Genomic DNA, 115,343 nt, shown 5'->3' on the forward strand with positions numbered 1-115,343 from the left:
TGACAGAATTTAAATAAATACAGGTCTGGCTTTTCTAAAAACCGATGGAGCAGATTTACCATAGCCATATTAGCCCCCAATAAAATAAAGGCCATTTTACCATATAAGATAGATAAGGGCCATGTAAGCCAATGCAGGATAGATTCTGACTACGAAGTAGCTATTAAACCTAAACTTAATAAGAACAACTAATATAACAAGTGCAGCATGACGAGTGACAAAATAAACTATGGGTTTTACCCCCCAAATAGTAGCACAAACTCAATTTAAATAAACCATGGCGAAACGGATACCGGCCTGGTGGGCAATGCCTGTAGGCGTATGAGCAAAGCAAAGGGCTACCTAGGCCGATGAAATACAGGTTTGGCTTTTATATAAACCCATGGAGCTGATTTACCATAGCCATATTAGCCCCCAATAAAATAAGGGCCATTTTACCATATAAGATAGATAAGGGCCATATAAGCAATACCGGATAGATTCTGACCACGAGGTAGCTATTAGACCTAAACTTAATAGAACAGCTAATAAAACTAGTTCAGCATGACGAACGATAGAATAGGCTGTGGGTTTTAATCCCTCAATAGTAGCACAAACCCAATTTAAATAAACCTTGGCGAAGCGGATACCGGCCTTGTGGGTAATGCCAGCAGCAGTATGAGCAAAGCAAAGGGCTGCCAAATGCTATGAAATACGGATGTAGCTTTCCTCAAAATCAATCAAAAACAAGTTCTTTTTACCATGTTAGACTATAAGTTTCAACAAGTCTAATGGCATGATTGATTCTGAAACAAGTTCAGAATGACGAACCGTTAGGACGACCGATTAGGTTTTAAACTAATTACTAACAACTTTGGCAAAAAGCGATAGGAATTGTTATTTTTGAACCTCAAAAAAACAGGAGCCGATTTGGATTATTTAGCAGGATTAAACCCACAACAAAGAGCAGCAGTAGAGAACACAAAAGGACCAGTAATGATTGTTGCAGGTGCAGGTTCGGGCAAAACCAGGGTAATTACATTTCGTGTAGCCCACCTTATCCAAACCGGTACTGATCCATTTAACATTCTGGTTTTAACCTTTACCAACAAGGCGAGTAAAGATATGCGTGAGCGTATTAGTAAAGTGGTTGGTGCAGAGGCAAAGAACATTTGGATGGGTACTTTTCACTCTGTTTTTGCGAAAATTTTAAGGGTAGAGGCCGAAAAAATCGGTTATCCGAGCAATTTTACCATTTATGATACGGATGATAGTAAAAGTGTAATCCGTGCGATTTTGAAAGAAATGCAGCTGGATGATAAATTATATGCAGCGAACTTTGTTTTCAATAGAATTTCATCAGCTAAAAATAATCTAATTTCCTGGGGCGAATATCAGGCTAACGACCAGATACAGGCCGAAGATATCCAGAATAAACGTCCGTTGATTGGCCAGATTTACGAAACCTATGCTAAACGCTGTTTTAGAGCAGGTGCCATGGATTTCGACGATTTACTGTTCAAAACCAATATTTTATTGAAAGAACATCCGGATGTTTTAAATAAATACCAGCAGAAATTCAGGTACCTGATGGTGGATGAGTATCAGGATACCAACTTTTCGCAGTATACCATTGTGAAAAAACTGGCTGCTGCTTATCAGAACATCTGTGTGGTAGGTGATGATGCTCAGAGTATTTATGCCTTCCGTGGTGCAAACATCCAGAACATTTTAAATTTCGAACGCGATTATCCTGATTTAAAGGTTTATAAATTGGAGCAGAATTACCGTTCTACCCAAAATATTGTAGATGCAGCCAGCAGTATTATTGCCAACAATAAAAACCAGCTCGAAAAAAATGTTTTCTCGGATAATGAACCTGGCGACCGCATTAAGGTTTCGCGGGCTTTTACCGATAATGAAGAAGGTAAATTAGTTGCCGAAGCCATTATTCAGGAGCGCAGCACTAAAGGTTACCAGCACAACGATTTCGCCATTTTGTATCGTACCAACGCGCAAAGCAGGGCTATGGAAGAAGGTTTACGCAAATTAAACATCCCTTACAGGATATATGGCGGTCAATCTTTCTACCAGCGCAAAGAGATTAAAGATTTAATTGCTTACTTCCGTTTAACCTTTAATCCGAAGGATGAAGAGGCTATAAAGCGTGTCATTAATTATCCTAAACGTGGTATTGGCGATACCTCTATTGATAAAATTATTGTTGCGGCAGACCAGCATGGAAAAACCATGTGGGATGTAATTTCAAACGCACACGAATATGTAGATGGGCGTTTAGCCAATCAATTGAACGATTTTGCCATGATGGTGCAAAGCTTTCAGGCAGAGGCAAAAAAGCTCGATGCCTATGATACTGCTTTATTTATTGCCCAACATGCAGGTATTTTAAAAGAATTATATACCGATGATAGTGTTGAAGGACGTGCGAGATACGAAAATATTCAAGAATTATTAAACGGTATTAAGGAATTTGCGGAGCGCGAAGACATTGAAGAGAAAGGTTTGGATATCTTTATGCAGGATGTTGCGCTTTTAACCAATGATGATAAAGATGGAGATAAGAATAAGGATACGGTTTCTTTAATGACGATCCACTCAGCTAAAGGTTTGGAGTTTAAAAACGTGTTTATCGTAGGACTGGAAGAAAACCTGTTCCCCTCACAAATGTCGTTAACCAACCGAACTGATTTAGAAGAGGAGCGCCGTTTGTTTTATGTGGCCATTACCCGTGCCGAAGTGAAACTGACACTTACTTACGCTACTTCCCGATACCGCTGGGGAACTTTAACCAACTGTGAACCAAGTCGTTTCATCAACGAAATTAGTCCGAAGTTTTTAGAATTGGATGTTAAACCGGCAAAATCAACTAGTTTCGACGGAAACTTTGATGACGACCGCAAAACATGGACCTCGCAACCACGCGATTTCTTTAGCAAACCGAAACCAGCGGCCGGCGCAACTACTTCTGCCCCACCAGTCCGTCCGAAAACAACCTCGTTACTGGCAAAAGCACACGTGCCAACACCAGGCTTTACCCCATCGCAACCACATGAATTTCAGGGCGGTATGGAAGTGGAGCACGAAAAATTCGGTTTCGGAAAAATTATCAGCTTAGAAGGAACTTTGCCCGATGTTAAGGCAACTGTATTCTTCCAGGGTTTAGGTAATAAACAGCTATTGCTTAAATTTGCCAAGCTGATGATTGTAAAATAAGGACAAATTTCCATTTAGCCACGGAAACTCAGCTACACAGAAAATTAACAAAGATTCATCATCCTGACCCGATTTTACATCGGGTCAGGATTTTTAATAGATAAACCTTAATAGATGCTGAATCAAGTTCAGCATCACGATCGCTTTTGAAAATTCTGCCCAACGTTAAGCCCTCTGTGCTTTTCTCTCTGCGTTCTCCACTTTTAATAAACAGACCGGTCTTCGAGAAATTCTCCAGCCTTGAGTGTAATTAATTGTTCACGATCCAATGATTTAGCTTGCACATTCCATTCATCTGTCACCTCAATAACTTCAACCACAGTACCAAAAGGAAAAAATTCGCCTTTATTGTCAACTGTAATTTTCACCTTTTCCCCCACCTTAGGCTCTTTGAAAAATAATTGATTTCCGACTATACTCAGTCCTTCAATTTTTTCTAAATCTGATAAAAGATACTTTCGGTAAGGTGATTGCGGATTTTGCGAAATCAAGACAAAAGACTGCGTCGCCATTTCATACTGAACCTGCATTTTATAGAAAAATTTACCGCGAATTTTGTCTCCCAGATAAATTTTCTCTCCTTGTGCAGTAAGGCAGCCTGTGTAAAAAGATTCTATATTCATAAATTAACCGATAAGTTCTGATTTTCCATCGTAAACACCAAATATGACTTAAAATTTTAGAATGCTTATCTTGAAAAACCACAAAATTATCCTTATTATTGAGGTCGGTTCTCCCGATTACAAACCATGCAACTTACTAGGTTAGAAATTAAAGGTTTTAAGAGCTTTGGCGATAAAGTGACCATCAATTTTAATGAGGGTGTTACCGCTATTGTGGGGCCTAATGGTTGCGGGAAATCAAATGTAATCGATGCCATGCGCTGGGTTTTGGGCGAGCAGAGTACCAAAGCTTTACGTTCAGAAAAGATGGAGAACATCATTTTCAATGGGACAAAAAACCGTAAACAAGCGCAGCTCGCCGAGGTTTCATTAAGCTTTGATAATACCAAAAATATCTTGCCTACCGCCTATTCGCAGGTTACTGTTACACGTAAACTCTATAGAAACGGCGATAGCGAATACCGTTTAAACGATGTTCAATGCAGGTTAAAGGATATTACCGACCTTTTTCTGGATACCGGAATCGGCTCTGATAGTTATTCCATTATCGAGCTTAAAATGGTTGATGAAATTATTACCAACAAAGAGCATAGCCGCCGTTCTTTATTTGAGGAAGCATCGGGAATTTCAAAATACAAATTACGTAAAAGACAGACTTTCAGTAAGTTAAAAGACACTGAAGCGGATTTAGAACGGGTTGAGGATTTACTTTTCGAGATCGAAAAAAACCTTAAAACCTTAGAAAATCAGGCACGTAAAGCCGAACGTTATTATAAGTTAAAAGAACAATACCGCGAACTGAGTGTTCAGTTGGCTACTCACCGTATAGCCTTCTTCCGTACCGACTTAAATGCTTTAGAAACACAGGAGCAAAATCAGCAGGTAAACCGGACAGAACTCAGCAACAAAATAGATACTGGCGAAGCCGAACTGCAAAAGCTTAAACTGGGTAGTATTAGCCAGGAAAAGAACCTTTCCGTACAGCAAAAGGCCACAAACGAGTTTGTTTCTAAAATCCGCGCTTACGAAAGTGAGAAAAAAGTAAAAAACGAACAGATGCGTTTTTTACAGGAAAAAGAAACCCGTTTATCTGGCGAGCTCGAAAAAGATAAAAATCAGGTTAACCACATTAAATACAACATCAAACGTTTAAATGAAGAAGTTTTAACAGAAACCGAAGTTTTTAACCGATTGGAATCTGATTTAAAGCTACTGAAATCGACACTTGATACTTTGCGCGAGCAACAACAGACGGAGAAAAACAGGATTGACAACCTGATTAAATCGGTTAACGAGTTGCAAAACAACGTATATCAGTCGCAAAAGGAAATTGATATCCTGAATATCCAAAAAGATGCACTGGTACAGGAAACTAACCGAAATGTGGATGATACCGAAACCAAAACCTTAGAGTTAAAGGCTTTCGATCATGCTTTAGCCGAACTTGATATCCAGGTTAGGGAAAAGCAAGCCAACATTAAAAACCTGACGGAGGCTGAAGAAATTTTAAAGGAAAAACTGGCAGCTTCCGAAATCAACCTAAGTTCGAATAAGGAAAAACTGACGGCCGAAAACCGTAAAAAGGATGCCAAACAAAACGAGTATAACCTCACAAAATCGCTGGTTGATAGTCTGGAAGGTTTCCCCGAATCGATCCGCTTTTTAAAGAAAAACAACGCTTTTGCTAAAAGTGCCTTGCTCCTTTCTGATATTTTATTCTGTAATGAAGATTACCGCATTGCTATAGAAAATTACCTCGAACCGGTAATGAACCATTATGTGGTTGATCAGTATGCAGATGCCGTTCAGGCGATTAACCTCTTAACCGATGCCAGTCGCGGACGGGCTAACTTTTTCATTTTAGAAAATGTTCCTGATAAAAATCCGGTTATTGGTACACATGAGGGACTTGTTTCGGCTTTATCGGTAATAGAAGTCGACAAAAAATACCAACACCTGTGCAACCTGCTTTTACAAAATGTGTACATCGCAGTGGCTGAGCAAGAAAATTTATTTAAAGTCACGCCAACCGAAAGTTTAACCATTTTGGCTAAAAACGGGAAATATGCCCAAACCAAATTCACTTTAGCGGGTGGTTCGGTAGGTTTGTTTGAAGGTAAAAGGATTGGTCGTGCCAAGAATTTAGAAAATCTGGCAAAAGAAATCAAGGCTTCAGAATCGTTGATTAATCAATATAATGCGGCGATAAAAGCCGAAACTGATCAAATATTTGAGTTAAAAGAAGCTTCAAAAATCAATCAGATTAATGCCTTGCAACAAGAAATGAACCGTTTAAACAACGAACACATTTCTGTGCAAACCCGTCGCGACCAGTACCAGGAATTTATTACAACCAGTGAAAACCGCAAAACAGACATTGCCCAAAAGATTGTTTCGATAGAAAAAGCCTTGTCTGAAAAATTGCCTGCATTGGTTCAATTGCAAAAAGACCAGCAAGAAGCGCATGTTAATTTACAGGAACAGCAACTTAATTATCAGGAAATTGCCGACCAGGTAAACGAAAGTGCAGGTAAATACAATCAGGATAACATCCGTTTTCACCAGCAACAGAACAAATTATCGGGTTTAGAAAAAGATTTAGATTACCGTTTCGTACAGGAAGAAGCATTAAACAAACGCATCGCCCAAAACGACAAAGAATTACAGGAAGCACTGACTCAAATTACGGCAACCTTACAACACACCGATCTTAACGATGATACGCTTTTAGAAATGTATCAACAACGTGAAGAGATGGAAAAAGGGCTTGCAGAAGCCGAGCAAGCCTATTTCACAAGTAAAGGAAGCATTAACGAGGTTGAAAACGACCTGACCAATATCCGTAAAAACCGCGAAGAAACCGATTTCTTATTAACGGAGATTAAGGACAAAAAGAATGCTTTAAAAATCGATCTGAATGCCTTAAAAGAACGTTTAGCTGTCGAATTCAACATCGACATTAACGATCTTTTAGAAACAGACACTGAAATTGAAGCTTTAGAAAGTGAATTTGATCTCCGCCAAAAGGTAGAGCGAATGAAACGCCAACTGGACGAATTTGGTGCCATTAACTCAATGGCTATGGAGGCCTTTAAAGAAATGGAAGAACGTTACACTTTCATCCAGAACCAGAAAAAGGACCTTAATGCAGCCAAAACCGATCTTTTACAAACGATTAAAGAGATAGACGATACCGCTAAAGATAAATTTATGCAGGCCTTTACCCAGGCACGTGAGCATTTTATCGTGGTTTTTCGCTCTCTATTTAACGAAGAAGATAGCTGCGACCTGATTTTATCAGACATCAATAATCCGTTAGAGGCTGATATTGATATTATAGCACGTCCGAAAGGGAAAAGGCCTTTATCCATCAATCAGTTATCCGGTGGAGAAAAAACTTTAACGGCTACAGCCCTATTGTTTTCACTTTATCTGTTAAAACCTGCCCCTTTCTGTATTTTCGATGAGGTTGATGCCCCATTGGATGATACCAACATCGATAAATTTAATAATATTATCCGCAAATTCTCTGATCAATCGCAGTTTATCATTGTATCACATAACAAACGAACCATTGCCAGCACCGATATTATTTATGGCGTAACCATGGTAGAACAAGGTGTTTCGAGGGTTGTAGCGGTCGATTTAAGGGAAGTAGCGGCTTAAAATCTTAAAGATAAAAGTAGAAAGACCAAAGCAAAACCTACCGTTTCTGTCTTTGCCAGGAGGCTTTTCAGCCGACAGCCTGCCCCTACTTTCGGGAAGCAATCTATTTTGTAATTAAGAAAATGAAAGCTACTACCACTAGCTTCTTCAGGCCTGCTGTACACTATAGTCCCGACTTTACGCCGGGAGCTGCCGTTTCCATCAGGTTTAGAAACGCAATACCGTAAACTAAACAGCGTTTGAATAGCATAATGAAAAAATGTATATTTGTTATAACAACTTAAGGATATGTTAGCTACAGTTAAAGGATATTACGAAAAAGGGAAGATAACGTTGAAAGAAAAAGCACCTGTACAAACAAAAACAGAGGTTATTGTTACCTTTCTTACAGATGAACAACCAGTTATCTTAAAAAGAATTCCGGGTGCGCTGAAAGGTAAAATATCAATCCCAGACAATTTTAACGATCCTCTAGATGATTTAAAAGAGTACATGTAATGACATCTAATTACTATCTTTTAGATACACATTGCTTACTTTGGTTTCAGGAAAACAGTCCAAAAATCCCAAAAAAAGTATTGGATATTATTCAAAACATAGAAAATATCGTTTACTTTAGTCAAATTAGTTTATTCGAAATCTCAATAAAACAATCTCTTGGTAAACTTCCCAATTTCAGTGTAACTGTTGAGGACATTTATAATCAAGCACTTTTAGATGGTTTTACGTTTTTATCAATTGAAAATTCCTCAATTTTCAATTATAATAACGTCCCATTGTTGAATGAACATAGAGATCCATTCGATCGGTTAATAATTTCTTCAGCGATACAACAAGATGCTACCTTATTATCCGCCGATGAAAAATTCAAGTTGTATCCAACTATTTTAAAATTGTTTTGGCAGTAATCTATTATAACCATGAAAATCCTATATATCCTTCCCTTAGCCATGATGCTAAGTTGCTGTTCATCAGTAAAAAACCAAAATAATACCACATCGGACAAGTTGGATACCCAATTACTAAAAGATGTTGAGGTATTATCTTCAGATGCCTATCAGGGTAGAAAAACCGGAACAAAAGGAGCTGAAATGGCCAGGGCTTATATTATTGAAAGATTTCAAAAATTAGGTTTAAAATCTTACCCCCAACATGTAAACTATGCGCAGGAGTTCACTTTTAATGGAAGAGGCAATGCCAAAATAAATGGCACCAACATCATCGGCTACATACCAGGCAAAGGAAGCAATGTTATTGTGGTATCTGCCCATTACGACCATTTAGGCGTAGTAAAAGATGAAGTTTTTAATGGTGCTGATGATAATGCATCAGGAACTGCAGGATTATTAAAAATTGCCGCTTATTTCGCTAAAAACAAACCTAACAACACCATCATTTTTGCTTCTTTCGATGCCGAAGAAATGGGACTGCAAGGTGCAAAAGCATTTGTGGGCAATCCACCTGTACCCATTAACACTATTGCCATTGATCTAAACATGGATATGATCAGCCATAGTGATAAAGGTGAACTTTATGTATGTGGAACTTTTAAATACCCTGATTTAAAGAAATATGTAGATACGACTAAAACCAATATCAAATTACTTTTCGGCCATGATGATCCTAAACAAGGTCATGATGATTGGACCAACCAGAGCGATCAAGGGGCTTTTAACGCTAAAAATATCCCTTTTTTATACTTCGGTGTAGAAGATCATAAAGACTACCATAAAGCGACAGATGAATATACGACCATTACTAAGCCATTTTTCAGTCATGCAGCAAGTGCGGTGTTAGATGTGGTAAAAAGTATCGACAAGCAATCAGGTTTACAACAATTGTTAAAAGATAAAATGATCATGACGGATAATCCAAAAAGATCAGAAAAGTTTTAATAAACAATACAAAATAACCTAAACCTGCCCTATGCGGCAGGTTTTTTTATGCCTTATACATTTCAAAACAAAAATTATTTAACTGTATATCAAATAATTACAAATAAAACTATAAAAATAGTTTGAAAACTATTTTTATAGTAGTAACTTCATTTAACCAAACTATAAAAATAGTTGATATGATAAAAGAACTCACAAAAGCAGAAGAACAGATCATGCTCATCCTTTGGGAAATGGGCGAAGCCTTAGTAAAAGACGTTATCGAAAAAATGAACGAACCCAAACCTGCCTACAATACCGTTTCAACGGTAATCAGGGTTTTGGAAGGAAAAGGTTTTGTTGATCATAAAGCCATAGGCAATACACATATCTACTTTCCTATTATCAAAGAAACTGATTACAAGCGTTTTGCATTCGACAAGGTCATGAACAATTACTTCGAAAATTCTTACGAAAGTTTGGTTTCTTTTCTGGTAAAAGAAAAAAGTATGAGTACTGAAGAACTCAATGAAATTATTCAATTGGCTGAGAAACTTAAAAAAGATAAATGATGAGCTGGTTATATTATTTACTCGAAGCAAATCTATATTTCGCCTTATTTTATGGCTTTTATAGATTATTCCTCCACCGGGAAACCTTTTATGGCTTAAATAGAAGTTATTTAATTATCACCTCCATACTGGCATTTATTCTTCCATTTTTTCAGCTGGGCTTCTTAAAAGCACCTGTAATCGAACAGGTTACGATAGCACCTACAACGGAAACGGTTGTTGACCAGGTGATGATTCCAGAAAATTTGCCGCTGGAAAGTCATCAACCCAGTATCTTCAATAGTGATCACCTGATTATCGCAATTTATACTTTGGTTACCCTTGTTTTTCTGCTTAAAATGCTCTTTAACTTATCCAGAATTATCCACATGCGTAAACTACCATCTATTAAATTGGATAATGGAGTGAAAATCATTGATTTAAAAGATTCTAAAATAGCTTTTTCATTCTTCAATCTCCTTTTTTTAGATCCACAGTTGGCAGAAAAAAACACCATACTCAAACATGAGCTGGTGCACATTAAACAAAAACACAGTCTGGATGTGCTGTTATTCGAAATCATTCAAATCATCAACTGGTTTAACCCAATCGTTTATCTCGTTAAAAAAGACATTAAGTTAATCCACGAGTACCTGGCCGATGAAGAAACAACGAGATGCGATGTAGAAAAATATCATTATGCAATGTTTCTGATCCAAAATTCAACGGGGATCCAAAACTTAACATTAACTAACCAAATATTCAGTTCATCAATATTAAAAAAGAGAATTAACATGCTAAATCAAAAGAAATCAGCACGTTGGGCAAAGCTCAAATTGCTACTAGCACTGCCCGTTACTGCAGGCATATTATGCATTTCTACCATGGCTTTTACAAAAAATTATGGTTTTGTGGAACTTGGCCCTTCCTTGAAATTACCGTCAACAAAACAAGATACAGTTAAAAAAGCATTCGACAGTAATGATGGCATACACGTACCAAATCCCAATGAATTGTATTTAGCCTTACGTAGAGATCCTAAATCAAAAAAACTAACGACATATACAAAAAAGTTAATACTTCTAAATGGCAAAGAAATAAAAGCAGGCACGAGTGGGGGCGTAAAAAACATAAAACATATGATTAGGTTAAATCCAGCAACTGCTAAGGCAAAATATGGTGAAAAAGCTAGTCATGGTGCTATTGAGATTTTCAGTTCAAATCCTGAGATCATAGGCACTCCGCCGAAAGTAAAACTACCAGCTAACTCATCACAAAAAATTATAATTTTAGCTCCTCCACCTCCCATTGAGCAGGATACAACCAAAAAGAAAAAACTAAAAAAAGTAACTATAAAAGCTTACTGGGCTGCTATGGATACTAAAACAGCTCAAGCTTCAACGGATATTAAATACCAAACAATAGAGCGTAAACCTACGTCAACATCTGATAAAAACTTAAAGGAAGTATTGATTAAGGCCTATGAAAAAGGGATGGGTGATTACAAGATTTATTTTGGGAAACTAAAACTTTTAATACCAAAGGTAGAGTTCAATAATCTACGATCAGATAAAGATTACGCAGGCTTGATTCTTTTGAACAATATATCTAATGAGAATCTTAAAATAGAAAAAATAACTACTGACTGTGATTTTTTAGAGTTGAAAACTAACTCTAAGACTTTAATACCTAACAAAAATTTCAGCATTGATGTGGTCATAAGAAACGCAATGAAAGGTAATGTTTCTCAAAAAATATCTATATACTTCATCGGACAAAAATCTCCAATCATTATTCCTGTTGAAGGGAGCTTTATATAATGTACATTTATAAGATAACTATTGCGGTACGTAAACCACGTATTTCGTTTCGAAGAAATCTTCTTCAAAATAAGCTGAAAGCGGATATAATTCTGCTTTCAGTTTTGATTCTTTAATCTCTTCTGCCAAATCGCCACCTTTTAAGTACAAAATCCCATTTGGAATGGCATTTAACGTATCTTTTTTAAATTTCCCCTGTATCCATGGGTAAAATTCGCCTAAACGCGTAACGGCTCTCGATACCACAAAGTTAAATTTCTCTTTAATTTGTTCTGCCCTTAAATGATCAGCCCTTAAATTCTCCAAACCTAAGGCAGAAGCCACTTCTTTTACCACTTTAATCTTTTTTCCGATAGAATCGACCAGATAAAATTCCGTTTCAGGAAACAGGATGGCCAATGGAATGCCCGGAAAACCGCCACCTGTACCTACATCTAAAACAGATTCGCCGGCTTTAAAAGTGCAAACTTTAGCTATGCCTAAAGAGTGTAATACATGGCGCTCATATAATTCTTCAATATCTTTTCTCGAAATTACATTAATCTGCGCATTCCAATAGCGATATAAATCGAACAATTGTGAGAATTGAGCAATTTGTTTGTCACTTAAGTCAGGAAAATATTTTAAAACGATATCGGGTTTTACATCAAGCATATTGCAATTACTATAGGATTATTGAATTATTTCCAGTTAACTTTTTTCTTGCCAAATAGGGCTAAAAATCCGTTCAGGGTTAAAAACAGAAACAAAAGTATGTCTAAAATCGGGAACCACCAACGCAAATCGCTATAGTTTAAGCGTTTCAGCAATTTTGGATAGATAAAACACCTGATGATGATGCTTAAGCCAAGGATTCCGAGCGCTACATATTGGACCTCACGACTAAAGAACATACATGCGGCAAAGAAAGCATAAAACAGAAACTGAAACACAATCTGAAGGCTCAAAATAAATTTATGTTTTGATTTATACAGCTTTCCGGCACCAAAATGACGTTTTTTCTGCCTCAGATAACCTCCCCAGGTACTGTTAGGTTCACTCCAAACATGACTGTCGCGGTGTAAACGGATTTCAGTATTGTATTTATTGGCATGTGCGTTTACGAATAAATCATCATCTCCGGATGGGATATGCATGTGTGCTGCAAAGCCTTTATTTTTGAAAAAAAGTGATTTTTTGTAGGCCATATTGCGCCCAACGCCCATATATGGCATGCCTTTTAGCGCAAAAGACAAATAATTTACCGCAGTAAAAAAGGTTTCGAACCGAATGAGTGCATTTAACAGACTTCTTTTCTTCAGATAAGGTGAATAGCCCAAAACGATCTCCGTATTTTCGTCGGCAGGTTGTTGCATATCCATTAACCAACGTTCGGAAGCTGGCGTACAATCTGCATCAGTAAAAACCAGCCAATCATACTTTGCAGCCTTTATTCCCATGGTTACCGCGAATTTTTTACCTGCTATAAATTTATCGTTATCTAAAATCTTAACTACTTTCAGGTTACGGTGTTGCTTTTCCAGTTGTTCAAGAAATTCTTCTGTACCATCCCAGGAGCGGTCGTTAACCACCACAATTTCGAATTCCGGATAATCCTGGTTTAATAATGTAGGCAGATACTGCGTTAAATTTACAATTTCGTTTCGGGCACAAACAATTACACTTATGGGTTTTTGGGCCGATAACGGGACTTCCTCGATGTTTACATTGGCCAATTTCAAATGAACAAAAAGTACATAGTAAAGCTGAACCAACAGGCAAAAAGCCAATATCGAGAGCAGAATAATTTCAAGCAGGGTTAATATCACGATGGTAAAATAAATAGGCGCAAATTTCTCATTTTTAATCTGTAAATCACTTTTATGTGGATAAAAAATTAAACAAAAATATGCCCTCAATTTTTGCTATTTTTGGCAGATTTTCGACGAGAAAAAACACATATAAACCGTCTGCCATCAAAATAATAATTAATTTAATAAAACGTATTTTGAAGGTGGTAAGCTCCAGCTAACAATTGGAGAAAAATAATATAGAAACAGATGAAATTTAGTTTACAGGCTAACGATCCACTATCTAAAGCCAGAGCTGGAACAGTAACCACTGCTCATGGCGAAATACAAACCCCTATTTTTATGCCTGTGGGCACAGCTGGAACGGTAAAGGCCGTACATCAGCGCGAACTTAAAGACGATATTGATGCTAAAATCATTCTAGGTAATACTTATCATTTATATTTAAGACCAGGTTTAGACATCCTTGAAAAAGCTGGTGGATTACATCAATTTATTGGCTGGGACCGCCCTATTTTAACCGATAGTGGAGGTTACCAGGTATATTCTTTAAGCAAAGTGCGTAAGATTAAGGAAGAAGGTGTTACTTTTCACTCACACATTGATGGGTCAAAACACCTTTTCACCCCAGAATATGCAATGGATATCCAGCGCACTATTGGTGCTGATATCATCATGGCTTTTGATGAGTGTACCCCATACCCATGCGATTACACTTATGCTGCGCAATCCATTAAAATGACACACCGTTGGTTAAAACGCTGTTGTGCACGTTTTGATAGCACTGAACCTAAATATGGTTTCGACCAGACCCTTTTCCCTATTGTTCAGGGTTCGGTATATAAAGATTTACGTATAAAATCTGCTGAATTTATTGCCAGCATGGATCGTGAGGGGAATGCCATTGGTGGTTTATCCGTTGGTGAGCCAGCCGAAGAGATGTATGCCATGACTGAAGTGGTGTGTAATATATTATCGGAGGAAAAACCGCGTTATTTAATGGGTGTTGGTACGCCGATCAATATTTTAGAGAATATTGCACTCGGTATCGATATGTTCGATTGTGTAATGCCAACCCGAAATGCCAGAAATGGCATGCTTTTTACGAGAAATGGTATTATTAACATCAGAAACAAGAAATGGGAGAACGATTTTTCTCCATTGGATGCAGAGAGCGATCTTCACGCTGATTTAGTCACCAGTAAAGCATATTTAAGACATTTAGTACATAGTAAGGAGATGCTTGGCGCTCAAATTGCTACCTTGCATAACCTACATTTCTATCTTTGGCTGGTCAAACAGGCCAGGGAAAAGATCATTGCTGGTGAATTTTACGAGTGGAAAAACAAAATGGTTAAAGTATTAGGCAATAAGCTATAAAATGAGTCTGTTAAAAGGGAGAATAAAAATCATCGATCAATACATTATCGGGAAATACCTGGGTACATTTATTTATACCCTGGCCATTTTTGTGATCATTATTGTCGTATTCGATTTATCGGAAAAGATGGATGATTTCATGAAAAGCGGTCTTAGTTTTTGGGGGATCCTCTCTAAATACTATGCAGGCTCCATTCCTTTTTATGTGAATATGCTTTCACCACTGATCAATTTTATTGCGGTAATTTTCTTTACCGCTAAAATGGCCGATCAGACTGAAATTGTACCAATTTTAAGTGGTGGCGTAAGTTTTAACCGCTTTTTATTTCCTTATTTAGTGTCGGCTACGATTATTTTCTCAGCCAACCTGCTTTCAAATCTATACATCCTCCCTTATACCAATACCCTAAAAAACAGCTTTGAGAATACTTACGTAAAGCGGAATGATCCTTCCACTAAATCAAACATCCATATGAAACTGGATGACAAAACCTATATCTACATTGACAATTTCGACAACAAAACGAATTCAGGATATCGGTTTTCTTTGGATAATTTTAGTGGAGATATACTCACCAAAAAAATCGTTGCAGAAAACATAAAATGGGATTCGCTGAAACGCAAATGGCAGCTGAACAATTACTCCATCCGTAAAATTGACGGCTTGAAAGAAACCATGATTTATGGCAACGGGAAGTTGAAGGATACCATTTTGGATATGCGTCCGGATGATTTTTCTGCATATGATAATGTAGTGCAGAATTTAACCACAAAGGAACTTTCTGACAAGATCAGGAAAGAAAGAATCCGCGGAACGGGGGTAATGAACGATCTTCAGTTCGAAAAATATAAACGTTATCTTCATCCGCTTTCTGCCTTTGTATTAACGCTTATAGGCGTAGCACTCTCATCACGTAAAGTACGCGGAGGGGTCGGTGTATCCTTAGGTATCGGAATCTTCATTAGCTTTGCTTATATCGTATTTAATCAGTTCACGCAAATGTTTTCTACTAAAGGGGGATTACCGCCTTTTGCTGCTGTTATTATGCCTACATTATTCTTTGGGTTATTAGGTTTTTACCTATTAAGAAAAGCACCAAAATAGCAATGGAAGCTACCAAAAAGAATTTACTGATCCTTCACCTTACGGTGTTGGTTTGGGGCTTTACAGGCGTACTGGGTAAAGTAATTTCTATCGATGCCGTGCCTATGGTATGGTACCGGGTTTTAATTGCATCCACCACACTTTTCGCCTGGTTTTTAATCACCAAAAAGAACATTAAGATCACCAAAAAACAGTTTATCCAATTCTTTTTAACCGGCGGAATTGTAGCCATTCACTGGATATTTTTCTTTCATGCCATTAAAGTTTCTACTGTTTCGGTCACTTTGGTATGCCTCTCTTCCTTCACTTTATTTACCGCAATTTTAGAACCGCTGATTAAAAAACAGCCGATACAAATGGGCGATATTTTAATCGGTTTACTCATCATATTGGGCATATACATGATCTTTAAATTTGAAGGTCAATATACCCTTGGGATTATTTTTGGTTTACTGGCAGCGGTAGCTTCGAGTCTTTTTTCCACAATAAATTCAACCCTGGTTCAAAAAAGCGAACCGTCTATCATTAGTTTTTACGAACTGGTAGGCGCTTTCTTCTGGATCACTTTATACCGTTTATATGATGGAACGCTGATAAACACAGCTTTCAACTTAAGCGCTAAAAACTGGTTTTATCTTGCTCTTCTTGGCACACTTTGTACATCTGTTGCGTACGTTGCCGGTGTTGCAGTAATGAGAACTTTATCGGCTTTTAGGGTAGCGTTAATTACCAATCTGGAACCCGTGTACGGAATCGTACTGGCCTTCATTTTCTTTCAAAATAAAGAGCAGATGACAGGTGGATTTTATATTGGCGCAACCATTATTCTGGCTTCTATTTTTCTATATCCGATTTATAAAAAAAGGAAAAACCAACTGTAAATACACCTTCGAGAATATTCAAGGTTTCGATAAAAACCATTTAAATTTCCATATAGCTTTATACCAACCGGATCAATTTTTCAATCGTTCCTATTGTCGCCTGCTCCTCTTTCCAGGTTATACAATACTTAAAACTTCAGCGTTAAATTTCCTTATAAAGACCAGGCAAAAACAAAAGGAGAAAGCTTATCACGGTTCATCATTTTAAGGTGAACCTGATCTCTCAAAGGCATCGAGATGAGCTTGTTTACAGATGCAAAAACAAATGAGTATACGCCGCAAACCGATACCTTACGATATAAAGATCTTGATGTTCAACTTTACTGCAAGGTCAGTTTCAATCACACCCTCAGAACAAAAACACAATCGTAAATGAAGAGAATGACGAGCATTAAAATGCAATATATTCAGCAGTATAAAATCGAAAACAACCACAGTTTACAACCATATTCTTAATACCTCATCACAGAAAATTCAAACACAATCTGCGGGATTCAAAACCTTAACTTTCTTAACTCCTTAATGATCAGAAAACCGTTATAGTTCATTTTCCCACTATGGAATGAAGGACAAGAAACATACTAAAAGAGCGATCCGGCATCATTCAAAATCATTAAACTAAAGCGAATCCAACAACGGAGTTTAATTACTTCACCCTGCATTTTTCTAGTAAACCAAGCAGACGCTCATTTATGTAATAAGATCAGATAAAGATCAACAAAACACTAAATAAACAACTTTAAAATTTGGCTATACCACACAAGATCAAGACCTACTTGTAAGCTTCACAGCCAAAAGCTTCCTACGATAAAAAACGCTTAAACACCACTAACCCACCCCCGATAACAAACCAGAATTGGAGTCAAAATACCGGAGAACTTAAATGTAAAAACCAATCAAATCAGCAGCTAAATTAAGTCAAAAATACCAGCTTTATTTTAAGCTACACCCAAGCTCATGACTAGCCTGTTTTTGCAATTATAAAGCCTCCAAAAAGAATAAAAATCTACGACATCATTTAGCAAAAATCCTCGCCCAATTAAACGGTAGAAAACTCAAAAAAAGCAGCTAGATAAGCTGATTAAAACGCTATAAAAAAACTCATCCAATTCAACGAAAAATACCACCAAAACAAGCAAGAAGAAAGGCCAAAAACAATACTCGATAGTGGTAATTGTTATGAAGTATTTTCTATTGAAATTTCACAACACCCTGAATTAAAGGCGCTATAGTAAAAGGTGATAACTTGTCTTAAAAGTTCAGTCTTCAATCGACAATGGTTTTGGATTTCATCAAAACCTTCTTTAGAAACACGAAAAATACAGGCCACTTTATGATTGCCAAGCGCAAAAATATGGACGAAAATCACGGCTATAAAACCAAATTTTAGCATGCTTTTCACCAGGTACGAGAGAAAAAGCAGTCCATTCTCAATTTTAAAAGAACAAAGACAAAAACAGTAAAAAACTGCTTTTAAACCACCATAAACAGCATTTTTTAAACAAAAATGAAATTCCATTTAAAATAACCTGAAAACACCATTATTCACGAATATCGTCAGGAAATCGCATTATAGGGCCAAATTATTATCGATTTCGGGCGCCTAAACAGCAAAAAAACATACAGTTTTCGTCTTTAAGATCAAATTTTAAGCAAGAAAATGGGCGTAAAAACCGTGCTCCAAACTCAATTAAAGCGATCAATTTTGGTAATCGGGCAGCCATTTCGCTTTCCGATTATTGATCAAAATCAGATAGCAAATACTGAAAACGAGTTAAAAGATCAACAACATACAAGCTAAATAACAGCTAAAAAATAAAGACATTTTGTCACCACAATCTAATCGAGCACATGCGCAAAAATTTTGAAGGCCGCATTCAACCCTTAACTTTTGCCTTAAAACCTGACAGATACCATGTGATGATTTAGCAAAATTCAGATCTGCTGAATTCAATTTTAAAGCAGATTATTCGAGCTAAAATCCTGACTGTTTTTCCCGCATTAAAGAGCCAAAAAATAGCAGCAAAACCTATCAAATAAAGACACATTTTAAGCCATTGCCTTTGCCTTGCCGATTTCTCAAAAACCATACACCAATTAAAAAAGGCGTTAAAATTTTCGAAGAAAATCGATTAATAAGTGTAAATTAAATCAATAAAATCAAAGCGATTAAAAATGCTGACTTGAGCACAAATCAGCCATAAAAATAAATAAAAATTAGAGATAAAACCAACAAATTAAGGATTTATATAAATTTCATTAAAATTTAAAAATCAACAACTTAAATAATTTCACATCAATTAAAAATTTACAAAAATCAGCAGTTGCAAATTTTAAAAAACTAAATATTTTAGCAAAGAATTTAGATGAATTTAAACATATCAAACAAGAAACTAATTATCAAGTATTTAAGTGCAATTACTTTAAGTTTCACATCACTATCGGTTTTTGGTCAGATTTTTAGCACTGCACAAAACCCACTTAGTGTAAAATGGAACTATATTTCTGCAGGGGGCTTTAAAATCATCTATCCGCAAGAACTGGAGAAAGAAGCCCAAAGAATGGCCAATACCCTACCCTTCATCTACCCGAAAATAGGACTGGGTTTAAGGCAGCAAAAAACCACCATTCCACTCCTCTTGCAGAACCGCGGAACTGTAGCAAATGGCTTTGTTCAGCTCGCGCCCAAGAAGTCTGAATTCTATGCAACCCCACCCCAGTTTTTCGACAGTCAGGATTGGCTAAATAACCTGGCGGTGCATGAGCTTAGGCACATTGCCCAGTTTGACAAATTGACAGGAACACAAGCACACCCCTTTCCTGAACTGGTTTACTTCGCTTACTTCGGGGCGGGCATCCCTACCTGGTTTTTCGAAGGTGATGCAGTGGTTAACGAAACCGCTTTGACCAATTCGGGCAGAGGCCGGCAGCCCAGTTGGATCATGCCTTACCGCGCTTCCATTTTGGAAGGCAAAAAAATATCATACAGCAAGGCCTATTTCGGTTCGAACAAAGACGTTACTCCCGGCTATTACCAAACCGGATATTTGATGGTATCGGATATGAAAGAAAAATATGGTCAGTTCATTTCCGACAGTCTACTTAGCGACATTAGAAAAAGACCGGTAAGGCCGTACCCCTTTTCGCAGAGCTTAAAAAAATTCACGAAACAAAACTCCAGAACTTACTTTCTTTCCACTCAAAACAAGCTTGCTGAAAAATGGAAAATACAGGAAGAAAAATCGGTTACAGAAAGCTATGAAAGCTTAAATAAAAAACCCGCTCTGGCAACGGATTATTTCCTCCCTGTACGGCTAAATAAAAACCAGGTTTTAGCACTCAAAGAAAGCAAGACTGATGCACGTTATTTTGTAGTTATTAACGAAGATAAATCAGAGCAAAAATTATTCGGAATTGGTTACCAGGAACAGCCATGGTTTACGTTAAAAAACGAGCTTTTGGTTTGGGATGAAATACGCTACGATCCGCGTTACAAACAACGGAGTTATAGCGTCATCTGTTCCTACAATTTAAAGACTAAAAAATTCAAAAAATTAAGCAGCAAAAGCAGGCTCTTCTCGCCCAGCCTTTCTAACGACGGGAAGAAAATCATCGCTTCAAAAGTGGAGCTGAACAATCAGTTTAATTTGGTAGAGTTAGATGCAGCTTCAGGAAAAATTTTAAAGACCTACCCCAATCTTGAAAACGAAATCCTGCAGACACCTTCCTTTGATGAATCAGGAAATAAGGTTGCCTATATCGGTGTAACTGAGAAAGGAAAAAGTTTATGGCTGATTGACGGAGAAAAAAAATCGCTGCTGATTTCGAACAGCAGGCAACAGCTCAGCCGCCCGGTTTTCATCAACAACAAAATTGTTTTCAATGCACACTTTAACGGCATCGACAATATCTACAGCATAGATCCTGTTTCGAAAAAAATCAATGCCCTTAGTGCTTCGAAATACGGAGCCTTTAACCCCAGCGAAACTGCTGACGGAAAAATCATTTTTAACAATTATAAAATCAATGGTTACGAAATTGCGGAGGCAGCCTTATCCGAAAAACCAGTCGGCGAAAATAACTTTGTCGATTTTTCGGCTGCTGCTGAAAAGCAGGAAAATGTGGGGAATGTTTTCGACAAAATTCCAGACAGCACCTACCAGGTTAAACGCTACCATCAAACCTTAAACCTTTTCAGCTTCCACAGTATTATTCCGGTTATCGACAACGAATATCTTTTCGGTCTGGAGCTGCAATCGAACAATCTGCTCAACACGATGGACTTTTATACAGGCGTAAAATACCATCGCGATTTAAAACGTTTTGAGTACACAGCAGACATCAGCTATAAGGCACTTTATCCTGTATTTAGTGTATTGTACCGCAACCGTCCGAAAAGAACGTTCTACAGAGCTAAAAACGCGACACAACAGGGCGATTGGAGAGAGAACTATATTAAACTTAATGCATCGGTTCCGCTTTCGTTTAATGCCCGCAATCAGAACTATGCTTTTACCCTAAATGCAGCGACCAGTTTTACGCAAAGGTACATGCCCGAAAACATGCCTACCGGTTTTATCCGCGAGCTCAAATTTCCGATGGAATATAATTTCACTTTCAACCACAGTGTGCGCACTACCGAAAGAGACATTGCACCAAAGTGGGCACAAGTATTCAGGGCAACTTACAATCACCAGCCTTTTGACAAAAACTTAAAAGGAGAAATCTTAGCGCTCGAAAGTTTCCTTTACTTTCCAGGCCTTGCAAAAAACCATTCCTTTTTGGCGAGCTTCAATTATCAAAAAGCAAGTGGGGTAAATCAGTACGCAACCGAGATTGCAACTGTTTATGGGTACAACAACATTTTAGCGAAAAGCACATTACAAAACAGCCTGCTTTTCAACTACCGTTTTCCCTTTGCTTTTCCGGATTGGGAGTTGGGGCCTTTAGCCTACGTCAGAAATTTTAGGGCAGGTTTATTTTGCCATTACGAAAACATTGGGAAGGGCACAACCTTTAACGATCCGAAAACTTACGGAGTAGAATTGAACACAAGTGTAAACCTTTTGCGCTATCAGCCTGTTGTAGATTTAGGAGCGAGATTGGTTTTTGTTAATCAGATTTACAATCAAAATCCGATATTAGAGTTTTCATTTAATTATAGCTTTTAAAACCATGAGCGCAAAAACAATTTCCATCATTATCCTGACTGCATTGCTGACCATATTTTTAATGGTGAATACCGAACCTGTTGATTTTGATTTCCTGGTTACCACGGTTCCTGTATCTAAACTTTTGGTTATTGGCGTTTGCATTATCATCGGTTTTATTATCGGTTTTGTGGTGGGTCGTCCCAGAAAAACAGTGAGCAGTTATGATGATGAGATCGAAAGAAATCAACCGGTTTCGAACAAAAAAGAATTGAGCGACGAGGATAGAGATTATATTAGCTAAGAGTTAGGACTAGCATGGTTCTACGATCTGATACTCAATAGCAAAATCGTCATCTCGACTGGAACGCAGTGAAATGGAGAGATCTGCTTCGATAGATCTCTCGGCTATGTTGCACTTCGCTCGAGATGACGGCGACTCAGGATAATGATCTTCTTAAACTTTTTCTCCATCACATTGATTTTTATCCAATAGATTATCTACCGAAATGACGGGTATTTTTTTCGTAGTTAAAGTGCTGACATAATCTCACCATACAACAAGCCACTGCCCCCACCATAATGCTGGATAATTTTCAACCCTGGTCTTAAAGCAAGTAGTTTGGTTTTTAGTTCGGCTTCCGAATGGGCTTCGATACCGTTTCCGAGTAAAACCAGATCTACCTGTTGTTCTTTACAAATGGAAATGGCTTCTTCATTTTTACAAACACATAAACCCTTCCATTCGGGCCGGGCATTTAACAAGCGGTTCATCACAGCGGTAATTTCTGTATCGCGGCCGATATAAAGTATAGTAGTTTGCATATTTTAAATTTAAGCAATATCGTTGTAGATCAAAAAAGTCGTCATTCCGACTGAAATACCAATTTTTTCATTGGCAGTAAAGCGGAGAAATACCTGATCTCTACTTCAGGATTTCTCCACTACAGTCGAAATGACGATTCTTCTAAATTAATTCAATTCCATCGGAACGTCCATCAATAAAACCTCTGCATCTGCAGTATTGGCTTTAAAACTGATGCTGTCGGTATCCCAAACACCTAATCCATCTCTTTTGCTCAACACCTGTCCGTTAATGGTAACTTCTCCGCTGATGACGAAAGCATAAACTCCGTTTCCAGCTTTTTTGATTTGGTATGTGGTTTCAAAACCTTCATCAAACTTTCCTAACGAAAACCAGGCATCCTGATGGATCCATACACCGGCATCATCCGCGTTTGGCGATAAAATCTGCTGGAAGTTATTGTGCCTTGCTGCAACATCTAAAGTTTGCTGATCGTAACGTGGGGTAACGTTTTTCTGGTTCGGAAATAACCAAATTTGCAATAAATTTAATTGTTCATCTGCATTTGCATTAAACTCGCTGTGGCTAACTCCTGTTCCGGCACTCATTACCTGAATTTCTCCGTTTTTAATTACGGCTGAGTTACCCATACTATCTTTGTGTGCAATTGCACCAGCTAATGGAATGGTAATAATTTCCATGTTATCGTGTGGGTGCGAGCCAAAGCCCATTCCACCATCAATACTGTCGTCATTTAAAACCCTTAAAACGCCGAAGTGCATCCTTTCCGGATTGTAGTAATTAGCAAAACTGAATGAATGGTGTGCATCTAACCAACCATGATTAGCATGACCGCGGGTGTTTTCTTTGTGCAAAATAAACTGTGACATAAATTTCCTTTCTTATTTATGATACAAATTTACAGCAGCGAAGTTTGGCAGACGTTGATGTAGGGTAAGAAAGTTTAGGGCGAAGCGTTGGGCGTGGGGCGTTTAGCGTGGGGCGTTTGGCATTTGGCGGTAAGCGGTTTAAAACCTGATGTACTAAAGGCCGTGCTTTGCCAGTACGGCATCGCTATTAAGCTCCCTCAAGGCATCTAAAGCTACCCAGTTTGCTTTTTTGTTGTTTTGAGCAAGGATATTGTTGGCGGTTTCAATGGCATACTCATGCAGAAAAACATTTCGTTTACCAATCTGCCTCAGTGCCCAGTTGATGGCCTTTTTAACAAAATTCCGGTTATCGTAAGCCTCTCTTTCAATAACCGGAAGAAAACTTAAAAAAGTTTCGTTGGGTTCTTTTTTAAGGTGTACAGCCGCCTCGGCCATTAACACAAAACCGGTACGTTTCACAAATTCCGCTTCGGCCTGGGCAAATTCAAAAACCTTCGACTTAAAATAAGGTGTTTTAACGAAAAGATTTCCGCAAGCCTGATCACATATATCCCAGGAGTTAAAATCTTTCGTCCAGGCATTTATTTGCGCTTCTCCGACTTCTTTATAATCGCCTATAAAGGTTGCTAAAAGCCGGGCTTCATGAAATCCAGTCTCCCAAAGCAGTAAAGAGAGGTCCTGGTTTTTACCAATCTGCTTGCCCAGCTTGCGGATGTTGGGCACGCGAATACCAAAAGCCCTGGAAGTATCGATTCCAAAATGAGTCATCTTTTTTAAATACTCAGGCTCACTGATGGCTTCCAACTCGGAAAGAATAAAAGCAATGTCGTTCATCTTAAAAAAACCGTTACTCTATAAAAAAATCTGCAGAAGATACAGCCCTACGTTTTCCTGCATTAATGCTGTATTCCAGCTGCAGGGTATATCCGCCGCCGCCTTCCAGAAACAAAAGTTCAAAAGGATGGTAGCCTTTTTTCAACGCAATTTGTGCGGATTTTTCGATGGCAAAGTGCATTCCATCATTATCAATTAATGTTTTATTTTGCATTTTAAGCACACTTCCATCGTCAGAACGGAGAAAGAACGAATAAATACCATCTTCGGCTGCATAAAAGAAACCTTTATGGCGCGTAGCAAAACTTCCTGCCTTATCTTCCACCGGAATTTCGATAGCCGCTGTGGTTGCGGTTTTCGTTTTATCAGCCTCTGCGATTAAATTTACAACCTTGTAAAATTTCGGATAATAGCTAAAATTCAAACCTGGTTTTGGATTATTCAGCGATACGGCATCCACATAATCGGTTTGTACATAATTGGCAGTAAAAACATCGCCCATCCTTCCGCCAGCACCAAATATGGCCGCTTTTATCGTCTGGGTTCGATCAATATAAATGGGTTTAATGTATGTTGGAGAGCTGATTTTTGGTGTACTTCCATCAGTGGTGTAATGCACGATAGCATTTTTGGGTGCCTCGATGTTAAGCGCTGCCGATTTCAGAAAAACATTATTTTCGGCAAAACCTTTAAGATCAGTAAAACGGTAATTGATATGCATCGCATCTAAAACAGCAAACTGCTGATCCATTTTCCGGCTAAAGGTTTCGAAATTCTGTTGATGCCCCCATAATACTTCAGCCATCGCTAACATGCGCGGAAAAAGCATATATTCCAGCCTTTGTTCTGAAGGGATATATTCTGTCCAGAGATTGGCCTGCCCACCTAAAACATATTTTTGTTCGTTTGCGTTAAGACCAAAACCAGTTGGATTGAATCCATACACTTTTTTCAGCGAATGTGCATCCTGTTGTGCATCAAAATAGCAAAACTCTCCGGGAGTCATAATGAGTTGATTTCCTTTTTCTGCCGCATGTTTAGGAGCTGTTGGCACCCAGGTGCGCCAATACATCATGGTGGCCGTTGGCGAAACGCCACCATCTAAAATCTCATCCCAGCCAATTAGTTTTTTGCCCATGCTATTGAAATATTTTTCCATGCGCTTAACAAAATAACTCTGGATCTCATCAATATTTTTAAGGTTTTCGCGCTTCATTAAGGCCTCACATTCGGGTATATTCTTCCAGCTACTTTTTTCAACCTCATCTGCTCCTAAATGAATATACTTTGAGGGGAACAAGCGTGCTACCTCTCTGAAAATATTTTCAGCAAATTCAAAAGTAGTTTCCTTACATGGACAAATGGGATCGGTAAAGCTTTTTTCCCTTTGCACTGATCCGGTTGAGGTTAGCCAGGGGAACAGTTTTGTTGCGGCTTGCATGTGGCCGGGCATATCTATCTCAGGAATAATTTCTACCCCTTTACCAGCTGCATATGATACCAGTTCTTTGATCTCCACCTGCGTATAAAACCCACCATACATTTTTTCTCCATCGATCATTTTAAAATGTTTCTCCGGAATATTGTAATCGGGATTGGTAGCAGCCAGTTTTAAACAGGCAGAATCCTGGTTATTTAATTTTCTCCAAGCCCCTTTTGCCGTTAGCTCAGGGTATTTCTTGATTTCAATTCGCCAGCCCTGATCATCGGTAAGGTGCCAGTGAAACTTATTAAACTTATAAAAGGCTAACCGGTCGATAAAACGGTGAAGATAATCGATATCAAAAAAATGACGGGAAACGTCTAAATGGATACCACGCCATGAAAACTTCGGCTGATCATTAATTTCTAATGCGGGCAAACTCCAGGTATTGCCAGTTTTAAAAGCATTGGCAGCCGCCAGCTGTTTAAGGGTTTGTACTGCCCAAAAAGCACCTAACTTATCACTTACGGCAATGGTTATTTGTGTTGGGGAAATACGCAAGCGATAGGCCTCTGGCTTTAGGTTTGCATCCTTGGTAAACAAAATTTTATTGGCAATGCCATTTGCCCTGGCTTTTTTAAGCAGATTGATCTCCCGGATGGCCATTGAAAAAACACTATCCGTATTTACTGAAATGGCGGTGCCGGCAGAAAAAATAAAGTTACCTTTTAAGAGTTGAAGTGATTCAGGTTGCGGGACCAGGCTTACTTGTGCGAAGGTAAATTTAGCAATAAGAAAAAATGCTAAGCCAAGCACAAGGATAAAATTATTTAATTTCATTAAAGTTATGTTTTGATCAATTGATCAAATATAGTTTTTTCGATGAAAAAAGTTCATTACCATCCACCGGTTCTATTTCCATTTGAAACTTACGCTATGCGCGAGCAATATAACCAATCCTTAACACCGCCTGAGGTTTAAGTTTACATATACCGTTTAAATTGCTTCAATTTTACCATTGACAATTATTTACCTAAAAAAACCATTAAACTTAAAGAACCCATGCAAAGAAAACTCATCTGGATGCTACTGGCCCCATGTTTGTTAGCTGTATCTTGTAAAAAGAATACCTTAAATGAAGCGGACACCGACACCGCAAATCTTAAAAAAAACAGGTTGCTGGCCACCACAGCAGCAACCAGCGCTGCCGTAAGTGTAAATGCCTATACCAATACATCAGGCTACATCAGCACCGGTTTTTCATTTTTAAACCCAACACAAATTGATAAAAACCGCCAGGCGATTGGCGGCAGTGCTTACACCGAAGTATATGGCTTTAATGTTCCTGAAGAAAACAGAGTAAGGGGTATCAGGTGGAATGAAGATGATGAAACCACCGCTATATGGCGCCCGCAGGGAATCGCCGGTTTCTCGAGGAATGGTGTACGCTATTTATTGGTCAGCTGGTATGCCAAAGATGCGGCAGAGAGCAAAGGATCGAGAATAACCCTGATTGACATCAGCCCAAGCTCGAGCACTTATTTAACTTACAGGCACATTTTACTGGTACAGCATACCCTTCCAACCGGCACCTTGGATTATACGCAATATGGCACTTATGCACCCTTAAATGTGCACGCCGGCGGGATAGCTTATTTTAATGGTAAAATTTATTTAAGCAGCACAAGTTTAGGCTTAAGGGTATTCGATTTAGATAAAATTATCGAAGTAAGCGCTGGCACGGGTACCGAAAATAAGTGCGGCAAAGACGGTAGTGGTAATCTTTATGCTTTTAATTACCGGTACATACTGCCACAAATCGGTTATTATAAAATTAACGAGGCAGATCCTTTTTCAACGGTACAGGTAAATTATGAGAATAATCAATTATGGACAGGGCAATATTATGCCGGAAGTGCAGATGCATCGATTGTACCTAAAATATTCGGGTTTCCCATCAATACATCCGGCGAAGTGCAGAATTCGGGTATACAAACTGTGATTCCAAAAAACAGTCTGTTTACTTCAGATCATGCACATGGCATACAGGGCGTTTTTAGAAAAGGAAACAGAACCTGGCTTTCCTGCACCGGATCACCGAGCGAATCGTATGGATCAACCGCTCGTTTAGCAAGATATACCGATGGTGATACCAATACCGTGCGATACAGATGGCCCTATGGTGCTGAATCCTTATACCTGGAAGCACAATACGGATATTTATGGAGCTTAACTGAGTTTGAACCCAATGCAGGCGCTCAAAATGGCAGTCAGGTTAACCGGTGTATATTTGCGGTAGATTTTTCAAAATACGAATAGCAGCCTTAATCAAACAAAAGATGCTATATTATATTTTTAAATCTATCTCCTTGAGAAAATTCGTCATTTCGACTGAAGCGTAGCGAAATGGAGAAATCTTTGTACTATGATAAAAGATTTCTCCACTACGGTCGAAATGACGATATCATGCCTTAAGCCAATGCCTGCTCAATATCGGCCAAAATATCGTTGATATGTTCTAAACCGATCGATAAACGGATAGAACCTTGTTCAATACCCACCTCATTACGCTGTTCTTCAGTAAGTTTACTATGCGTACTGGTAGCTGGGTGTGTTGCAATTGAACGGGTATCGGCTAAATTTGCTGAGATCGAGAACATTTGCAGGCCATCCATAAATTTACGCGCAGCATCGATACCCCCTTCAACCACAATGGTTACAATACCACCACCCTGTTTCATTTGCTTTTTGGCAATATCGTACTGAGGGTGTGATGGTAGAAACGGATACTTAACCAGTTTAATTTTCGGGTGTTTTTCTAAATATTCGGCAACCTTTAAAGCATTTTCGCAATGACGGTCCATACGGATGGCCAGAGTTTCTAAACTTTTAGATAAAATCCACGCGTTAAAAGGTGATAATGCTGGTCCGCTGTGACGGGCAAAACCTATTACATCGGCGATTAATTCTTTAGTACCTAAAATAACGCCGCCTAACACACGTCCCTGACCATCGATATATTTAGTAGCCGAGTGGATAGAAATGTGTGCACCAAATTTAATAGGTTGTTGTAGATATGGTGTGGCAAAACAATTATCGACCACTAATAATACGTTGTGTTTTTTAGCCAGATCGCCCAAAAATTCAAGGTCGATAATGTCGATACCTGGATTAGATGGGGTTTCTACAAAGATCATTTTGGTGTTCGGCTTAATTAAAGCTTCCCAATCCTGTGGTTTATCTAAATCGGCATAATCAAAAGTGACGCCCCAGTTAGAAAAAACATTGGTTAATAATTGGTGTGTAGAACCAAAAACCGATCTGCTGGAAACCAGGTGATCACCATTTTTCAGGAAAGCACCAAATGTGGTGAAAATAGCCGCCATGCCTGTAGCGGTGGCAAAACCATCTTCAGCGCCCTCTAACAGGCACATTTTCTCGATAAACTCTGATGTATTTGGATTTGAATAACGGCTATATACATTCCCCTCTTTTTCGTTTGCAAACAAGGCACGCATTTCTTCGGCATCCTCAAACTTATAACTCGAAGTAAGATAAATAGGCGATGAATGTTCTTTGTGTAAACTGCGTTCTGTTTGAGTGCGTATAGCTATGGTTTCAAAATTTTCGGATTTCATTGTATTGTAAGATATGTGTATTGAGATGTGAGATACTATTTGAGATGTGAGATTTGAGATATGAGATTGAACCCTACACCTTAAACCTCCCCCTACACCTTATTTATTTTGTAAGTAAAATTAATGGTTGCAGAGCGGCCTAAGATATTCGATACCGAGCAATATTTATCGAAGGTCATTTGTAGTGCACGCTCCACCTTTTGAACGCTTAAATCGCCAAATAAATCAAAGTGAATATCAATGACGTCAAAAATCGGCGGCATTTCTTCATCTTTCCTGGTTGCTTTAATCGCTATTTTAACATCATCAAGCGGTTCTTTCTGTTTGGTTAATACGTTTACCATATCAATGCCACTGCAGCCGCCTAATCCAATCAGTAACATCTCCATAGGCCTGAAACCTTTTCCTTCGCCACCAATGGCAGCCTTTGCATCCAACTCTACAGTAAAACCGCTCTCGTTTTCTGCTTCAAAATTAAATTTACCGCTCTTGCGGATCAGATTTATGTTCATATTAATCGTACTGAGTATTAAGTATCAGGTATCAAGACCTTAAGCCTTCTACCTTCCAACCCTCTACCTTAATTTAAATATTATAAAATACTAAGTTATTTTCTTCCAGTTCGGGCAATTTAACCGGATGGTCGAAAATTGCAAAAACCGACGAACCGCTGCCGCTCATTAAAGCGAATGTTGCGCCTGCATCGTATAAACTGGTTTTTATTTGACGAATTTGGGGATACTTTGCGAATACCGATGGCTCGAAATCGTTGATAACCTTATTTTTCCATGTTGTTGGGCACAAATGTATGATTTCTTTTAACGATTGCAAAGGTTTTTGCGGTTTTACCTGCGCATAAGCATCGGCCGTACTCACGTGTACAGGCGGTTTTACCAAAACTTTAAACCAGGCTGACAAATCTATTTCGCACTTTTCAAATTCGTCGCCTTTATTAAACGCGTAAACTGGTTTATTCTCGATAAAAAAAGCACAGTCTGCCCCTAACTGACGGGCGTACCCTTCCATCTTATCAACCGACATTCCTAAACTGAATTTCTCATTCAATAATTTAATCAGGAAAGCACAATCTGCCGATCCGCCACCCAAACCTGCTCCCACAGGGATATTTTTCAATAAATTAATCTGCTGTGCCGGAATATCATATTCCTTTTTTACGAGTTGAAAGGCTTTAACACACAGGTTATCATTCGCATCGCCGGGAATATCAATGCCGTGGATTTTGCAGGATGTTTCTTCCGCATCGGTAATTTCGACCGAATCCTTAATATTAATCGGATAAAAAACCGTTTCGAGGTTATGGTACCCATCAGCACGTTTTTTGGTGATATTTAAACCAAGATTTATTTTTGCGTTGGGAAAAGATAACATTTTAGTCGTGAGTCTATAGTCAATAGTCCTGAGTCCATAGTGCCAAAACCAGCAACCGGCACATTTTGCAAACATACAAATTTTATGTATGTCCCGGCTTCACGTCGGGACTAAGCCCAATCAATGTTAACAATTAGGCAGTGTGTATAAAAATGATTCTGAACACCTGATAAATTTTAGATATTTGTAAATTATCAGAACAGTATGAAGCAATATTTAGATTTAATGCAGCATGTGCTTGATCATGGCGCTCAAAAGCACGACCGTACGGGAACCGGAACCATAAGCGTTTTTGGTTATCAGATGCGTTTTAACCTTCAGGAAGGTTTCCCGATGGTGACCACAAAGAAACTGCACTTAAAATCTATTATACATGAACTGATCTGGTTTTTAACCGGCGAAACCAATATTAAGTACCTAAAAGATAATGGCGTAAGGATCTGGGATGAATGGGCCGACGAAAACGGCAATCTGGGACCTGTTTATGGTTCGCAATGGAGAAGTTGGCCAGCACCCGATGGACAGCACATCGATCAGATCACCAATATTATCAATACCATTAAAAACAACCCCGATTCGCGCAGGATTATTGTTTCCGCCTGGAATGTGGCTGAAATCGAAAATATGGCTTTGCCGCCTTGTCATGCTTTTTTCCAGTTTTATGTGGCTGATGGAAAATTAAGTTGCCAGTTATATCAGCGCAGTGCCGATATTTTCTTAGGCGTACCTTTTAACATTGCTTCTTATGCTTTATTGACCATGATGGTGGCACAGGTATGTGGTTTAGAGGCCGGAGACTTTATCCACACCCTTGGCGATGCACATTTGTACAATAACCATATCGAACAGGCCAACCTGCAATTAAGCCGTGAGCCAAAACCGCTGCCCACCATGAAAATCAACCCTGAGGTGAAAAGTATATTCGATTTCAAGTTTGAGGACTTTACATTGGAGAATTACGAAGCGCATCCGCATATTAAAGGAATAGTGGCGGTATAACCCCCCCAGCCCCCTGAAGGGGGAGCTAAAGACATGAGGGAAAAGATAGCAATAAAACAATAATATAGAGATTAAGCACTACACATGAACGATGGAAATTCAAGTTCCCCTTTAGGGGCGGATGGGTTGAACGATGGAACGGAAAAGCCCCTTCAGGGGTTGGGGTTATCCATCGCTGTAGCAGTAGGCGAAAATTTTGCAATAGGCAAAAACAATCAGCTTTTATGGCACATGCCGGCCGATTTAAAGTTTTTTAAACAAACCACATCGGGGCATACCGTAGTAATGGGTCGCAAAACATTTGATTCTGTAGGCAGACCATTGCCAAACCGCAGGAATATTGTGATTACCAGAGATCCGGATTTAAAAATTGAAGGCGTTGAAGTAGTAAACAGTTTAGATGAAGCTTTAGCCATTACCCAAAAGGAAGATAAACCCGTATTTATTGTTGGTGGCGCTGAAATTTACAGACAAGCCTTGCCAAAAACACAAACCCTATATTTAACCACCATCCACCATAATTTTGATGCGGATACTTTTTTCCCTGAAATTGACCGCAACGAATGGAAATTAATAAGCAGCGAACCGCACCAGGCCGACGAAAAGAATAAATACGATTATACTTTTGAGGTTTTGGAAAGAATTTAATTCGTTAGGTCGTCATTGCGAGGAGGCTTTTTCAACCAACGAAGCAATCTCAACGCTTTAGCAAACCGCGATCGTTGTAAGATTGCTCCCCCGAAAGGTCGGGACAGGCTGTCGTTCCTCCTCGCAATGGCGTAATCTCAAAGAAGCGCTTCTTCCCTTGCCAGCTAAACCCGATATACGTTGATGCCCCCGATTTTTCTATCGGTGCAGAAACATTAGCGGGACCGAACCAAAGCCAAAAGTGCTGCACCTGCTTTTCCCAATCATGATAGCATCAAAATGCAGGTATTTAGTAAAAGGATTAGCAGACAAAAAATGAGATTATTGCCCGATAAAAATTAATGTTAATAAATTATCAATTAAGGGGTTCTATAATTTAAAAATTTAATTAGATTTGCCGACTTGTTAAAAAACAGCGAAAGACAAAATTATTTTAAACAAACAATGCAAGGAAAAGGTTTTATTAAGTTTATAGCGATAGTATTAGCTATCGTTTGTGCGTACGCACTTTCTTTTACTTTGGTAGCATCCAAGGTAGAAAAAGACGCAAAAAACGCTGCGAAGGGTGATTTAGCCAAAGAAAAGGCTTACTTAGATTCGATGAGTACCGTGAAAGTTTATCCTGTAGTTGGATTTACTTATCAAGAGGTAAAAGCGAAAGAGATTAATTTGGGTTTAGACTTAAAAGGCGGAATGAACGTAACGATGGAGATATCGTTAGCGGAGTTGGTTAAATCATTAGCGGGTAACCCTACTGATGCTAACTTTAACAAAGCCGTTCAGAATGCACAGATCCAGTTAAATGCCGGTGGTAAAGATTACATCAAAATTTTTGTTGATGAATTCGAAAAATTAAGCCCTGGAGTAAAACTTGCAGATTATTTTTCTAACCAGGATAATGCATCTCAGTTAAAACCTAGCGCAAGCAATAGCGATGTTGAATCTTTCTTAGAAAAAGAAGCAACCAGCGCGATTGATCGTTCATTTACAGTTTTACGTTCACGTATTGATGGTTTCGGCGTAGTGAGTCCGAACATGCAAAAACAAGAAGGTAGTAACCGTATCTTAATCGAAATGCCAGGTGTACAAGATAAAGAGCGTATTGCTAAACTTTTACAAGGTTCTGCCGAATTACAGTTCTGGCAAGTATACCAGGTACAGGAAGTTGCGCCATTGTTAGAAAACATTAATAAAATTTTAGCTGCAACATTAAAAACTGATGCACCTGCAACTAAAGATACAACAGCTGCTCCTGCTGCTGGTGGTAAATTAGCCGGTTTAGAAAAAGCTGCGACTAAAGATACTACTGCTAAAGGTGGCAAACTTGCTGGTTTAGGTAAAAAAGATACCAGTGCGGTTAAAGCCGAACTGATTAAATCTAACCCATTATATGCTGTTCTAAACCTTCCAATTTATCAGGGCGAAAACGGACAACAACAATTAATGCCTGGTGCAGTTGTGGGTATGTCGCTACAAAAAGATACTGCAAAGGTTAACGCTTATTTAAAACTTCCTGAAGTTGCTGCATCTATTCCATCTACGATGAAATTTATGTGGAGCGTTAAACCTAGAGAAGGTTCGAAAATTTTCGAATTGTATGCAATTAAAGTGGTGAGTGCTGATGGTAAACCAGATTTAGGTGGTGAGGCAATCAGTGATTCTCGTGCTGACTTTGATCAAAAAGGTAAACCAGAAGTAACCATGTACATGACCAGTGAAGGTTCTGCTAAATGGAAAAAAATTACTGCTGAAGCTGCCGCTGATCAAAACAACAAAAAATCTATCGCCATTGTATTAGATAACCAGGTTTATTCTGCGCCTACCGTTCAGAACGAAATTGCTGGTGGTGTTTCATCAATCACCGGTAACTTTACTCAGGCAGATACTAAAGATTTATCTAACATCTTAAAAGCTGGTAAATTACCTGCTCCTGCGCGTATTGCCGGTAGCTACGTAGTTGGTCCAACTTTAGGTGCACAAGCTATTCACGATGGTTTAATTTCATTCGTAATTGCCTTTATCGTAATCTTAATCTTCATGGCGTTGTATTATCACCGTGCGGGTTGGGTTGCTAACTTTGCATTGTTAATCAACTTATTCTTCATCATTGGTATTTTGGTATCACTTGGTGCAGTATTAACCTTACCTGGTATTGCTGGTATCGTATTAACCATTGGTTTATCGGTAGATGCAAACATCCTAATTTTTGAGCGTGTACGTGAAGAGCTTGCCCATGGCAAAAACACGGCTACTGCAATTAAAGAAGGTTTTAAACATGCAATGCCTTCAATTATTGACTCAAACGTTACCTTATTCATTTTAGGTGCTATCCTTTACGTTTTCGGTAGCGGCCCGGTTCAAGGTTTCGCAACTACATTATGTATCGGTATCCTTTCTTCATTATTTGCAGCTGTAGCCATTTCGAGAGTAGTTTTCGAATCGTTATTAAACCGCAAAATCGATGTAAGTTTCGATAACAGCATTACCCGTAACGCCTTTAAAAACATCAGTTTCAACTTCGTTGGCCGTCGTAAAATTTACTACGTAATCTCTACCATCATTATTATTGCCGGTATTGGTATGTATTTCAAAAATGGCGGTTTAAACTTAGGTGTAGACTTTAAAGGTGGCAGAACTTATTTAGTTCACTTCGATAAAGCAGTTAACACTGAAGATTTAAAAGCTAAGTTAAACCCTGTTTTCGGTAACGAAACGCCTGAGGTTAAAACTGCAGGTGAAGATAGCCAGGTAAAAATCACCACTACTTTCCACATCGAAGATCAGGACATTAAAACTGATAAAGTTGTAGAAGACGCTTTAAACAAAGGTTTAGCCGGTTCTAAATATGAAATCGTAAGTTCACAAAAAGTAACGCCTATCATTGCAAGTGATATCGTAAACGGTGCATTCTACGCAGTATTGATCTCATGTTTATTCATGTTTATCTACATCGTGGTACGATTCAAAAAATGGCAGTATGGTTTAGGTGCGGTAATCGCATTGTTCCATGACGTGTTAATGGTATTATCTTTCTACACTATTTTAGATGGTATTATGCCATTCTCTTTAGAAATTGGTCAGGATTTTATCGCGGCAATTTTAACGGTAATGGGTTACACCATGACAGAGACCGTTGTTGTATTCGACCGTATCCGTGAGAAACTAAAAGAATCTGGTAAAGAAGATTTACATGGCGAAGCGCGTAACAACTTAATCAACTTCGCATTGAACAGTACTTTAAGTCGTACCATCTTAACCTCATTAACCGTATTCTTCGTGTTATTGGTAATCTTTATTTTCGGTGGCGATAGCATCCGTGGATTCATCTTCGCATTGTTAATCGGCCGTATCATTGGTACATATTCATCATTATGTATCTCTACTCCTATCGTAATCGATTTGGGTAGCTCAGCTGAGAAAAAATAAGAGATTAATTTTCTTAAAATATATAAGCGCTCCGATTTATCGGGGCGCTTTTTTTATGCGCTTTTTTGTTACCAAGAAGGCACAAAGAAACACAAAGTGGTCTGTTTTATTTTTTGGTTTTTGAAAAGCAATACCTGTAGCTCTTCGGTTCCGATAGCCCTGCTGTTCGTTTTATCCCGATGAAGGATCGGGATGCCCACTACCATCAGGTTTAATTAACTTAAAGTGGTGCTTAAGAACCTACAAAATCCATGTTCGTCATACCAGCGTTATATCTTCATGATTAAATCAGAATAACTGCCAAAACCTCACTTTTTAAACCTTTTGGCTATCTTTTTGTTACATTAGCAATAGATAAACCGATACAAAATGGATTTAGAACTTCCTAAAAGCGAATACCCTAGAGTAGTTATAGTTGGCGGTGGATTTGGCGGAATTGAGTTAGCTAAACGATTAAAAAACAAACCCTTTCAGGTGGTGATGCTCGATAAACATAACTACCATACCTTCCAGCCCTTACTTTATCAGGTAGCTACAGGCGGTTTAGAAGCCGATTCGATTGCTTTCCCTTTACGCAAGATTTTTAAAGGTCAAAAGAACCTGATTTTTCGCGTGACCAAGGTGACCGAAGTAAATGCTGCCGAAAATTGTTTACAAACCGATATCGGTAGAATCAATTACGATTATCTGGTGATCGCCACAGGCTCTACCAGTAACTTCTTTGGCAATAAAGAAATTGAAGCCAATTCAATGCCCATGAAATCAATTCCGGAAGCATTGGATTTAAGAAGTTTGATTTTACAGAATTTCGAAAAATCGCTGATTGAAAAAGATGCAGATAAAAAGAGTGCCCTATTAAACTTTGTGGTAGTTGGCGGTGGTCCAACAGGAGTTGAAACCTCCGGAGCCATTGCCGAGCTGAAAAAACACGTTATTCCGAACGATTATCCCGAAATGGATTTTAGTAAGGTGAATATTTACCTCATCGAAAATTCGCCGGAATTATTGGGCGTCATGTCGCCGCAGGCACAGCAAAAAGCAAAAGATTTCCTTACTGATATGGGCGTTCAGGTAATGAACGAAACCAGGGTACTAGGTTACGACGGTCATACCCTAACCTTACAGGATAAAGCGCCAATTTTGAGTGCTACGGTAATTTGGAGTGCGGGTGTTAAAGGACAAGTACTGGCTGGTTTAGATAAAGCAGAAATTGTTCGTGGTGGTAGATTGAAAACGGATACGCAAAATTTAGTGGTGGGTTACCCAAATGTATATGCCATTGGCGATGTTGCCGCTATTATTGATGAGGAAACCCCAAATGGCCACCCGGGGGTTGCACCTGCCGCCATCCAGCAAGGACATCACCTGGCCAAAAACCTGATCAACATTAAAGAAAATAAACCTCTAGAGAAATTTAAATACTTCGATAAAGGCTCTATGGCAACTGTAGGTAGAAACAAAGCGGTGGTAGATATTGGCAAAGTCCGTTTTCAAGGGGTTTTCGCCTGGTTTACCTGGATGTTTGTTCACTTAATGACTTTGGTGGGCTTCAGAAACAAAATTATTGTTTTCGTAAACTGGGTGTGGAGTTATTTCAGTTACGATAGAGGAACGCGTTTAATTATCAGAACCTTTGCCAAAGACCGTAGTGTTGATTATAGGAATGAGGTACCGACAGTAAAAGAAGAAGTTAAGGTTTCTTAGTCTTTAGTCTTTAATCTTTAAGGTAACTTTGATGATAAAAATTTGTTTCCTGTTTCTTCTTTTCTTTGCGAAAAACTTTGCGCATTTTGAGGTTAAACCAAAAACATGAGCCAAAACAACTTCAAATTAGTAGAATGTCCACGTGATGCCATGCAGGGACTACACGATTTTGTTCCAACCAAACTTAAGGCCGAATATTTAAACCTTTTGTTACAGGTTGGTTTCGACACGCTCGATTTTGGAAGTTTTGTGTCGCCAAAAGCCATTCCGCAAATGGCCGATACAGCCGAAGTTTTGGCACAATTGGATTTAAGCAATACTTCTACCAAACTTTTGGCCATTGTAGCCAATTTAAGAGGCGTAGAAGACGCTGTAAAACATCAAGCGGTAAATTACCTTGGTTTTCCATTTTCGATCTCAGAAACCTTCCAGCAGCGCAACACCAATTCAAGTATCGCACAATCATTAAATACGGTGGAAGAAATGCTCTCTTTGTGCGCCAAAAACAATAAAAAAGCAGTGGTTTATCTGTCAATGGGTTTTGGTAATCCTTATGGCGACAAATGGAATTACGAAATTGTAGAAAAGTGGGCTGATGTACTGGTAAGTAGAGGAGTCGAAATTTTGTCGTTAGCTGACACAGTAGGCATTTCGACACCGGAAAAGATAGAAAATATTCTTCCTAAACTCATTTCCAGGTTTAGCAATACAGAAATTGGCATTCATTTGCACTCCACTCCTGCTGAGCGTTTCGAAAAGATAGAAGCGGCTTATCATTCGGGCGTAAAACGTATTGATTCGGCTTTAAAAGGTTTTGGTGGCTGCCCTATGGCTGCAGATGACCTCACCGGTAACATTGCAACCGAAGATGTAATTACCTTTTTGAATATGAAAGGAGAAAAGTTGAATCTGAATATGGATAAGTGGAACGAGGCGATGGTTTTATCAGGGAAGATATTTGGGTAAGCCTATTTTTCGCCACGGAAGCACCGATTTACACGGAATAAGTATTACGATCTTTTAACATTAAGTGAATATCAAAGATCATCCACATGTGGATTTCAGTGGTAGTTAGTTAAAATTAAAAGGAAGAGTGAATTTCACATCAATAAACTTTCCATCTTGCTTACCGGGCTCCCATTTTTTCATCAATTTTACAACACGGACAGCCTCAGCATCTAAAAGTGGATGAACACTATTAATTACTTGCGGATCGATAACATCACCATCTTTGGTTACAGTAAAGCGAACAACTACTTTACCTGTTACTCCCTCTTTTTCCAATTCCCTTGGGTATTTTGTATTTTTTGAAATAAATTCCATAAGTGCAGAAATTCCCCCTTTATAAGATGGTGCCCGTTCGATGAATGCCATTCCTTTTTCACCTGTTATTGAATTTGTTACCTTAACAACATCAGGGCCTTTTTTTAACTCACCACTTTCGTCCCATTCTGCAACTTTAATCATTTCGTTTTGCTTAAATACAGATTCCATTTTTTTCTTTCCATCTGGGTAAAACCAAACGAAATTTCCATTTTTAATATCAGGATTAAGTGAAGAATAAGTTCCCTCCATTTGAATTGCACCTGTGTTATAAAAATCTTTTATAAAGAAACTTTTATGATCTGTATCCTCTTTTATTACTCTATAGTAATGTTTATTTGCCTTATCGGTTTTTACCCATTTTGAATCAAAATAGACTGTATCAATTTTCTGGGCCTTTGATGCCATTACCATTCCAAAAAATGATAATGTCAAGAGTATTCTTTTCATTAGTGCGAGCAAGGTATTTTACGATTAATTTAGTTTATAGTGAGACCAATACTATTTTTTCAGTCTAATTAGATTGTATCCGGGCTATTGGCTTAACTTAAGTAGCAAAACTGGTATTTAAAACTTAAACCTTTTTCACCATTTTAAAATGCTGTATCCCGGCTTCCTCAAATTGCTCGCCTTCAGCTACAAAACCAAATTTGGCATACAAACTCATGGCATCCAGTTGCGAATTCAGGTAAATATAATGCGCATCCTCCGGCAAATCAGATAAAGCTTCTGCTATGAGCGCACGGCCAACTCCCTGTCCTCTAAAATCTTTTAAAACCGCAAAACGTTCTAACTTGTAACCATTATCCGTTTTACGCCATCTGCAGGCACCACAAGGCTGTCCGTTACTGGTAGCCAGAAAATGTACCGACTCCTCTTCATGTTCCCATTCCAGTTCCGGCGGACAGTTCTGTTCTTCTACAAATACAATCTTACGGATAGCAAATACTTTATCTAAATCTTCGGGATGATTAACTTTTTGAACTTGTAGACTCATTATCGTGGTGTTTAAAGTGTTTATTCGATTTTAATTTCATTTCATTAAGCTCTTTGGCCACATCAATCGAATGCGAGCAATGAATATCGGCCTCTTTTTTGGCAAGTGTGGCAATCGTAACGTAAAATTTATGCAATTGGTCTAATTCTTTTTCACTCAGGTCTTCAATATCTACCATGCGGTTGCTGGCGCCTTGCTGTGCCGCAATCAGTTCATTTAATTTTAGCTGAATGGCTTTACCATCTTTATTCTGTGCCTTTTGGATTAAAAAAACCATTAAAAAGGTAATGATGGTGGTACCCGTATTAATCACCAATTGCCAGGTTTCAGAATAATCGAAAAGCGGACCTGTTACCGCCCACAGAACTACAATTGCCGTAGCGGCTATAAACGCAACAGAACTACCGGTAAACTTGGTTGCTGCATTTGCGAATTTCTCGAAAAAATTATTTCTTTTGGTATCCTTTTTAGATTTTGCCATTACAATTTGTTTGCTTAAATATACCATAAAACAAACAAAAGCGCCATAAGTTTTTAAACCCATGGCGCTTTTGTTTTTAGTTGAAAAGTTGTAATGTTAAAATTGTTGCAACGTTAAAACCTTTCAACTTTACGACATTTTTTACTCCCTTAAAGCTTGTCGTTTACATTAATACAGTTTAGATCTTCGAAAGCAGTAGTTAAACGCTTCACGAAAGTTTCTTCACCTTTACGTAACCAAACGCGTGGATCGTAGTATTTTTTATTTGGTTTATCATCACCATCAGGGTTACCAATCTGGCCTTGAAGATAAGCTTCGTTCTTTTTGTAGTATTCTAAAATACCTTCCCAAAATGCCCATTGCATATCGGTATCGATATTCATTTTAATTGCACCATAAGAAATTGCTTCCCTGATTTCTTCCTGGGTAGAACCAGAACCACCGTGGAATACAAAATTGATTGGTTTCTCTGCAGTTAAGCTAAATTTTTCTTTGATAAAATCCTGAGAGTTTTTCAAAATTACCGGTTGCAATTTTACGTTACCTGGTTTATAAACACCGTGTACGTTGCCAAAAGCAGCAGCCACAGTAAAACGAGGCGAAACTTTACTTAATTCTTCGTAAGCATAAGCCACTTCGCTAGGCTGGGTATATAATTTAGAGCTGTCTACATCGCTGTTATCCACACCATCTTCCTCACCACCTGTAACACCAAGTTCGATTTCGATAGTCATATTCATTTTAGCCATGCGTGCTAAGTATTTAGCAGAAATTTCCATGTTTTCTTCGATCGACTCTTCCGATAAATCCAACATGTGTGATGAAAACAAAGGTTTTCCGGTTTCAGCGAAGAATTTTTCACCGTGGTCTAAAAGTCCATCAATCCAAGGCAATAATTTTTTAGCGGCGTGGTCAGTATGTAAAACCACGGCAACACCATAATGCTCTGCCAATAAATGTACATGTTTAGCTGCCGATACAGCACCTAAAATACATGCTTGCAATTTCTCATTATCTAAAGATTTGCCGGCATAAAACTGTGCACCTCCATTAGATAATTGAATCATAACAGGCGAATTTACTGCCTTAGCAGTTTCCAATACCGCATTAACCGTATTTGTACCGGTTACGTTAACTGCTGGTAAAGCAAACTGATGTTTTTTAGCCTGCTCAAACAATTCTTGAACGGCATCTCCGTAAATTACGCCTTTGTAGCCTTTTAAACTCATTTCTTGTTAATTTTATTAAGTCCGAAGTTATAAAAAAAAATAACATTCCAAGCTTTTCTGACAACAGAATTATTTGCCTAGCAGCAAAATAAGGCCTATTTAGTGTAAAAAACACATTATCCTTAGTGTAAAAAAGACACACTTAAGTTTACAATTCGCAGTTGGCCATAAGCAAATACCAGTTTTCAATTATTTCAACAATTGATTATCAACCAACTCACCATAAAGTATTTTTACATTTAATAAGGTTCGACTTTATTATATTTTTCGTTTCTTTGCAATCCAATTCTTCAAAAAATTATATGGCTTGGTTTAAGAGAGAAAAAAAAGGTATCATTACTACAACAGAGGAGAAAAAAGAAGCACCAGATGGGTTGTGGAATAAATGTCCAAATTGTAAAAAACCGCTACATCAGGCAGAACTTCAGGAAAACAAATACGTTTGCCATTACTGTGATTACCACCTGAGAGTAGGCTCAAAAGAATATTTCGAGGTTTTATTTGATAATAACGAATTTAAAGAGCTGTTCCCTAACCTAACATCAGGCGACCCTTTAAACTTTAACGATAACAAACCTTACACCGATAGAATTAAAGAAAGTCAGGCTAAAACAGGCTTAAAAGATGCTATCCGTGCGGGTGTAGGTAAAATTGAAGGTCAAGACCTGGTAATTGCCTGTATGGATTTCGCTTTTATCGGCGGTTCAATGGGATCAGTTGTAGGTGAAAAGATTGCAAGATCGATCGATTACAGCATTAAACATAAAGTGCCCTTCCTGATGATTTCTAAATCAGGTGGTGCACGTATGATGGAAGCCGCATTTTCATTAATGCAAATGGCTAAAACATCAGCCAAACTCGCCTTATTAGGCCAGGCTAAAGTGCCATACATCTCTTTATTAACCGACCCAACTACAGGTGGTGTAACGGCATCATATGCGATGTTAGGCGATATCAATATCGCAGAACCGGGCGCACTGATCGGTTTCGCTGGTCCGCGGGTAATTAAAGAAACCATTAAAAAAGATTTACCGAAAGGTTTCCAGACTTCAGAGTTCGTTCTCGAGCACGGCTTCCTCGATTTTATTGTAGATAGAAGAGCCATGAAAGCTAAACTGGGCGCTTTTATTAAAATGATGAACAACTAGCTGGTTCAATAGTTCATTAGCCATTAATTCATTGGTCTGGGTGCCAAAAAATGAATTCATAATATTTAGAAAAGCAGGGCTTGAATAACTTAGGTTAATTCGGTCCTGCTTTTTTGCTTCTCCCGATTTTACATCGGGACCGCGGCAATCAGGTTTAATTAAATAGTGTTGTAGTTCTTTAGAGGGGATACTTCCACCAAAAGCATTAAACCACCCCGCCCTTCGGGCACCCCTCCGAGGGATGGGAATAAAATACACCATATTTTTTCTTATTTTTAAACTAACCAAACCATAACTAAAATGAAAAAGATATTCCTGTTAATCTCCCTAATCACCATTACTTTCGCCACACTAGCGCAGGAGAAAAAAGCTAAAGTGCCTTACGATGAAGCCTTAGCTAAAAAACTTGGTGCCGATAACTATGGTATGAAAATGTATGTGCTCGTTATTTTGAAATCAGGCACAAACACCACAGCAACAAAAGCCAAAACAGATAGTTTATTCGCAGGCCATATGGCAAACATGGGCAAAATGGTTGAAGCGCAAAAACTCGTAGTTGCTGGCCCGATGGGTAAAAACGACAAAAATTACCGCGGTATTTTTGTATTAAATACAAAATCGATCGAAGAAGCCAAACAATTACTGGAAAGCGATCCGGCCATAAAAGCCAAATTATTGGAACCAGAATTATACAATTGGTATGGCTCGGCTGCACTTGCTGAGTATTTGCCCTTTCATGATAAGATACAGAAAAGTAGTTTTTAGGATTAATAGCCAAGGGATGTAGGAAAAAAAGAAGAAGTGACCAGGAGGAGAATGTTTTATCATATAAGTTTTTCATGTAGAAGTACGCTCCATAACAACATAAAAGGTGTTTCGACGGGCTCAACGTGACAAAATCTGGAGAAATTAGGTTTATGATACAGCCCCACACCGATTCTTGCAACATTTCCATTAACATCCTTCAACCCTACTCCTTATTTCATAAATTAGCTTATCAAATAATCAACCCTAACTAATTATGAATAAAAAACTACTATTTTCTGCGCTATTGCTATGCACTTCAACCTGCATATTCGCGCAAGACAAAAAAATAATCGACAATATTGTTAAAGAAGTGAACGAAAATTCTCAATTGGAGAAACTTGCTCACGAACTTTTAGATGTTGTTGGACCTCGTTTAGTTGGTTCACCACAAATGAAACAAGCCAACGACTGGGCCGTAAAAAAATATACAGGTTGGGGTATCTCTGCAAAAAATGAAAAATGGGGCGAATGGGCTGGCTGGGAAAGGGGCATTACACACATCGATTTAATAAGTCCACGGGTGAGAACCTTAGAAGGTACGCAATTGGCCTGGAGTCCTTCTACAAATGGTAAAACCATTAATGCAGAAGCGATTATTCTCCCAGAAATTACAGATTCGGTAGCTTTTCAAAAATGGTTGCCAAATGTAAAAGGTAAAATCGTATTGATTTCGATGAATCAACTATCTGGCCGACCAGAAAAAAACTGGGAAGAATTTGCCACCAAAGATTTGTTCGAAAAGTTTAAAAAGGAAAAGGCCGATGCCGCCAAAGCGTGGACAGCCAGCATTGCCAAAACTGGTTTAACCGCAAAAACACTTCCTTTAGCCATAGAAAATGCAGGTGCAGTAGCCGTAGTGATCAATAACTGGTCGCAGGGTTTTGGTGTAGATAAAATTTTTGGTGCAAACACTAAAAAAATCCCAACCTTAGATTTATCAGTTGAAGATTATGGCTTAGTTTACCGCCTGGCATTGAACGGTGATAAACCTAAACTGAGAATTGAAGCAGAAGCTAAAAAATTAGGCGTAGTACCTACCTTCAATACCCTAGCCGAAATCAAAGGCACACAGAAACCAAATGAGTATGTAATGCTGTCGGCACATTTCGATTCCTGGGATGGGGCAAGCGGCGCTACTGATAACGGTTCTGGTACCATTTTAATGATGGAAGCCATGCGCATTCTAAAGAAATTTTATCCTAATCCAAAACGCACCATCCTGGTTGGCCATTGGGGAAGCGAAGAACAAGGTTTAAATGGCTCTAGGGCCTTTGTAGAAGATCATCCGGAGATTGTAGGTAATCTTCAGGCATTGTTTAACCAGGATAATGGTACAGGCCGCGTAGTAAATATTGGCGGACAAGGCTTTGCTAAATCAAAAGATTACATTACCCGTTGGCTGGCAGCAGTTCCAGATACGATTAAAAACCAGATCAAAACCATTTTTCCTGGATCGCCGGGTGCCGGAGGATCAGACTTTGCCTCTTTTGTTGCGGCCGGAGCCTTGGGTTACTCCTTAAGCTCTACCAGCTGGGATTATGGTACCTATACCTGGCACACCAACCGCGACAGTTACGATAAACTGGTTTTCGACGAAATCAGAAGCAATGTAATTTTAGCCGCCATTATGGTTTATATGGCCTGCGAAGATCCTGAGAAAACCTCAAATGAAAAAGCGACAGATTTACCTGTAAACGAGCGTACCGGAAAACCAGCTACCTGGCCGGTACAAACGAAATCGAATAGAAAAGGTGGATTGTAGCTAAAGATTTAAATACATTTTTAAAGGAGCACTTGGAAACAGGTGCTTTTTTTTGTTACCTCGGATCGTCATTTCGAGCGGAGTGCAACGCAGTCGAGAAACCTATCTAGGTAGATCTCTCTCCCGAACGTTCGGGACTGCGCTTCAGTCGAGATGACGATTTTTCTTAATGTATATCTCTTTTACTCCTCTTTCTTCTGAAACTTATAAAACAAATAGCCCAAAAAAGGTAAAATCAACACACTGCCCAGTAAAAGAGCTAAACCCAAGCTATAAATTGTTTTTTCAGGTCCTACGGTTTCGAGAAGTGAAATGGCATCTCCGTTTTTTAAACGGATAAAATTTGGAAAATGCGCATAACTAATGGCCAATAGAATCATAGTGACCTGAAAGCCAGCCAAAATACGCAATACCTTGGTTTTACCCCTAAGCAGTAAGTACCATAACAAAATCAGCGATAAACTCGCCAGGATAATGGCTGATAAACCTACATTACTTTTAAAAACCCAGTCGATCAAAGGAATTCCATCCCTTTGGGCAGCCATAAAAACCATCGCGCCAAAAACTACCGCAGCTACATTCATAAATTCGGCTTTTTTAATGAAACGGCGTTTATCATGAACTTCTTTTGTTTCACCTATCAGGTAAATCGCGGCAAGAAAACCACAAAGTGCAACCGTAAATAAGCCTACAGCGACAGAAAACCAATTCAGCCAGCCCGAAATATAGGCGGTATAGAAATCAGTCGCCTGTGTGTTTATATGCCCCGAAATTAAGCTTCCGGCAATAATACCCAGAAAAAGTGCGGTAACAAAACTCGAATACCGGAATATGCGGTTATAAAGCCAATGCATATCATCTTTGACTGCATCGTAATGACGGAATACAAAAGCAGTACCCCGCGCGATAATCCCGATGAGCATAATCGCCAACGGAATATGCAGATAAACCGACATGGTGGTATAAATATGTGGGAAACCCACAAAAAGAATCACAATGGCAATAATCAGCCACATGTGGTTGGCTTCCCAAACCGGACCAATGGCATGGTACAAGGTTTTACGTGTTCTGCTCCTGTTTTTTGTAGAAGTAAACAGTTCGATAATCCCTGCACCAAAATCAGCCCCACCCAATAAAAAGTAGAGCAGAATGGCCATGCATAAAAATGTAATGACAACGTCTTTCATATCTGAAAATGATTACACCGATGTTTTGATTTCACAGATCATAATTTCATCCGTGGTTAATGATTATTTTCTTCAGTTTTATTATACAGCACGGGCACCATTTTTATCTGCCGGTAAAGCAAGAATGTTACTATGATGCTTAACGAAACGTAAATGGCCGAGAAGATATAAAAGGAGTAAGCAATACCAGGCATCGGTGTAACCGCATCCTTAGTACGCATAATGCCGTAAATAATCCAGGGCTGCCTCCCAACCTCTGTAACTACCCAGCCTGCCTCTAAAGCGATATAACCAAGCGGAATGGCTATAACGAATAGCTTTAATAACCAACGTTTTTCGGTTAAAGGTTTCTTTTTAAATAAGATGAAGAAATAAGTTAAGGATACTAAGAGCAGCAGTGTACCAATCCCAACCATAATCTGAAAAGCATAATGGGTAATGGCCACCGGCGGATGTTCGTTTTCAGGAATCTGATCCAGTCCCTTAACCTCAGCCTGGAAATCGCCATGGGCCAGAAAACTTAAAGCACCGGGGATTTCGATTGCACCTTTTACCGTTTTATCTTTTTCATTCACAATGCCACCAATTAAGAGTGGAGCAGGTTTTTCAGTTTTATACAAAGCTTCCATCGCAGCGAGTTTAGCAGGCTGCCTTTTGGCTACATCTTTTGCCGAAATATCGCCACTTAAAGGCTGCAGCAAAGCACCAATACAGGCAAATATGGCCGCAATTTTAAAAGCTTTTAAGTGAAACGCTGCATTGCGGTCTCTCAGGATCATTAAAGCATGTACACCAGCCACAGCGAAGCCTGTAGCGGTAAATGCGGCTAAACACATGTGTAAAGCCTGACTAAACCATGCTTTATTGAACATGGCCTGTATGGGATCGATATTAAGGTATTGCCCGTTTACAAAATCAAAACCCGCCGGACTGTTCATCCAGGCATTTGCAGCAACCACCAATATTCCGGAAGCTAAACCACTTACGCCTACCACCATGCCGGTAAACCAATGAAACCATTTATTTAACTTATTCCAGCCGTACAAGAAAAAACCAAGGGCTATGGCTTCGATAAAAAAGGCTGTTCCCTCAAGCGAAAAAGGCATACCAAATATGGGTCCTGCATGATCCATAAATTTTGGCCACAACAAACCAAGTTCGAAAGATAACATGGTGCCTGATACCGCTCCGGTAGCAAAAAATATGGCTACACCTTTACTCCAGGCTTTAGTGAGGTTTTTATACACCTCATCGTTTGTTTTAAGCCATTTATAATGCGAAACAGCCATAAAGAAAGGCATAACCATGCCAATACAGGAAAAAATGATGTGGAAGCCTAGTGATAAGGCCATCTGGGAACGGGCTGCGATAAAATCATCCATGAGCTGTAGATTTTGAATTGTAACAAATATAGTTGTTAAAGACTAAAGCCTACGGTAATTCAATGACGTTGAAAGGATTATTTTAAATATAGAACGTTTATAAATTGAAAAAAGATTTGGTTGTTCTTACATGAACACCAAATTCCAAGGTTGTCATCCTGAAGGATAATTTATTTTATAACGAATGACAGGGTGGTAATGAATTATATATTGCATGGAATCGTCATTCCCAACTTGATTGGGAATGACGATCATTCTATTGGATTCTTTCAATGGTATCTGAGTTGAAAGATTGTCCATGGAATTAATTCAGTCAAAAATTTATTAGCAAGAAAATTACTTTCCAATAAATTAGGGCACAATAATAATTACCGCTTATAAGATTGCTTCGTCGGCTGAAAAAGCCTTCTCGCAATGACGAAAGTCTTCTAAACCCCTTTCAACTCATCATAAGCGGCACCTAAACTTCTTTGAATACCTTCACCCTTCCATTCTGATGCATTTGGAATGGTTGTCGCTTTTAAGATGTCTTCTTTGCTTTTGCCGGCTTTAATCTCTCCGCTTACAAAAGTTAAAAGGTTTTGAAGGTAATTTTGAAAAGCTTTAACATCTGCTTTGTTTCCGGTCACTTTTTCAGGATCTAAGCTATGCCCCCAGATAAATAAGGTATCGTTATCAAACTGGGCTAAAATTTTATCCAGTGCAGTAATCCAATTGCCGATGTGTGCGCCATTTTCTCTGTCGATATAAGGAAATTTACGATTGAACACCAAATCGCCTACATGTGCAATATTTGCGTGCTCAAAATGATAAACAGCATCGCCATTGGTATGACCAGAGCCATAATAGTAAGCTTTTATGTTTTCGTCTCCTACTTTTGCCGTCCATTTTGTCCCAAAAGTAGTATCGGGTAATAATTGTTTGTCTAAATTATTTGCTTTCTCTGCTCCTCTTTTCTGGTTCACCAGCGAGTTTTGATGCGCCACAACTTTTTCAGCCAAACCTTTAAATGAAATATTCCCGGCGGTATGATCGCCATGGTGGTGGGTATTAATCAGGTATTTGAAAGGTTTATCACCTAATTTCTTTAGTTCTTCGATCACGTGGGGTGCCGAAGTTGGAAATTGTGCATCTACCACCACAAATCCATTACTCGAATTTAACCACCCGATTGTACCACCCTGCTCGGTAAATATACCTACATTATTGCGCAATGCTTTAAAGTTATAAGCGCGCAACAGTTCTTGCTGTGCAAAAACATCTGTTTTATAAACTGACAGCAAGGCCATCGCCAATGCCGAATTTTTGATAAAATTTCTTCTTTCCATTTTGGGATGTAGCTAAAAAACCACAGCAAATGCCGTGGTTTAAATTTAATCATTTTGTTCGTAAATTATATTCCGGGCAATTATATTCCCGAACCTGGTGTGGTGCCCGGCTCGTGCCCCGGACCAAACGAATTGTTTTTACGGTCTTTATCTTTATTAAACAAATTGGTTGACACTTTCGATGATTTGTTTTCATCTAATGTTCTATCCGCTTTAATATCTTCTGCTGTTTTATCAAGTAAATCGTTTTCAACAACTTTACCTTTTTCTTTATTTGTTTCCATAGTATTGTAAATTGATGTATTAAAGAAACAAGTGAAAAATAAGATTGTTTTTCTTAGTTGTTTTGGGAATGGGATTATTGCTGACCAATTTCTGGTCTTAGCGTCTCGCTAAGACCTCAGGTCTATCAATTAATCTTGTTCTTTACGTTTCAGTAGAAAAAATAAAGTCTTAGCGAGACGCTAAGACCAGTGCGAGCAAAAATAAAGTCTTAGCGAGACGCTAAGACTAGGTGTATACAATCATATTGGTTGTTTGGTAATCAACCAAAGTGTTTGCACAAAGAAGTATCTGCCTCTCCTCAGAAAAGCCACTTGTATAAATTAATTATGTTTATCTGTCGCAATTACAACATTGCTCCGGGAAGTTTTCCTAATTCATGAATGCAACCGAAAGAATGAAATCTTCTTTTATGGATTTTGTTGAAATGATTTGAAGATTCAAACGAAAATGGATTAAGGATAAACTTGTAAATGTGTTTCCTTTCTTCATTTAATTTTTCTTCCTGCTTCGCGTTCTCTAGATTTTGATTTTTTTGGCTCTTTTCCATGACGATATAGATTGTTGAAAACATGGTTAGTTTTCAGGGTTAACAATTTTAATCAGAATGCCTTTCTAACTGCACAATGCATAAGTAAAAAAAGCTATTAAAAATTTGCTTAACCTTATACCACGGGGAATTTGATAAGGTTTCGTTCTGGAACTACATTAAAATGGCGTGGATTGCCTTTATCTTAATTAAATATAAGTTTTATTTCTGAGTTTTGCAAGAGTTTTTTCTAGCTTAAATAGTGAGTAGCAGATGAATTCAAAATTGATTGTTTATTTTGGAAATCAGCCACAGTGCCATTAGGCTAATACCGTCCTGCTCTTCACTTTACTTCGCTACGCTCCATGTTCGTTCCGATCAGGTTTAGGTGGCACAGCCAGCATAACTATTTGGAGTTGTAAGGTGCAGAATAGATCAGGCGCCATACCATTAAACCCTCAATAGCAGCACTGGTTTCAGTTTGTAAACCTGATTGAAATGGAAAACCCGCAGCCCGATTTTCATCGGGCGAGGATTTGAAATGGAAAGCAGGACTAACCTTAAAATGAAATGCTGTCTTTGCTTTCCAAAAAAAATCGTGATTAAAATTTTTTCCTACAAAAAAGTTCCGATTTTCATTGAGACTTTCCTATCGATTCAATTATGGTTATTGTTTTGGAAATCAAGCATAGTGATATTTAGGCAGGTACAATCCTGCTCTTCACTTTACTTCGTGTTCGTTCCGATCAGGTTTAGGTGGCACAGCCAGCATAACTATTTGAGGCTGCAAGGCGCAGAATAGAAAATCAGCAAAATTTTTATGCAAAAAAAAGTCCCAACTTTCATTGAGACTCTCCTATTTGGTTAATGATATTTTAAGCTAAAGCATTTTGCTTGACTACCATTTTAACTTTTTCGATTACGTAATCTAACTCTTCTTTTGTCGTGTATTTGCTAAATGAGAAACGCACCGAAGGACGGTTCGGATCGGCATTGATACCATTTAACACATGCGAACCAATATTTGAACCGGAAGAGCATGCACTGCCGCCAGATGCACAGATACCATTGATATCTAAATTAAATAACAACATATCGGCCATATCCATCTCCGGAAACGATACATTCAATACTGTATACAAACTTTTATCGGCCTCGGTTTCGCCATTAAAAGCAATTCCAGGGATTTCGGCGATTAATTGTGTTTTCAGATAATCTTTTAAGCCCTGAATATAGGTCTGATGCTGATCCATTTCTGCATAAGCAATTTCTAAAGCCTTTGCCAAACCCACAATACCGTAAACATTTTCTGTACCACCGCGCATGTTGCGCTCCTGTGCACCTCCATAAATCATCGGTGGAATTTTAATGTTACTGTTTACATATAAAAAGCCTACGCCTTTAGGCCCGTGGAGTTTGTGTGCTGCGCAAACAATAAAATGTGCTTTAAGGTCTCTTACATTGTGCGGATAATGCCCCATGGTTTGAACCGTATCGGCATGGTAAATGGCATTGTATTTCTCGCAGATATCCCCAACTTTAACCATATCAGTCAGTGTACCCAACTCGTTATTGGCATGCATTAATGAAACGAAAGTACGCTCATTGTTTTGAAGCAGTTCCTCTAAATGGTTATAATCGATATTCCCTTTTTCGTCGATATTAACGAAACTTAATTTATCGATTTCACCATTTTTAAGCATTGTATTTAAGGTATGCTCAACAGCATGGTGTTCTATTTTTGAAGTAATGGCATGTTTAATTCCATAGGCTGAAATTCCACAACGGATAGCTGTATTATCAGCCTCGGTACCTCCGGAAGTGAAAAATATTTCGGATGGAGATGCATTTAACAGACCAGAAACGGTTTTACGGGCTTTCTCTACAAGCGTTCTCACCTCACGACCAAGCGCATGAATGGCAGATGGATTACCGAAATAGTTTTCCATCACGTTTGTCATTTCTGCGATTACTGCCGCATCTAAAGGCGTTGTGGCCGCATTATCTAAATAGACCCTTTTCATTTCTACGAATATTTAAAAGTTAGTGTGTTGCGGAAGCCTCATTTTTAAGCATAGCCTCCGTTTTAAATGGTAAGGGTTTAATCGTTTTATTAAACCCTTACCAATATGCTTCAACCTTAAAATCCTCTAGGGATTAAAGGTGTAATATTTCTTTAATGTCAGAAATAATTTTGTTTGCCAAATTCTCGGCAATGGTTTCATTTTCTGCCTCACTGTAAATCCTGATGATTGGCTCAGTGTTCGAACGGCGCAAATGTACCCAAGTTTTATCAAATTCTATCTTCAAACCATCAATTGTACTGTATGGCTGGTTTTTATATTTCTCTTCTACTTGTTTCAACAAATTATCGATATCCATTTCTGGCGTAAGGGTAATCTTGTTTTTAGAAATATGGTATTGCGGATAACTGCTTCTCAATACTGAAATTGATTTACCAAATTTAGCTAAATGCGTTAAAAATAAGGCAATACCAACTAAAGCATCTCTGCCATAATGCGATTCAGGGTAGATAATACCACCATTTCCTTCACCACCAATAATGGCGTTGGTCGCTTTCATTTTGTTTACTACATTCACCTCTCCAACTGCCGATGCATTATACTCAGCGCCTGCGCTTTCAGTTACATCGCGTAAAGCGCGTGTTGATGAAAGGTTTGAAACGGTATTTCCCGGCGTATTCTTCAATACATAATCGGCAACTGCCACCAAAGTATATTCTTCGCCAAACATGCTGCCATCTTCGTTTACAAAACATAAACGGTCAACATCCGGATCAACAACAATACCTAAATCGGCATTTTGTTTCTGAACCTCTTTCGATATTTCAGTTAAATTTTCAGGAAGTGGTTCAGGATTGTGCGGAAAATGTCCGTCTGGTGTACAATATAATTCTACCACCTTACTTACGCCTAAAGCTTTTAATAAAGCAGGGATAAAAATACCACCTGTTGAATTTACACAGTCAATTACGACTTTAAAATCGGCTTTTTTAATCGCCTCAACATCAACCAATGGTAATGCTAAAACTTTATCGATATGTTTTTGAAGATAGGTATCGTTTTTAATTACTTTACCTAATTTATCTACATCAGCAAAATCAAAATCAGCACTTTCCGCCAAATCTAAAACTTCTTTTCCATCAGCATCGCTAATAAATTCTCCGCTGGCATTTAATAATTTTAAAGCATTCCACTGTTTTGGGTTATGGCTTGCGGTTAAAATGATACCACCACCTGCTTTTTCATCAGGTACGGCCACTTCTACAGTTGGCGTAGTAGATAAACCTAAATCGATTACCTCAATGCCCAGGCCTTGTAAAGTTCCGATAACCAGGTTATTCACCATCTCACCCGAGATACGGGCATCGCGACCTAAAACTATTCTTTTATTGCCTGTTTTTTGCACCACCCAGCTACCAAAAGCAGCGGTAAATTTCACAATATCAAATGGGGTTAAGCCGTCTCCAGCTCTTCCGCCAATGGTTCCTCGTATTCCAGAAATTGATTTTATTAAAGTCACTGTATATAATTTAATTGAGGCTCAAAAATAAGAAAAAAAACAAGATAGCTGCTATTTTGCCGAGCTTCTGCAAGTTAATTTACATTGTTTTTATATCTATTTATGCGATCAGTTTTATAGGATTGGCTGAAGCATTAAAAACAAACGTGTGTTTAATTGAAATGCTTAATCTGATTTTTATTACCAATTTTTTGCACGAATCATGGCTTCATTTTTCATACTATAAAAAATCGATTCATAATATTCTTGCAACTTTATTGCATAAAAACATATTCTAACTTTACTAGCGATTGTAAAACCTTATATTTGCATCTTTTTAAGATACAAACGGCTTTTATATGCAGCGCAAGTGGTTTCAATATTGGTTCAATTCGCCATATTATCATATTCTTTATCAACAACGAAATGATGCTGAAGCCGAGTTTTTCATCGATAAACTTACGCAATTTCTACACCCGAAAACGGATGCTAAAATGTTGGATATTGCCTGTGGCAAAGGCCGGCACTCCATTTATCTGAACAAAAAGGGATTCGATGTTACCGGAATAGATTTATCAGAACAAAGCATTAAATACGCCAGGCAATTCGAAAACAGCAAATTACACTTCCTCGTTCACGACATGCGAAGGCTGTTTTACATCAATTATTTTGATGTGGCTTTAAACCTATTTACTAGTTTTGGTTATTTTGATACAGAAAAAGACCACGTAAATGCACTTAAAACTTTTCGCAAGTGTTTGAAAGCCGAAGGTATTTTGGTGCTCGATTATTTTAATACGGAAAAGATCATCCGCAATTTAAATTCCTGCGAAACGAAATCACTTGATGGTATAACTTTCAACATCACCAAAAATGTTATTGATGGGAAAATTATTAAAAAGATAAATTTCGAAGACAAACAAAAGGTCTATAATTTCGAAGAGCGGGTACAGGCATTTAGTTTTGAAGATTTTGAACGCATGTTGAACAAGGCCGGGATGGTTATCGAAAAAGCCTTCGGCGACTATGGGTTAGCTGATTTTGACGAAAATAGCTCAGACCGGTTAATTTTAATCTGTAAAAAAGCATGATAGAAAGCATTCAGCAATTTGATGTAGAATTGTTTTTGAAAATCCACCGTGGACTTTCAAACGGCTTTTTTGACTGGTTGATGCCTTTAATGCGTAACCGTTTCTTTTGGTCGCCACTTTACCTTTTTATTGTTGTGTTTTGTATCAAGCAGTATAAAAAACAAGGTTATTACATTATTGGCATGGTACTGTTCACCTTCGCTATGGGTGATTTAATTGCCTCGAGGGTGATAAAACCTATGGTATCTCGCGTGAGGCCCTGCAATGATTTAAGTTTAACGAACGATATCATCCACCGTGTACCTTGTGGAAGTGGCTTAAGTTTCCCTTCTGCGCACGCTACCAATCATTTTGCTATAGCTGTTTTTTTAATCTGCCTTTTTTATAGCCGCTGGAAACCTATTTTACCTATTGGTATCTGCTGGGCGTTTATTATCAGTTTTGCGCAGGTATACGTTGGTGTGCATTACCCTGTTGATGTAACCACCGGCGCGCTGTTAGGCATAACAATAGGCATTATCTGTTCTAGAATATTTAAAAAATTACAACCTGATTTTTAACCTATGGAAATCTGGAAACTCTGTGTACTCTTTTTCTGTGCCTTTTTAGGTGGAACCGCTATATTTTTGGTGAAAAGTGATAAGTCTAAATTACTTAAGCTAATTTTATCTTTTAGTGGCGCCTATCTATTTGCCATTACGGTTTTACATTTAATTCCTGATGCTTACAGCGGCCCCGATAAATGGCAAATTGGTGTTTTTATCCTTATTGGTTTCTTATTACAAATTTTCCTGGAGCAATTTTCAGAAGGTGTAGAACATGGCCACATCCATAAACATCACGACGGGCATGTTTTTCCATTTGGGATTATGATCAGTTTGTGTTTACATGCTTTTTTAGAGGGAATGCCATTAGCAAAAGAACAGCATAACGAATTGATTTTCGGAATTTCTTTACACCACATCCCGGCTGCTTTTGCACTGGCCAGTATACTGATGCAGAACCATTTCAAAAAAAGCAGCATTATATTTTACCTGATTGTGTTTGCCATTATGGCGCCTCTGGGCTTTTATGTAAGTGTTGGCTTAAGCAATGGTACTATTGGAGGCATTGATGCTTATTTCAATAAAATTATGGGCATTGTAATCGGTATTTTCCTACATATTTCTACCACCATCTTATTCGAATCGAGTGCCGATCATAAAATCAATACCCGCAAGATGATTGCTGTTTTATTGGGGATTGGTGTAGCATTGATTGGTTTCTTTGCGGGACATTAATTCAGTTGGCAGTTCTTAGTTGCCAATTTGCAGTTAACCGATTTAAACAGTTAACCGATTAACCAACCAATACCCGTTTTAAACACTTAATCGTTTATAATATTTATCCTTACATAAAACATCTGTAAATTCGTATATGGATGATGTTGTAAATGAACCTGCTGTATCCTATCAAAAAAGGCATTATACCATTGAGGAATACCTGGAGATGGAAAAAGCATCGACAGTAAAACATGAGTATTTTCAGGGTGAGATATTTGCCATGTCTGGTGCGGCTTTTAACCATAATCTAATATTTTCAAATGTTTTTGGGCTTCTTTTTTCACAATTAAAAGGTTCGAAATACATACCATTTGGAAGTGGTATGAGAATGAATATCCCGGAAAACACTTTATTTACTTATCCAGACATTTCTATCTATTGTGACGAAATTAAACATTTAACAGAAGACAAAGACACTATACTCCAACCAACCATAATCATCGAAATTCTATCTCCATCAACCAAAAATTACGATAGAAGCAAAAAATTTAAGCTGTATAAAGATATTCCATCGTTACAAGAGTATATTATGATCGATTCTGAATCTGTGTTGGTAGAGGCTTATTATATTAGTGATGAACAAAACTGGATACTTAATAAACATGAAGAGCTTTCTGATAGGCTAAGGCTTGCTTCGATGGGGTTTGATTTAGCTTTAAGTGATATTTACAGCCATGTTTCCTTTAACACTGCAATTTGATTCTATGCGAAATGCAATTAACTATTAAAACAATTAACCTTTGGGGCAAATTCACTAAATTGATTATGGATGAGATTGTAAATGAACCAGCTGTAGCCTATCAAAAAAGGCATTATACTATTGAGGAATACCTGGAGATGGAAAAAGCATCGACAGTAAAACATGAGTATTTTCAGGGAGAGATATTTGCAATGTCTGGTGCCAGTGAAAATCATAACTGGATATTCACCAATATTTTCCTAGCAGTTGGCAGTAAATTAAAAGGAAAGTCTTGCTACATTTTCGGAAGTGATATGAGAATGAATATTCCCGAGAATGGGTTATTCACTTATCCTGATATTTCTATCTATTGTAATGGGCTAAAGCATAGTGAATTTGATGAAGACACCTCAATTTCACCAACTGTAATCATTGAAATTCTATCTCCATCAACCAAAAATTACGATAGAGGCAAAAAATTCAAGCTGTATAAAGATATTCCATCGTTACAAGAGTATATTATGATCGATTCTGAATCTGTGTTGGTAGAGGCTTATTATATGAATGATGAACAAAACTGGATACTCAATAAACATGAAGAGATTTCTGATAGGTTAATACTTGCTTCGATGGGGTTTGATGTAGCTTTAAGTGATATTTACAGCCATGTTTCCTTTAACACTGCAATTTGATTCCATTCGCAACTGCAATTAACTATTAAAACAATTAACCTTTGGGGCAAATTCACTAAATTGATTATGGATGAGATTGTAAATGAACCTGCTGTAGCCTATCAAAAAAGGCATTATACTATTGAGGAATACCTGGAGATGGAAAAAGCATCAACAGTAAAACATGAGTATTTTCAGGGTGAGATATTTGCCATGTCTGGCGCTGGTGATAATCATAACGAGATTTTTAGCAACGTTTTTATTGAAATTGGAAACAAACTTAAAGGCAAGCCATGCAGACCTTATGGAAGTGATAAACGAATGAGCATTCCCGAAAATACATTATTCACCTACCCTGATATTTCCATCTATTGTAATGGATTAAAGCATAGTGAATTTGATGAAGACACCTCGATTTCACCAACTGTAATCATCGAAATTCTATCTCCATCAACCAAAAATTACGATAGAGGCAAAAAATTTAAGCTGTATAAAGATATTCCATCGTTACAAGAGTATATTATGATCGATTCTGAATCTGTGTTGGTAGAGGCTTATTATACTAGTGGTGAGCAAAACTGGATACTCAATAAACACGAGGAGATTTCTGATGTACTAAGTCTGGTTTCGATGGGCTTTGATATAGCCCTAACCGATATTTATGAACATGTTCGCTTTAGCAAGGAGAAATGAGTTGTAGACAAAATTGAGAAACGTGAACTGAAAATTGCCAACTACCAACTGAATCACTTCTTCTCTTTCTTCTTCCCATAACCCCAGGGGCAGTGTTTACATTTATTTTTACAGCAATAACCCCGCTTCAAATGGTAGGCCTCGGTAAAAACCATTAACCCATCTTCGTTAAAGTAAAAATCTTCGCCTTCTTTCATATATTATCGATTAAAGATCCTGAAACAAGTTCAGTATAACGAACAGCCGATATAATGCCACTCTCCAATTATCACAACTAATTGAGTATTTTAACTTCAAGTTTGTCTTTAAAAAAATCTTTAAGCTGTTTACCATCACCATGTAAAGTCCATACCTGAGTTGGTTTAACTTTTTCTATTGTTTCTAAAATCGCATCCCAATCAGCATGATCAGAAATATAAAGTGAAATCCCGTTTTGTTGCTGCAGATTTTTCCATCCAGAGGCAAAGGCGCGTACGACATTAATTGCCTTATGGTAACTGTGAAAAACCATGGGTGGTACAATATAAACCTGATGTTCCTGATTATTTTTCATCACCTTTCTATCGTACATTTTATAATTCCCTACTTTCATACCATAATCCTCATAGATTTTAACAAAAGGCATAATACTGTGGTGAACCATTATGTTCTTCGTGGGGCAATGCTCATTGAGCAATTGGATTATCCGCTGGCTTTTACCTAAAGCATAAGAACCAAGCATAATATTCGCCTTGGTTTCGTTCAGTTTTTTTATTTCGTCTATTGGTGAAGGATGTTTGGTTTCCGGATTGGCAAAGGTACTCTCCGTAATCAATACATCAGCTTCAACGAATTCGAAAGGTTCACAGGTACTATCTGGTTCAATCTTATAGTCGCCGGTATAGAGGTATTTTATCCCCTTATACTCCATTAAAACCTGTGCCGAGCCCAAAATATGTCCGGCAGGATAAAAAGTGATGGTAACCTCTTTTATTTTGAACGGCTCATGATAATTTTTGGTATAAAAATCAACTGCTGCAAATTTGCGGTAACGGTGTTTCATAAACGTTGCTGTAGCAGCCGTACAGTACACATTCTGACTGCCACCAATAGCATGATCGCCATGGGCATGTGAAACCACTGCTTCTTTAACCGGCTGTTGTGGATCGAGGTAAAAATCGCCGTAAACACAGTACAAACCTGTTGGGGCAATGGTAATGAAATCTTCTAAAATCATGATCAGGATGAAAGGATTTAAGGATGTTATGATTTAAGTTGATTAAGCCTTGCCGCTCTTAAATTCTTTGGCCGACTTTAGAAATTCCTGATGTAAAGCTAAAACCTGTTCGATTATGGATTGCTGCTCATCATTAATAATAAAATGATCGGTCATTTTCGATTTTTCTTCGTCGCTCAGCTGTTTATCCATACGTGCTTTAACCTGCCCGGCTGTTACCCCGTCACGTTGCATTACCCGCTTCATTTTAATTTCGTAAGGGGCCGTAACCAGGATAGTGGTATCGCACATCTTATAGGAACCACTTTCGAAAAGCAAAGCAGCTTCTTTAAGCGTATATGGAGTATTAGGTGGTATGGTTTCTTCCCAGGCATCAAATGCCCTAAAAACTGCAGGATGAACCAGTGCATTTAATTTTGCAAGTTCTTCTTCATTGTTAAAAACGATATCAGCAATGTGTTTGTTATTTAACCTTCCATCGTCGAGATAACTTTCTTTTCCGAAAGTAGCTTTAACTCCCTCCACCAACAAAACATCTTTGCACATGATTGCTTTGGCAACGGTATCGGCATAAAAAACCGGAATTCCCAACACTTCAAAAACCTTGCAAGCCGTGGTTTTACCACTGCCTATACCGCCTGTAATACCGACTTTATACATTATTTTTCTACAATGAAATCTATTTTAGAAGGAACGACGCTCACCAATTTACAATAATCAGGAAACTCGGTTATTTTTACTGTAAACTGATGATGCCTTAAATTTTGCCATTCATCAACATCAATAGTAGCCGTAATAAAACTCTCATCAACCTGATCGTAATTACTTAATGCCACTAAAAACGAAACCTTAACCTTTTTTGGGTAAAGTTTAATGCTGTTATAGCTTCTATTATTGGTAATTTTTAATGGTACTTCAATCGTTTTCTCAGTAAATTCATCAACAGGGAGTTTAACCTCTACAGATGATGGATAAATGCTTACATTTTTATGGATACTATGCTGCAAAGCTACTCTGGTTGTACTGCTACTCTGTATTTTATCCTGTTTAAGGGTATCGGTGGGCCAGAATTTTATTTTTGAAAGCTCTTCTAAGGGACCGGCTACCTTTACATATTTAGGATTGAGGACAATTTCGCTGGAAATGCCATACTGTTTTACAAAACTCAGTTTATCAACCAGTTTTACCGGCACTTTTTTCACTACGCGCTTGGTGAAATCGAAATACAGGGTGTCGGGTTTAACAGAAATTACCTTTTGTGTACTTTCTAACTGCCTGTTGATATTAAACAGCTGATCGGAAAAAACGATAAAATCTTTGGTATTGAGCTGGCTCAGATTAACAGAAACAGAAGGCGGACTGATCCTTAAACGGGCAAATAATAATTGCCAACCTGTTCCTTCTACCTGTAAATCTATTGTATCAGACTGTAAGGGATAAAATGCTCTTTTGGTAGGTGTATTTTTAAAAACTAAAACCGTTTTCGCTACATAAATATATTTGTTGTTTAATGCCATAAAAAGCCATGCAGCTATAGCCAGCAGCAAGCAAGCCAATAAGCTAAATACACGTCTTTTTTCAATCTTCGTTAACCTAATGAAGGGCATAATAAATTAATGTTAGCGGTAAGCTGGAAAAATATTATCCAAAATGCATTTAATCAAATGTAGTAAAACAAAAACAGTCCCGAAAGTTTTCGGGACTGCACTTAAATTTTATTAATTTATTAAGCTTTAGGCGCTGCAACTGCTTTGGTTGCATCTAAAGAAACTGCCGATTTATCGAAACGGATCTTTACACCACCTTCAACCTCAATTAAAAAAGTAGTTTCGTTCATATCGGCGATACGACCGTGAATACCTGCGGTAGTTACAATTTTATCACCTTTTTTTAATTCTTCAACCAATTTTTTATGGTCTTTAGCTTTTTTAACTTGCGGGCGGATCATAAAAAAGTAGAAAACTACCATGATGAGTACCATTGGTACAATTGTAGTTAGCATGTTACTACCACCTGCTGCTGCCTGTAATATTACTGTTGATGTCATTTCTTATTTATTTGTTTTTTTGTGAATAGTTGGTCATCCATGTTTAACAGATGATCGACCAATTTATTTTTTAGCAAGTACCTCTCCTACCAAATGAACAGTGGTTATCGTTGGATTTGCATTTGATGTTACGGTGACTACCTTATCTTGCATGCCCATTTTACCTTCGCTATTAAAAACTACGCTAATCACCCCTTCTTTACCTGGTAAAATTGGTTCGCCTGGTACCTGCGGAATGGTACAGCCACAAGTTGCGGTTGCATTTGAAACAATAAGCGGACTTTTACCTGTATTTTTAAGTTTAAAATCGTGCTTAACTTTTTCACCCTGGGTTATTTTACCGAAATCGAAAATATCGCGTTCGAAAACAATAACAGGGGCATCAGCAGGGGCAACTTTAGCTGTTTTTGATGTATCGTTGCCAACCGAAACAGCTTTTGCAGTTTCGGTAGTTTGATTATTTGCATTGCGACATGCTGCAAATGAAAGTGCAGCAATAGCCAGGATAAATGTTCTTTTCATTTTTAATCTTCGATTAATCCGCGGCCAATCTTTTTAATGGTATTGTTTTTCTTAAGATCGCCTAAAATTTTGTCTAAAATACCGTTAATAAATGAATTACTCTTCGGTGTACTGTAATCTTTTGATAACTCTAAATATTCGTTGATGGTTACTTTAACCGGAATAGATGGAAAGTTTAACAATTCGCAAATGGCCATTTTCATCAAAATGGTATCCATTAGTGCAATACGTTCCGATTCCCAGTTTTTGGTTCTATCGGCAATCATTTCCTGATATTTTGCATCATTTTGCAAAGTATGTACAAAAAGATCCTGAACAAATTTGCTGTCTTCTACCCAATCCGCACTAATTTCAGTCAATTTATTTTTGAATGGATCTTCGGATGTAAAGTTTTTCAAGGTTTTAGCGACCATACCTTTCATCACTTCGTGATCTACCTGCCAGTTGATAAATTTCTCTTCAAAAACCTGCAAAATGGCCTGGTTTTTTAAGATGATTTTCCTGAAAATATATTTGATGATATCTTTTGATGATTCTAAACTTTCGTTTGGATCGGCCAGATAATCGGCATATTCTTTTGATGCTTTTAACGAGTTGTAAACTGTTTTACGGATTTCCGGATCGAAACCCCAGTCCACTTTGTATTTTTTAACTGCAGATACGTACTCAGGGTTCTGCTGCATTAAAACGCTAAACTTATTGTGTAGCAATTTCATGTTAGGATTAATATCCTCTGCTGTTTTAATAAACTTATTTGCGCGCTCTGCAGCGTCGTTAGCAGTAAATTCGGTAACTTCTACCATTAAAGATAACATCCAGATGTACATTTCGTACACGCTATCGATGCTCTGCATTAAAGTTTTCAAATCACCTTTAATGTCTTTTTTGTCTGCCATGTGCCAAGCAAAAATATTTTGCAAAGCTTTGATTCTTAAGTGCCTTCTGTTTAACATGAATGTAAGAACGAGTGTGGTTTTTTAAAACCTGTTTTAATAATTATGATTTAATATGACGATTTAATTTTTTTAACATCTGCAATGCGTTTCTCGGCAATGCGGTTGGCTGCAATATTTGTTGATATATTTTCGGTTTTGCTTAACTTAATTACACTGCGTGTAGCATCGTAAATATTCTCGGTAAGCTGTACAGTACGTTTTTTACCAAAACCTGTTAACTCCGAATAGCAGGAAATCAATCCGCCGGCATTAATTAAATAATCCGGTGCAAATAAAATCCCTTTCTTCAACAGCAATTCGCTATCTAAAACTTCATCTTTTAACTGATTGTTTGCTGAGCCTGCAATAATAGCAAACTTCATTTTTTCGATGGTTTTGTTATTCACCGTAGCACCCATGGCACACGGCGCATAAACATCGGCATCAGTTGTAAAAATTTTATCGGCTTCGATCGGTTTTGCTTTATATTTCCGGGCAACGTAAGTGAGTTGTTCCTGGTTAATATCGCTAATCAAAACTTCGGCGTTTTCTTTTCTTAACAGTGCAACCAGGTGCTCACCAACATTTCCGATGCCTTGAACTACAATGGTTCTCCCGGCTAGCATATCGGTACCGAAAACTTCCTTAACACTGGCTTTAATGCCTAAATACACACCTTGTGCAGTAAAAGGAGCCGGATTGCCGGCACCACCGATTGACTCGGGAACACCAGTAACATAATTGGTTTCCATACGGATATATTCCATATCGCGTGTATTGGTACCCATTTCTTCTGCCGTAATGAATTCGCCATTCAGGTTCTTAATAAACCTACCGTAGCTACGCATTAAAGTTTCTGTTTTATCTTTTCTGGAATCGCCAATGATTACACCTTTGCCACCACCCAGGTTCAATCCTGTTATGGCTGCTTTGTAAGTCATTCCCCGCGATAAACGCAGTGCATCTTCTAAAGCTTCGCCTTCGGTGCTATAACTCCACATGCGTGTTCCGCCTAAAGCAGGACCCAATGTGGTATCGTGTATAGCAATAATTGCTTTTAAACCTGTATCTGGATCGTTGCAAAAAACCAATTTTTTATGGCCATAGGCACTTAATTGATCTAAAATTGAAAAATCTGACGGAGAATTTGCTGGCATATTGAACGTTCGGCTAACCTGCTGCAAAATTAAAATAAAAAACCATTATTACACCTATTTAACTAAACTATAACAAAATTAATTCGGTTCTGGATAAATTTAATAAGCCTATGAGATTATTAAAACGTTATAGGTTAAGGTAAATCATAAAAAAAACGTGGTTAAATTCACTAATGTTTGGTTCGTGGGGCACGAACCAAAGCATGAGAATGAGGTGATGAGGTAAACATTCCATGCTTTTCAGTTTCCATGACTAAAACTGACAACAGATTTTACTGAACCAAGAGCCACAATCTCATGTAAAATAAACCTGATAGGAATGTAAAGCCCGATTCTTCATCGGCTTGAAATGGATAGCAGGGCTGATCTACCCAAAAAGCACCAAACCTTGCTTTTCAAAATAATATTGACCACCTAAGTCGCCTGAGAACACTTTAGCGATATGGTTTAGGGCTTTCATTAATCTAGCTACTTTACATCATCCATTTTACATCCTCAAGTGTCATTAATTTTTAAAGCTTAGGCCCGAACAGATAAATATGCATTATGAAATAACAAAATTAGCTAAGTTTGTATGGAATGAAACATTTAAGCCGATTAAACAAATACTTTCTTAAATACAAATGGTGGATTATACCCGGAAGTATTTTCGTGGTGATTTCTAATATTTTTGGCGTAGTGCCTGCCCAGGTGATTGGTTATGCCGTTGATCTGATTACCGAAAACATTCAGATATTTAATCTTTTTTATGGCTTCGATCGACAAGCCATTATTTACGACATTTTTAGCAGCAATCTTTTATTTTTTGGCTTGCTGGTTATTGCACTTTATTTATTGCGGGGGCTGTTTCTGTTCTTTATGCGCCAAACCATTATTTTAATGTCGCGGCATATAGAGTTTGATATGAAAAACGATATCTACCAGCATTATCAGGAGCTGAGCTTAGGCTTTTACCGCCGGAATAATACCGGCGATTTAATGAACCGTGCTACAGAAGATGTTAACCGGGTAAGGATGTATGTTGGTCCGGCGATTATGTACACGATTAACACTTTTGTTTTATCGGTACTTATTATCTGGTCGATGTTTGATGTAAATGCCAAACTGGCCATTTATTGCCTGTTGCCCCTTCCCTTTCTGGTGGTGATTATCTATTATGTAAACACGCTGATCTTTAAAAAAAGCGGGAAGATACAGGAACGTTTATCAGATCTATCGAGTTTTGTTCAGGAGCGTTTTTCGGGCATCAGGATCATTAAATCCTATGTTCGTGAAGATTATACGCGAGACATGTTCTCCATCCAGAGCAACGATTATAAAAAAGATTCGATGAGCCTGGTTAAAGTATCGGCACTATTTTACCCAACCATGCTTTTATTAATTGGCCTGAGTACCATTTTAACGATATATATTGGTGGTATCCAGGTCATGAATGGCAGTATTACGGCAGGGAATATTGCCGAATTTATCATTTACATTAACCAGTTAACCTTTCCGGTAACCATGCTGGGCTGGGTTACTTCTTTAATCCAGCGGGCTGCTGCATCGCAAAAACGGATAAATGAGTTTTTAGATATCCCATCCGATATCCAGTCAAAAGAAAGTGCAGAAATTGAGCTCACGGGTAAAATCAAGTTCGACCAGGTGAGTTTTACCTATCCGGATACCGGCATTGAAGCTTTAAAAGACGTGAGTTTTGAGATTAATAGCGGCGAATTTGTAGCCATTATCGGAAAAACAGGCTCCGGGAAATCGACATTGGCGAATCTGATTATGCGGATGTATGATGTAGAAAATGGCGCCATTGATATTGATGGAAAGAACATTAAGGCCTTAAATCTAAAAGATTATCGTGAGCAAATTGGTTTTGTACCGCAAGAGGTTTTCCTCTTTTCGGATACGATAAAAAACAATATTGCCTTTGGTTTAGACCAGGTTACCGATGAGGAAGTGCATATGGCTGCAAAAAATGCCTCGGTTTATACCAATATTATCGACTTCGAAGAAAAATTCGAAACCATGCTGGGTGAGCGAGGAATAACCCTCTCAGGCGGGCAAAAACAACGCGTTTCTATTGCAAGGGCATTGATTAAATCGCCTAAGATTTTAATATTTGATGATTGTCTTTCGGCGGTTGACACGAAAACAGAGGAGGAAATACTGCAAAACCTGGGTAAAATTATGGCCGGAAAAACAAGTATTTTAATTGCCCACAGGATTTCGACCATTAAAAATGCAGATAAGATTTTAGTGCTGGATAACGGCAAAATCATTGAACAAGGCACACACAATGAATTACTTAGTTTAAATGGCAGCTATACCGAGCTTTATAACCACCAACTTTTGGAGGAGGAAACCCGAACTATTTAAATTGTGATAAAATTGTATTTTGAACTTTAAATATTTGCTTTATATTTACCGAAACCAAAAACCAACATCAATACCAACCATGGGAGAATTCGACAACAAGGAAAGAGAAGAAGTTTTTTCAAAGAAAGTAAGAGCAGGTAAGAGAACTTATTTCTTCGACGTGAAGGCTACTAGATCGGGTGATTATTATTTAACAGTTACCGAAAGTAAGAAAAGATTAGAAGACGGTGTGTTTGTAAAACATAAAATCTTTTTATACAAAGAAGATTTCGAAAAATTTGCAGAAGGACTAAATGAAACTGTTGATTACATCAAAACTCACCAGGATGTGGTTGAAAAACGTTATGAATATTCTGAAAATGGAGAACATAGCACTAAAGCAAGCGACGATTTTACTTTTTAAGTAATTATAATTTCAATAAAAAAAAGCCTCCCAATTTTAAAATCAGGAGGCTTTTTTACTTATATGCCTTTTTATTTGATACCTACAGTGCTAACGGCTACGGCAAGGATGAGTAGAAAATAACTCACTAAAAATACAATGGTAAGTACGCCCCAAAATTTAAAAAGTGATTTAACATTTGCAATGGCATCGTTTAAGTTTTCCTGATCGCCAAACAACACACCTTGTTTGCCCTTAGCTGAAAAACGTAACAACAGCAAACTTGGATAAAAAAAGAGTAAGGCCAACAGCAGGTAAAATATAGTAATTCCAGTTGCCCCGATACTGGCCAGGGGTCCTAACTGATTAAGCATTGCAGGATTTGCCGTTATTGCTGCTCCTATTCCAAATGAACTTAAAGTTAAAAATGCCGAGATAACAAAACCGACTACGGATAAAAATCTTGCCCATTTACTCATATCGTAAAGGTAGCTCCGCATTTCTTCGGTAACGACCAATTTCACTTCCTGGGGCACTTCATTTTCAAAATCTTCCATTTATCTCTATCTATTTTGGGCTAAACTTAGATAAAATATAGATTTGATACAATAGCAAGGGTTTAAATAAAGGTTTTAAAAGCTTATCTTTGCGCGGATTTTAGCGGGACGGGAGATGGAAAATGTAAGCTGGATGATGATTACCGACTAAAGACTGTGGACTAAAGACTTAAAGACTAATAAATAATGGCATTACAATGTGGTATAGTTGGTTTACCAAATGTTGGAAAATCGACTCTTTTTAACTGTTTATCAAATGCAAAAGCGCAGGCTGCAAACTTTCCCTTTTGTACTATTGAGCCCAACGTTGGCGTAATTACAGTACCTGATGATCGATTAACCAAACTGGCTGAGCTGGTTAAACCAAACAAAGTACAACCGAATACTATTGAGATTGTAGATATTGCGGGTTTGGTAAAAGGGGCATCGAAAGGTGAAGGCTTAGGAAACCAGTTTTTAGGAAATATTCGTGCGACCAACGCCATCATTCACGTTTTACGTTGTTTTGATGACGGAAATGTAATCCATGTGGATGGTTCTGTTGATCCGATCCGCGATCGGGAAATTATTGATACTGAGCTACAGCTTAAAGATTTGGATACCGTTGATAAACGCATTCAAAAAGTTGAAAAAATGGCTAAAACAGGTGGTGATAAAGATGCTAAACGTACTTATGAAATTTTAACGGTAGTTAAATCTCATTTAGAAAGTGGTAAATCGATCCGTACGGCACCATTGGCTCAGGAAGATTTTGATTTTATTGAAGATTTAGGCCTGCTTACGCAAAAACCGGTGATGTATGTTTGTAATGTTGATGAAGCATCGGTAATTAACGGCAATAAATACGTCGATTTAGTTAAAGCCAACGTTGCGGATGAAAATGCAGAAGTTTTAGTGATCTCTGCTAAAATTGAATCAGAAATTGCGGAACTGGATAGCTACGAAGAGCGTCAGGAATTTTTAGCTGATTTAGGCTTAACCGAATCGGGCGTGAATAAATTGATCCGTGCTGCTTATAAATTATTAAATCTGTACACTTATTTCACCGCTGGTGTGCAAGAAGTTAGGGCCTGGACGATTACCAAAGGGTTTACAGCGCCACAGGCTGCCGGCGTTATCCACACCGATTTCGAAAAAGGATTTATCCGTGCGGAGGTGATCAAATACAACGATTTCGTAACCTTAGGTTCTGAAAACGCCTGTAAAGATGCTGGTAAATTAGGTGTAGAAGGAAAAACCTATGTAGTGGAAGATGGCGACATTATGCACTTCAGGTTTAACGTTTAAGCCCCTAAATCCCCTAAAGGAGACTTTGAATAACATAGAGCCATTCGTAAGAGTGGCTTTTTTTTTGCCGTTTTTTTGCCACTGAGGCACGGAAATCACGGAAAACCAGTCTATTGTCACGCTGAGTGGAGTCGAAGCGCATAGGAAAGGTAAATTAAACACAGATATCCAGCAAGCAGTTTGACATGAAAGATCCTGAAATAAATTCAGGATGACGAATGCTTCAGGATGACGAAGGCAGGAGGAGCAAGCTTTAGCAAGACCTACCTACATTGCTTTTCAAAAAAACTCAAATTTTCACCCAGAGTTAACAACTTACAGGCAAGGCTGCCCAGAAAGTTGTCAACGCTAGATGCTATTGATTAAATCTCTAAGCCGTAAGCTGCCAGTTGTACTTTGGTATCTTCGTAATCGGTATGGTGGATGCCCCTTAAGCCTAGACCTTCGGCAACCTGTACAAAAAGCATACGATCGTCGATGTATAAGCTCGTTTCTACGTCGCTCTGCGAAATATCGATGGCCACCTTAAAAATATCGGCATCGGGTTTACGGAAATGCACAAAGCTTGATGACACGAAGAAATCGACAAACTCATTCAGCCTGAAGGTATTGATGCGATATTGGTTTAGTTCACGGCCTTCGTTACTGATGACGGCTACCTTGAGGTTATATTTCTTTTTTAAATCGCAGATCAACTGAATCATTTCCGGATAAGGAAGTGATTTTTTGAACATAAATTCTTTAAAATCATCATAGGTAAAACTCCGTTCTTCGAAGAAAACAATACGTTCCAGATATTCATCAAGGGTTAGTTTACCTACCTCATAAGTATCGAAGGTAAGGTGATGGCGTTCTTCAAGATCAACTGAATCGAGGTTAAAAAGTACTGAAGCTTCTCCCCTTGCATGCCTGTCCCAGCCGTTGGTTAACAAAACACCACCGATATCGGTAAAAAGTGTGGTAATTTTCTTTTGCATAATTTAGATTTAAAGTAAAACGCCTTTTAAAAAAAGAACAGCAAAGCTGAAATAAATAATCAGTCCGGTAACATCAACAAGGGTTGCTACAAATGGAGCAGATGAGGTTGCAGGATCGGCTCCCAGTTTTTTTAATAAAATCGGCAGCATAGAGCCACTTAACGACCCCCAGAGTACCACAAAAACCAAAGAAACGCTAATGGTAGCAGCAATTAAAATCCAGTGTTCTCCATAAACATTAGGTACTGCCAAATGCCAGACAAAAATGCGTAAAAATCCGATGAGGCCTAAACATAAACCCAGTAGAAAACCTGATGTAATTTCCCTGTTCATTACGCGCCACCAATCTCTTATGGTTACCTCGCCAAGCGCCATTGCCTGAATAATCAGGGTTGAAGCCTGAGATCCGCTATTCCCTCCGCATGAAATAATCAGCGGAATAAATAATGCGAGTACGGTAGCTTTATGAATTTGTCCTTCGAAAAAACCCATTGCGGTAGCGGTAAGCATTTCGCCAACCATTAAAATGGCCAGCCAGCCTACACGTTTTCTTACCAGGTTAAATATTGAAGTATCGAGATAGGGTTCATCCAAAGCCTCGGTACCCCCAATTTTGTGCATATCTTCGGTATATTCTTCGTTGGCAATCCACAAAATATCATCCACCGTAACAATCCCTAACAAAATGTTATTCTCGTCTACTACAGGTAAAGCCACGCGGTTGTTCATCCTGAAGATATTGATGGCATCTTCCTGAGGATCGTTTGCTTTTAAGGCAATGAAACGTTTATCGGTAAGCTCGCCGATAATGGCTTCAGGATCGGCCAGTAAAACCTCGCGAATCCTGATATCATCCAGCAATACCCCTTCTTTATCAATCACATACACAACATCGATGGTTTCGGAGTTTTTTCCATAACGCCTGATGTGCGCCAATACCCTGGTGATAGACCATTCGGGTTTTACGGCGATATAATCGGGCGTCATTAAACGGCCAATACTATCTTCTTTATAACCAAGGAGTGCAAGTGATTCTTTACGTTCTTCAGGCGGTAAAAGCGTAATCATTTTTTTCACCACATCACCTTTTAATTCGCTGAAAAGTGCGGTACGGTCGTCGGGCGGCAGATCTTTGATGATCTGATTCAGTTTATTGCCTGAAAGTTTTTTAATGATACGCTCCTGGGTAGGAAAATCCAGAATCCGGAAAACATTTACGGCCCGGTTGAGGGATAAGGTTTCGATAAATTTAGCTGCATATTGTGGAAGTTCATCAATCAGTTCTTCTACATCCGAAATATTCAGTTGATCGAGATATTGCTTTAAAGCCTTATCATTTTCTTTTTCAAGCAGTTCCTGAATCTCTTCCACAACCAATTCTTCCATAAACAAAATTTAATTTATTACATGCCTAATCCTCTATTAACGGTTCGCAAAGGTGCATTTTTATTTCCTAAAAAGCCAACGGTGTACCTTTAAAATTAGCCAAAAAGGATTCTTAAATTAAAAATAAAGAGGAATAAACTCATTCTACCAGCACCTGGCTTTATGATTTAATCATTTTTTAACATAAAAGATAGCTCAACAGCAGGAAGTTAATTTTGTCAGGTATTTACAGATTAAAAATAGGTTTGATTTTTTAATGAAATGATTTTGAATTTTCTATATTTGCAGCCTTATGCTCCCGTAGTTCAATGGATAGAATTATGGTTTCCGGTACCATCGATATGAGTTCGAATCTCGTCGGGAGCACAAAACGAGACAAATCAGTTTAAGCTGTTTGTCTCGTTTTTTTGTTTAGCACCTCTTTGTTAAGAGATACTAACATTACAACCCATTCCATCCAGGCATTCGAAATATTGTTTGCCAAATTGGGTGTTCCAGCGAAAATGATCATAGGTTTTATATTTACCAGACTGCAAAAAAATATCGTACAAGAGGGCAATTTCACATTTTTATATTCCTCCCTTTACCCTGTTCTGGATATCATCATTTCCCCTTTTGCGTTCTTTTGTACTGAAAGAATTACCAAAACGATAGGAGAATGAAAGCATTACCCGCCGCCCATCAACATTTACATGGCTATACATATCTATATTCTGGTACCTGGTAATCTGTTTGTATTGGCTCGACTGAAAAATATCGTTCACTAAAAGTTTTAGACTGGCTTTGTCTTTTAAGAGATTTTTTTGAAACGCCACTGAAACGGAATGATAAGATTTTTTGGTAGAAATGCCATAAACTGATTTCGAATGATAATATGCATTTAACTCGGCACTATAACCACCCCCAAGTTTAAATGAGTTTTGGGTATTGATGGTAAAACTAATCTGACTGTTTTTGAATGCTCCGGAATCTTCACCACCACGATAAATATTATTGTAAATATTGGCAAAATTTGTTGCTGTCCACCAGCTGAAATAATTAGTCTGACCGGTAAAACTAACACCATAGTTAACCAGACTCTTCAGGTTCTGGGGGCGTTCGTAAGTCGTGTTCAGGTTATCAATCTGACCCGATACCCAGGTTATGACATCAGTAGTTCTGCTATAATTTAAGGCAGTGGTATATTTGCTTTTAAAAATATGGCTCAATACGATGTTCTGTGTCAGTTCCGGCGTTAAATATGGATTTCCCTCGTAGTATAAAAGTGGATCTCGAAATACCCTGAACGGGTTTAAATCGCCATAATCAGGCCTTTGTACCCTACGGCTATAGGCCAGCTGGAACTGGTTATTTTCGCCTGCTGTCTTATTTAGTGCCAAATTTGGGAACAACTGAAAATAATTTCTTTTAATTAGCGATCCGGTTGTAACCTGATTGCCCAAAGTATGGGTATACTCTCCTCTTAAACCCAACTGTAGGGTAAAGCTTTTAAATTCGCGGTTAAGGTTTAGGTAAGCGGCATGGATCTGTTCTTTGTATTTAAAATAGTTACTGCCCGCAGGATCGTACACCCAGGCACCATCCGTTAAATTTTGATAAACCAGGTTATTATCGGAAGTTATAAATGAACTTTTCAAGCCACTCTCGATTTTGATGGCCTTACCCAATTGATCGGTATAATCTACCTTACCTACATACACATCGGTTTTAGCCGGAACATAACCTTTTCTATTGCTGGTTTGCGCAGGAGCAGATACATCAGGCGCAGAGTAAGTATCTAAATTTAACCTGGACGTAAAACTGTTACTGGCAAAATCTACATCGGCACTAAATGTTCTGGCTTCTTTTTTAAATTTATGCAGGTAGTTAAGGTTGTATGTTAAATTGCTCCAGTGCTGCTGATCATAATTGGTGGTGGCCATATCAGACTGGATAATGCCCTGCTGATTTTGCAAAATATTACTCGTTTGACTATCATGCAGGTATTTACCAATGTTCCCATTTACAAGAAAACCAATGGCGTTCTGCGGATCTAAATCTACATCCATTCCTACCCTGAAATTGTTGGTATTTAAGGGTTCGTTTGTTTCGGTATGTTGATTAGAAATCCGGTCGTAATTACCTGCTACATGGCCATTATTATAAAACCGTCTGCTAAAATCGAGGTATTCGGTTTCGCCGCGGTAAGCATAATTATAGCTTCCATAAACGTTAAAACCTGCATTTTTGTAATTAAGGTTAAAACCCGATCCATATCTTGCCTTTCGGCCCAAACCGCCATTAACAGCAAGCGATCCATTCAGGCCTTTCATCTGGTTTTTCTTCATCACAATATTAATGATACCAGCATTACCGGCAGCATCATACTTGACGGAAGGATTGGCCATAAGCTCAATTTTAGAAACAGATGCCGAATTAGTTCCTTTCAGCAATACACTTAATTCTGCCGGAGAAAGATAGGTTAGTTTTCCGTTGATCATCACGTTAACACCGGCCCTCCCTTTTAACGATATTTTACCTTCGTCGTCTACTTTAATGCCAGGTACGCGTTGCAACAATTCCAAAGCCGTATTTCCTTCTGATAAAATGCTGTTTTCCACATTGATGGTCATCTTGTCTATACTTTGTTCGATTACCTTTTTTTGAACGGAAATGTTTACAGCGTTTAAAGTCTGCGCATCCTCTATTAATTTCAATCGTCCTAAACCGATTACCCTGTGCTGAATACTAATCTGGATCACATCGGTATGATGCGTGATATAACCCATATTAGAAATTTTAACACGATAGCTACCATGTTGCAGTGCCGGAAAGGAAAAACGCCCCAACGAATCGGTCAAAGTTCCTTTTATACCTTTCCCATCTGCATCTTGCAGGGCTACAGAGGCAAATTCTACGGGGCTACCGTTTTCCATCACTACAATGCCACTGATGGCTGAATCGGTCTGTGCACAAACAGGTTTACTCCATAAAAAGCAGAGCACCAGCGGAAAAATATAAGACAATAATCTACTAACATCAGGTTTTTTACCTGAAGCAAAGGATAGGAATTTGCACATAAATTAAGCTTTTAAGAGTATAGGGATGTTTTTATTCTTTTTAGGTTTTTTCTTCTTTTTACCCCACCAGATATAAAATCCCGTAATGGGTAAACTGGCGCAGATGAAGCTTACCAGAAAGAAAATAATTTTTGTGGTAAGTCCACCGATTTCACCAACATGCAATCCATAATTAGAGCGTCTGATCCAGGAAGCCAGATTTTCATCACGGAGTCTTTTATTTGAGGCAGGTAATTCTTTTAAGCTGTGCTGATCTAAATAAACATCGCGCCAGGTCCCTTTATACATATCGGTACATACATAAATGGCTTCTGATACTTTCTCCGGAAAATGAAGGATGATTTCGAAGGGGCGATGTTCGGCAATTTCGTAAACTCCTTTTTTCCATGCACGGTCTACCTGAAGAAGAACATTCGATTGAGGGTTTTTAGTGGTATCAGATAAAGCTTCAATCCGCTGACCGTTTTTGCCTCCTGCCAACCAGAATACACTTTTGTTAAACCAGGCGAAGCTCATCATCAGTCCGGTAAAGGCAAACAAAAGCGCTACAATAATGGAATAGAATCCCAAAAGATTGTGCAGATCGTAGTTGATTCGTTTAAATCTGGCACGCCATTTTATTTTAAAACTCTGATCTCTTCCTTTTTTATTCCATTTTTTTGGCCACCATAAAATCAATCCGCTGATGAGCAGCAAGAAAAAGATGAGTGTTCCCCAACCCACCACCTGATGGCCGATTTTTTCGGGTAACCACATGTAATAATGACCGTCTTTAAAAAACTGGAAGATATCTTTTTCCTTCACCATAGCCACCACTTCTGCAGTATAGGGATTAACATAAACCAGCGAATCCATTTCATGGATACTAAAATGTGCTGTTCTATTTTCGCCATGGTACCACACCGATTCTATCTCCCGCCCAGGCAATGCCTTTTGTACCGCCTGATACAATACAGAAGGCTTAAGAATAGCTTGCCCGGTAGCTGCAGCTGGTGTTGCATGCAGCCACGGAGCGCTTAAACTTTTTATCTCCTGTTCAAAAACGAGTACACAACCAGTAATCCCCAGCACAAATACTACTATTCCGGAAGCAATCCCAAGCCATAAGTGCAGCCAGGCATTAATCTTTTTAAACGTCATTATAGGGAGATATTCAGGTTATTTTAATTTCTCTATTCTTAAAATGTAATCGATGCCGCCTACAAACTCTACTCCTTTGGTTAATTGATCGGTAGCAGGATCGTATTGCCAGATGTAATCTTTATCTGCTGCATTAACTGCGATAAATGCTTTACCGTCTTCAACAATTACAGCATTCACCATACGTTCGCCTTTATCCGCCGGAAGATTTAATTTTTTGATCAACGCACCTGTTTTAACATCAACTACACAGAAGTAATGATCGGCATCGATACTCTGGCCTGCAATTCGCGAACGTACTATGGCTTTTCCATTGCCAATATACCACATGGCAGGAACCATTTCGTTATTGGCAACAGCCGAGAAATTAAAGAAATAAGTTGGATCTATTTCGGCCGAGCCGTTTTTAATCCTGTACATGGCAGATGGTGATTTATAATCGTAAACATTAACCGGATCGCTGATGAAATACAAATCACCGGTTTCATCCACGAATGATGATGGTGCATAAACATTTGGTCCGCCCAGCCCGGTTGTACGCGTATCTGAAAGTGATTTTTCAACCGCCATGGTGCTATAATCGATTACGGCTACATAAGCCCTTTGATAAACCGGCATGTTCGGATAATTGGTATAATCGGTAGAACCAAAACCATAACCCAGAAAAAGTTTATTGTTCCTGAATTCGGCAAAACCGATGGTATAGGCATCAAATCCGGCCGGAATCTTTTCTAAATTCAGCTTTCCTGTTTTAATGGTCATTTTGTCCACTTTAACCACAGCATAACGGGCTTCGTTGTTTCCATCTCCAAAAATAACCAGGGTATTATGATCTACCCAGGTATAAGAGCTCCAGTTTAACCATGAAAAAGGAATCTCCTTATCGATTAAAAGCGATCCGTTTTCTACATGATATTTGCCTAAACGGCCACTACCTGCATTTGCGTGGTAATAGAAACCATCTCTCTGGATCACATCCTGCGCATAAACCTTGCCCGTCATTTCGGCACCATTCCCTTTTAAGCTAACGGTACCCCCGGTTAGCGATTGGATCCCTGCAATGTAATAAGCGGTATTTGGCCAGCTGCCCACACATAATACCGCAGCATATTTGGTACCCTCTTCTATATGGCCAACATCTCTTTTCTCGCATCCGCTGGCGAAAACAACAATAAGTGCAATGGCGAATAATTTATTGAAGTGATATATAATTTTGTTCATCGTGATTGATATAAAATAATGTCTGATCGATTTGGAGATTGATTATTGGATAAAATACCTCAGTTTTACAGAAAACGATCTGCCGGGTTTCTGTAACCTGAAATTATCGTAAGCAAGTTCGTTGGTTAAATTTTTACACTCCGCCGAAATGTTATACCTGCCGTTGTGCAATGAGTAGCTTAATGCTGCATTTTGGATAAACTGTGTAGGAATATCTGATTTCCCGTTAGGGTTTCCCTTTCCTTCCCAGGTTAAATAAAACCAGTTTACATATTGGGTAAACCAGTTAAACTGCAAGCGTGTATTTTTGCCCAACAGGTCATTTTTCCCGATACTGAAATCGGCATTTCCAAATAACCATGGTTGGTTAGGAATTTTATTCAGGTAGGTTCCTTCTACATTATACGATTCTGTTTGACCGTTTTTTGTAGTATTTACTGCATTTTGATAGGTTAAATTCAGGTTTATTCCCAATAACTGATCGTAAGTGTAGCGTACTTCGGCTTCAAAACCGGTAATGCGAACGCTCGACTGGTTTTGGTTTTTTAATAATTTAGAGCGCTCATCAGGCACTGGGAAGATAAAATCCTTTGCATCGCGATAAAAGCCCGATGCTTCTACAAAAAATGTATGCTTGCCCAACTTAAAATTGTAATAGGCTCCAAGGTTGATGTTATCGCTACTTTCTGGTTTCAGATCTGGATTTCCCTGTAAGTTTAAACCATCTCCAAACATTTCTTCGGCTTCCTGCAAACGGTAAGCGTGCTCAAAAGAAGCTTTAATGCCTAAATCTGGCGTGATTTTATATCTGGATGCCACCCCGTAACCCAAATTACTAAAAGCGGTATCCAGTAAAGTATAAACCTGATTAATGTATTTAGGCCTTTCTAAACCCAGGTGGTAATATTTAACAAAAGCAGTATTGACCAGTTTCTTATCTAAAAGGTCTTGCTGATAAGCCAGTCCCACAATCTGCTTTCTTAAAAGACCAGGTGTTTCATCGTGATCCGTTAACAGTTCGTTAAAATTTCTGTTTTTTAAATGATCGAAAGTATAATTTAGGTTTAAAGTGTGTTCGCTGTTGATCACATAACTCAAATTGGCCATTGCATAAGTTCTGGGCCTGATAATATTTGCGATCGTTTTAATTCCGCCCATTTCCGAATAGCCCTTATCGAAATAAGTACCATCCCAGTTATAGGTGCGTTTTACCGTATCGGTGGTTTTGTAAGTATCTTTAGATCTGGCTAAAAATGCACTTAAACTTAAACCATCAGTAAACAGGTTATCTTTTTTATACCTTAAAGTAGCACTGCGTGCTTTACTGGCCCTGGTTACTTCGCCATATACAATGTTCTGGTCGAAACCTGTTTGCAAATCCTGGTGTGCTTCGTTATAACCTACGCCAACAAATAATACATCAGCCCATGTCTTATTGGTTATCCCGGCTTCTACCTGCCCCAGCAACGACTCGTAATTATCGTGGAAACGTCGAACATCTGCTTTTACAAATTCTGCTCCGTTTAAATCAGCAATATAATTGCCTATACGCGTTCCACCCTGCACTACATCCACATCTTTCATGATATAGTTATTATCAGAAGAATTATAGAAACCACTGGCCTTAACAATAATTCCAGTTTTTTTATCTACAAACTGGCCATTTAAAGAAGAACGGTTGGTATTAAAAGATCCATAACTATGACTAACATCTAAATAGTTGCTTAGCTTTTGATTGGTAATGACGTTTACTGCACCACCCATTGCATCGGCACCTAAATTAACCGGAACAACACCTTTATACACTTCTAAACGATCGGCCATATTAACCGGGATGTTATTGAGCGACATGGCGCTGCCCATTACATCCATCGGGATCCCATCTACAAAAAATTTAACCTGTTTACCAGATAAACCGTTGATGGAAAATTTGAAATCAGAACCCAAACCACCCTGCTCGCGGATACGGACACCGGTACTGCGGTTCAGGATTTGATTTAAATCGGCAGTGGTATTGGCCAGTTTTCTGGTATCGATGGCGTTAACACTGAAACCCGACTCTTTAACTTCCTGTGTTTTGGTTTTGCCATTTACGGCAACATCGTTCAGTTGTTTCTGGTCTTTCTTTAATGAAAAATCTATTTTAACGATCTGCCCCTGTTTAACCGTAATATTTTTTGATTCTTGAATAAAGCCAATGTATGATACGACAATGGTATAACTGCCCGGCTGAATATTTTTGATTTCGTAGTAACCTGACTGATCTGTTGTGGCGCCAATTTTGGTTTCCTTTATCTGGATGGTAGCCCCAACAATTACTTCTTTGCCATCTTTAATGGTCCCTGAAATGGAGGATGAAGTTTGAGCAAAAGCGCTTAGAGATAGTACGCTGAATAAAATGAGTAGTAGATTTTTTCCGTAAAACATTGTTTTAATATTGTGCATTTACTGGGTAGTAGCACAATTCGTATTTTCCCGAAGGTGAGAAACGAAAAAAAATAAAATAAAATTGGGATGGAAAATGGAAGAGGTAAAATGGAATATGGATTCCCGCAAATTTGAGATGATAAACGTCGCGGAGAATCTTTTATTTGCGGTTAAAAAAAACAGTTATTAATCCTTCAATCGGTCTATCCGCATAATAAAATCGGTATCCCCTCCTAACTGAAGTCCTTTTTTCAATGTACCGGTTTTGATATTGTATAGCCAGATATAATTGCCTTCTTTGGTAGAATTCACAGCAATGTAAGCGGTATCGCCCTCCACAATCACACACTCTCTTCTGGTTCCCTTATCTAACGGAAGATTGAGTTTGGTAACCGATTGTGTTTGCAGATCGAGTACGTAAAATTCAAAGTGTGCCGTGCTATAGTGATCGCCCAAACCTTTAAAAAGGTCTTTTCTTTCAGAACGGATAATGGCTTTATTTCCGCCAAGGTACCACATTCCATAAGCATGGTTCTGAACCTTTGAAGCCGAGATATTAAAGAAATAATCCTGGTTTATCTTTTTTTCGCCGGCCTTGATCTTAAACACCCCAGTAGGCAGCTCGGTCCTGTTCCCCAAAGCTATCCCCGGGCATGACTGAAAATAATAATCGCCATGATCATCCTTAAAATTATAAGATTGAATGGTATTGATTCCACCAGGATAGGTAGAACGGGTATCTTTTTGTGTGTTAAGAAGTTTCATTTCCGGGTAAGTCAGTTCTGAAACATATAAGGTATCGCTGGTTAAATAATTAGATACATTCTGTGTTACATGGTAGGTATAACCAACCAAAAGTGCATTTGCTTTTTTCTCTACAAAACCAATAGAAAGGGTGGTGAACTTACCCGATGGTGCGGGAATCTGCATATCGCCCTTTGCGATGACCTCCATTTTAGCTGTGTTGATAAAAGTATATTTGGTATGGTTGTAACCCGAAAGATTTAATCCGGTAAGCAGCAGGCTATCCTTCCCGATCCAGTTAAAGTTCTCGATGCTGAAATCTTTAATATCCAAAAATCCTGCGACAACCAGTTTTTCGTTTTCCAGTTTAAATTTAGAGAAACGGCTGGTTTTACGATTGAGGTGATAAAAGAATCCATCTTTTACAAAAACATCCCTATCCATATCTTTCTGATCCAAAAGAATACCTTGTGTTTCCGGTTTTAGCAAACCACGATCTAATGCATTCGTCGTGAGCATATATTCTCTTCCATCTTTGGCCAGAATATACAAGCTGTATTTAGCATCTTTTTGGTCAGTGCGCTTATCTCCGCAACCGAGCATACAGCAGGCAAAAATAACGGGAATGAAAAATCTGATGATGCGAGGGAGGTTCATTGTAGGCGGTAGAGCTGGTTAAATATCAAACTGGGCCGAAAGTTGTTTCTGCATCACCGGGGGTAAATCCATTAAATTGCGCTCGCTAATTACCACGATACTTTTTACACCGGTTTTATTTTTAAGGATAATATAAGTCTGTCCTTTTAACAAGGTTATCTTCTTATCTGTGCCTTCAAAAACAAGATTGATATCTTTCTTTGGAGAAATCAGGATACTTCCCGTCAGATCGATCATGCCATCGCTATTGTTTATTTTAGCAACGGTATTTGGTCCTATGGCCACATCGTATCCTTTGGCATCAATATGTTTTACATACCGTGCAGAGGGATTATTTAATTCTAAAAAGTCAGTTTGTCCAAAAGATTTATTGGCCATTATAAAATAAGCAATAACACCAGCCATGGCGATAAATACAGATGCGGCAATAGCACCCTTCCACATGAAATAAGTATTACTCCTTTTTGGCAATGGCTTAATCGCCTGTGGCATAACGGTTTCAATTTCCTGCCACATTTCCTGCTTCAGGGCATTTTTATCTTTTGCTAAAGCTACGGTATTCAGCTCCTCTACATCAGTATTGAACAGCCATTCTTCTACCCTCTGGCGCTCTTCGGCACTACAGGCATTTAAATGGTATTTTTCTAAAAGTTCTTGACTAATGTTCATGCTAATGAGTTGCTCCTAAAAAGGATGCAGGTATCTGCAAACTTAATAAATTATTGCTTTTAAATAGAAGTAGCCTAAACACCGATTTTCCGTAAGTTCTTGAAATAAAAAATTAATAACTGGCCAAACCAACTTTAAGCCTGCTCATGGCCTTCGTGATATGATACTCTACAGCACGTTCGGAAATATACAGCAAACCGGCAATTTCTTTATTGCTCATTCCCTGTTCGCGACTCATTTTGTATACCCGTTTGCACTGGCAGGGCAAGGTATCGACCAAAACATCTACTTTTTCTTTTAAATTATTAAAAAGTACCTGTTCTTCAGTACAATTGCTGGAAACCGAGCAGTCCATCATCTGAAATTCGTTATGCTTTTGCCGGTTTACCTTATTTCGGATATACTCGAAGGTTTTAAATTTGGCCGATCGGATCAGGTAATGTTCAATTTTTTCTATTTCGAGTTCCGATCTCCGCTCCCAAAGGGACTTAAAAATCTCCTGAACCATACCCTTTGCGGGTTCAACCTCTTTGATATTATTGTAACAAACCGCAAATACCTTCTCCCAGTATAATTCATAGGCCATTTCGAACGATTGTTTATCGATCTTTATTAATTTACCTGAGAAAGGATGATTTGTAGCTTCCAAATACCTGTTTGATGGTTGGCTGCAAATATAGCTATTTAGATCAATTAAAAATAAGAGCTTTTAAAAATGGTAGATAATTTCTACTATAAAGCTGAAAACACTTTAAAAACGAGCCGATAGGCCAATTAGAATGTTGGTAAATCTCAGTAAGCCTTCGGGTAATAGCTCACTTCTGGCTTTCTACCAAAAGTGAGCTAAATTGTAAATTGTCTTTGCTGACCAGATAATAGGCACGAAACAGGAAAGTCCCGGCTCGTTTATGTTATAGATGGGTAGGCAGGTAATAATTGCTGGTTGTGATCGGTAACTGTTTCTTTGCCAGCATATCTTTATAGATTATCCCTGTTGCTACAACCGCACCCCGCTTGTCAGCGGTTGGATAGGTCATACTGGAATCATGTGAAAAGCCGACCATATGGCCAATTTCGTGTACGGCAATGGAACAGATGTCCATGGTCAGGTAGTCGTGTAACACATGGTTGGCTAATCCAAATGTAGATCCGCCACCTAGCCCGGAAACATTTACCACTACGCCACAGTTGATTGTTGACATATCTAATATCTTCTTAAAAGCTTCCTGTTTCTGTTCAGCAGTCAATAACACCTTATCGTTTCCGGTAATCGGTTCAGCTAAAAATGCTGTCCTGGTTTCTTCAGCCTGGATCAGATAGGCCAGGTTGATGATCAGGCCTGAGAATCTCCGTATATCCTTAGCTTCAATATTATCTTTCCAGTTATCAGTCGGAATATCCTTAGTATCATATTCATGGTATTTAATCTTCCATTTTAATTTGGACAAGCTTTTTAGTTTTTTGATCAGATCCGAATCACCGGTAAAATCAAACGATACTTTTTCAATCGGAATACCTGTGGTTTTATATTGCGCAAGATCTACTTCTCCTCCATCGCTGTCGAGAAATTTGGTTCCCCCTTCAATGAACGGATATTTGATCTGCTGGACGCCATGTGCCCTGATTTTTCCAATCCTGAACAACCTAACCGGCTTTGATAGCCCCTCTACGGTTAAAAGTATAGTGGCATCTGCGATTTCAACAGGCGCAAAATTAGCCACTTCGATCGTCGTCGCATTGATAGCCTTCACCCGCAGCACCTTACCAATCTCATAACGTCTTGCTTCAGAAGTCAAGAGTTCTATCGATTCACCGTCCTGGAACATCAGCGCAGCGTTATTATTGTTATCAAAATTATACTGAACTGTTGTTACAGGATCAGGAACGGGTGGCGTTGGTTTTTCTTTTTTACAACTAAAAAATAAAACCGTTAATAATAGAAAGGTGATTTTTTTCATAGTAGATATTGATTTGATGATATCATTAGGTAATATTTCATTACCTAATGATTAATGATCTATTCGGATGCCCCTTTTGCTAATATAACCCAAGTTCGGCTATGGCGGCAAATTGTGTTCCATCCCAGGAAGTATTGGCCACAATTTTAAGGTATTGAAAGGTCAGCGCCGATCCAAATGCAAAATATTGTTTACCATCTGTTTTAACAGTCGAAAAATTTCCCCTGGAGGTATAACTGATGCCGTCGGTACTGGTCAGAATTTCAAAATCTTTGATCGCCCGTCTTGATCCTGAACGGTGCTGCAGGGCGATACCACTTGCAGTCTTATTGCTTCCAAGATTTACGCTGATAAAATGAGGGTAGGTTCCTGCAGGGGATGATGACCATTTGCTATGCCAAAAAGTAGTCGAGTTATTGTCAAGGACATTCGTTGCATAACCATTCTCTCCCGTTTCCTGTGAGCTGAATCCATCGATTGTCCAGCCTGTTTTGCTAAGTTCCGGGCGATAACCGAAATTAATCACAGGTATGCCACCCTGGAAGGTATAATAATAGATGTGTTCGGTAATGGTACCATTGGTATGCACAAATTTGACCTTCAGCTCATAAGGTATCCCATCCGTTTTTACCCAGAATTCTGATATAGGCATAACCACACTGAAACTATCTGTTCCGATTTTGGAACTCGCCCAGGTAATCGCATTATAATCGTGGTTAACTCCAGTGCCCTCATTACCCACGTTAGGATCGTTAAAATACAGGACCTTATCTACCGTGCCTGTAGAAGTAAATTTTCCAGAGCACACGATCGCACTTTGTGCTGCTGAGTAACTGGCATAAATTCTAGGTATTGTGGTGCTTACACTACCATAATAAGTAGAACTGTTATTGTTGAATACTTCGTTGTTGTTAAAAATAGCTGCATCTGCTGCAGAAATAAAGGTTGGCGTTTTGCCCAGGGTATAGTTGCCCGATCCCATCAACGATGTACCGAGGCTATTTTTTTGAGATACGGATTCGCGGTTGTGGGAAGAATTTAATGCATGTCCCATTTCATGTGCCAGTCCGCCAATCCATTTAGTAAACGGTTCAGTACCAATATTAGCAATATTAAAGCCTGCATAATCCAGGGCATAACAGTATTTTCCGTACCCATAAAATGGATTTCCTCCGGCGGGTTCTCCATTTGCATTTGTTGTGAATGGTGGTAACAGGATAAGTACATGCTGGCTTTGCTTTAAGCCCGGATGAGCTGTAAAAAAATTATCCACTTCTGTAACACCAAGACCAGAATTGAAATTTGTTTTCGACTGTGTACTCCTGATTACATTAATCTGGACTAATTGCGTAGTTGTATCTTTAACAAGGCCAAAGGTTTTTAACCCATATCCGTTTCTATTCAATTCTTGGGCATAGTAATTCTGGATCCATGTTAACACGCCATCAACCCTGGATCTGAAATTTGCAAGTGTATCAAGATCAGTTGGAACCAGATAGACAACGGTAAGATTACGGTTGTGAGATATCACTGGGTTCGATACCGTCATCTGTGGATTAGACTTGAAGGTACTGTTTGTTTCAGCTACCGGGATTTCTGTTCTTTTACAGGAGGAAGCGCAGAAGATGCCTACTGCGGCAAGGGCCATTAATAATTGTTTTTTCATTGTTTTATTTTTGGTTAGGTAAGTTGATATTCTTATTCGCCTGGCTTATGCAAAATAGCAACGGCGATATTTATAGGTTTAAAACCCTGTTTCATGGGTTTTAAAAATTTGGTTCATGGGTTTATCTGGTTAGTTAATATTTTGACCAATCGCTTGGCTTATCTCTATCGTAAAAATCTTTAATAAACTGATTATTAAGCCGGTAAAATCTTAAACAAATAGTGTGAAAATTTTAAATTTTAGGCCTTTTCAGTATTCTATTCTCTTTTCAGAGTCAATATGGAGTTAAATAACTGATTGTCTTACCAATGGCTGATTTAAACCTTTAAGGATAAAAAGACTGGTTGCTTCCCAGGTTAAGTAGTTGCTTGTAAAAGTGAAAACCCTGAATAATTCATATCCAGGGTTTTCCATCAATGTTGGGTACAGTCTCGTGCTACCATTCTTTTATTTGGGTAGCTTTATTCTAGTCAATAAAGTCCTTCGACAGGCTCAGGATAACAAATCAGGCATATTAGCAAAGCCCTTCGACAGGCTCAGGATGACAAAATATTTATAATACAAACTCCTTTAGCATGCAACCACAAAAGCAATCTTCCAGCGGACACTAAAATGAATTGATATTCATTTAATTATTTACCTGCTGAGTGGTCTTTCTGGAAAGAACTACCCATCCAGGCTTTTTGAGCGGTCCAGGGTGCGGCTGCTTCTGTCCAAAATGCATTGTCGGCTGGTAGGCCTAAGGGTAAAAAACCCAAGGTTGCCATATAAAGGCTACCTGTGCAGGTATATGGATCGGCAATTTCAGGCTGATGGCCGTTAAATCCTAAAACCAACCATCCCTGTGCATCAAAATTCTGGTTACCAGCATACATATTTTCGAATACTTTAGTCAGCGCACAACGGACTTGTGCCGGGCTTAATTCTTTGGGTAACTTTTGATCGAGTGCAATTTGCCCCAGGGTTTGAAAAGCAGCCGTACGGTAGGTTACACTTCTTCCTATTGGTGGATATTCGCCTGTTGATGAAATCATCCTTTCGGTAATCTGGGCATAACGTACAGCACGGTCGGTGGCTTTTGTTAGCTGTGCTTCGGACATCTTTTTCTTGCTTACCATTACTTTCAGGATATCCATCATCATCGGGTGGATGACATAAGAATTGTAATAATCGGTACTGAAACTCGATCCGTCAGAATACCAGCCGTCTCCAACGTACCATTCATTTAGTTTGTTAATGGCTGTCATGGTGCGGTAAGGCTCATAGTCTTCGCCAACACTTAACAACCATGCTTCTTCTATTGCCGTAAATAAGAGCCAGTTGTTATAAGCCCCTGTTCTATTTCTTAAGGATTTAATTTCGGCGATGTATCTTTTTTGTGTGGTTTCGTTTAATGCTTTCCAGATATTTGGTGCACGCAAAAAGCCCTGCACTACATAGGCTGCATCTACAATAGGCTGCGCATCGGTTCTGAAGTTAATATAATCGGCACTTGACGGATCAACGGCGTTGCTTAAAGCCTGAATGGTTTCCGCCTTAAACTTTGCCCTGAGTTTCCCCTCCTCTGTTTCATCATCGGGCAGGCTTAACCAGGGCGCAATACCGGCAAAAGTACGACCCAAAGCTTCTGTATAACCGACCTCCCTTACATTGTTATAGTAGTGTGGCGCCACTTCGGTAGCCATATTTTTTTTCAACGTATTGCTGGCCAGATGATGAATAACAGGATAGGCAATTTTATATAAAGTTTTTACCCAGAATGCCCTGTCTTGTGCACCGCTGGCTGGAGGATTTACTTTATTCTTCTTTCCGCTTTGTGCCTGGGTAACTGTGCTTGTGGTTAAAAATACAAGGCTTATTAAAAAGACATGTTTAATATTGTTCATGGCTAATTTGATCATTTTATTTGGTGCTGATTTCAAAAAATTTGCTGGTTCCGGCTGTAATATTCTCGGTAAAGTATACCCCGGTTATTTTTTCATCTTTATAGCTGACACTTAAAGGTACAATTTGGCCGCTGGCCGCGTTTCTTGCAATTAATTGCTTCGGATTTTTCACTTTAACCTTTTTTACAATTTGTGGCCATGCAATTTTTACCGTTTGATTGTTATTGGTTGAAGATCCGTTATATGCCTCGGCAAAAACACTTTTATCATGATTTGCAATACTTAAGCGAAACATTTCACTTCCTGCCAATAAAAAAGCACCAACCCCGTAAACATCTGTATCGTCATAGCCAACTTTATCGGGTGCAGCACCTTGTGCCTGTACAAAGCCCAGCTTTCCATCAGGGTGAACAGAAGCGCTAAGGGCGGCCCAGGCTTTGGAAATTACCCCTTCGTACTTTTTGTAAGGGATGAGCCCGTTATTTACGCCCCAGGCCATCGCATAACAGATAAATCCGGTACCGCTGGTTTCTTTTGAAGCATAACTTTCGGGATCGAGTAAACTGGCATGCCAGCTGCCATCTGCCTGTTGCAGCGACGCTAACTTTTCAGACATGCTGATAAACAATTTCACTAATTTCTCCCGCTCAGGATGATTTTCGGGTGTTACCGATAAGAGACGAACTAAACCGCCAATAACCCATCCATTGCCTCTGCTCCAGAATACTTTTGTTCCATTTTTTTCCTTTTTATCGAAATAACGGCTGTCGCGGTAAAAAAGATGCTCATCTTGATCGTATAAATAGGATGTTGATTTCCACCATAATGCGATTGATTTATCGAGGTATTTGGCATCTCCGGTTGCCTGGCTTAAATAACCCAGTGCCGGTGGGCCCATAAACAAGGCATCGCACCAGGCCCATTCGCGGGTATAAATATTATTTTTCCATTCTAAACTTTCCAAATGTGGTAAAGAAACAATGGTATCGGCCAGGGCTTTAAACTTCTGAATATATTCGGGTCTTTTATAAATGGTATACAACTGCGAATAAAGCTGACCAACGCAATAATCGTCTGCAAAATATCTATATCTTCCTGTTTCCCACTTGTTATCTTCACCAACCTGAATGAGCTTTTTATAATAGCTATCGTTATCGGCCAGGCGTGCCCATGCCATCATACCAGCATACATGGCGCCACTGGTCCAGTCTTTTTTCGGGTTTTTCCATCCTGCTGTTTCTAAATTTGTCCATTGCCAGTCAGCAACTTTTTTCATCTGGCTGATGATATCACTTGCTACCAGCTGTTTTTTCTGCGCACTTACCTTTTCGAAAGCGAAAAGAACCAAAAGGAATAGAATTATTTGTTTCTGCATTTAATTGTTGATTTTAATGATCTGGTTAATAACATCCAGTCATTTATTAGGATATTGTTTAACTGGTGATAAAAATTCTTTATTTATTCAGGATTGTTAAATAGCAAAGCTGCTTAATTCTCCCGTTTTTATATAGGGAAAATCTTAAATGATTGGTGTGAAAACCTTAAATTTTAAGGCCCTCACTTAACCATAATTCAGCTAAAAAAACATCAATAAATTGGTTACCAGCACTATGTAATTGTTTATTGGGCGAGAGGGTTTGTGCCTTTAAACCTGAACCAGTTAAAATCTGCATAACCACCTTCTCCTTCTTTTTTGGTACTGAAATTAAATAAAGCAAAGCGATTGGCGGTCCAGTTATACCCAACGGCCATGTTAAGCTGGTTCCCAAATGAAATGAATTTCTCTCCATCCAGGCTGTATGCGAATGTTGCTTTATAACCAATATGTGAGGCATTTGCTTTTATCCAGATTTTATGCTGTTTAAAAACTTTAATGCTGTCAATCACTTTATTATTGTTTACCATAATCAATGTTTTTTCGTCGCCCGCTTTCCTTACTGCGATATAAGCGTAAGGTTTTTGAAAAATACCGAATCCGGCAACATTACCATCTTTTAAACCCGTTATATCCATTTCAACAATCCCTTCAGAGGCTGGCCCCTGAACACGCTGGGTAAGTGTATTGCGCGCCATTGTTAAGTCGTTCGCCAATGAAGCCTGTAAACGCATATGGCCTTTTCTTTTCTTTAACGACCATTTTTCGTTATCGGGATTATGGTTCCACTGCCATTGCAAGCCAAGGTTTACTGCATTAAACTCATCTGATGTTGCCGGTACTTTTACAGGATAAGTCTGACCAACATTTGGCTTTGCTGCATTTATTACACCTTTACCATCTACACCTAACATCGGCCAGCCATCTACCCAGGTCACGGGTTCTAAGTGGGGAGAACGACCTATTGGCCAGCGGTCCTGCATAATCATAAACCACCAGGAGCCATCTTTAAGCTGCAGCATTCCGCCCTGGTGTAAAAAACTGCCGGGAAGCGTTACATCACTGCGCATAACGACTTTCGCTTCGTATGGACCGTAAATATTATCCGACCGCAAACAGATCTGTCTGCCATTGGTACCTCCGGTAGTACTTAAAATATAATACTTTCCATTTACTTTATACATGTGCGAACCTTCTAAATAAGGAAAATCACGGTTTTCATAAATTTCCTTTTGAGGTGTTTTAACCGATAACGCATCTGCATTTAATTCGGTTATAAAAATTTTTTGTTGTCCATGGGCCACATAAACTTTACCATCATCATCAAAAAACAGCCCCGGATCGTATAAATATTCCGGAAAAATAGTCCGCTTCCATGGCCCTTTGATGTCTTTTGCCACACACATGGAATAACTGCCCTTTGCCCCATTCCTGCTCGGGGTACAAAAGCCAACATAAAATAATCCGTTGTGATACCTGATTGTTGCTGCCCAGGAGCCATTACTGTACATATTTCCACCCTGCAGGTTATATCTTGGATCTTCATCATATTTATCTACGGCATACCCTGCCATTTCCCAGTTCACCAAATCTTTAGAATGCAAAATAGGGCAGCCCGGCACGTAGTTCATACTGGTAGAAACAAAGTAAAAATCATCACCTACACGGATAAAATCCGGATCGGCCCAATCGCCCGTAAGTAAGGGGTTCTTAAACGTGCCGTTGCCATTATCGGCTGTCCATACATTGGAAAGGGGTTTCTGGTCAACATTCTGGGCCTGGCCAAGCTGAAAGCTTAACAAACCGATGCTGACCAGAAGTAATTTAATTTTTGGAGACATTTAATGGTTATTTATGATGGTAAAATTGTGATTAACAACAAAATATAGCTTTAATCTTTTGAAATTCCTTATCTAGTTTTTATACAGTCCAATTTCTGCAATACACGATTTATTTGGTTCTGCCGTATCATAATTAGACTTCACAATAATTTTGAAGTACCTGAATGTTTTAGCAGAAGCAAAAGGAATTTTAGATTCAGTGTCAACCTTTGGTACAACGAAGTTACCTGCTGAGGCCCAAACCTGGTTATCAGAACTGGTCAGAATTTCCACATCCTTTACAGCACGGTAAGCCCCTGCCCGCTGGCGGATGGTAAAGCCATCGGCAGTACTGCTTCGAGCGAGATCAATGGTTACATAATGAGGCAAAACTGCTGCAGGAGATGAATGTTTGGCAAACCAAAAGCTATTAATATCATCGTCAATCATATAACTGGCGGGTTTGTTCTCTATTACAGTTTCCTGCGAACTAAAATCAATTACCTTCCAGTCACTTTTATCAAATCCGGATGGCGCTATGTTGATCACTGGAATATTATTTAAAAAGTTAAAATTAAAGGTCGTATTTGTGATCCTTCCGTTTTCGTGAATCAGTTTTACTTTTAATTCTGCAGGATTGTTCGCTTTATAGCTGTTATTCATTTCAGTCATCGGCAATTCCACATAAAAGCTATCAAGCCCGATTACTTTCGTGCTCCAGGTTACCGCATTATAATCTTTATTTACCCCAACTCCTTCATTATTGTTGTTGGGATCGAGGTAATAGGTAACATCCGTAACCGGAACACTACTGGTAAATCGGCCCGAGACAATAATAGCACCTTTGGTCGTAGAATAAGAAGCGTACATCCTTTTAATTTTTGCCGTTACCGCTCCATAATAAGTGATGGAAGTGTTGGTTTGAAAAACCTGATTGGTATTTAAAATCGCACAATCTGCCTCCGTGAGAAATGTAGGTGATTTTCCATAGGTCCCATTGCCACTTCCCATTAGCGAAGTACCATAGTTGGGGTCATTTATCCTTGACTCACGCTGTCTGTTATGGTCTAAATTTATACCATGCCCCAGCTCGTGCATTAATCCTCCCAGTCCGGTCGTACTGGTAACCTCTTCTCCTCTGTCGGGCCAAAAACAATATTTTCCGTAACCGACATACGGATTACCGATGCCGCTTGGTATGGAAGGACTTATGACAAGCGAATGCTCGCCTGATTTTGAGCCAGGGTGGGCTGTAAAATAAGCTTCCACTTCAGCAACAATATCATTCAAATGATCTGTAGTATACTTGTCGTAAGTGTATTTTGCCGGTATGGTAATTATTTTTATCCTGGTTTTGCTAGGATTGGTGAATAAACCAAAGGTTTTAAATCCATATCCATTGAGCTTCATCTGATTGCCATAATAGGTTTGCGCTGACAACATGATGTCGCTTAAGCGGCGTTCATATTCTGGTTTAGCAGGATTATCTGTAGGCACAAAGTATACTACATTTAAATTATACTTGTGATCACTTGTAAAGCCTGTATCTACAGTTGCGACTGGCGTTGTTGTTTCGACAGTTTCTACGGGAACATTTTTCGTGCAGGCTGCAAAAAAGAGCGGCAGGCACAATAACAGGGATGTTTTTTTCATTTTGAATAGATTTTTGGTTAGGTTGATAGGTAGATTATTTTTACTTCATGATTTTCCTGGTTGATTTACCAACCAGGATTTTGAAACAGCTTATCTGAAATATTGACCTGGATTGCCGGAATTGGCAGCAGGTTCATTTTTGGTTCTATAAATACCGAAATAGGTTTTGGGATGTTAATCTTCTCGTAAGAATAGGTTCCATTTGCATTTTTGATGATCTTCATTCCGGTAAGCACAGTTGCATATGTACTCGCTCCAACCTTCCATCTGCGGATATCCCAGAAACGGTGATCTTCGTAAGCCAGTTCAATCCTACGCTCGTCTCTGATGTATTTGCGCATTTGTTCCTGATTTAACCCTGTAGGGAGATTTGCAGGTAAAAGTCCCGCCCGCTCTCTAATCTGACGCATCGGCTCATAAGCATCGGTCGTTTGTCCAGCTTCATTTAATGCCTCTGCATAATTCAACAGCACTTCAGCATACCTTAAAAAAGGAAAAAAGTGCTGTGTTCCTCCAGTTGAACCAGTTACATCTTCGCTCATCATTTTCCGGTTATAGTAACCTGTTTCTGTTCCGGGAGTGATATAAGGTATGCTCAGCCCATCATTAGGTGCATTAAAATAAGTAAATACCGGTTGTTTGGTATTGGTTGATGGATTTAACCACGATGCACCGTTATAGATAATGGAACGATAGAATCTCGGATCGCGGTTTACATAAGGATTCTGTGGATCATAACCTGAGCCGGGTGCATTGATCGGCATCCCGTTACGCATCGGATAAGTGTCTACATAATCTCCGTTGGGCGCATTATGATATGCGCCACCCCTGCTTGCCGGAAGATGTGAGTTTTCATAAGTGCGGTTACTTCCCGCCAGTCTGGCAAAAATCATCTCTTTATTTACCCTGAGCAGGAATACATTGTAGAAACCCTCTGCGGTGCTGTTATTTCCGCCGTCGCCCTGTAAAAGGCTATAATAATTCAGGTCAATAACCGCTTTCGCAGCAGCAGCGGCTTTTGTCCATCGCTGTTTATCTTCAGTTGGGTATCCAAAAACAGGGTTAGCATTTGCAGCACCCCCATTAAATAAAGGACTTGCCGCAAATAACAGCACCCGGGCTTTTAGTGCCAGGCAAGCACCCTTTGTAATACGGCCATGGTTATAACCCTCTGTTCCAGTATATTCCATTGGCAGATCAGCTGACGCACTTTCCAGGTCCTTAACCACATAATTCACACATTCTTCGTAACTGTTTCGCGGCAGATTAAAATCATCATCTAATGTAAGTACCCGATCAACCAAAGGAATTCCGGCATAATGTTTCATCAATAAATGATAATACCAGGCCCTTAGAAAACGAGCTTCGGCTTTCATCCTTTTCTTTAGCGCTGAAGATAATGGCGATTCATCTACCCTGCTGATAAAAAGATTGGCCTTTCTGATCGATTTATAGGTATTCTTCCATATATTATTAAAAGGATCGGGTAAAGAACTAGGGCTATAGTTTCCTTGCTGAAAAGCTGCTGCAGGCGACACATTTGTCGTTGTCCAGCGCTCGTCAGACTCATCGCTAAACTCCGACAAAGAGTTAGAGGTGTTGATGCGTGTGGTCATGCTTTCCGGCCCCAGATCGGCATAAATACTGGTTAATATCTGTATGGTACGAACACTATCGGTCCATACGTCTTTATCGAAGATATCAGTCTGGGTATCACCTGTTAATACGCCGTCCTTTTTACAGCTAAACAGGGCACTTACGGCCAATATTAGTAATGCAATATGTTTTAGTAATTTCATGACACTTAAAAATTAAGGTTTAACCCAAGACTATAAATTTTCTGTTGAGGATAATTTTCGCCCCGGCCGCTTGGCGACTCGGGATCAAGGATCTTAAGCTTGTCCCAGGTAAGCAGGTTTGATCCGTTAGCATAGATACGAAGGCTACCTACTCCTATTCGTTTCAGGACTGAAGGCGTTAACTGGTAGCCAATCTCCAAATTCTTTAAACGGAGATAATTACCTGAGCGCTGCCAGAACGTAGATGTTGTTGGCCTGTTGTTGGCACCACCACCGGCAAGATGCAGTTTTGGATAGGTTGCATTGGCTGCATTCTCAGGTGTCCATCTTCCCAGGTGGAACTCCTGAAAATTTCCGATATTTTCATAAATCAGCTCATCTGTAGGCCTAACACTGTTGTTTACAGCTCCCTGAAGCAAAAAGCTAAAATCGAAACCCTTATAGTTTAGTCCTGCAGACAGTCCAAAAGTAGTATTGGGTACAACCGGGAAACCAATAGGGCCCTTGTCATCGTCATTTATAATTCCATCACCATTCAGATCGGCATACTTCAAATCACCCACCTGCGGTTTAAAAGCGGTACCAGGACTGTTAGCAACATCTTCCGGGCTCTGATAGAACCCGATCCACTGCCAGCCAAAGGGCTGCCCTACTGGCTGTCCGGTAAGTTGTAGCCAGGGATATTTTTTACGTTCCTCATCACGCTCCAGCACTTTGTTTTTCGCTATTGCAATGTTTCCTTTTACAAAATAACCCAGTTTGTGATCCCTGTTGGTATAACCGATCTCCAGCTCCATTCCCTTATTACTTACTTTGCCCATGTTTACCTCAGGCAGGGTAATCCCCACCACATCTCCTACAGTGGTCCTTGTGGTAATAATATTGTACCTGAAATTATCGAAGTAATCGAAGGTGATATTTACTTTAGATTTAAACAATTGTGCATCAAAGCCGATATTGGCCTTTCTTTCCTTTTCCCAGGTCAGCTTGTCGTTACCGAGTTTTCCTTCGGCCAGTCCGTTGTAGGTGGTATTCGAATCACCGAACTGGTAAGTGCCCGTAGGCACATAAGTACTCAGGTAGGCATATGTGGTGAGGTCAAGGCCAACATTGTCGTTTCCAACAATTCCGTAAGAACCCCTGATTTTAAAATAGTTTAAGAATTTAAGGTTATTCTTCACAAAAGATTCTTCAGATACCACCCAACCTGCAGAGGCGGCCGGGAAGACACCAAAGCGGTTGGTATTGTTAAATTGGTTTGACCCGGTATAACCAAGGTTAAATTCGACCAGGTAACGTCCCGCATAATTGTAGGTGGCTCTTCCAACCCAGCCCAGGTAACTAATTTTACGGGATGGATCGGGAACTCCGCTACCATTGACATATACCCTTGTATTTTGGTTATAAAGCGCCAGAACCGTTAAATTGTGTTTTCCGAACTGGTTTGCATAATTAAGAGATGCTTCGAGATTGGTAGCCGTTCTCGGAGCAAGGTTATTTGTACCTACCTGATAAGGCCTTAAAACATTGTTAGCCGTATTGAACAGACTATAGGTGTTGTTAGTTGGGTTATACCTGTAGGTTGGATAACCACTTCTGAACAGGTCCTTTTCTGAAAACTGGGTATTGTTAAAAGCAAATGCACCTTTAGCAGATAAACCTTTCAACAAAAAGTCGAGTTTATGTGTGGCTGTTAAATTAGAGGTCAGTACGGTGTTGTAAGTCCTGTCGTAACCAGCCAATGTTAACTGCGCTACCATGTTAGGATGTTGATTGCTTTGAGGCGGTGCGGCATAGGAACCATCGGGATTGTAAACCGGGAATGAATAAGGTGCAAAGCCTAAACGGAGCAACTGGTTAAATACTGAACGTCCTGCTTCGTTGGGATGCGGCTGATTGACGTTTTCCAGCCTTGAAGACAGATCGAGGCCAATATCCAGGTTATTGTTTACCTTAATATCTACATTCGACCTGAAATTATAACGTTTTAAATAATAGGTGTTGTCGGTTTCACTTTCCTTAAAGTTTTTAAACAGTCCATTCTGGTTCATCATTCCGGCCGAAACAAAATACTTTACATTTTCGGTACCGCCAGAAACGTTGGCATTAAACTGTGTTTGCAATGAGCTAGGCCTCATCACTTCGTCATACCAGCTCACATTAGGGTAAACGGAAGGATTTGTACCTAAACGAAATTCTTCGAGCTGGCTATCGGAATATGGAAAATTAGCCGCCTGCCCGTCATTTACGTAACTTTCTTTTAATAACAGCAGTGAGTTATAGGCATCCAATAATTTCGGCAAGCGGGTTGACTGCTGAATTCCCGTTTGGTTACTGATGGAAACCTTTGCTTCTCCCGTCTGGCCACGTCTTGTTGTCACGATGATTACACCATTTGCCCCGCGTATCCCATAAACCGCTGTAGCCGAAGCATCTTTCAAAATAGAAATATTCTCTACTTCGTTCATATCGATCTGGCCAATATTATCCTGTTGTACACCGTCTACAATCAATAAAGGTCCCGTTCCTGAGCGGTAGGTACTGATCCCCCTGATCTGTATGGCGGCCTCGTCTTTGCCGGGCTGTCCGCTATTCTGCTGCGCAAAAAGACCCGGTAAACGGCCAGACAGGGCATTGGTAAGATTTGCCACCGGACTCTGTTTAAGTTCCTTTCCACTTACACTGGCAATTGATCCTGTTAATGTCGCTTTTTTCTGTGTTCCAAAACCAATCACCACCACATCATTCAATCCTTCTACACTTTCTTCCATTTGTACATTATATACGTTTTTGGATTGCAACTTCTCTGATCTTGTCCTGTAACCTACCCCGCTGAATACTAACGTTCCATTCGCAGGCGCGTTCTGAATCACGTAAAGGCCCTTATTGTCTGTTGTACTTCCAATAGCAGTACCTTCTACTTTAACATTTATTCCCGGAAGCCCCCCGGCACCATCGGTTACCCGACCATTTATTGTTCTGGTTTGGGCAAAGCCAAACAGTACACTCAGTGTACAAACCAGCATTATATATATCTTCTTCATTATATCGTAAATAGTAATTTGTAAGCCCGCTTAATTCCAGCCCGGATTTTGAACCAGGGCGCTGTTTTTCTGTATTTCCAGATAAGGCACCGGATACAGGTACATTTTAGCCGCATCAAATGTGACCGTTTGCACCACAACATTCGGGTCGTAGGTGAATGTTTTGTCGGCATTTTGGATAATCTTCATCCCTTTTAAGGAGCCGTTTAAAACATTTTCTGCAATTTTCCATCTGCGGATATCCCAGAAACGGTGTTCTTCGAATGCCAGCTCAATGCGTCGCTCGTTTCGGATGATTGCCCTCATTTGTGCTTTATCTAATGAGCCCTGCGCAAAAACCCCGGTGCTGCCGCCTCTTTTTCTGAGGTCGTTAATTACTTTGTAAACAGAGGCATCAGGTGCAGCTAATACTTCATTTTGAGCCTCCGCATAATTGAGGAGGATTTCGGCATATCTGAAAATGGGGAAATTATGGGTGGCGCTTGAAAAACCTGTTGCAGAGCCACTAGTGATCATAAATTTGCGCATGTAATAGCCTGTTTTTGTACCCATGCCAATACCAATCCGCGTATTGTTCTTACCTCCTACAAAGGTTTCTACAGGGCTACCCAGCCATGAAAAGCCATTGTGAAATATGGTCAGATAAAAGCGTGGATCACGGTCTTTATAAGGATCTGCAGCGTTATATCCCGAACCTGCTTCACCTATAGCCTTACCATTCAACATCGGAAAGGCATCTACAAGATTCTGCGTTGGGTCGGTGATTCCCTGCCCCGCCCTTTTATAACCCGGCGGCTCGTTAAGGCTTTCGATACTGGTATTATCTGCCTGCTGGTAGGCCAATATAAATTCTTTGTTGCTCCGTGTAGTGAACATGGTTCCAAAGTTGGCTTCGAGCGAATAGCTGTTTAGTTTAATCAGGTCGTCGGCCGCTTTTGCCGCTGCCTGCCATTTAACCACATCATTTGAAGGATTGTACAGTGGGCTGGCTTCATACAAAAGCAAGCGCGATTTAAGTGCCAGTACCACACCTTTAGAAAGCCTGCCCACCTCACCTGCTGTAAGCGTTGCCGGCAATTTATCTTTCAGGAATTCACATTCTGCCAGGATATAATCTACACATTCAGCCCTGGTATTCCTTGGAAGCTGAAGGTTGTCGTTCAAAACAAAAACTTTATCGCCAATCAATGGAACACCGCCCCATCTTTTTACCAGCTCGAAATAAAAAATGATCCGCAAAGCCCTTGCCTGAAAACGAAGTGCATCTTTTTTCACATCAGGAATGCCTGAGGTGCCAATGTTTGCCAGTAAAATATTCACTCTTCTTATTGCCATATAAGATGTGACCCAGGGGTTTTCCGGCAGATCTGAAGGCCCCCATTGTCCGGTCTTAAACTTATCTACAGCAGTCACAGAAATATCTCCGCTCAATGCATCATCAGTTCCGGCATCCAACAGGTTATTACCTATGCGGTTAAAGCCATTGGGTAGCTGCGCATATATTCCCGCCAAATATTCATCAATCAATATGCCTTCTCTATCCTTAGGATTAAAGATATCACTAAGGTCGGTACGTTCTACAGGAAGCTGCGTAAACACATCCTTTTCACAGGAGGAGATAAACACGGCAAACAATACCACGATTAATATTTTATATAATTTCATATGTTTAAAATTTAGCGGTTAAACCAATGTTATAGCTCTTGTAAAGCGGATAGCTGCTGAAGAGCGACTCCGGATCGAGGTCTTTAAGCTTCGTAATGGTAAGCAGGTTGAAGGCCGAAGTGAACAGCCTTAAATTTCCCAGCCCTATTTTGCGCGTTACCGAAGAAGGCAGGGTATAACCGAGCTGTATATTTTTAAGTCTCAGGTAATTGCCATCCCTGATCCAGTAAGTTGAAGTTCTGTGATTATTGGTGTTGGTACCAAAGCTTAAACGCGGATAATCTGCAGCAGTATTGGTGGGTGTCCAGCGATTTAAGTGATGCTCCTGAACATTCCCATTCTCCTGGAATTCCCATGCATTGTTTCCTGTAAAATAAAAGTCTTTCCCGGCAACGCCCTGCACTAAAGCAGAAAAATCAAATTGTTTATACCTCAGGCCAATAGAACCGGCGTAATAAACCGGCATACCTTTTTTTCCAATCGCGGTCACATCATCTTCATTGACTACCCCATCTGCATTTTGATCCACATAGCGGATATCTCCAGGTTTAAGCACCGTTGAAAACTGTTTGGGACTCTGGTCAATTTCGGCCTGGTTTTGGAAAAGTCCTGAAGCAACCAAGCCAAAAGCCTGGCCTATCTGCTGACCTGTACGTTGCTGGTAGGCGTATTTTCTGACCAGTTCATCTGTAAAAACTACTTTGCTGTTGGCCGCCTGAAGATTTCCACTCAAACTTAATTCCACCGCTCCGATCCTTTTTTGGTAATCTAATCCCAGCTCAATACCATTATAGTTATAAACGCCTAAATTTTCTAAAGGATAAACGGCTCCCAGTAATGGGTTTGACTGACCTCTTTGCTGCAGTACGTCATAGCGGTACTGCCTGAAATATTCAAGACTTATCCCCAAACTGTTCTTTAAAAGCCTTGCATCAATGCCCGCACTGTATACCCTTGTTTTTTCCCAGGTAATGGAAGGATTTCCTAAAGAGGCCTCATTCCAGCCTGCCATTCCCGTAGCTGTACTCCCGAAATAATAAGCATTACTTCCTGTGGTGTAGTAGGGCTGAAAAGCAAAATTTGAAGTCCTGTCAAAACCAAGCACACCGGCTGACGCTTTTAACTTTAACTGATCAAAAATATCGCCCTTAATAAAACTTTCTTTACTAAGATCATAACCTACAGAAAGGGCAGGAAATGTTCCGTACCTCTTATTAACAGGATATTGTTCGGTTCCCTGGTGGCTTACCGTCATGTCAGCAAATAACTTTCCATCATAGTTGTATGACGCTGTTGCAACAAGCCCCTGATAGGCGTGGGTGAGTGAAAGACCAACATCATACTGGTCCCAGATATACCTTAATGAAGCATCAATATGATGTTTTAAAAAGCTACGGTTATACTTTAAGCCTGCATCATAATTCAAGCGTCTTGCAAAACTGTTTCCGTACGAATTTGCATTGGCATAACTGGCGTTGGTGCCAAACTGCAAATAACTTTCAGCCTGGGTAACCGGATCAATAACGGGTTGAAAAACAGCGAAATTAGATCTGCTCCTCGAGATAATGTTGCTATAATAAGAGGTGTAGTGTATAGCACCTGTTAAAGAAAGACCGCTGGTAATGAAATTAAGTTTACGGTTCAGGCTGGCATCGACTAACAAGGTGCGTCGGTTATCTCTGTTGTAACCGGTTTGATAAAGCTGACCGTAAATATTTTTTACATAAAGTGAATTTCCAGCTAGCGAACCGTCCTTATTAAAAACAGGATATGCATTTGAAGGGGTTTGCCTGATCTGGTCCAGTATGGCATCCGTTCCGGCACCAGGACTATTCACCTGTTCGTATTTTCCCGACAAGCCTAAAGCTATGCTTAAATTCTTGTCGATATCAACATCAACATTTGACCGGAAATTGTAACGGTTAACCGTATTGTTAGTATTCAGGTCATTCGTTCCATCCCTAAAAATCCCTCCCTGGTTCTGATTCTCCAGTGCTACAAAATACCTGGCAGCAGGCCCGCCACCCTGAACATTCAGGTTAAACCGATTGAAACTATAACGGGGTTTAAGTGCGGTATCATACCAGTTTACATTTGGGTACTGATATAGATTGGTACCGTTCTTATAACCTTCCAAATCTGCAGGACTGTAGATCTGAGGGCGTCCGTCATTGGCTGATGCTTCGTTCGCAAGCAATGCATAATTATACGAATCGAGGTATTTTGGCAGGTTTATCGACTCCTGGATTGCGCCTTGTGCTGAAAAACTGATCACCTGTTTAGCATTAAGGCCATGCCTGGTTTGTACCAATACTACACCGTCTGAGCTTCGCATTCCCATGGCGGCTAGTGAAACCGGATCTTTAAGGACGGTGATGCTTTCTATTTCATTAAAGCTCAGTCCATCCATATCCCTGATCGCACCATCTACCATAATTATTGGTGTCCGGCCCCTTAAGCTAAGTGAAGAGCGGTCATTGCCATTTGAGATAGACTGCGTAGTAATCAGCCCGTTCAATCTTCCGCTTAAGGTATTGCTGATACTTGGCGTAGGAATATCACTCAATTCTTCTCCTTTAACTTTAGCCATTGAACCCGAAAAAGTTGAAGATTTAGGGGTTCCAAATAAAGTATTCACCAATTCGCCTGCAGGATCCTCTTGTAGAAATACATCAATGCTTTTTCCCGCCACACGGTGCTCCTGTTTATTGTAGCCGGTTAATTCGAAGATCAGTACATCATCGATATCGGCTTCCAGATTATAATAGCCTTTTGCATCAGTAAGTGCATTACCGGCCTTACCTTTAACACTCACTTTAACATCTTTTAAAGGATATCCATAACGGTTTTTTACCTGCCCTTTAATTAATTTCTGATGAGAATGGTACTCAGCTCCATCTACTGAAGAAGCGCTGGTTACATTGTACGATAGTGACCATACTATCACAATGAAAAATATCAGGTATTTTTTTTTCATGCGCTTACTAAAATTTGATTAATAGGGTTGAAAAAATTCTTTTCATACAATAATTGATGAGGTCTAAAAAACCGGGACAAAAAGCATCAATGCCAGCGCGAAATTCGATCGGGCGGTTATTTACACCCAGCGCTACTGCGTGATAGGTAGGCCACTTGCTGCCCCATACTTTAGCAGGATCATTGTTGGGATGTGACAAGCCTGGATGACAGAGACTGCCTTGTTGCTGAAAAATCCCAGGAAGCTCAAAATGTTTACATTTCGTAAAAACTTGGTTCATTGGTTTGTTGGTTAGCTGATTTATATTGACCGGTTACCCGGCCTGGTTAGTTTGTAAAATTGTTTAATCAACTGAATATTATATGGGGAATATCTTAAAGGAATAGTGCGAAAACCTTAAATTTTGAGGTGTTTTGAGGCTTTAAGCTATTTTTTCTGCAGAAACCTAGGGGCTATCTTTAATTTTACCAAAAAGTGTGGCTTAAAACAGATGGATACCTTTATAGCTGTGTAAAGGTTTGTTTATTTAAACGAGTAGATCTTTAAAAAGAGCCCGGCTAACTTTAAAAATAAGTGCATAAAAAAAGAGCGTGCTTTTCAGGCACGCTCTTTTTCATTAAAATTAAAAACTAAGGGACTATAACTTAATTACTTTTACAACCTTTCTTTCTGTGCCCTGTCTTACTTCTACCATGTATACACCGGTAGGCAGTTCGGCTCCAAAAGTCAGTTGCTCAGTAGCGGCTGTTTTAGCTTCTTTAACCAATTGTTGGGCAATATTATACACCCTGTATTGCAATGCTTCATTGCTGGTGCTTTCTACCTGTACTTTAAACCCGGTTGTACTTGGATTTGGCCAGGCGGTAATTTTTAATCCCAGCAACGCTCCAATGGCATTGCCAATATTCGTATTGATTGGCGATTCTTCGAAATTCACTGCTTCCTGATTCAGTAACAGTTCTGGTTTATTGCTGGTTGCTTCACGCGAATTAAAACCTACCAGGTTACCAAATCCTTTTCCAGCCTGATTGATCAGCCTGATGGAAATGATTTTTTTCCCTAAAGCAAGCTGGCTATTGATATAAGCAGTTACGTCCAGCTCATACCAGGCCTTGGCTGTATTTTTAACGGTATAAGTACCAAGTAGTGTACCATTTTCTGATGGTTTGTTATTCCAGGTGATGGTATTTTCACCCCAGGTGCTATTAGATAGGCCATATACCGATACCACCCTCGATGGATTAATATCTATACGGGAAGCATATACCCTGATTTTTGCACTGTTTACTACTGAACCAGAAAATGTGCTGTAATCGAAACGCAGGTAAGATTCTCTGAAAAAGGACCAGTTTTCGCTGCTCACATCCAGGCTTTTCGCGCTGCCATTATTAACACCAGCAAAAATCCCATCCCGCACAAATGCATCAGCTACCGGATTAACTGTTAAAGCCTGTGGCGCATTTACCTTCACATTAACCGCCGAAGATGTGGCTAGTCTGCCTAAATGATCGGTGGCTTTAGCGGTAAGCGTATACATTCCTGCGGAAACATTATTCCATACCAGGTTAAATGGTGCTGTTGTAGATTGGCCCAGAAAAGTTGAACCTTGATAAAACTCCACTTTAACAATCGTTCCGGTGGTATTGGCATTAAGGCTAATATTCGAATTTGCCGTAAATGTAGCGTTGTTTATCGGAGCGCTAATTGAAACGGTTGGCGCAGCGCTAACCGTAACGTTTACAATTGCCGATAGTATTGTTCCCCCATTATTATCGGTTGCCTTTGCGGTAAGTGCATAAGCTCCGGCCGGAAGATTAGTCCAGGTAAAACTGTAGGGTGCAGTAGTCGACTGGCCCAGCAGCGTGCTGCCCTGATAAAATTCTACTTTAGCAACCGATCCATCGGCATCGGTAGCGTTGGCGTTAATGGTCAGATCAGTACCCGAAGTAAGTGCCGCAAGGTCTGCAGGCGAACTGATGGCAATTGTAGGTAAGGTATTGATTTTAATCCTAACCGTATCTGCAACAGCTGTTCCGCCATTATTGTCGGTGGCTTTTGCAGTGATGTTATAAAATCTGGGGCCAGGATTATTCCAGGTAAAGCTATATGGTGCAGTGGTAGATTGACCTAACAAAGTGCTACCCTCATAAAACTCTACTTTAGTAATTGTTCCATCGGTATCAGCGGCATTGGCATTTAGAACAACATCCGAACCCGCTGTATATGCTGCCTGGTTTGCCGGTGAACTGATGGCCACCGTTGGCAAAGTATTTACGTTGACTTTAATGGTATCTGAAACAGTTGTTCCGCCGTTATTATCGGTTGCTTTAGCGGTAAGGCTGTAATTTCCTGAAGCAGGATTGGCCCAGCTAAAACTATAGGGTGCGCTGGTTGACTGACCTAAAAGTGTGCTGCCCTGATAAAACTCAACTTTAGTAACCGTTCCATCGGTATCGGTAGCAGTGGCATCAATTGTAATATTGGTACCTGCAGTAAAAACCACATTGTTTGCCGGTGAACTGATCGCTATAGCTGGTAAGGTATTGATGATCACCTTCACGGTATCGGATATCGTTGTTCCGCCATTATTATCGGTCGCTTTAGCGATAAGGTTATAATTTCCTGCCGCTGGATTAGTCCAGGTAAAGCCATAAGGCGCAGTGGTTGACTGGCCCAGTAATGTGTTGCCTTGATAAAATTCTACTTTACTGATTGTTCCGTCAGTATCAGTAGCATTCGCATCGATAGTAACATTCATACCTGCTGTAAACACCGCATGGTTTGCCGGTGAACTGATGGCCACCGTTGGCAAGGTATTGATAATCACCTTAACCGTGTCTGATACCGTTGTTCCGCCGTTATTATCGGTCGCCTTAGCGGTAAGTGCATAAGTTCCTGCAGCCGGATTAGTCCAGGTAAAGCTATAAGGTGCAGTGGTTGACTGCCCCAGCAAAGTGCTGCCTTGATAGAATTCTACCTTGGCGATTGTTCCGTCGGTATCGGCTGCATTTGCGTTTATGGCTACATCGGCACCCGCTGTAATTACAGCATTGTTCACCGGTGAAGTAATAGCCACCGTTGGTAACAGGTTGGCCACATCTACAGCAGGATAAACCAGTTTTCTTGAACCGTCATATCCAATCGCATAAACACTGGTAGAACCTGCAGCGTATTGAACAGTTGTGGTTGCATTTGCTGTGGTGGCTTCTCCGGCGCCATAAATGGCCACATCGGTAAGTACTTTTTGGTTATAGGTCTCAAAAGCTACTGCATTGGCCCATTTCGTATTGTCGATTTTTAAGGTGTTGGTATTCACCGTTACGCCAACTGTTGCCACCGCAGTTGTTGCGAGTGGAACCTTATTTCTAAAGGTATTTATCGTATTTGCCGAAATATAATTTAAGACCGGAGATACTGGTTTTGGATATCCTTTAGCCTGTACAGCAGCGATGAGTGCATCTATCTGTGCCTGTGTAATGGTTAAACGCTTTATCGAATAATCGTCTATATCCATATCAATTGGCAACAGGTAGCCACTTTTCACAAAGAAGTCGGTCAAATCTTCCTGAACGGCATCGCAGGTAGCACTTACGAAATTGAGCAGTAACTGACCTTCATTTAATCCTGTCTGACTGGTTGTACGCATTTTCTCCAACACGTCTCCATACCAGAAAGCTACATCAGGCTGACCAGCCGGAGCAGGTGTACCTGATAATCGTTGTTGCATCGTTGGCAGGTTTTTACTTGCGCCTGCAAGCTGATAATAAACTTCCAGTTGCCACAAAGGCACCAATCGCACAAACACATCGCCTTGTGCTTCCATATGTTTTTTCTGTATCAGGCAATTATCAAATAACGATCCGTAGCGGCCACCATATAAACTGGCTGCACCTGCTTTAGGCACATCGTTACCTTTTTCAAGTCTTGTTGTACTCGGGTAACTGCTGCTATAGAGGTATTGGATCCAAGCCGAATTAACGTTATTGGTTACTTCAGTGGTGCCTATCCATTTAGCTCCTGGCCTCACCTGGTTATTATGACCAAACTCATGCGCAATTCCCCAGGGATCTTTAAAAACCCCTGTAGCGCTTGCCAGGTTCGAACCGCTACCACCAACACCTATGGGATAATTTACACCATCGCCACTTGCATTAGGATTTCCATCCCCGGTTATAGACCTCAGAAACATGTGGTTTTTAGGCACTCTGTTGTATTTTACAAGGCCATTTAAGGTATACTCATTGTGCACAATGGTATCGTAGGCTGCAACCAGCGCTTTTCCACTAGCTGCAGAATTACTGATCAGTATATTTTTGTTGAGATTTAAATTAACATAGGTTCCTTTCATATCTAACTTCGAATACACGCCGTTCAGCAACATCTGTGTCCATTGGTCGTTGGTATCCGTTAATGGATTATAATAACCATTTACCTGCCCTGTGGTAATGTTAATCTGGATAGGTTGCAGATTAGGCTTATCGCTAAAATAATTGATATAGGCCAGTCCATCATGTAATACATTGATAATGTTTACTCCTTTTTTCAAAGGATAACTATCGGTAGTGGCGCTATAATCAAGTCCAAAATCCTTCACCAACAATTGTGGATTTACCCCATAGGTATCACCAACAAAAACAATCGCTTTGGTATTGGCCTTGAAAGCAATTCCGGTTGGGTTTTCTACCCTGTTTAAGCCATTTGATTTTAATATGCCTTCTACTGTGCCGGGATTTGGATAAAAATCGTAGGTCTGTAAACGGTATTTTTTGTTATAACTATTATTAAAAATACACTGTGCCAATGATTTAAAAAACGGAGAAGCAATGGCATCGATATCCGTCTGCGTTATTCCGGCTTTTAGTGTGGTATGTAACTCATCGGCAAAAATATTTGTGTATAAATTGCCTGCGCTGTTTTTCTGATAAAACTGCATTTCTGCACAACTGGCGAAATTATTTTTACCGGTAAGCACTTTTACCACAATTTGGGTAACGTTGGTTAAAGCTGCAGGAAAACTGATCTGATACGCAGCTGAACTAAAACCCGTATCGAAATCCATTAATTTGGTTAGGGTAGTTTGTGTCGTGGTTTTATACCAGATTTCGCCCGTGCCAAAAATACCATTCGAACCACCATCTTGCCTCGGCACATAAGTGATGTAATCAATGGAAGGATTGGTCGTGAAATTATAAGTTAAACTGATCGGGAATCCACCACCTGTATAGTTAGAGTGGTAAAGGGTGGTTGTATTATTATCATAAGTACGCGCAATGCCTTCACCGCCGTTTGACGCAGGGCTTACGCTGGCGCTTGCAATATCTAGTTTAACATCCGTATAGGCTGTAAAATCTTCTGCTATCGGATTATCACAATCAATCGGCTGAACAAATGGCCCTGTTTCTGCCGAGCTAAAATTGATTTCAGCACAACTCGAAAAATTGCCTCCTGCAGCCCTGATGACGAAGCGGACGATGTAGGGTTTTACAATCGGACTGGCCGTCATATCGATTGTTTTTACCGTATTGTTTTGCGCCCAGCTGATATTACTCAGCTTGCTTACAAAAACCGAAGGGGCATCGGCCGTAGCATAATAAACATCTACAGTAGTCCAGATACCATTTGGGCCCGACTGCCTTGGGGTATAATCCACTTTATTAATGCTTTTTACACCAACAAAATAAAAATCAACCGTATCTGGCATGGCGTTTAAAGACCAGTTAGAGTGGTACATGGTGGTCAGGTTACCATCGTAGGCTTTCGTAATTTCGCTACCACCCTGTGATGGCCGTTTCGAAGCCGCCGCCGTGATGGTGACCGGGTTTTGGGCATTTGCAATTGCACAGAGCAATAACATGGCAAGAAAAGAGAGTAATCGTTTTTTCATCTGGTTAGGGTTTAAATTAAATAATATGGGTTTTATATTGCTTTTCAACCGCTTGTCTTAAAAGACTATTGGTTATTGAAGCCATTGGTTTATTTTTTTCGGCCATCCCCCCTCATCTGATATCTTTTCACCGGCAAAGTCTGGCCAGGACCTGCTTGTTATTGCTTTTATTTTCCCTTCCTCGGGAGAAAATTTACGGCAAGGCCAAAGCGCAGTGTATTGGCCAGCGGGTTGCTTCTTTCTGCAGTAGCCAGATAAGACATATCAATGCTGTAGATCTGGTACCTAAAGCCTGCACCCAGGGTAAAATAACTGCCATCACCTTTCTGGGCATCCTGATAGTTATAACCTGCACGGAATACCATCATATCTTTAAATAATAATTCGAGCCCGGTTGACAGCCCAACTTCCCTTAGCTCTTCATTAAAACCGCCGGGTGCATCATTAAACGACCCGAAAATCCCTGCCGGGACAGACCTATCAGGGTTCTTTCCACTGATAATCTTTCCATCAGGCGAATAAATGGGCTGGGTAGGTATAAGCAGTTTATTGATATCTAAGGCAAGGGTCAGTTTGCTTTCATTTCCAATAAAAGCTATTGCAGAGCCCAGTTTGAACTCCGTAGGCAAGAAATATTGCGTTCCGGTATTGCTATAATTCATTTTTGTCCCGATGTTGGATATATTTACCCCCATCGACCAGTCTGCAGGTCCGCCGAATAACATCACCCCGGTCCGGTAAATCCCGGATATATCGGCTGCCAGGGCCCTTCCCGGTCCTGACTGTACGCCTGAACTTGTGGTGCCCGTAAACAGACTGCTATTGATGAAACGGATACTTCCGCCCAGTGCGAATTCTTTCCCAAAACTCCGGGCATAAGTAATATCAGCCGCAAACTCTGTCGGACGGGCCGTTCCCAATTCCTGTGAATTATCATCGGTGAGATTAACGGTACCCAGAGAAAAATATCTTAAAGAAGCCCCGATGGTATTGCGGCCATCCAGGTTGCGGTAACCACTCAGGTAAGTAAGGTTCATATCTGGCACCAGGTTCCGCATCCATGGCGTATAGGTTAACCCTACCCCTGTTGATTGGGTAGGCAGATAGGCCATCGCTGCTGCATTGATGGCTGCTGAATGTGCATCAGCCTCCAGTGCCACTCCTGCATTTCCCATTCCAGCAATACGCGCACCAGGGGTAATCCGTAAAAAGGGCGCTGCAGCGATCAAACTGTTGGATCTGGAATCATTGTCCATTTTCCCTGCCTGCTGGGCATCAACGTTTATAACGACTAAGGTTAGCAGGGCCAAAAGGAAAAATATTCTGTTCATCGGTTATCGGTTATGAGTTTAAATTTTCAGTTCTATGTGATCAAAAAGCTACCATCATTTCCACCGCTATTAATCTTTTATCCTGCACCAGCCAAATCTTTCCAGTTCGATATTACACGCACCTGGTTACCTTTGCCAAATGGCATCTCACAGCTGATATTGCCCATTTCAGGCCATACTGTAATCCTTCCTGATTGCAACCTCATTTTTTTCAAGAGGTATCCGGCAAAAAGTTGTTTATAGGTTTATTTGGTTAGTTGGTTAATTGCGAAAATTTATTCGTTTGTTTTTACAAAATGATTATAGGATGATTGGTATAGATCTTAGTTAGAGACCTTTATCAAAACTAAGTACAATTGATTTAAGTCAAATAAAAAAGACAGCACAAACGTTTGTCTGCCAGTATATTGCCAATATCGTTGTATTTAGGAGGTGTTGATAGTGCCGATAATTGCACTGCATCTGCCTTAAAACCTTTAAATTAGGATATCATCTTAGTGGGTGAAATAGAAAAATAATAAAATTCTATTCAACAGGGTTAAGCCCCTGGCTTAAAGGCATAATTATCTGGTTATTTGCGAAACCGCCTGCGCATGTAAATTTATTATTACAAAAATAGGAGATGATCGAAATAAATAGTATTGCAAAAAAGAGGAGACCGGTTTGATTTTGCTTTACAGGCGATCACATGATGAAAACGGAATTTAAAAAAGCCGATCACACGCAAACGTTTGTGCTTTGTTTTAAAAGAGGGCAGATCAGGCAGCTTAATATTCAGAAAAATAGGCGAAAAAGTCTTCCTTAAAAACAAGATAATCAGAAAATACATTTAGCATATTATGATAATAGATGTTCTTATTAAGATCATTTTCAAAAGATAACACATAACCATTGCCTTTTGGGTTTGCGGTAAAAAAGAAAGCAAAATTAGTTTGGATGAGCCAGTTATGTTCATTCGTATCAGGAAGTTCAATATAACAGTTTACTTTACAGCGCTTCACATCACCCTCCTGAAAATCGATGTGATAAACAATAGGAAGTTCAACTATTCCATAGCATAAAAGATCAACCAATACCACGATTCTTTTTCCAGCACCATTCATTTTAACTAGCTTATGTTGCATATTTTTTCACTGATATGGTGATGATTGCAAGACTATAAACACCAGAACCAAAACGCTTCAAACCTCCGGGAGAGGATATTACGTTTTGGTTCATACACTCAATACCATTAATTCATAAAAAACATTTGTCCTTCGACAGGTTCAGGATGACCATATTTTTTATTTTCTCCTGAACTTAATGACATTGTCGAATACTACAGATTATATTTCTATTCGCTATATGAAAAATTATACTTTATAATACTGCTCCCATCCTTTACGGGGTGGAGGGCCGATGAGCAATTCGTTTGCATTTTTACTACTGGTAATTTTCTTCTTTTTTCTGTCGAAAACTATTTTTTCTCCTGTCCACTGCGCCAGCACCCCAAGGCAGAATACCTGGCTTAACGGGCCTGCAATTTCGAAAGATGAACGGGTTTTTTCTTCGCCCTTACATGCTTTTAAGAAATTGGCAAAATGATTGGATGGGCTCAGCGGTACAACAGGCAAACGGGAAGCCATTTCCTTCGCTTTTTCCTCTGGAATAATGGATAATGTGCTGCCATGCGAACCACCCTTAAAAGTGAGGTCTTTGCCATAAATAATTTTACCCGGATTTAGTTTAGCGGCAGTAACAGCACCATTGCTTGGTGGTGGAATGTTGGGATCGAGCCCTTGCACACCATATCCGGCCGGGATTGGGGGAAGATTGTCAATACCATCGTACCACTTCACTTCAACAGGGGGCATACTGCCACGTTTAGGGAATTTAAACGAAAGTGTGGAAGACATCGGATAGAAAAAATTATTGTGGCCATCTAACTTTATCGGGTCTACCTCATAAGGAAGGCCAAGATCAAGAAACTGATGCGAAGTATCGAGGATATGCGCACCCCAATCGCCCAAAGCGCCCATACCAAAATCGAACCAGCAGCGCCATTGCCCGTTCACAAAATCTTTGCTATACTGGTGCCCCTGGGTCTGCATCTGCCAGATATTCCAGTCAAGGGTATCGGGCTGTGTTTCTGCTGGTGGGAATGAAGTGATTTTCGTATCCCAGCCATGCCAGCGCCTGGCCATGTTCATATGTGCGGTAATGGCGGTTACATCTTTAATAATACCTGCTTCTACCCATGCTTTATACTGGAAATAATTGGCTTCCGAGTGCCCCTGATTTCCCATCTGGGTAACCACTTTTGGGTTTTTCCTTGCCGCTTTCATCATCAGCTCTACCTCATTAAAGGTGCGGGCCATCGGTTTCTCCACATACACGTGTTTGCCAAGGCCAATGGCCATCATGGTAATCGGAAAATGCGAGAAATCGGGCGTACCAATAGAAACCGCTTCAATCTGACTACCCATTTTATCGAACATCTGCCTAAAATCTTTAAAACGCGGCACATTTGGAAACATTTTCAGAATGGCCAGGGTATGCGGTGCCTCCATGTCTACATCGCATAAGGCAACAATATTGGCCAATCCGGTGTTGTGGAGTTCGCGGATAATTTCGCCTCCGCGGTTACCGATGCCAATGCAGGCCAGGTTTACTTTTTCGGCAGCGCTAAAGCCTGAAGGCTTATGCCCGTTTGCAAATAAAAAGCCAGGCATTGCGGCCGCAGCAGAAGCCAGTAAAGCCTGTGTTAAAAATCTTCTTCTAGAGTTGTGGTTATCGCTCATATAATGCTTGTTATTGCTAGTAAATTACAGTATTTTTTTTTATTTCAACTCCTGTCTTCCAGCTATCAGACTATAATCAGCGCTTAGCAATAAAAAAACACTTACCATTTGTTTCATTTTTGTTGATTGGTCTTGGTTGATTTTTTTAAAAAAATTAACGCTAATTTTCAGGAATCACCTTGTTCTCATAAACTGCCGGTACCTGCTGCTGTAACCAGATCGTCATCCAGGCTGATCCCATCCGGCTGGCAATGGCCTCTTCTCTGCCCAGGTAGCTGTTTTCCTGATCGCCTGCATAAGTGTGCCCGTCGGCAAAGCGCTTTTGCTGTTCAAGCACCTTATCCATATGCAGTTTAGCCCAGTATTTTCCCTTATGTTTTTGGGCAAGATTATCCCAACCATAGGTAAATGCAGCAATATCGAGGTTGGCATAATTATCGTAAACACCCTGCCCCCAATCTGAACCTTCGGGGTAATAAACAGCTGCCATTCCTTCGCGATACATGGTACCACCCGGGGCTTTATAAGGTGGTGATGAAAACTGATGTGCAGTTACCGAAAAATAAATTTTATCAAGATTGAAGCGCGCCGCCTCCGGTGTTTTTTTTCCGGCCAGCGAAAATACAATCGGTGCATTGATCATCGAGGCAATGGCATTATACTGCGGATGGATGATCCCATGATTGATCACGAAACCGGGTTCTTCCATATTGGAGCCCTGCACCCAGTGGCTAACGGGATATCCGTGTATCATCCGCGAATTATGCAAATCGGAAGGTAAGGCCGTTGAGGCCATTAAATATTCTACCGCCTTATGCAACCATTGAGCGGAATGCGGATGCTCTGGCAACATTACCGCTGCCAGGTATAACAGCTCGGCATTCCAGGCATCTTCTTCAATTTTAGAATCACCGGGAAACAATACTTTCCCGGTGCTGTCTTTATAATAGAGTGGAACGATACCCAGAAAACGATCTGCTTCGGAAACGATCATCCGGGTGATATAAGTTTGATCTTTTTTGGAAAAATCATCCCATAAAAGCCAGGCCGCATAACCCGAATAATAAGCCCAGTGGGCGGCCTGCCAATCGCCACCCCAAACCTTTCTGGTTTGATTCACTTTATGGTCGTAGGCTACAGCCCTTACCATTTGGATCGTTTTATTTTTAGCTTCCTGTAAAGAAACCCCTGTAATAGCGGGATCGTAGATCCTGGTTTTGATCGCGATGGCTACACCAAACGACATTGCTGCAGGAAAACGATAACGGTATTCGTTAACCTTTGAGATGCTTTTCAGGTCGAGGTAACCGCTGGAATCCTGCTGGTATTTTTTGATATCCCGGTACCAGGTGCTTAATGCAAATTTATTGGCATTAAGCAGGCTTGTTTTTACAACTTTCGCCAGTTCATCATGAGGTGGCTTTTTGTGGAAACTGCTCCAGTTAATCGGCTTCACTTTTATGGTGTTGCTGGTTAATGCACCCGATTGGCTATGCGCAGTTTTTGCACTGAATAAAACAGGAATTAGAAAAAGTAAAAGGCTAGATTTACGCATTTGATTGTCTCCAGTTGATTTTTAGATATGCCCATTTTAAGGTGCATGCATCTTAAAAAACTGCTTAATGGGTTTATTTGGTTATGGATATTATTGAGCGCTTATTTGCTCAGCTTAGCTTGTAAATTTCCTTAATTAACCGATTATTAAAGGGTGAAAATCTTAAACAAATAGGTCGAAAATCTTAAATCCTACGCTTTTTCAGTAATCGTCGGTTAATTTTGAATATTAACACCAAATATCTCATAACTTTATTATAATGATCATCCTGCTTCATTTAAATTTAAATAGAAAATGCGCCATCCGTGCAGCGGGCTGGATAGGCATGATGTGCTTACTCCTGTGTGGAGCTTTGCAGGTAAATGCGCAATTATCTGTTTCTACACATTTCAGTACCGAAGATGGACTTGTTCAGAATAATGTGCTGTCTATTGCTCAAGACAGACAGGGTTTTATGTGGTTCGGTACCGAAAATGGCCTAAGCAGGTTTGATGGTTTGAGGTGGCGCAGTTTTAAGAATATCCTGGGGGATACCAATAAACCTTCATCGCCTGCTTTGATCAGGTCTTTATTCTGGGATCAACAGAACCGGTTATGGATGGGCACTGCGTTGGGACTCATTACTTTCGATCCCCTTACCGAAAAATTCAGGCAGATCAAGCTTCCTTATCCCATACAACCCGAGGTTAAGCAGGTAACAAGAGATCTTTCTGGAAATATCCTGGCGGGCACCACAGCCGGTATCGTACTAATCACTAAAGAAAATAAAATCATTGCTTCAGCAAGGGCTTTTGATGATGGCGAAGATATATTGTGCCATACGATTTTTTGTGGGTCAGATGGCAGGATCTGGTGCGGTACAAACAGGGGGCTTTTTGAAGTAAAGATCAAAGCTGACCGGATTATGCTGAGCAGAACAACAGCTGAACTGCCCGTTTTCTTGCAAAAGGAGAAAATTACTTCGATTAAAATGGATAATAATGGAAGGTTTTGGTTTGGATCATATGCTGGTGGCCTGCTTTTATGCCATTACCAACAAGGGAAATTTATTGAGGCGCAGCAACAACCTGCTTTGCCTGGTGGGGCTACCCACAAAATCAGGTCGATTATCAGTTTGTTAGACCATAAGATTAGCGTTGCCACAGCCGACGGTCTGTTTTTTTTCGATATCAATAACCTGAATACCTTTGAGTTGACCAGCAAAGCGGGCGATGAGCAAAGCTTACATAATAGTTCGATCCACAGCTTGTTTCAACAGCGCTCAGGAACCATTTGGATTGGTTCTTATTACAGCGGTCTGGATTTAATAAAGCCACCACTTGCCCCCTTTCGCCATCTAGGCATTGGTCCAACCGCTTTAAACCTCAACCATCGGGTGGTCAGCAGCGTGTGCAACCGTAATCAAACGGAGCTTTGGATTGGCACCGAAGGCGGAGGAATAAATATTTATAACCAGTCAACTAAACAGGTCTCTTATTTAAAAAACCAACAGGGTAACGATAAGTCAATCAGTTCAAATTTCATCAAAACCCTATTTAAAGATGAGGATGGGAATTTATGGATTGGCACTTTTTCGGGCACTTTAGATGTCCTTAATGCCAGCACTAACACAATCGAACACCGTTTAACCGGGACTGAGCGAATTACCGAGGTGAACTCAATTGTAGAAGACGGGCTAAACAGGCTCTGGATTACCTCTAGCAATGGCTTAAAAGTATATAAACGCATCAGAACACATTTGAAAGCGGATAGACTGATGCAGCAACCGGGACTAAAATCTTTCCTCGCTGGCGTTGCCTTTCAGGACACCAAAAAAAGGTTATGGTTTGCTACCGAAACCAAAGTAATGAAAGTTGAGGGTGATAGTATCCGCATCTATCATTTAAAATACCCTGTAAATACGATTTCCGAACATCATGGCACCATTTATTTAGGTTTAGAAAGCCGTGGCCTGGCAGCATTTAATGAGCAGCGTGGTCAGTTCGCCTTATATCAAATCAATAGCCAGGTGAATAATCGTTCGGTATACAGCATCGCTTTCGATAGGCAAAACCGTATCTGGCTGGCCAGTGACAGTGGATTGCTTAAGGTTAGCCCAAAACAGAAAATCGTTACACAATATACCAAAGCCGACGGACTGATTAGTACCAATTTTAACATCAACGCCAGGTATGAACGGGATAACAATTTGTTTTTTGGAACATTGGATGGACTGATTTATTTTGATCCTGACCAAATCCGGGACGATACGACAAAATCAAGTATCGTGATTACCGGCATGCGGATTTTCGATGTACCGGTAGAGATTGATAGTTCGGTATTGCGTAAATCCATCACCTATACCAACCGGGTTGAACTTAGCCATAACCAGAACTCGTTAACCTTCGAATTTGCATTGCTGGATTTTATTAAACCTAAAAAAAATGCATTCCGGTATAGCCTTCAGGGATTAAGCAAAGGCTGGACCACAACTAATTTAGCCGAAGCAACATTTAACAACCTCGCTCCCGGCACTTATACGTTAATGGTAAGCGGTAATAATGGCAGCCCCAACTGGATGGAACCGATTCGTTTAACCATTAACATACATCCGCCGTTTTGGGCCACCTGGTGGGCTTATATGCTGTATGGTATTATTTTAACCAGCATCGTTTTCTTCATCAGTCGTTATTTTGTATTGCGCACCCTCTTAAAAAGAGAAGACGAACTTCACCAATATAAGATCAATTTTTTCACCAATGTATCTCATGAAATCAGAACACACCTGAGCCTCATTTCTCCCCCGATAGAGCAACTCGTTTCTGACGAACAATTGGGTAAGAAACAAAAAGATAAAATACTGGGGGTTGCCGGCAACGCCAGGCGACTACTAACGCTTGTTAACGAACTGCTGGATTTTAGAAAGACAGAGGATAAACATTTAACATTATCAGAAAATGTGCAGGATTTACTGCC

86 protein-coding genes and 1 tRNA gene (1 of these 87 cut by a window edge) are annotated in these 115,343 nt (G+C 39.5%); 33 read left to right on the forward strand and 54 right to left on the reverse strand.

All coding sequences use genetic code 11. From position 1 onward, the window contains the following. Positions 1 to 909 precede the first annotated feature (909 nt). Positions 910 to 3,213: an ATP-dependent DNA helicase gene (locus CA265_12985; protein ID ARS42976.1), complete on the forward strand. Its 2,304-nt coding sequence runs from the start codon at positions 910 to 912 to the stop codon at positions 3,211 to 3,213. Between the two features lie 203 nt (positions 3,214 to 3,416). Here CA265_12985 and CA265_12990 read toward each other — a convergent pair whose 3' ends face one another. After that, a complete protein-coding gene (locus CA265_12990; protein ARS40526.1) occupies positions 3,417 to 3,836 on the reverse strand; it encodes a hypothetical protein in 420 nt (139 codons plus the stop codon). Between the two features lie 126 nt (positions 3,837 to 3,962). On the opposite strand from CA265_12990, the gene CA265_12995 reads away from it, so the two are divergent. From CA265_12995 to CA265_13020, 6 genes are all read left to right on the forward strand, one after another. Next, positions 3,963 to 7,502: a chromosome segregation protein SMC gene (locus CA265_12995; GenBank protein ARS40527.1), complete on the forward strand. Its 3,540-nt coding sequence runs from the start codon at positions 3,963 to 3,965 to the stop codon at positions 7,500 to 7,502. 288 nt (positions 7,503 to 7,790) lie between these two features. Beyond that, the gene (locus tag CA265_13000; GenBank protein ARS40528.1) at positions 7,791 to 8,000 is read left to right on the forward strand and encodes a hypothetical protein; all 210 of its coding nucleotides are present in this window, start codon (positions 7,791 to 7,793) and stop codon (positions 7,998 to 8,000) included. Continuing rightward, positions 8,000 to 8,410 carry a hypothetical protein gene (locus tag CA265_13005; protein ARS40529.1) on the forward strand — a complete coding sequence of 137 codons (411 nt, stop codon included), beginning with the start codon at positions 8,000 to 8,002 and terminating at the stop codon, positions 8,408 to 8,410. Before CA265_13000 ends, CA265_13005 begins: the two co-directional genes overlap by 1 nt. 12 nt (positions 8,411 to 8,422) lie before the next feature. Continuing rightward, on the forward strand, positions 8,423 to 9,397 hold the full coding sequence (locus CA265_13010) for a peptidase M20 (GenBank protein ARS40530.1): 975 nt from the start codon (positions 8,423 to 8,425) through the stop codon (positions 9,395 to 9,397). 179 nt (positions 9,398 to 9,576) lie between these two features. After that, entirely contained in the window at positions 9,577 to 9,948 is a 372-nt protein-coding gene (locus CA265_13015) for a transcriptional regulator (GenBank protein ARS40531.1), read from the forward strand. Next, positions 9,945 to 11,747, forward strand: a complete 1,803-nt coding sequence (locus CA265_13020; GenBank protein ID ARS40532.1) for a hypothetical protein — start codon at positions 9,945 to 9,947, stop codon at positions 11,745 to 11,747. The genes CA265_13015 and CA265_13020 overlap by 4 nt, the downstream gene beginning before the upstream one ends. An 18-nt stretch (positions 11,748 to 11,765) precedes the next feature. Here CA265_13020 and CA265_13025 read toward each other — a convergent pair whose 3' ends face one another. Continuing rightward, on the reverse strand, positions 11,766 to 12,401 hold the full coding sequence (locus CA265_13025; protein ID ARS40533.1) for a 16S rRNA (guanine(527)-N(7))-methyltransferase RsmG: 636 nt from the start codon (positions 12,399 to 12,401) through the stop codon (positions 11,766 to 11,768). Between the two features lie 26 nt (positions 12,402 to 12,427). After that, positions 12,428 to 13,528 (reverse strand): transmembrane glycosyltransferase, encoded by a 1,101-nt coding sequence (locus CA265_13030; GenBank protein ID ARS42977.1) that lies wholly within the window; start codon positions 13,526 to 13,528, stop codon positions 12,428 to 12,430. A gap of 258 nt (positions 13,529 to 13,786) precedes the next feature. On the opposite strand from CA265_13030, the gene CA265_13035 reads away from it, so the two are divergent. The 5 genes from CA265_13035 to CA265_13055 all read left to right on the forward strand — a co-directional run bounded on the left by CA265_13035 (position 13,787) and on the right by CA265_13055 (position 22,357). Beyond that, entirely contained in the window at positions 13,787 to 14,917 is a 1,131-nt protein-coding gene (locus tag CA265_13035; GenBank protein ARS40534.1) for a tRNA guanosine(34) transglycosylase Tgt, read from the forward strand. 1 nt (position 14,918) lies between these two features. Then, a complete protein-coding gene (locus CA265_13040) occupies positions 14,919 to 16,022 on the forward strand; it encodes a permease (GenBank protein ID ARS40535.1) in 1,104 nt (367 codons plus the stop codon). A gap of 2 nt (positions 16,023 to 16,024) precedes the next feature. Further along, positions 16,025 to 16,903 (forward strand): EamA family transporter, encoded by an 879-nt coding sequence (locus CA265_13045; protein ARS40536.1) that lies wholly within the window; start codon positions 16,025 to 16,027, stop codon positions 16,901 to 16,903. A gap of 2,366 nt (positions 16,904 to 19,269) precedes the next feature. After that, positions 19,270 to 22,074 carry a hypothetical protein gene (locus CA265_13050; protein ID ARS40537.1) on the forward strand — a complete coding sequence of 935 codons (2,805 nt, stop codon included), beginning with the start codon at positions 19,270 to 19,272 and terminating at the stop codon, positions 22,072 to 22,074. A 4-nt stretch (positions 22,075 to 22,078) separates the two neighbouring features. Further along, positions 22,079 to 22,357 (forward strand): hypothetical protein, encoded by a 279-nt coding sequence (locus CA265_13055; GenBank protein ARS40538.1) that lies wholly within the window; start codon positions 22,079 to 22,081, stop codon positions 22,355 to 22,357. Positions 22,358 to 22,584: 227 nt separating this feature from the next. On the opposite strand, the gene CA265_13060 is transcribed toward CA265_13055, so the two are convergent. The 4 genes from CA265_13060 to CA265_13075 all read right to left on the reverse strand — a co-directional run bounded on the left by CA265_13060 (position 22,585) and on the right by CA265_13075 (position 26,845). After that, entirely contained in the window at positions 22,585 to 22,878 is a 294-nt protein-coding gene (locus tag CA265_13060; GenBank protein ARS40539.1) for a hypothetical protein, read from the reverse strand. A 147-nt stretch (positions 22,879 to 23,025) separates the two neighbouring features. After that, on the reverse strand, positions 23,026 to 23,748 hold the full coding sequence (locus CA265_13065) for a hypothetical protein (GenBank protein ID ARS40540.1): 723 nt from the start codon (positions 23,746 to 23,748) through the stop codon (positions 23,026 to 23,028). 153 nt (positions 23,749 to 23,901) lie between these two features. Further along, entirely contained in the window at positions 23,902 to 24,582 is a 681-nt protein-coding gene (locus CA265_13070; GenBank protein ID ARS40541.1) for a DNA alkylation repair protein, read from the reverse strand. A gap of 13 nt (positions 24,583 to 24,595) precedes the next feature. After that, positions 24,596 to 26,845, reverse strand: coding sequence for a hypothetical protein (locus CA265_13075; GenBank protein ARS40542.1), 2,250 nt, complete (start codon positions 26,843 to 26,845; stop codon positions 24,596 to 24,598). Between the two features lie 222 nt (positions 26,846 to 27,067). On the opposite strand from CA265_13075, the gene CA265_13080 reads away from it, so the two are divergent. After that, positions 27,068 to 28,324, forward strand: coding sequence for a hypothetical protein (locus CA265_13080; GenBank protein ID ARS40543.1), 1,257 nt, complete (start codon positions 27,068 to 27,070; stop codon positions 28,322 to 28,324). A gap of 152 nt (positions 28,325 to 28,476) precedes the next feature. Here the strand turns inward: CA265_13080 and CA265_13085 are convergent, their stop codons facing one another. From CA265_13085 to CA265_13095, 3 genes are all read right to left on the reverse strand, one after another. After that, positions 28,477 to 29,643 (reverse strand): O-succinylhomoserine sulfhydrylase, encoded by a 1,167-nt coding sequence (locus CA265_13085; GenBank protein ID ARS40544.1) that lies wholly within the window; start codon positions 29,641 to 29,643, stop codon positions 28,477 to 28,479. 92 nt (positions 29,644 to 29,735) lie between these two features. After that, a complete protein-coding gene (locus CA265_13090; GenBank protein ARS40545.1) occupies positions 29,736 to 30,155 on the reverse strand; it encodes an osmotically inducible protein OsmC in 420 nt (139 codons plus the stop codon). Between the two features lie 73 nt (positions 30,156 to 30,228). Further along, positions 30,229 to 31,032, reverse strand: a complete 804-nt coding sequence (locus tag CA265_13095) for a 4-(cytidine 5'-diphospho)-2-C-methyl-D-erythritol kinase (protein ID ARS40546.1) — start codon at positions 31,030 to 31,032, stop codon at positions 30,229 to 30,231. Between the two features lie 204 nt (positions 31,033 to 31,236). On the opposite strand from CA265_13095, the gene CA265_13100 reads away from it, so the two are divergent. The 5 genes from CA265_13100 to CA265_13120 all read left to right on the forward strand — a co-directional run bounded on the left by CA265_13100 (position 31,237) and on the right by CA265_13120 (position 38,775). After that, complete coding sequence (locus CA265_13100) at positions 31,237 to 32,031, forward strand: thymidylate synthase (GenBank protein ID ARS40547.1); 795 nt, start codon at positions 31,237 to 31,239, stop codon at positions 32,029 to 32,031. 159 nt (positions 32,032 to 32,190) lie between these two features. Beyond that, complete coding sequence (locus CA265_13105; protein ARS42978.1) at positions 32,191 to 32,679, forward strand: dihydrofolate reductase; 489 nt, start codon at positions 32,191 to 32,193, stop codon at positions 32,677 to 32,679. Positions 32,680 to 33,123: 444 nt separating this feature from the next. Then, positions 33,124 to 36,105 (forward strand): protein translocase subunit SecDF, encoded by a 2,982-nt coding sequence (locus CA265_13110; protein ID ARS42979.1) that lies wholly within the window; start codon positions 33,124 to 33,126, stop codon positions 36,103 to 36,105. A gap of 369 nt (positions 36,106 to 36,474) precedes the next feature. Further along, a complete protein-coding gene (locus CA265_13115; GenBank protein ARS40548.1) occupies positions 36,475 to 37,809 on the forward strand; it encodes an FAD-dependent oxidoreductase in 1,335 nt (444 codons plus the stop codon). A gap of 105 nt (positions 37,810 to 37,914) precedes the next feature. Then, the gene (locus CA265_13120; GenBank protein ARS40549.1) at positions 37,915 to 38,775 is read left to right on the forward strand and encodes a hydroxymethylglutaryl-CoA lyase; all 861 of its coding nucleotides are present in this window, start codon (positions 37,915 to 37,917) and stop codon (positions 38,773 to 38,775) included. A 105-nt stretch (positions 38,776 to 38,880) separates the two neighbouring features. Here the strand turns inward: CA265_13120 and CA265_13125 are convergent, their stop codons facing one another. The 4 genes from CA265_13125 to CA265_13140 form a co-directional block, all read right to left on the reverse strand. Beyond that, on the reverse strand, positions 38,881 to 39,582 hold the full coding sequence (locus tag CA265_13125; GenBank protein ID ARS40550.1) for a hypothetical protein: 702 nt from the start codon (positions 39,580 to 39,582) through the stop codon (positions 38,881 to 38,883). A gap of 124 nt (positions 39,583 to 39,706) precedes the next feature. Continuing rightward, positions 39,707 to 40,129, reverse strand: coding sequence for a GNAT family N-acetyltransferase (locus tag CA265_13130; protein ID ARS40551.1), 423 nt, complete (start codon positions 40,127 to 40,129; stop codon positions 39,707 to 39,709). Then, positions 40,104 to 40,610 (reverse strand): hypothetical protein, encoded by a 507-nt coding sequence (locus CA265_13135; protein ARS42980.1) that lies wholly within the window; start codon positions 40,608 to 40,610, stop codon positions 40,104 to 40,106. The genes CA265_13130 and CA265_13135 overlap by 26 nt, the downstream gene beginning before the upstream one ends. 149 nt (positions 40,611 to 40,759) lie before the next feature. Beyond that, complete coding sequence (locus CA265_13140) at positions 40,760 to 41,839, reverse strand: class II fructose-bisphosphate aldolase (protein ID ARS40552.1); 1,080 nt, start codon at positions 41,837 to 41,839, stop codon at positions 40,760 to 40,762. Positions 41,840 to 42,141: 302 nt separating this feature from the next. On the opposite strand from CA265_13140, the gene CA265_13145 reads away from it, so the two are divergent. The 3 genes from CA265_13145 to CA265_13155 all read left to right on the forward strand — a co-directional run bounded on the left by CA265_13145 (position 42,142) and on the right by CA265_13155 (position 45,556). Beyond that, positions 42,142 to 42,987, forward strand: coding sequence for an acetyl-CoA carboxylase carboxyl transferase subunit beta (locus CA265_13145; GenBank protein ID ARS40553.1), 846 nt, complete (start codon positions 42,142 to 42,144; stop codon positions 42,985 to 42,987). Positions 42,988 to 43,287: 300 nt separating this feature from the next. Then, entirely contained in the window at positions 43,288 to 43,752 is a 465-nt protein-coding gene (locus CA265_13150; protein ID ARS40554.1) for a hypothetical protein, read from the forward strand. Between the two features lie 256 nt (positions 43,753 to 44,008). After that, a complete protein-coding gene (locus tag CA265_13155) occupies positions 44,009 to 45,556 on the forward strand; it encodes a peptidase M28 (GenBank protein ARS40555.1) in 1,548 nt (515 codons plus the stop codon). Between the two features lie 182 nt (positions 45,557 to 45,738). Here the strand turns inward: CA265_13155 and CA265_13160 are convergent, their stop codons facing one another. From CA265_13160 to CA265_13190, 7 genes are all read right to left on the reverse strand, one after another. Then, the gene (locus CA265_13160) at positions 45,739 to 46,743 is read right to left on the reverse strand and encodes a cytochrome D ubiquinol oxidase subunit II (protein ID ARS40556.1); all 1,005 of its coding nucleotides are present in this window, start codon (positions 46,741 to 46,743) and stop codon (positions 45,739 to 45,741) included. Between the two features lie 56 nt (positions 46,744 to 46,799). Further along, positions 46,800 to 48,125: a cytochrome ubiquinol oxidase subunit I gene (locus tag CA265_13165; protein ARS40557.1), complete on the reverse strand. Its 1,326-nt coding sequence runs from the start codon at positions 48,123 to 48,125 to the stop codon at positions 46,800 to 46,802. A 428-nt stretch (positions 48,126 to 48,553) separates the two neighbouring features. Further along, positions 48,554 to 49,453, reverse strand: coding sequence for an MBL fold metallo-hydrolase (locus tag CA265_13170; GenBank protein ARS40558.1), 900 nt, complete (start codon positions 49,451 to 49,453; stop codon positions 48,554 to 48,556). Positions 49,454 to 49,533: 80 nt separating this feature from the next. Continuing rightward, complete coding sequence (locus CA265_13175; GenBank protein ARS40559.1) at positions 49,534 to 49,737, reverse strand: hypothetical protein; 204 nt, start codon at positions 49,735 to 49,737, stop codon at positions 49,534 to 49,536. Between the two features lie 344 nt (positions 49,738 to 50,081). Continuing rightward, positions 50,082 to 50,309 carry a hypothetical protein gene (locus tag CA265_13180; GenBank protein ID ARS40560.1) on the reverse strand — a complete coding sequence of 76 codons (228 nt, stop codon included), beginning with the start codon at positions 50,307 to 50,309 and terminating at the stop codon, positions 50,082 to 50,084. An 830-nt stretch (positions 50,310 to 51,139) separates the two neighbouring features. Continuing rightward, complete coding sequence (locus CA265_13185; GenBank protein ARS40561.1) at positions 51,140 to 52,288, reverse strand: cysteine desulfurase; 1,149 nt, start codon at positions 52,286 to 52,288, stop codon at positions 51,140 to 51,142. A gap of 133 nt (positions 52,289 to 52,421) precedes the next feature. Continuing rightward, the gene (locus CA265_13190) at positions 52,422 to 53,807 is read right to left on the reverse strand and encodes a phosphoglucosamine mutase (protein ID ARS40562.1); all 1,386 of its coding nucleotides are present in this window, start codon (positions 53,805 to 53,807) and stop codon (positions 52,422 to 52,424) included. 14 nt (positions 53,808 to 53,821) lie between these two features. Here CA265_13190 and CA265_13195 point away from each other — a divergent pair, with 14 nt between their 5' ends. The 7 genes from CA265_13195 to CA265_13225 all read left to right on the forward strand — a co-directional run bounded on the left by CA265_13195 (position 53,822) and on the right by CA265_13225 (position 58,242). Continuing rightward, a complete protein-coding gene (locus tag CA265_13195; GenBank protein ID ARS40563.1) occupies positions 53,822 to 54,085 on the forward strand; it encodes a hypothetical protein in 264 nt (87 codons plus the stop codon). A gap of 60 nt (positions 54,086 to 54,145) precedes the next feature. Beyond that, on the forward strand, positions 54,146 to 54,877 hold the full coding sequence (locus CA265_13200; protein ARS40564.1) for an SAM-dependent methyltransferase: 732 nt from the start codon (positions 54,146 to 54,148) through the stop codon (positions 54,875 to 54,877). Then, positions 54,874 to 55,437, forward strand: a complete 564-nt coding sequence (locus CA265_13205) for a phosphatase PAP2 family protein (protein ARS40565.1) — start codon at positions 54,874 to 54,876, stop codon at positions 55,435 to 55,437. Before CA265_13200 ends, CA265_13205 begins: the two co-directional genes overlap by 4 nt. 3 nt (positions 55,438 to 55,440) lie before the next feature. After that, the gene (locus tag CA265_13210) at positions 55,441 to 56,157 is read left to right on the forward strand and encodes a zinc/iron permease (protein ID ARS40566.1); all 717 of its coding nucleotides are present in this window, start codon (positions 55,441 to 55,443) and stop codon (positions 56,155 to 56,157) included. A gap of 136 nt (positions 56,158 to 56,293) precedes the next feature. Then, the gene (locus tag CA265_13215) at positions 56,294 to 56,899 is read left to right on the forward strand and encodes a hypothetical protein (protein ARS40567.1); all 606 of its coding nucleotides are present in this window, start codon (positions 56,294 to 56,296) and stop codon (positions 56,897 to 56,899) included. Positions 56,900 to 56,910: 11 nt separating this feature from the next. Then, positions 56,911 to 57,570 (forward strand): hypothetical protein, encoded by a 660-nt coding sequence (locus CA265_13220; protein ARS40568.1) that lies wholly within the window; start codon positions 56,911 to 56,913, stop codon positions 57,568 to 57,570. A gap of 66 nt (positions 57,571 to 57,636) precedes the next feature. Next, positions 57,637 to 58,242: a hypothetical protein gene (locus CA265_13225; protein ID ARS40569.1), complete on the forward strand. Its 606-nt coding sequence runs from the start codon at positions 57,637 to 57,639 to the stop codon at positions 58,240 to 58,242. Positions 58,243 to 58,516: 274 nt separating this feature from the next. On the opposite strand, the gene CA265_13230 is transcribed toward CA265_13225, so the two are convergent. The 7 genes from CA265_13230 to CA265_13260 form a co-directional block, all read right to left on the reverse strand. Continuing rightward, positions 58,517 to 59,458: an exonuclease gene (locus CA265_13230; protein ARS40570.1), complete on the reverse strand. Its 942-nt coding sequence runs from the start codon at positions 59,456 to 59,458 to the stop codon at positions 58,517 to 58,519. 42 nt (positions 59,459 to 59,500) lie between these two features. After that, entirely contained in the window at positions 59,501 to 60,118 is a 618-nt protein-coding gene (locus tag CA265_13235) for a dephospho-CoA kinase (protein ARS40571.1), read from the reverse strand. Beyond that, positions 60,118 to 60,975 (reverse strand): hypothetical protein, encoded by an 858-nt coding sequence (locus CA265_13240; protein ID ARS42981.1) that lies wholly within the window; start codon positions 60,973 to 60,975, stop codon positions 60,118 to 60,120. Before CA265_13240 ends, CA265_13235 begins: the two co-directional genes overlap by 1 nt. Before the next feature lie 209 nt (positions 60,976 to 61,184). After that, the gene (locus CA265_13245) at positions 61,185 to 61,505 is read right to left on the reverse strand and encodes a preprotein translocase subunit YajC (GenBank protein ID ARS40572.1); all 321 of its coding nucleotides are present in this window, start codon (positions 61,503 to 61,505) and stop codon (positions 61,185 to 61,187) included. A gap of 63 nt (positions 61,506 to 61,568) precedes the next feature. Further along, entirely contained in the window at positions 61,569 to 62,027 is a 459-nt protein-coding gene (locus CA265_13250) for a hypothetical protein (protein ARS40573.1), read from the reverse strand. Between the two features lie 2 nt (positions 62,028 to 62,029). Beyond that, a complete protein-coding gene (locus CA265_13255; GenBank protein ID ARS40574.1) occupies positions 62,030 to 62,980 on the reverse strand; it encodes a transcription antitermination factor NusB in 951 nt (316 codons plus the stop codon). A gap of 50 nt (positions 62,981 to 63,030) precedes the next feature. After that, positions 63,031 to 64,119, reverse strand: coding sequence for a leucine dehydrogenase (locus tag CA265_13260; GenBank protein ARS40575.1), 1,089 nt, complete (start codon positions 64,117 to 64,119; stop codon positions 63,031 to 63,033). Between the two features lie 579 nt (positions 64,120 to 64,698). Here CA265_13260 and CA265_13265 point away from each other — a divergent pair. Together CA265_13265 and CA265_13270 are read left to right on the forward strand one after the other, a co-directional pair. Continuing rightward, on the forward strand, positions 64,699 to 66,489 hold the full coding sequence (locus CA265_13265; protein ARS40576.1) for an ABC transporter: 1,791 nt from the start codon (positions 64,699 to 64,701) through the stop codon (positions 66,487 to 66,489). A gap of 79 nt (positions 66,490 to 66,568) precedes the next feature. Further along, positions 66,569 to 66,892, forward strand: a complete 324-nt coding sequence (locus CA265_13270; GenBank protein ARS40577.1) for a DNA-binding protein — start codon at positions 66,569 to 66,571, stop codon at positions 66,890 to 66,892. Between the two features lie 71 nt (positions 66,893 to 66,963). On the opposite strand, the gene CA265_13275 is transcribed toward CA265_13270, so the two are convergent. Further along, on the reverse strand, positions 66,964 to 67,428 hold the full coding sequence (locus CA265_13275) for a hypothetical protein (GenBank protein ARS40578.1): 465 nt from the start codon (positions 67,426 to 67,428) through the stop codon (positions 66,964 to 66,966). 186 nt (positions 67,429 to 67,614) lie between these two features. On the opposite strand from CA265_13275, the gene CA265_13280 reads away from it, so the two are divergent. Continuing rightward, positions 67,615 to 68,715: a redox-regulated ATPase YchF gene (locus CA265_13280; protein ARS40579.1), complete on the forward strand. Its 1,101-nt coding sequence runs from the start codon at positions 67,615 to 67,617 to the stop codon at positions 68,713 to 68,715. 362 nt (positions 68,716 to 69,077) lie between these two features. Here the strand turns inward: CA265_13280 and CA265_13285 are convergent, their stop codons facing one another. Further along, the gene (locus tag CA265_13285) at positions 69,078 to 69,692 is read right to left on the reverse strand and encodes a hydrolase (protein ID ARS40580.1); all 615 of its coding nucleotides are present in this window, start codon (positions 69,690 to 69,692) and stop codon (positions 69,078 to 69,080) included. Between the two features lie 9 nt (positions 69,693 to 69,701). Further along, on the reverse strand, positions 69,702 to 71,078 hold the full coding sequence (locus CA265_13290; GenBank protein ID ARS40581.1) for a magnesium transporter: 1,377 nt from the start codon (positions 71,076 to 71,078) through the stop codon (positions 69,702 to 69,704). Between the two features lie 294 nt (positions 71,079 to 71,372). Between CA265_13290 and CA265_13295 the strand changes: the two genes are divergently transcribed. Further along, positions 71,373 to 71,447 (forward strand) — tRNA-Arg (locus CA265_13295). A gap of 200 nt (positions 71,448 to 71,647) precedes the next feature. Here the strand turns inward: CA265_13295 and CA265_13300 are convergent. The 23 genes from CA265_13300 to CA265_13410 form a co-directional block, all read right to left on the reverse strand. After that, positions 71,648 to 74,137, reverse strand: a complete 2,490-nt coding sequence (locus tag CA265_13300) for a hypothetical protein (GenBank protein ID ARS40582.1) — start codon at positions 74,135 to 74,137, stop codon at positions 71,648 to 71,650. A gap of 3 nt (positions 74,138 to 74,140) precedes the next feature. Next, positions 74,141 to 75,277, reverse strand: a complete 1,137-nt coding sequence (locus CA265_13305) for a hypothetical protein (protein ARS40583.1) — start codon at positions 75,275 to 75,277, stop codon at positions 74,141 to 74,143. An 18-nt stretch (positions 75,278 to 75,295) separates the two neighbouring features. Beyond that, on the reverse strand, positions 75,296 to 76,504 hold the full coding sequence (locus CA265_13310) for a hypothetical protein (GenBank protein ARS40584.1): 1,209 nt from the start codon (positions 76,502 to 76,504) through the stop codon (positions 75,296 to 75,298). Between the two features lie 36 nt (positions 76,505 to 76,540). Then, entirely contained in the window at positions 76,541 to 78,925 is a 2,385-nt protein-coding gene (locus CA265_13315) for an energy transducer TonB (GenBank protein ID ARS40585.1), read from the reverse strand. Between the two features lie 186 nt (positions 78,926 to 79,111). Further along, positions 79,112 to 80,326, reverse strand: a complete 1,215-nt coding sequence (locus CA265_13320; protein ARS40586.1) for a hypothetical protein — start codon at positions 80,324 to 80,326, stop codon at positions 79,112 to 79,114. Positions 80,327 to 80,344: 18 nt separating this feature from the next. Next, entirely contained in the window at positions 80,345 to 80,995 is a 651-nt protein-coding gene (locus CA265_13325) for a hypothetical protein (protein ARS40587.1), read from the reverse strand. A 112-nt stretch (positions 80,996 to 81,107) separates the two neighbouring features. After that, complete coding sequence (locus tag CA265_13330) at positions 81,108 to 81,581, reverse strand: RNA polymerase sigma-70 factor (protein ARS42982.1); 474 nt, start codon at positions 81,579 to 81,581, stop codon at positions 81,108 to 81,110. Positions 81,582 to 81,906: 325 nt separating this feature from the next. Then, positions 81,907 to 82,953 carry a hypothetical protein gene (locus CA265_13335; GenBank protein ID ARS40588.1) on the reverse strand — a complete coding sequence of 349 codons (1,047 nt, stop codon included), beginning with the start codon at positions 82,951 to 82,953 and terminating at the stop codon, positions 81,907 to 81,909. A gap of 79 nt (positions 82,954 to 83,032) precedes the next feature. After that, positions 83,033 to 84,619, reverse strand: coding sequence for a hypothetical protein (locus CA265_13340; GenBank protein ID ARS40589.1), 1,587 nt, complete (start codon positions 84,617 to 84,619; stop codon positions 83,033 to 83,035). Positions 84,620 to 85,251: 632 nt separating this feature from the next. After that, the gene (locus tag CA265_13345) at positions 85,252 to 86,505 is read right to left on the reverse strand and encodes a hypothetical protein (GenBank protein ARS42983.1); all 1,254 of its coding nucleotides are present in this window, start codon (positions 86,503 to 86,505) and stop codon (positions 85,252 to 85,254) included. A gap of 16 nt (positions 86,506 to 86,521) precedes the next feature. Next, positions 86,522 to 87,880, reverse strand: coding sequence for a glycoside hydrolase (locus tag CA265_13350; GenBank protein ID ARS40590.1), 1,359 nt, complete (start codon positions 87,878 to 87,880; stop codon positions 86,522 to 86,524). 245 nt (positions 87,881 to 88,125) lie between these two features. Beyond that, positions 88,126 to 89,721, reverse strand: a complete 1,596-nt coding sequence (locus CA265_13355) for a beta-xylosidase (protein ARS40591.1) — start codon at positions 89,719 to 89,721, stop codon at positions 88,126 to 88,128. A gap of 72 nt (positions 89,722 to 89,793) precedes the next feature. After that, positions 89,794 to 91,353, reverse strand: coding sequence for a hypothetical protein (locus CA265_13360; GenBank protein ARS40592.1), 1,560 nt, complete (start codon positions 91,351 to 91,353; stop codon positions 89,794 to 89,796). Between the two features lie 65 nt (positions 91,354 to 91,418). After that, positions 91,419 to 93,152: a hypothetical protein gene (locus tag CA265_13365; protein ID ARS40593.1), complete on the reverse strand. Its 1,734-nt coding sequence runs from the start codon at positions 93,150 to 93,152 to the stop codon at positions 91,419 to 91,421. Between the two features lie 5 nt (positions 93,153 to 93,157). Beyond that, positions 93,158 to 96,196 carry a hypothetical protein gene (locus tag CA265_13370; protein ARS40594.1) on the reverse strand — a complete coding sequence of 1,013 codons (3,039 nt, stop codon included), beginning with the start codon at positions 96,194 to 96,196 and terminating at the stop codon, positions 93,158 to 93,160. A 30-nt stretch (positions 96,197 to 96,226) separates the two neighbouring features. After that, entirely contained in the window at positions 96,227 to 97,861 is a 1,635-nt protein-coding gene (locus tag CA265_13375) for a hypothetical protein (GenBank protein ID ARS40595.1), read from the reverse strand. Positions 97,862 to 97,865: 4 nt separating this feature from the next. Then, positions 97,866 to 100,838 (reverse strand): hypothetical protein, encoded by a 2,973-nt coding sequence (locus CA265_13380; GenBank protein ARS40596.1) that lies wholly within the window; start codon positions 100,836 to 100,838, stop codon positions 97,866 to 97,868. A 7-nt stretch (positions 100,839 to 100,845) separates the two neighbouring features. Further along, positions 100,846 to 101,118 (reverse strand): hypothetical protein, encoded by a 273-nt coding sequence (locus CA265_13385; GenBank protein ID ARS40597.1) that lies wholly within the window; start codon positions 101,116 to 101,118, stop codon positions 100,846 to 100,848. Between the two features lie 357 nt (positions 101,119 to 101,475). Next, positions 101,476 to 106,722, reverse strand: coding sequence for a hypothetical protein (locus CA265_13390; protein ID ARS40598.1), 5,247 nt, complete (start codon positions 106,720 to 106,722; stop codon positions 101,476 to 101,478). 167 nt (positions 106,723 to 106,889) lie between these two features. Beyond that, positions 106,890 to 108,053 (reverse strand): hypothetical protein, encoded by a 1,164-nt coding sequence (locus tag CA265_13395; protein ID ARS40599.1) that lies wholly within the window; start codon positions 108,051 to 108,053, stop codon positions 106,890 to 106,892. Between the two features lie 767 nt (positions 108,054 to 108,820). Further along, on the reverse strand, positions 108,821 to 109,177 hold the full coding sequence (locus tag CA265_13400) for a hypothetical protein (GenBank protein ID ARS40600.1): 357 nt from the start codon (positions 109,175 to 109,177) through the stop codon (positions 108,821 to 108,823). Between the two features lie 228 nt (positions 109,178 to 109,405). Next, positions 109,406 to 110,833 carry an oxidoreductase gene (locus tag CA265_13405; protein ARS40601.1) on the reverse strand — a complete coding sequence of 476 codons (1,428 nt, stop codon included), beginning with the start codon at positions 110,831 to 110,833 and terminating at the stop codon, positions 109,406 to 109,408. Positions 110,834 to 110,993: 160 nt separating this feature from the next. After that, positions 110,994 to 112,388 carry a hypothetical protein gene (locus tag CA265_13410; protein ID ARS40602.1) on the reverse strand — a complete coding sequence of 465 codons (1,395 nt, stop codon included), beginning with the start codon at positions 112,386 to 112,388 and terminating at the stop codon, positions 110,994 to 110,996. A 259-nt stretch (positions 112,389 to 112,647) separates the two neighbouring features. On the opposite strand from CA265_13410, the gene CA265_13415 reads away from it, so the two are divergent. Continuing rightward, positions 112,648 to 115,343, forward strand: partial view of a hypothetical protein gene (locus CA265_13415; GenBank protein ARS40603.1) — the 5' portion only. It continues 1,348 nt past the right edge of the window; only the first 2,696 of its 4,044 coding nucleotides appear in the window; the start codon lies at positions 112,648 to 112,650; the stop codon falls past the right edge of the window.

It is taken from the genome of Sphingobacteriaceae bacterium GW460-11-11-14-LB5 (genome assembly GCA_002151545.1).
In the GTDB taxonomy this organism is placed as follows: domain Bacteria; phylum Bacteroidota; class Bacteroidia; order Sphingobacteriales; family Sphingobacteriaceae; genus Pedobacter.

Bases quoted from the DNA above. Each gene is read 5' to 3' on its own strand.
- CA265_12990 (ARS40526.1), bottom strand. From the start codon at position 3,836: ATGAATATAGAATCTTTTTACACAGGCTGCCTTACTGCACAAGGAGAG.
- CA265_12995 (ARS40527.1), top strand. From the start codon at position 3,963: ATGCAACTTACTAGGTTAGAAATTAAAGGTTTTAAGAGCTTTGGCGAT.
- CA265_13000 (ARS40528.1), top strand. From the start codon at position 7,791: ATGTTAGCTACAGTTAAAGGATATTACGAAAAAGGGAAGATAACGTTG.
- CA265_13005 (ARS40529.1), top strand. From the start codon at position 8,000: ATGACATCTAATTACTATCTTTTAGATACACATTGCTTACTTTGGTTT.
- CA265_13010 (ARS40530.1), top strand. From the start codon at position 8,423: ATGAAAATCCTATATATCCTTCCCTTAGCCATGATGCTAAGTTGCTGT.
- CA265_13015 (ARS40531.1), top strand. From the start codon at position 9,577: ATGATAAAAGAACTCACAAAAGCAGAAGAACAGATCATGCTCATCCTT.
- CA265_13020 (ARS40532.1), top strand. From the start codon at position 9,945: ATGATGAGCTGGTTATATTATTTACTCGAAGCAAATCTATATTTCGCC.
- CA265_13025 (ARS40533.1), bottom strand. From the start codon at position 12,401: ATGCTTGATGTAAAACCCGATATCGTTTTAAAATATTTTCCTGACTTA.
- CA265_13035 (ARS40534.1), top strand. From the start codon at position 13,787: ATGAAATTTAGTTTACAGGCTAACGATCCACTATCTAAAGCCAGAGCT.
- CA265_13040 (ARS40535.1), top strand. From the start codon at position 14,919: ATGAGTCTGTTAAAAGGGAGAATAAAAATCATCGATCAATACATTATC.
- CA265_13045 (ARS40536.1), top strand. From the start codon at position 16,025: ATGGAAGCTACCAAAAAGAATTTACTGATCCTTCACCTTACGGTGTTG.
- CA265_13050 (ARS40537.1), top strand. From the start codon at position 19,270: ATGAATTTAAACATATCAAACAAGAAACTAATTATCAAGTATTTAAGT.
- CA265_13055 (ARS40538.1), top strand. From the start codon at position 22,079: ATGAGCGCAAAAACAATTTCCATCATTATCCTGACTGCATTGCTGACC.
- CA265_13060 (ARS40539.1), bottom strand. From the start codon at position 22,878: ATGCAAACTACTATACTTTATATCGGCCGCGATACAGAAATTACCGCT.
- CA265_13065 (ARS40540.1), bottom strand. From the start codon at position 23,748: ATGTCACAGTTTATTTTGCACAAAGAAAACACCCGCGGTCATGCTAAT.
- CA265_13070 (ARS40541.1), bottom strand. From the start codon at position 24,582: ATGAACGACATTGCTTTTATTCTTTCCGAGTTGGAAGCCATCAGTGAG.
- CA265_13075 (ARS40542.1), bottom strand. From the start codon at position 26,845: ATGAAATTAAATAATTTTATCCTTGTGCTTGGCTTAGCATTTTTTCTT.
- CA265_13080 (ARS40543.1), top strand. From the start codon at position 27,068: ATGCAAAGAAAACTCATCTGGATGCTACTGGCCCCATGTTTGTTAGCT.
- CA265_13085 (ARS40544.1), bottom strand. From the start codon at position 29,643: ATGAAATCCGAAAATTTTGAAACCATAGCTATACGCACTCAAACAGAA.
- CA265_13090 (ARS40545.1), bottom strand. From the start codon at position 30,155: ATGAACATAAATCTGATCCGCAAGAGCGGTAAATTTAATTTTGAAGCA.
- CA265_13095 (ARS40546.1), bottom strand. From the start codon at position 31,032: ATGTTATCTTTTCCCAACGCAAAAATAAATCTTGGTTTAAATATCACC.
- CA265_13100 (ARS40547.1), top strand. From the start codon at position 31,237: ATGAAGCAATATTTAGATTTAATGCAGCATGTGCTTGATCATGGCGCT.
- CA265_13110 (ARS42979.1), top strand. From the start codon at position 33,124: ATGCAAGGAAAAGGTTTTATTAAGTTTATAGCGATAGTATTAGCTATC.
- CA265_13115 (ARS40548.1), top strand. From the start codon at position 36,475: ATGGATTTAGAACTTCCTAAAAGCGAATACCCTAGAGTAGTTATAGTT.
- CA265_13120 (ARS40549.1), top strand. From the start codon at position 37,915: ATGAGCCAAAACAACTTCAAATTAGTAGAATGTCCACGTGATGCCATG.
- CA265_13125 (ARS40550.1), bottom strand. From the start codon at position 39,582: ATGAAAAGAATACTCTTGACATTATCATTTTTTGGAATGGTAATGGCA.
- CA265_13130 (ARS40551.1), bottom strand. From the start codon at position 40,129: ATGAGTCTACAAGTTCAAAAAGTTAATCATCCCGAAGATTTAGATAAA.
- CA265_13135 (ARS42980.1), bottom strand. From the start codon at position 40,610: ATGGCAAAATCTAAAAAGGATACCAAAAGAAATAATTTTTTCGAGAAA.
- CA265_13140 (ARS40552.1), bottom strand. From the start codon at position 41,839: ATGAGTTTAAAAGGCTACAAAGGCGTAATTTACGGAGATGCCGTTCAA.
- CA265_13145 (ARS40553.1), top strand. From the start codon at position 42,142: ATGGCTTGGTTTAAGAGAGAAAAAAAAGGTATCATTACTACAACAGAG.
- CA265_13150 (ARS40554.1), top strand. From the start codon at position 43,288: ATGAAAAAGATATTCCTGTTAATCTCCCTAATCACCATTACTTTCGCC.
- CA265_13155 (ARS40555.1), top strand. From the start codon at position 44,009: ATGAATAAAAAACTACTATTTTCTGCGCTATTGCTATGCACTTCAACC.
- CA265_13160 (ARS40556.1), bottom strand. From the start codon at position 46,743: ATGAAAGACGTTGTCATTACATTTTTATGCATGGCCATTCTGCTCTAC.
- CA265_13165 (ARS40557.1), bottom strand. From the start codon at position 48,125: ATGGATGATTTTATCGCAGCCCGTTCCCAGATGGCCTTATCACTAGGC.
- CA265_13170 (ARS40558.1), bottom strand. From the start codon at position 49,453: ATGGAAAGAAGAAATTTTATCAAAAATTCGGCATTGGCGATGGCCTTG.
- CA265_13175 (ARS40559.1), bottom strand. From the start codon at position 49,737: ATGGAAACAAATAAAGAAAAAGGTAAAGTTGTTGAAAACGATTTACTT.
- CA265_13180 (ARS40560.1), bottom strand. From the start codon at position 50,309: ATGTTTTCAACAATCTATATCGTCATGGAAAAGAGCCAAAAAAATCAA.
- CA265_13185 (ARS40561.1), bottom strand. From the start codon at position 52,288: ATGAAAAGGGTCTATTTAGATAATGCGGCCACAACGCCTTTAGATGCG.
- CA265_13200 (ARS40564.1), top strand. From the start codon at position 54,146: ATGCAGCGCAAGTGGTTTCAATATTGGTTCAATTCGCCATATTATCAT.
- CA265_13205 (ARS40565.1), top strand. From the start codon at position 54,874: ATGATAGAAAGCATTCAGCAATTTGATGTAGAATTGTTTTTGAAAATC.
- CA265_13210 (ARS40566.1), top strand. From the start codon at position 55,441: ATGGAAATCTGGAAACTCTGTGTACTCTTTTTCTGTGCCTTTTTAGGT.
- CA265_13215 (ARS40567.1), top strand. From the start codon at position 56,294: ATGGATGATGTTGTAAATGAACCTGCTGTATCCTATCAAAAAAGGCAT.
- CA265_13220 (ARS40568.1), top strand. From the start codon at position 56,911: ATGCAATTAACTATTAAAACAATTAACCTTTGGGGCAAATTCACTAAA.
- CA265_13225 (ARS40569.1), top strand. From the start codon at position 57,637: ATGGATGAGATTGTAAATGAACCTGCTGTAGCCTATCAAAAAAGGCAT.
- CA265_13230 (ARS40570.1), bottom strand. From the start codon at position 59,458: ATGATTTTAGAAGATTTCATTACCATTGCCCCAACAGGTTTGTACTGT.
- CA265_13235 (ARS40571.1), bottom strand. From the start codon at position 60,118: ATGTATAAAGTCGGTATTACAGGCGGTATAGGCAGTGGTAAAACCACG.
- CA265_13240 (ARS42981.1), bottom strand. From the start codon at position 60,975: ATGGCATTAAACAACAAATATATTTATGTAGCGAAAACGGTTTTAGTT.
- CA265_13245 (ARS40572.1), bottom strand. From the start codon at position 61,505: ATGACATCAACAGTAATATTACAGGCAGCAGCAGGTGGTAGTAACATG.
- CA265_13250 (ARS40573.1), bottom strand. From the start codon at position 62,027: ATGAAAAGAACATTTATCCTGGCTATTGCTGCACTTTCATTTGCAGCA.
- CA265_13255 (ARS40574.1), bottom strand. From the start codon at position 62,980: ATGTTAAACAGAAGGCACTTAAGAATCAAAGCTTTGCAAAATATTTTT.
- CA265_13260 (ARS40575.1), bottom strand. From the start codon at position 64,119: ATGCCAGCAAATTCTCCGTCAGATTTTTCAATTTTAGATCAATTAAGT.
- CA265_13265 (ARS40576.1), top strand. From the start codon at position 64,699: ATGAAACATTTAAGCCGATTAAACAAATACTTTCTTAAATACAAATGG.
- CA265_13270 (ARS40577.1), top strand. From the start codon at position 66,569: ATGGGAGAATTCGACAACAAGGAAAGAGAAGAAGTTTTTTCAAAGAAA.
- CA265_13275 (ARS40578.1), bottom strand. From the start codon at position 67,428: ATGGAAGATTTTGAAAATGAAGTGCCCCAGGAAGTGAAATTGGTCGTT.
- CA265_13280 (ARS40579.1), top strand. From the start codon at position 67,615: ATGGCATTACAATGTGGTATAGTTGGTTTACCAAATGTTGGAAAATCG.
- CA265_13285 (ARS40580.1), bottom strand. From the start codon at position 69,692: ATGCAAAAGAAAATTACCACACTTTTTACCGATATCGGTGGTGTTTTG.
- CA265_13290 (ARS40581.1), bottom strand. From the start codon at position 71,078: ATGGAAGAATTGGTTGTGGAAGAGATTCAGGAACTGCTTGAAAAAGAA.
- CA265_13300 (ARS40582.1), bottom strand. From the start codon at position 74,137: ATGTGCAAATTCCTATCCTTTGCTTCAGGTAAAAAACCTGATGTTAGT.
- CA265_13305 (ARS40583.1), bottom strand. From the start codon at position 75,277: ATGACGTTTAAAAAGATTAATGCCTGGCTGCACTTATGGCTTGGGATT.
- CA265_13315 (ARS40585.1), bottom strand. From the start codon at position 78,925: ATGTTTTACGGAAAAAATCTACTACTCATTTTATTCAGCGTACTATCT.
- CA265_13320 (ARS40586.1), bottom strand. From the start codon at position 80,326: ATGAACCTCCCTCGCATCATCAGATTTTTCATTCCCGTTATTTTTGCC.
- CA265_13325 (ARS40587.1), bottom strand. From the start codon at position 80,995: ATGAACATTAGTCAAGAACTTTTAGAAAAATACCATTTAAATGCCTGT.
- CA265_13330 (ARS42982.1), bottom strand. From the start codon at position 81,581: ATGGCCTATGAATTATACTGGGAGAAGGTATTTGCGGTTTGTTACAAT.
- CA265_13335 (ARS40588.1), bottom strand. From the start codon at position 82,953: ATGAAAAAAATCACCTTTCTATTATTAACGGTTTTATTTTTTAGTTGT.
- CA265_13340 (ARS40589.1), bottom strand. From the start codon at position 84,619: ATGAAAAAACAATTATTAATGGCCCTTGCCGCAGTAGGCATCTTCTGC.
- CA265_13345 (ARS42983.1), bottom strand. From the start codon at position 86,505: ATGAACAATATTAAACATGTCTTTTTAATAAGCCTTGTATTTTTAACC.
- CA265_13350 (ARS40590.1), bottom strand. From the start codon at position 87,880: ATGCAGAAACAAATAATTCTATTCCTTTTGGTTCTTTTCGCTTTCGAA.
- CA265_13355 (ARS40591.1), bottom strand. From the start codon at position 89,721: ATGTCTCCAAAAATTAAATTACTTCTGGTCAGCATCGGTTTGTTAAGC.
- CA265_13360 (ARS40592.1), bottom strand. From the start codon at position 91,353: ATGAAAAAAACATCCCTGTTATTGTGCCTGCCGCTCTTTTTTGCAGCC.
- CA265_13365 (ARS40593.1), bottom strand. From the start codon at position 93,152: ATGAAATTACTAAAACATATTGCATTACTAATATTGGCCGTAAGTGCC.
- CA265_13370 (ARS40594.1), bottom strand. From the start codon at position 96,196: ATGAAGAAGATATATATAATGCTGGTTTGTACACTGAGTGTACTGTTT.
- CA265_13375 (ARS40595.1), bottom strand. From the start codon at position 97,861: ATGAAATTATATAAAATATTAATCGTGGTATTGTTTGCCGTGTTTATC.
- CA265_13380 (ARS40596.1), bottom strand. From the start codon at position 100,838: ATGAAAAAAAAATACCTGATATTTTTCATTGTGATAGTATGGTCACTA.
- CA265_13385 (ARS40597.1), bottom strand. From the start codon at position 101,118: ATGAACCAAGTTTTTACGAAATGTAAACATTTTGAGCTTCCTGGGATT.
- CA265_13390 (ARS40598.1), bottom strand. From the start codon at position 106,722: ATGAAAAAACGATTACTCTCTTTTCTTGCCATGTTATTGCTCTGTGCA.
- CA265_13395 (ARS40599.1), bottom strand. From the start codon at position 108,053: ATGAACAGAATATTTTTCCTTTTGGCCCTGCTAACCTTAGTCGTTATA.
- CA265_13400 (ARS40600.1), bottom strand. From the start codon at position 109,177: ATGCAACATAAGCTAGTTAAAATGAATGGTGCTGGAAAAAGAATCGTG.
- CA265_13405 (ARS40601.1), bottom strand. From the start codon at position 110,833: ATGAGCGATAACCACAACTCTAGAAGAAGATTTTTAACACAGGCTTTA.
- CA265_13410 (ARS40602.1), bottom strand. From the start codon at position 112,388: ATGCGTAAATCTAGCCTTTTACTTTTTCTAATTCCTGTTTTATTCAGT.